Origin of the sequence: Actinomycetospora aeridis (genome assembly GCF_037400275.1) — a bacterium.
Classification (GTDB): Bacteria; Actinomycetota; Actinomycetes; order Mycobacteriales; family Pseudonocardiaceae; genus Actinomycetospora; species Actinomycetospora aeridis.
The window spans coordinates 503198-613925 of record NZ_JBBEGL010000002.1 but is presented as its reverse complement, the minus strand read 5'-3'; the positions used below and the strand labels follow the sequence as shown (position 1 = coordinate 613925).

The 110728-nt window shown below is 75.2% G+C and carries 121 protein-coding genes, 3 tRNA genes and 1 pseudogene (2 of these 125 cut by a window edge); 63 read left to right on the top strand and 62 right to left on the bottom strand.

Features of this window, described 5'->3' with window-relative positions; genetic code table 11:
* A protein-coding gene (locus WCD41_RS08515) for an SAM-dependent methyltransferase (RefSeq protein ID WP_337712972.1) crosses the window boundary here: on the top strand, positions 1-669 show its 3' portion. Its footprint begins 165 nt before the window's first position; the window shows 669 of its 834 coding nt (coding positions 166-834); its start codon lies off the left edge, out of view; its stop codon occupies positions 667-669.
* A gap of 7 nt (positions 670-676) precedes the next feature.
* Positions 677-1408 (top strand): enoyl-CoA hydratase, encoded by a 732-nt coding sequence (locus WCD41_RS08510; protein ID WP_337712971.1) that lies wholly within the window; start codon positions 677-679, stop codon positions 1406-1408.
* 42 nt (positions 1409-1450) lie between these two features.
* Here the strand turns inward: WCD41_RS08510 and WCD41_RS08505 are convergent, their stop codons facing one another.
* Together WCD41_RS08505 and WCD41_RS08500 are read right to left on the bottom strand one after the other, a co-directional pair.
* On the bottom strand, positions 1451-2908 hold the full coding sequence (locus tag WCD41_RS08505; protein WP_337712970.1) for an HAD-IB family hydrolase: 1458 nt from the start codon (positions 2906-2908) through the stop codon (positions 1451-1453).
* A complete protein-coding gene (locus WCD41_RS08500) occupies positions 2895-5273 on the bottom strand; it encodes a glycerol-3-phosphate 1-O-acyltransferase (protein WP_337712969.1) in 2379 nt (792 codons plus the stop codon). The genes WCD41_RS08505 and WCD41_RS08500 overlap by 14 nt, the downstream gene beginning before the upstream one ends.
* 216 nt (positions 5274-5489) lie before the next feature.
* Here WCD41_RS08500 and WCD41_RS08495 point away from each other — a divergent pair, with 216 nt between their 5' ends.
* Complete coding sequence (locus tag WCD41_RS08495) at positions 5490-6503, top strand: alcohol dehydrogenase (RefSeq protein ID WP_337713343.1); 1014 nt, start codon at positions 5490-5492, stop codon at positions 6501-6503.
* 7 nt (positions 6504-6510) lie between these two features.
* Here the strand turns inward: WCD41_RS08495 and WCD41_RS08490 are convergent, their stop codons facing one another.
* The 5 genes from WCD41_RS08490 to WCD41_RS08470 form a co-directional block, all read right to left on the bottom strand.
* Positions 6511-7563, bottom strand: coding sequence for a glycoside hydrolase family 18 protein (locus tag WCD41_RS08490; protein ID WP_337712968.1), 1053 nt, complete (start codon positions 7561-7563; stop codon positions 6511-6513).
* A 59-nt stretch (positions 7564-7622) separates the two neighbouring features.
* Complete coding sequence (locus tag WCD41_RS08485; protein WP_337712967.1) at positions 7623-8906, bottom strand: hypothetical protein; 1284 nt, start codon at positions 8904-8906, stop codon at positions 7623-7625.
* A gap of 247 nt (positions 8907-9153) precedes the next feature.
* Positions 9154-9227 (bottom strand) — tRNA-Pro (locus WCD41_RS08480).
* Positions 9228-9251: 24 nt separating this feature from the next.
* On the bottom strand, positions 9252-10238 hold the full coding sequence (locus WCD41_RS08475) for a metallophosphoesterase (protein WP_337712966.1): 987 nt from the start codon (positions 10236-10238) through the stop codon (positions 9252-9254).
* Positions 10235-12607, bottom strand: a complete 2373-nt coding sequence (locus WCD41_RS08470) for a penicillin-binding protein (RefSeq protein WP_337712965.1) — start codon at positions 12605-12607, stop codon at positions 10235-10237. The genes WCD41_RS08475 and WCD41_RS08470 overlap by 4 nt, the downstream gene beginning before the upstream one ends.
* 288 nt (positions 12608-12895) lie before the next feature.
* Here WCD41_RS08470 and WCD41_RS08465 point away from each other — a divergent pair.
* Positions 12896-13171: pseudogene (locus WCD41_RS08465) on the top strand (WhiB family transcriptional regulator); the annotation flags it as partial.
* Positions 13172-13311: 140 nt separating this feature from the next.
* Here WCD41_RS08465 and bagB read toward each other — a convergent pair.
* Together bagB and bagA are read right to left on the bottom strand one after the other, a co-directional pair.
* A complete protein-coding gene (bagB, locus tag WCD41_RS08460) occupies positions 13312-14499 on the bottom strand; it encodes an ATPase BagB (protein ID WP_337712964.1) in 1188 nt (395 codons plus the stop codon).
* Positions 14499-15515, bottom strand: a complete 1017-nt coding sequence (gene bagA / locus WCD41_RS08455; protein ID WP_337712963.1) for an ATPase BagA — start codon at positions 15513-15515, stop codon at positions 14499-14501. The genes bagB and bagA overlap by 1 nt, the downstream gene beginning before the upstream one ends.
* Positions 15516-15609: 94 nt before the next feature.
* Between bagA and sp36 the strand changes: the two genes are divergently transcribed.
* The 6 genes from sp36 to WCD41_RS08425 all read left to right on the top strand — a co-directional run bounded on the left by sp36 (position 15610) and on the right by WCD41_RS08425 (position 21648).
* A complete protein-coding gene (sp36, locus tag WCD41_RS08450; RefSeq protein ID WP_337712962.1) occupies positions 15610-15777 on the top strand; it encodes a Sp36 family protein in 168 nt (55 codons plus the stop codon).
* A complete protein-coding gene (locus WCD41_RS08445) occupies positions 15774-16235 on the top strand; it encodes a RidA family protein (protein WP_337712961.1) in 462 nt (153 codons plus the stop codon). Before sp36 ends, WCD41_RS08445 begins: the two co-directional genes overlap by 4 nt.
* Before the next feature lie 74 nt (positions 16236-16309).
* Positions 16310-17014: a hypothetical protein gene (locus tag WCD41_RS08440; protein WP_337712960.1), complete on the top strand. Its 705-nt coding sequence runs from the start codon at positions 16310-16312 to the stop codon at positions 17012-17014.
* Positions 17007-19991 carry a hypothetical protein gene (locus tag WCD41_RS08435; protein ID WP_337712959.1) on the top strand — a complete coding sequence of 995 codons (2985 nt, stop codon included), beginning with the start codon at positions 17007-17009 and terminating at the stop codon, positions 19989-19991. The genes WCD41_RS08440 and WCD41_RS08435 overlap by 8 nt, the downstream gene beginning before the upstream one ends.
* Positions 19992-20017: 26 nt before the next feature.
* Positions 20018-20833 (top strand): NUDIX hydrolase, encoded by an 816-nt coding sequence (locus tag WCD41_RS08430; protein WP_337712958.1) that lies wholly within the window; start codon positions 20018-20020, stop codon positions 20831-20833.
* A complete protein-coding gene (locus WCD41_RS08425; RefSeq protein WP_337712957.1) occupies positions 20830-21648 on the top strand; it encodes an MBL fold metallo-hydrolase in 819 nt (272 codons plus the stop codon). The genes WCD41_RS08430 and WCD41_RS08425 overlap by 4 nt, the downstream gene beginning before the upstream one ends.
* On the opposite strand, the gene WCD41_RS08420 is transcribed toward WCD41_RS08425, so the two are convergent.
* Together WCD41_RS08420 and WCD41_RS08415 are read right to left on the bottom strand one after the other, a co-directional pair.
* Positions 21645-22319: a Crp/Fnr family transcriptional regulator gene (locus WCD41_RS08420; RefSeq protein WP_337712956.1), complete on the bottom strand. Its 675-nt coding sequence runs from the start codon at positions 22317-22319 to the stop codon at positions 21645-21647. The genes WCD41_RS08425 and WCD41_RS08420 overlap by 4 nt on opposite strands.
* Before the next feature lie 257 nt (positions 22320-22576).
* Positions 22577-22825: a hypothetical protein gene (locus tag WCD41_RS08415; RefSeq protein WP_133826455.1), complete on the bottom strand. Its 249-nt coding sequence runs from the start codon at positions 22823-22825 to the stop codon at positions 22577-22579.
* 199 nt (positions 22826-23024) lie between these two features.
* On the opposite strand from WCD41_RS08415, the gene nth reads away from it, so the two are divergent.
* Genes nth through WCD41_RS08395 form a run of 4 tightly spaced genes read left to right on the top strand, consistent with a single transcriptional unit; the run spans position 23025 to position 26339 of the window.
* Entirely contained in the window at positions 23025-23711 is a 687-nt protein-coding gene (gene nth, locus WCD41_RS08410; RefSeq protein ID WP_337713342.1) for an endonuclease III, read from the top strand.
* On the top strand, positions 23708-24370 hold the full coding sequence (locus tag WCD41_RS08405; RefSeq protein WP_337712955.1) for a TlpA disulfide reductase family protein: 663 nt from the start codon (positions 23708-23710) through the stop codon (positions 24368-24370). The genes nth and WCD41_RS08405 overlap by 4 nt, the downstream gene beginning before the upstream one ends.
* On the top strand, positions 24367-25146 hold the full coding sequence (locus tag WCD41_RS08400; protein WP_337712954.1) for an NUDIX hydrolase: 780 nt from the start codon (positions 24367-24369) through the stop codon (positions 25144-25146). Before WCD41_RS08405 ends, WCD41_RS08400 begins: the two co-directional genes overlap by 4 nt.
* Positions 25143-26339, top strand: coding sequence for a MarP family serine protease (locus tag WCD41_RS08395; RefSeq protein ID WP_337712953.1), 1197 nt, complete (start codon positions 25143-25145; stop codon positions 26337-26339). Before WCD41_RS08400 ends, WCD41_RS08395 begins: the two co-directional genes overlap by 4 nt.
* A gap of 87 nt (positions 26340-26426) precedes the next feature.
* Here WCD41_RS08395 and WCD41_RS08390 read toward each other — a convergent pair whose 3' ends face one another.
* The 4 genes from WCD41_RS08390 to WCD41_RS08375 form a co-directional block, all read right to left on the bottom strand.
* Positions 26427-27341, bottom strand: a complete 915-nt coding sequence (locus WCD41_RS08390) for an alpha/beta fold hydrolase (RefSeq protein ID WP_337712952.1) — start codon at positions 27339-27341, stop codon at positions 26427-26429.
* Between the two features lie 14 nt (positions 27342-27355).
* On the bottom strand, positions 27356-27838 hold the full coding sequence (locus tag WCD41_RS08385) for a phage holin family protein (RefSeq protein WP_337712951.1): 483 nt from the start codon (positions 27836-27838) through the stop codon (positions 27356-27358).
* Between the two features lie 179 nt (positions 27839-28017).
* A complete protein-coding gene (arfB, locus tag WCD41_RS08380) occupies positions 28018-28464 on the bottom strand; it encodes an alternative ribosome rescue aminoacyl-tRNA hydrolase ArfB (RefSeq protein ID WP_337712950.1) in 447 nt (148 codons plus the stop codon).
* A gap of 17 nt (positions 28465-28481) precedes the next feature.
* On the bottom strand, positions 28482-29141 hold the full coding sequence (locus WCD41_RS08375; RefSeq protein WP_337712949.1) for an acetate uptake transporter: 660 nt from the start codon (positions 29139-29141) through the stop codon (positions 28482-28484).
* Positions 29142-29331: 190 nt separating this feature from the next.
* On the opposite strand from WCD41_RS08375, the gene WCD41_RS08370 reads away from it, so the two are divergent.
* The 9 genes from WCD41_RS08370 (at position 29332) to WCD41_RS08330 (ending at position 36332) form a co-directional block, all read left to right on the top strand.
* Entirely contained in the window at positions 29332-30069 is a 738-nt protein-coding gene (locus tag WCD41_RS08370) for an oxidoreductase (RefSeq protein WP_337712948.1), read from the top strand.
* A 176-nt stretch (positions 30070-30245) separates the two neighbouring features.
* Positions 30246-31349, top strand: coding sequence for a septum site-determining protein Ssd (ssd, locus tag WCD41_RS08365; protein ID WP_337712947.1), 1104 nt, complete (start codon positions 30246-30248; stop codon positions 31347-31349).
* Positions 31346-32647 carry a TadA family conjugal transfer-associated ATPase gene (locus WCD41_RS08360; protein ID WP_373695087.1) on the top strand — a complete coding sequence of 434 codons (1302 nt, stop codon included), beginning with the start codon at positions 31346-31348 and terminating at the stop codon, positions 32645-32647. Before ssd ends, WCD41_RS08360 begins: the two co-directional genes overlap by 4 nt.
* Positions 32644-33462, top strand: a complete 819-nt coding sequence (locus WCD41_RS08355; protein ID WP_337712946.1) for a type II secretion system F family protein — start codon at positions 32644-32646, stop codon at positions 33460-33462. Before WCD41_RS08360 ends, WCD41_RS08355 begins: the two co-directional genes overlap by 4 nt.
* Positions 33459-34181: a type II secretion system F family protein gene (locus WCD41_RS08350; RefSeq protein ID WP_337712945.1), complete on the top strand. Its 723-nt coding sequence runs from the start codon at positions 33459-33461 to the stop codon at positions 34179-34181. The genes WCD41_RS08355 and WCD41_RS08350 overlap by 4 nt, the downstream gene beginning before the upstream one ends.
* A 42-nt stretch (positions 34182-34223) precedes the next feature.
* Positions 34224-34454 (top strand): DUF4244 domain-containing protein, encoded by a 231-nt coding sequence (locus WCD41_RS08345; protein WP_337712944.1) that lies wholly within the window; start codon positions 34224-34226, stop codon positions 34452-34454.
* Positions 34455-34471: 17 nt separating this feature from the next.
* Positions 34472-34996 (top strand): TadE family type IV pilus minor pilin, encoded by a 525-nt coding sequence (locus tag WCD41_RS08340; RefSeq protein ID WP_337712943.1) that lies wholly within the window; start codon positions 34472-34474, stop codon positions 34994-34996.
* Positions 34993-35499, top strand: coding sequence for an Rv3654c family TadE-like protein (locus WCD41_RS08335; protein WP_337712942.1), 507 nt, complete (start codon positions 34993-34995; stop codon positions 35497-35499). Before WCD41_RS08340 ends, WCD41_RS08335 begins: the two co-directional genes overlap by 4 nt.
* A gap of 188 nt (positions 35500-35687) precedes the next feature.
* The gene (locus WCD41_RS08330) at positions 35688-36332 is read left to right on the top strand and encodes a bifunctional DNA primase/polymerase (RefSeq protein WP_337712941.1); all 645 of its coding nucleotides are present in this window, start codon (positions 35688-35690) and stop codon (positions 36330-36332) included.
* Positions 36333-36725: 393 nt separating this feature from the next.
* Here WCD41_RS08330 and sftH read toward each other — a convergent pair whose 3' ends face one another.
* Entirely contained in the window at positions 36726-39089 is a 2364-nt protein-coding gene (sftH, locus tag WCD41_RS08325) for a DEAD/DEAH box helicase (protein WP_373695086.1), read from the bottom strand.
* 228 nt (positions 39090-39317) lie between these two features.
* On the opposite strand from sftH, the gene WCD41_RS08320 reads away from it, so the two are divergent.
* The 3 genes from WCD41_RS08320 to topA all read left to right on the top strand — a co-directional run bounded on the left by WCD41_RS08320 (position 39318) and on the right by topA (position 45907).
* On the top strand, positions 39318-41636 hold the full coding sequence (locus WCD41_RS08320) for a sodium-translocating pyrophosphatase (RefSeq protein ID WP_337712940.1): 2319 nt from the start codon (positions 39318-39320) through the stop codon (positions 41634-41636).
* 158 nt (positions 41637-41794) lie between these two features.
* Positions 41795-42733 (top strand): hypothetical protein, encoded by a 939-nt coding sequence (locus WCD41_RS08315; protein WP_337712939.1) that lies wholly within the window; start codon positions 41795-41797, stop codon positions 42731-42733.
* 204 nt (positions 42734-42937) lie between these two features.
* On the top strand, positions 42938-45907 hold the full coding sequence (gene topA, locus WCD41_RS08310) for a type I DNA topoisomerase (RefSeq protein ID WP_337712938.1): 2970 nt from the start codon (positions 42938-42940) through the stop codon (positions 45905-45907).
* Between the two features lie 58 nt (positions 45908-45965).
* Here topA and WCD41_RS08305 read toward each other — a convergent pair whose 3' ends face one another.
* Positions 45966-46625 carry an FMN-dependent NADH-azoreductase gene (locus tag WCD41_RS08305; RefSeq protein ID WP_337712937.1) on the bottom strand — a complete coding sequence of 220 codons (660 nt, stop codon included), beginning with the start codon at positions 46623-46625 and terminating at the stop codon, positions 45966-45968.
* Positions 46626-46725: 100 nt separating this feature from the next.
* Here WCD41_RS08305 and WCD41_RS08300 point away from each other — a divergent pair, with 100 nt between their 5' ends.
* Complete coding sequence (locus WCD41_RS08300; protein WP_337712936.1) at positions 46726-47214, top strand: MarR family winged helix-turn-helix transcriptional regulator; 489 nt, start codon at positions 46726-46728, stop codon at positions 47212-47214.
* A 16-nt stretch (positions 47215-47230) separates the two neighbouring features.
* On the opposite strand, the gene WCD41_RS08295 is transcribed toward WCD41_RS08300, so the two are convergent.
* On the bottom strand, positions 47231-48067 hold the full coding sequence (locus WCD41_RS08295; RefSeq protein ID WP_337712935.1) for an alpha/beta fold hydrolase: 837 nt from the start codon (positions 48065-48067) through the stop codon (positions 47231-47233).
* Between the two features lie 59 nt (positions 48068-48126).
* Between WCD41_RS08295 and WCD41_RS08290 the strand changes: the two genes are divergently transcribed.
* Together WCD41_RS08290 and WCD41_RS08285 are read left to right on the top strand one after the other, a co-directional pair.
* Positions 48127-48729 (top strand): TetR/AcrR family transcriptional regulator, encoded by a 603-nt coding sequence (locus tag WCD41_RS08290; RefSeq protein WP_337712934.1) that lies wholly within the window; start codon positions 48127-48129, stop codon positions 48727-48729.
* Between the two features lie 97 nt (positions 48730-48826).
* On the top strand, positions 48827-50029 hold the full coding sequence (locus tag WCD41_RS08285) for a DNA polymerase III subunit delta' (RefSeq protein ID WP_337712933.1): 1203 nt from the start codon (positions 48827-48829) through the stop codon (positions 50027-50029).
* On the opposite strand, the gene WCD41_RS08280 is transcribed toward WCD41_RS08285, so the two are convergent.
* Positions 50007-50561, bottom strand: coding sequence for an SRPBCC family protein (locus WCD41_RS08280; protein WP_337712932.1), 555 nt, complete (start codon positions 50559-50561; stop codon positions 50007-50009). The two genes, WCD41_RS08285 and WCD41_RS08280, sit on opposite strands and share 23 nt — an antisense overlap.
* Before the next feature lie 76 nt (positions 50562-50637).
* Here WCD41_RS08280 and WCD41_RS08275 point away from each other — a divergent pair, with 76 nt between their 5' ends.
* Positions 50638-51807 carry a serine hydrolase gene (locus WCD41_RS08275; RefSeq protein ID WP_337712931.1) on the top strand — a complete coding sequence of 390 codons (1170 nt, stop codon included), beginning with the start codon at positions 50638-50640 and terminating at the stop codon, positions 51805-51807.
* Entirely contained in the window at positions 51804-52280 is a 477-nt protein-coding gene (locus WCD41_RS08270; RefSeq protein ID WP_337712930.1) for an ArsR/SmtB family transcription factor, read from the top strand. The genes WCD41_RS08275 and WCD41_RS08270 overlap by 4 nt, the downstream gene beginning before the upstream one ends.
* A gap of 39 nt (positions 52281-52319) precedes the next feature.
* On the opposite strand, the gene WCD41_RS08265 is transcribed toward WCD41_RS08270, so the two are convergent.
* On the bottom strand, positions 52320-52859 hold the full coding sequence (locus tag WCD41_RS08265; RefSeq protein WP_337712929.1) for a CGNR zinc finger domain-containing protein: 540 nt from the start codon (positions 52857-52859) through the stop codon (positions 52320-52322).
* Between the two features lie 87 nt (positions 52860-52946).
* On the opposite strand from WCD41_RS08265, the gene WCD41_RS08260 reads away from it, so the two are divergent.
* A complete protein-coding gene (locus WCD41_RS08260; protein WP_337712928.1) occupies positions 52947-53777 on the top strand; it encodes an alpha/beta fold hydrolase in 831 nt (276 codons plus the stop codon).
* A gap of 106 nt (positions 53778-53883) precedes the next feature.
* Positions 53884-54249 (top strand): hypothetical protein, encoded by a 366-nt coding sequence (locus tag WCD41_RS08255; RefSeq protein WP_337712927.1) that lies wholly within the window; start codon positions 53884-53886, stop codon positions 54247-54249.
* Here WCD41_RS08255 and WCD41_RS08250 read toward each other — a convergent pair whose 3' ends face one another.
* Positions 54250-55038, bottom strand: a complete 789-nt coding sequence (locus WCD41_RS08250) for a carbon-nitrogen hydrolase family protein (protein WP_337712926.1) — start codon at positions 55036-55038, stop codon at positions 54250-54252. It lies immediately after the preceding gene.
* 21 nt (positions 55039-55059) lie between these two features.
* Between WCD41_RS08250 and WCD41_RS08245 the strand changes: the two genes are divergently transcribed.
* A complete protein-coding gene (locus WCD41_RS08245; RefSeq protein WP_337712925.1) occupies positions 55060-55815 on the top strand; it encodes an arylamine N-acetyltransferase family protein in 756 nt (251 codons plus the stop codon).
* 3 nt (positions 55816-55818) lie between these two features.
* Here the strand turns inward: WCD41_RS08245 and WCD41_RS08240 are convergent, their stop codons facing one another.
* Positions 55819-56244, bottom strand: coding sequence for a DUF4395 domain-containing protein (locus tag WCD41_RS08240; RefSeq protein ID WP_373695085.1), 426 nt, complete (start codon positions 56242-56244; stop codon positions 55819-55821).
* Positions 56235-56654, bottom strand: a complete 420-nt coding sequence (locus WCD41_RS08235; RefSeq protein WP_337712923.1) for a TlpA family protein disulfide reductase — start codon at positions 56652-56654, stop codon at positions 56235-56237. Before WCD41_RS08235 ends, WCD41_RS08240 begins: the two co-directional genes overlap by 10 nt.
* A 104-nt stretch (positions 56655-56758) precedes the next feature.
* Between WCD41_RS08235 and WCD41_RS08230 the strand changes: the two genes are divergently transcribed.
* Both WCD41_RS08230 and WCD41_RS08225 read left to right on the top strand, forming a co-directional pair.
* Positions 56759-57127, top strand: coding sequence for a hypothetical protein (locus WCD41_RS08230; RefSeq protein ID WP_373695108.1), 369 nt, complete (start codon positions 56759-56761; stop codon positions 57125-57127).
* Positions 57128-57175: 48 nt separating this feature from the next.
* Positions 57176-57252, top strand: a tRNA-Thr gene (locus tag WCD41_RS08225).
* Positions 57253-57350: 98 nt separating this feature from the next.
* Here the strand turns inward: WCD41_RS08225 and WCD41_RS08220 are convergent.
* The 3 genes from WCD41_RS08220 to WCD41_RS08210 all read right to left on the bottom strand — a co-directional run bounded on the left by WCD41_RS08220 (position 57351) and on the right by WCD41_RS08210 (position 60294).
* Positions 57351-58589 carry a hypothetical protein gene (locus WCD41_RS08220; protein ID WP_337712921.1) on the bottom strand — a complete coding sequence of 413 codons (1239 nt, stop codon included), beginning with the start codon at positions 58587-58589 and terminating at the stop codon, positions 57351-57353.
* A gap of 158 nt (positions 58590-58747) precedes the next feature.
* Positions 58748-59758 carry a hypothetical protein gene (locus WCD41_RS08215; protein ID WP_337712920.1) on the bottom strand — a complete coding sequence of 337 codons (1011 nt, stop codon included), beginning with the start codon at positions 59756-59758 and terminating at the stop codon, positions 58748-58750.
* A gap of 2 nt (positions 59759-59760) precedes the next feature.
* Positions 59761-60294, bottom strand: a complete 534-nt coding sequence (locus WCD41_RS08210) for a thermonuclease family protein (RefSeq protein WP_337712919.1) — start codon at positions 60292-60294, stop codon at positions 59761-59763.
* Positions 60295-60815: 521 nt separating this feature from the next.
* Between WCD41_RS08210 and WCD41_RS08205 the strand changes: the two genes are divergently transcribed.
* Complete coding sequence (locus WCD41_RS08205; RefSeq protein WP_337712918.1) at positions 60816-61592, top strand: calcium-binding protein; 777 nt, start codon at positions 60816-60818, stop codon at positions 61590-61592.
* A gap of 51 nt (positions 61593-61643) precedes the next feature.
* Here the strand turns inward: WCD41_RS08205 and WCD41_RS08200 are convergent, their stop codons facing one another.
* The gene (locus WCD41_RS08200; protein WP_337712917.1) at positions 61644-62138 is read right to left on the bottom strand and encodes a hypothetical protein; all 495 of its coding nucleotides are present in this window, start codon (positions 62136-62138) and stop codon (positions 61644-61646) included.
* A 76-nt stretch (positions 62139-62214) separates the two neighbouring features.
* Between WCD41_RS08200 and WCD41_RS08195 the strand changes: the two genes are divergently transcribed.
* On the top strand, positions 62215-63096 hold the full coding sequence (locus WCD41_RS08195; protein ID WP_337712916.1) for a DUF4231 domain-containing protein: 882 nt from the start codon (positions 62215-62217) through the stop codon (positions 63094-63096).
* A gap of 166 nt (positions 63097-63262) precedes the next feature.
* Complete coding sequence (locus tag WCD41_RS08190) at positions 63263-63763, top strand: hypothetical protein (protein WP_337712915.1); 501 nt, start codon at positions 63263-63265, stop codon at positions 63761-63763.
* A 4-nt stretch (positions 63764-63767) separates the two neighbouring features.
* Here the strand turns inward: WCD41_RS08190 and WCD41_RS08185 are convergent, their stop codons facing one another.
* Positions 63768-65171, bottom strand: coding sequence for a pyridoxal phosphate-dependent decarboxylase family protein (locus WCD41_RS08185; RefSeq protein WP_337712914.1), 1404 nt, complete (start codon positions 65169-65171; stop codon positions 63768-63770).
* Positions 65164-66459 carry an MFS transporter gene (locus WCD41_RS08180; protein ID WP_337712913.1) on the bottom strand — a complete coding sequence of 432 codons (1296 nt, stop codon included), beginning with the start codon at positions 66457-66459 and terminating at the stop codon, positions 65164-65166. Before WCD41_RS08180 ends, WCD41_RS08185 begins: the two co-directional genes overlap by 8 nt.
* A gap of 18 nt (positions 66460-66477) precedes the next feature.
* Here WCD41_RS08180 and WCD41_RS08175 point away from each other — a divergent pair, with 18 nt between their 5' ends.
* The gene (locus tag WCD41_RS08175; protein WP_337712912.1) at positions 66478-67437 is read left to right on the top strand and encodes a hypothetical protein; all 960 of its coding nucleotides are present in this window, start codon (positions 66478-66480) and stop codon (positions 67435-67437) included.
* 69 nt (positions 67438-67506) lie between these two features.
* Here WCD41_RS08175 and WCD41_RS08170 read toward each other — a convergent pair whose 3' ends face one another.
* The 3 genes from WCD41_RS08170 to WCD41_RS08160 form a co-directional block, all read right to left on the bottom strand.
* Positions 67507-68643 carry a hypothetical protein gene (locus tag WCD41_RS08170; RefSeq protein ID WP_337712911.1) on the bottom strand — a complete coding sequence of 379 codons (1137 nt, stop codon included), beginning with the start codon at positions 68641-68643 and terminating at the stop codon, positions 67507-67509.
* Between the two features lie 26 nt (positions 68644-68669).
* A tRNA-Gln gene (locus WCD41_RS08165) sits at positions 68670-68743 on the bottom strand.
* Positions 68744-68748: 5 nt separating this feature from the next.
* Positions 68749-69159 carry a hypothetical protein gene (locus WCD41_RS08160; protein ID WP_337712910.1) on the bottom strand — a complete coding sequence of 137 codons (411 nt, stop codon included), beginning with the start codon at positions 69157-69159 and terminating at the stop codon, positions 68749-68751.
* Between the two features lie 90 nt (positions 69160-69249).
* Between WCD41_RS08160 and WCD41_RS08155 the strand changes: the two genes are divergently transcribed.
* Entirely contained in the window at positions 69250-69687 is a 438-nt protein-coding gene (locus WCD41_RS08155) for a VOC family protein (protein ID WP_337712909.1), read from the top strand.
* 332 nt (positions 69688-70019) lie between these two features.
* On the opposite strand, the gene WCD41_RS08150 is transcribed toward WCD41_RS08155, so the two are convergent.
* The gene (locus tag WCD41_RS08150) at positions 70020-70289 is read right to left on the bottom strand and encodes a DUF2752 domain-containing protein (RefSeq protein ID WP_337712908.1); all 270 of its coding nucleotides are present in this window, start codon (positions 70287-70289) and stop codon (positions 70020-70022) included.
* On the bottom strand, positions 70286-70675 hold the full coding sequence (locus WCD41_RS08145; RefSeq protein WP_337712907.1) for a hypothetical protein: 390 nt from the start codon (positions 70673-70675) through the stop codon (positions 70286-70288). Before WCD41_RS08145 ends, WCD41_RS08150 begins: the two co-directional genes overlap by 4 nt.
* 147 nt (positions 70676-70822) lie before the next feature.
* On the opposite strand from WCD41_RS08145, the gene WCD41_RS08140 reads away from it, so the two are divergent.
* From WCD41_RS08140 to WCD41_RS08130, 3 genes are read left to right on the top strand one after another with little or no spacing between them, the layout of a single operon-like run.
* Positions 70823-71482 (top strand): DUF2238 domain-containing protein, encoded by a 660-nt coding sequence (locus tag WCD41_RS08140; protein WP_337712906.1) that lies wholly within the window; start codon positions 70823-70825, stop codon positions 71480-71482.
* Positions 71479-71757, top strand: coding sequence for a hypothetical protein (locus WCD41_RS08135; protein WP_337712905.1), 279 nt, complete (start codon positions 71479-71481; stop codon positions 71755-71757). The genes WCD41_RS08140 and WCD41_RS08135 overlap by 4 nt, the downstream gene beginning before the upstream one ends.
* A 46-nt stretch (positions 71758-71803) precedes the next feature.
* A complete protein-coding gene (locus WCD41_RS08130) occupies positions 71804-72349 on the top strand; it encodes a DinB family protein (protein WP_337712904.1) in 546 nt (181 codons plus the stop codon).
* A 28-nt stretch (positions 72350-72377) separates the two neighbouring features.
* Here the strand turns inward: WCD41_RS08130 and WCD41_RS08125 are convergent, their stop codons facing one another.
* From WCD41_RS08125 to WCD41_RS08110, 4 genes are all read right to left on the bottom strand, one after another.
* Positions 72378-72533 carry a DUF6131 family protein gene (locus WCD41_RS08125; protein WP_274203808.1) on the bottom strand — a complete coding sequence of 52 codons (156 nt, stop codon included), beginning with the start codon at positions 72531-72533 and terminating at the stop codon, positions 72378-72380.
* A 135-nt stretch (positions 72534-72668) separates the two neighbouring features.
* Positions 72669-73634, bottom strand: coding sequence for an ATP-binding protein (locus tag WCD41_RS08120; protein ID WP_337712903.1), 966 nt, complete (start codon positions 73632-73634; stop codon positions 72669-72671).
* Positions 73631-73984, bottom strand: coding sequence for an STAS domain-containing protein (locus tag WCD41_RS08115; RefSeq protein ID WP_337712902.1), 354 nt, complete (start codon positions 73982-73984; stop codon positions 73631-73633). The genes WCD41_RS08120 and WCD41_RS08115 overlap by 4 nt, the downstream gene beginning before the upstream one ends.
* Positions 73981-75807 carry a SpoIIE family protein phosphatase gene (locus tag WCD41_RS08110; protein ID WP_337712901.1) on the bottom strand — a complete coding sequence of 609 codons (1827 nt, stop codon included), beginning with the start codon at positions 75805-75807 and terminating at the stop codon, positions 73981-73983. Before WCD41_RS08110 ends, WCD41_RS08115 begins: the two co-directional genes overlap by 4 nt.
* Before the next feature lie 230 nt (positions 75808-76037).
* Between WCD41_RS08110 and WCD41_RS08105 the strand changes: the two genes are divergently transcribed.
* Together WCD41_RS08105 and WCD41_RS08100 are read left to right on the top strand one after the other, a co-directional pair.
* Positions 76038-76457, top strand: coding sequence for a YciI family protein (locus tag WCD41_RS08105; RefSeq protein ID WP_337712900.1), 420 nt, complete (start codon positions 76038-76040; stop codon positions 76455-76457).
* A gap of 8 nt (positions 76458-76465) precedes the next feature.
* Positions 76466-77749 (top strand): RNA polymerase sigma factor, encoded by a 1284-nt coding sequence (locus WCD41_RS08100; protein WP_373695107.1) that lies wholly within the window; start codon positions 76466-76468, stop codon positions 77747-77749.
* 2 nt (positions 77750-77751) lie between these two features.
* On the opposite strand, the gene WCD41_RS08095 is transcribed toward WCD41_RS08100, so the two are convergent.
* Entirely contained in the window at positions 77752-78651 is a 900-nt protein-coding gene (locus tag WCD41_RS08095; protein WP_337712899.1) for an SDR family NAD(P)-dependent oxidoreductase, read from the bottom strand.
* Positions 78652-78811: 160 nt separating this feature from the next.
* A complete protein-coding gene (locus WCD41_RS08090) occupies positions 78812-80359 on the bottom strand; it encodes a long-chain-fatty-acid--CoA ligase (RefSeq protein ID WP_337712898.1) in 1548 nt (515 codons plus the stop codon).
* 203 nt (positions 80360-80562) lie between these two features.
* Between WCD41_RS08090 and WCD41_RS08085 the strand changes: the two genes are divergently transcribed.
* The gene (locus WCD41_RS08085) at positions 80563-81732 is read left to right on the top strand and encodes a TetR/AcrR family transcriptional regulator (protein WP_337712897.1); all 1170 of its coding nucleotides are present in this window, start codon (positions 80563-80565) and stop codon (positions 81730-81732) included.
* 7 nt (positions 81733-81739) lie between these two features.
* Here the strand turns inward: WCD41_RS08085 and WCD41_RS08080 are convergent, their stop codons facing one another.
* Together WCD41_RS08080 and WCD41_RS08075 are read right to left on the bottom strand one after the other, a co-directional pair.
* Positions 81740-82387, bottom strand: coding sequence for a LysE family translocator (locus WCD41_RS08080; protein ID WP_337712896.1), 648 nt, complete (start codon positions 82385-82387; stop codon positions 81740-81742).
* A gap of 81 nt (positions 82388-82468) precedes the next feature.
* Positions 82469-83818, bottom strand: a complete 1350-nt coding sequence (locus WCD41_RS08075; protein ID WP_337712895.1) for a serine/threonine-protein kinase — start codon at positions 83816-83818, stop codon at positions 82469-82471.
* 172 nt (positions 83819-83990) lie between these two features.
* Between WCD41_RS08075 and WCD41_RS08070 the strand changes: the two genes are divergently transcribed.
* The gene (locus tag WCD41_RS08070; protein WP_337712894.1) at positions 83991-84341 is read left to right on the top strand and encodes a DUF3099 domain-containing protein; all 351 of its coding nucleotides are present in this window, start codon (positions 83991-83993) and stop codon (positions 84339-84341) included.
* Between the two features lie 7 nt (positions 84342-84348).
* On the top strand, positions 84349-85761 hold the full coding sequence (locus WCD41_RS08065) for an MFS transporter (protein WP_337712893.1): 1413 nt from the start codon (positions 84349-84351) through the stop codon (positions 85759-85761).
* On the opposite strand, the gene WCD41_RS08060 is transcribed toward WCD41_RS08065, so the two are convergent.
* From WCD41_RS08060 to WCD41_RS08050, 3 genes are read right to left on the bottom strand one after another with little or no spacing between them, the layout of a single operon-like run.
* On the bottom strand, positions 85758-86258 hold the full coding sequence (locus tag WCD41_RS08060; RefSeq protein WP_337712892.1) for a hypothetical protein: 501 nt from the start codon (positions 86256-86258) through the stop codon (positions 85758-85760). The two genes, WCD41_RS08065 and WCD41_RS08060, sit on opposite strands and share 4 nt — an antisense overlap.
* 19 nt (positions 86259-86277) lie before the next feature.
* Positions 86278-86646 carry a nuclear transport factor 2 family protein gene (locus WCD41_RS08055; RefSeq protein ID WP_337712891.1) on the bottom strand — a complete coding sequence of 123 codons (369 nt, stop codon included), beginning with the start codon at positions 86644-86646 and terminating at the stop codon, positions 86278-86280.
* A complete protein-coding gene (locus WCD41_RS08050; RefSeq protein ID WP_337712890.1) occupies positions 86643-87998 on the bottom strand; it encodes a PP2C family protein-serine/threonine phosphatase in 1356 nt (451 codons plus the stop codon). Before WCD41_RS08050 ends, WCD41_RS08055 begins: the two co-directional genes overlap by 4 nt.
* Before the next feature lie 53 nt (positions 87999-88051).
* Here WCD41_RS08050 and WCD41_RS08045 point away from each other — a divergent pair, with 53 nt between their 5' ends.
* Positions 88052-88459, top strand: coding sequence for an ATP-binding protein (locus WCD41_RS08045; protein WP_337712889.1), 408 nt, complete (start codon positions 88052-88054; stop codon positions 88457-88459).
* 5 nt (positions 88460-88464) lie between these two features.
* Here the strand turns inward: WCD41_RS08045 and WCD41_RS08040 are convergent, their stop codons facing one another.
* On the bottom strand, positions 88465-89040 hold the full coding sequence (locus WCD41_RS08040) for a hypothetical protein (protein ID WP_337712888.1): 576 nt from the start codon (positions 89038-89040) through the stop codon (positions 88465-88467).
* Between the two features lie 114 nt (positions 89041-89154).
* Here WCD41_RS08040 and WCD41_RS08035 point away from each other — a divergent pair, with 114 nt between their 5' ends.
* On the top strand, positions 89155-89937 hold the full coding sequence (locus WCD41_RS08035) for a thermonuclease family protein (RefSeq protein ID WP_337712887.1): 783 nt from the start codon (positions 89155-89157) through the stop codon (positions 89935-89937).
* A gap of 87 nt (positions 89938-90024) precedes the next feature.
* On the opposite strand, the gene WCD41_RS08030 is transcribed toward WCD41_RS08035, so the two are convergent.
* A complete protein-coding gene (locus tag WCD41_RS08030; protein ID WP_337712886.1) occupies positions 90025-90195 on the bottom strand; it encodes a hypothetical protein in 171 nt (56 codons plus the stop codon).
* Positions 90196-90369: 174 nt separating this feature from the next.
* Positions 90370-91236: an NmrA family NAD(P)-binding protein gene (locus WCD41_RS08025; RefSeq protein WP_337712885.1), complete on the bottom strand. Its 867-nt coding sequence runs from the start codon at positions 91234-91236 to the stop codon at positions 90370-90372.
* A gap of 107 nt (positions 91237-91343) precedes the next feature.
* Here WCD41_RS08025 and WCD41_RS08020 point away from each other — a divergent pair, with 107 nt between their 5' ends.
* Complete coding sequence (locus WCD41_RS08020; RefSeq protein WP_337712884.1) at positions 91344-92177, top strand: alpha/beta fold hydrolase; 834 nt, start codon at positions 91344-91346, stop codon at positions 92175-92177.
* A 3-nt stretch (positions 92178-92180) separates the two neighbouring features.
* On the opposite strand, the gene WCD41_RS08015 is transcribed toward WCD41_RS08020, so the two are convergent.
* Positions 92181-92585 carry a RidA family protein gene (locus tag WCD41_RS08015; RefSeq protein WP_337712883.1) on the bottom strand — a complete coding sequence of 135 codons (405 nt, stop codon included), beginning with the start codon at positions 92583-92585 and terminating at the stop codon, positions 92181-92183.
* A gap of 70 nt (positions 92586-92655) precedes the next feature.
* On the opposite strand from WCD41_RS08015, the gene WCD41_RS08010 reads away from it, so the two are divergent.
* The 9 genes from WCD41_RS08010 to WCD41_RS07970 all read left to right on the top strand — a co-directional run bounded on the left by WCD41_RS08010 (position 92656) and on the right by WCD41_RS07970 (position 99292).
* Positions 92656-93261 (top strand): TetR/AcrR family transcriptional regulator, encoded by a 606-nt coding sequence (locus tag WCD41_RS08010; protein WP_337712882.1) that lies wholly within the window; start codon positions 92656-92658, stop codon positions 93259-93261.
* A gap of 11 nt (positions 93262-93272) precedes the next feature.
* Positions 93273-94619 carry an amidase family protein gene (locus tag WCD41_RS08005; RefSeq protein ID WP_337712881.1) on the top strand — a complete coding sequence of 449 codons (1347 nt, stop codon included), beginning with the start codon at positions 93273-93275 and terminating at the stop codon, positions 94617-94619.
* Positions 94620-94823: 204 nt separating this feature from the next.
* On the top strand, positions 94824-95762 hold the full coding sequence (locus WCD41_RS08000; RefSeq protein ID WP_337712880.1) for an acyl-CoA dehydrogenase family protein: 939 nt from the start codon (positions 94824-94826) through the stop codon (positions 95760-95762).
* Positions 95759-96499, top strand: coding sequence for a PIG-L deacetylase family protein (locus tag WCD41_RS07995; RefSeq protein WP_337712879.1), 741 nt, complete (start codon positions 95759-95761; stop codon positions 96497-96499). Before WCD41_RS08000 ends, WCD41_RS07995 begins: the two co-directional genes overlap by 4 nt.
* The gene (locus WCD41_RS07990) at positions 96496-97098 is read left to right on the top strand and encodes a class I SAM-dependent methyltransferase (RefSeq protein WP_337712878.1); all 603 of its coding nucleotides are present in this window, start codon (positions 96496-96498) and stop codon (positions 97096-97098) included. The genes WCD41_RS07995 and WCD41_RS07990 overlap by 4 nt, the downstream gene beginning before the upstream one ends.
* Positions 97095-97868: a glycosyltransferase family 2 protein gene (locus tag WCD41_RS07985; RefSeq protein ID WP_337712877.1), complete on the top strand. Its 774-nt coding sequence runs from the start codon at positions 97095-97097 to the stop codon at positions 97866-97868. The genes WCD41_RS07990 and WCD41_RS07985 overlap by 4 nt, the downstream gene beginning before the upstream one ends.
* Before the next feature lie 107 nt (positions 97869-97975).
* The gene (locus tag WCD41_RS07980) at positions 97976-98203 is read left to right on the top strand and encodes a hypothetical protein (RefSeq protein ID WP_337712876.1); all 228 of its coding nucleotides are present in this window, start codon (positions 97976-97978) and stop codon (positions 98201-98203) included.
* Between the two features lie 145 nt (positions 98204-98348).
* Entirely contained in the window at positions 98349-98783 is a 435-nt protein-coding gene (locus WCD41_RS07975; protein ID WP_337712875.1) for an STAS domain-containing protein, read from the top strand.
* A 26-nt stretch (positions 98784-98809) separates the two neighbouring features.
* Entirely contained in the window at positions 98810-99292 is a 483-nt protein-coding gene (locus WCD41_RS07970) for a nucleoside deaminase (RefSeq protein ID WP_337712874.1), read from the top strand.
* A gap of 40 nt (positions 99293-99332) precedes the next feature.
* On the opposite strand, the gene WCD41_RS07965 is transcribed toward WCD41_RS07970, so the two are convergent.
* From WCD41_RS07965 to WCD41_RS07945, 5 genes are all read right to left on the bottom strand, one after another.
* Positions 99333-99653, bottom strand: a complete 321-nt coding sequence (locus WCD41_RS07965) for a hypothetical protein (RefSeq protein WP_337712873.1) — start codon at positions 99651-99653, stop codon at positions 99333-99335.
* A gap of 130 nt (positions 99654-99783) precedes the next feature.
* Entirely contained in the window at positions 99784-100425 is a 642-nt protein-coding gene (locus WCD41_RS07960) for a DUF1707 SHOCT-like domain-containing protein (protein WP_337712871.1), read from the bottom strand.
* 37 nt (positions 100426-100462) lie between these two features.
* On the bottom strand, positions 100463-101692 hold the full coding sequence (locus WCD41_RS07955; RefSeq protein WP_337712870.1) for an RNA polymerase sigma factor: 1230 nt from the start codon (positions 101690-101692) through the stop codon (positions 100463-100465).
* Positions 101693-101706: 14 nt separating this feature from the next.
* Entirely contained in the window at positions 101707-102057 is a 351-nt protein-coding gene (locus tag WCD41_RS07950; protein WP_337712869.1) for a YciI family protein, read from the bottom strand.
* A gap of 162 nt (positions 102058-102219) precedes the next feature.
* A complete protein-coding gene (locus tag WCD41_RS07945; RefSeq protein WP_337712868.1) occupies positions 102220-102585 on the bottom strand; it encodes a hypothetical protein in 366 nt (121 codons plus the stop codon).
* A 47-nt stretch (positions 102586-102632) separates the two neighbouring features.
* On the opposite strand from WCD41_RS07945, the gene WCD41_RS07940 reads away from it, so the two are divergent.
* Positions 102633-103385, top strand: a complete 753-nt coding sequence (locus WCD41_RS07940; protein WP_337712867.1) for a class I SAM-dependent methyltransferase — start codon at positions 102633-102635, stop codon at positions 103383-103385.
* Here the strand turns inward: WCD41_RS07940 and WCD41_RS07935 are convergent.
* The 3 genes from WCD41_RS07935 to WCD41_RS07925 are packed head-to-tail and all read right to left on the bottom strand — an operon-like array spanning position 103382 to position 105201.
* The gene (locus tag WCD41_RS07935) at positions 103382-103972 is read right to left on the bottom strand and encodes a TetR family transcriptional regulator (protein ID WP_337712866.1); all 591 of its coding nucleotides are present in this window, start codon (positions 103970-103972) and stop codon (positions 103382-103384) included. The two genes, WCD41_RS07940 and WCD41_RS07935, sit on opposite strands and share 4 nt — an antisense overlap.
* Positions 103973-103979: 7 nt before the next feature.
* Positions 103980-104627 (bottom strand): MSMEG_1061 family FMN-dependent PPOX-type flavoprotein, encoded by a 648-nt coding sequence (locus WCD41_RS07930; RefSeq protein WP_337712865.1) that lies wholly within the window; start codon positions 104625-104627, stop codon positions 103980-103982.
* Positions 104628-104637: 10 nt separating this feature from the next.
* A complete protein-coding gene (locus WCD41_RS07925) occupies positions 104638-105201 on the bottom strand; it encodes a TetR/AcrR family transcriptional regulator (protein WP_337712864.1) in 564 nt (187 codons plus the stop codon).
* Positions 105202-105298: 97 nt separating this feature from the next.
* On the opposite strand from WCD41_RS07925, the gene WCD41_RS07920 reads away from it, so the two are divergent.
* A complete protein-coding gene (locus WCD41_RS07920) occupies positions 105299-106021 on the top strand; it encodes a molybdopterin-dependent oxidoreductase (RefSeq protein WP_337712863.1) in 723 nt (240 codons plus the stop codon).
* Between the two features lie 69 nt (positions 106022-106090).
* Here WCD41_RS07920 and WCD41_RS07915 read toward each other — a convergent pair whose 3' ends face one another.
* The 5 genes from WCD41_RS07915 to paaE all read right to left on the bottom strand — a co-directional run.
* Positions 106091-106435, bottom strand: coding sequence for a DUF8129 domain-containing protein (locus WCD41_RS07915; RefSeq protein ID WP_507237353.1), 345 nt, complete (start codon positions 106433-106435; stop codon positions 106091-106093).
* A 21-nt stretch (positions 106436-106456) separates the two neighbouring features.
* A complete protein-coding gene (locus WCD41_RS07910; protein ID WP_337712861.1) occupies positions 106457-107092 on the bottom strand; it encodes a DedA family protein in 636 nt (211 codons plus the stop codon).
* A 118-nt stretch (positions 107093-107210) separates the two neighbouring features.
* Entirely contained in the window at positions 107211-107618 is a 408-nt protein-coding gene (gene paaI / locus WCD41_RS07905; protein WP_337712860.1) for a hydroxyphenylacetyl-CoA thioesterase PaaI, read from the bottom strand.
* Entirely contained in the window at positions 107611-109662 is a 2052-nt protein-coding gene (paaZ, locus tag WCD41_RS07900) for a phenylacetic acid degradation bifunctional protein PaaZ (protein WP_337712859.1), read from the bottom strand. Before paaZ ends, paaI begins: the two co-directional genes overlap by 8 nt.
* A 10-nt stretch (positions 109663-109672) precedes the next feature.
* Positions 109673-110728, bottom strand: the 3' portion of a protein-coding gene (gene paaE, locus WCD41_RS07895) for a 1,2-phenylacetyl-CoA epoxidase subunit PaaE (RefSeq protein WP_337712858.1). The gene runs 45 nt beyond the window's last position; only the last 1056 of its 1101 coding nucleotides appear in the window; its start codon lies off the right edge, out of view; the stop codon is at positions 109673-109675.

The following is a 110728-nucleotide window of genomic DNA, read 5'->3' as shown; positions in this document are numbered from 1 at the left end:
ATGCCGGGCATGAGCGCGCTCTGCCGCGCCCATCGCCGGTTCTCGGCGGCGGTGGTCGACCACTGGGCGGCCGACGGTGTCGACCAGTTCCTGGAGCTCGGGTCGGGTCTCCCGACGGTCGACCACGTCCACTCCCGCGCGCGGTGGGTGCACCCCGGCGCGCGGGTGGCCTACGTCGACTGGGACGCGCGGACCGTCGCCCACGCGCGGCGCCTGCTGAGCGGCGTGGACGGCGTGTCGGTGCTGCACGCGGACGTCGGTGACGCCGCTGCCGTCCTCACCGCGCCGGAGGTCCGCGACCTGCTGGACCTCGCCCGCCCGGTCGGCGTGCTCGCCGTCGGCGTCCTGCACTACCTCCTCGACGACGCCGCCGCGGCCGACGCCGTGCGCGTCTACGCCGAGGCGCTCGCCCCCGGCAGCGGCCTCGCCATCTCGCACCTGACCTCGGTCGGGCGGCCCGACATCCACACCTGGGCGACGATGAACCACGGCGGGTGGAGCTACGCGCCACGGCTGCGCGGCCCCGACGAGATGAGTCCGTGGCTCGAGGGGTTCACGGTCGTCGGGCCCGGCTGGGTGTCCGCGCCCCACTGGCGCCCGGACGCGCCGGCGCCAGGGGCGGACGTCACGGGCAGCGGGCTGTGGGGTGTGGTCGCGCGCCGGGGATGATGGCCGCGTGATCGGGACCCATCGCCACGCCGCCGCCGTGCACGAGATCCGTCTCGACCGGACCGAGCGCCGCAACGCCCTCGACACCGCGCACTGCCGCGACCTGCACGCGGCCGTCGACGCGGCGCTCACCGACGGCGCGCGGGTGCTCGTGCTGACCGGCGAGGGCACCGCCTTCTGCTCCGGGGCCGACCTCGACACCGTCGGCGACGACGACTTCCTCGCCGCGCTCTACGGCATGCTGCACCGGCTCGTCGAGCTCCCCATCCCGGTCGTCGCCGCGGTGCACGGGCCGGCGATCGGCGCCGGCACCCAGCTCGCGCTGGCCGCCGACCTGCGCGTCGTCGACACCCCGGGGGTGTTCGGGCTGCCGACCGCCGCCCTCGGCCTCGCCGTCGACCCGTGGACGGTGCGCCGGCTCGCGCTGATCGCGGGCGGTGGCGCCGCGCGCCGGATCCTGCTGGCCTGCGAGCGCCTCGACCACGACGCCGCCCGGGCCGCCGGGCTCGTCGACCGCGTCGGCGACCGGGAGACCGCGCTCGCCTGGGCCACCGAGATCGCCGCCCTCGCCCCGCTGACACTCGCCTACAACAAGCTCGCCGTCGCCCGGCTGCTCGAGGACGCCCCGGTGCCCGACGAGGTGGCCGCGGCGTTCGACGCGTGCTGGGCGAGCGAGGACCTCGCCGAGGGCCGCCGCGCGCGGGAGGAGAAGCGCGCGCCGGTGTTCCGTGGTGCCTGACGGCATGTGAGCACTTTGAAGTGCTGGAGCACTTCACAGTGCTCACATGGCGGAGCCACCAGGCCAGTGCGCCAGCGTGTGCAGGTACTGCTGGCGGACGCCCTCGATGCGCTCGTCGAGGTCGTCGCGGGTCCAGTCGGACACGTCGACCGGCGGGAGCACCGCGACCTGCACGACGCCCGGGTGGATGATCATCGCGTTGCGGCTCATCAGCTCGCCGGTGTTGCGGAAGACCAGCGGGACGATCGGCACCCCGGCCTGCATGGCCAGGTGGAACGCGCCCTTCTTGAACTTCCCGGGCGACGGGGTGGGCGAGCGCGTGCCCTCGGGGGCGATGACGATCGACGTGCCGGCGCGCAGGCGCTCGACGGCCGGCTCGAGGGCCTTGCGGGCCTGGGCGTTGTCGGCCCGGTCGATGAACGCCGTCTCGAGCAGGCGCATGAGGCCGCCGAAGAGCGGGTCGTTGGCGAGCTCCTTCTTCGCCACCGGCGCGAAGTTGCCGCGCAGCAGCCCGCCGAGCACGAGCACGTCGAGCTGGCTCTGATGGTTGAACAGGAAGACGGCGGGCTGGGACTCCCAGATGTGCCGGGCGCCGTGCACGTCGAGCGAGACCCCGGACGCCATCAGCGACAGGTCGCCGCCGAGGCCGATGCCGAGGTTGAGCCCGGCGCGCCGGGAGCCGCCGAGCAGGCCCAGACCGAGGCCGGTCGCGAAGCCGCCCATCATCCCGGCGAAGGTCGCCGCGGTGCGCGCGATCTCCACCGGCGTGGTCCACGGGCGCCCGGTGAAGTCGAGGGCGGGCCAGCCGCGCTCGGCGGCGGCGCGACGCAGCCCGGCCGACGGGTTCACCGCGGCCGGGTGGGCGACGGTCGCCAGGAACGGGACGTCCTCGCCGCCGTTGGAGTAGGCGAAGCTCGCGTCGAGGTCGACGCCGTGGGCGGCGGCGAACTCCTTCACCGCGGCGGCCTTGCCCTCCCCGTACGGCGAGCGGCCGTCCGGACGTCCGGTGAGCGTGCCGTCCTCGCCCACCTCGACGGCCGTGTAGATCGTGTGGTCGACGCCCAGGGCCTTCGCGGCCGGCTCGACCTGGAAACGCGTCGCCGAGCTCGCCAGGACCACCGTGTGGCCCTTCTCCAGGTGCGCCCGCACGAGGCGCCACGACTCGGGGTAGACGCTCGGGCCGATCTCGTCGCGGAAGAGCTGGTTGCCGATCTTCTCGAGCTCCTCGGGCGTGCGGCCCGCCCACGTGCGCAGCGTGATGCCGAGGAACTTGCGGAAGTCCTCCTCGCCGTGCAGGCCCTGCCAGCCGCTGGCCAGCGTCTCGAGGGTCGTGCGGGGGTGCAGGTCGAGGTGCTTGACGTGGTGGCGCATGAAGGCGGTCACCGAGTAGCCGGCGATCACCGTGCCGTCGAAGTCGAAGAACGCGCCCACCTCGGGGCCGTCGGGCGCGGCCTCGACCGCGTCCATCAGGCCCTGGAAATCGGCTTCAGGGTCGGACACCCGCGGACTCCTGTCGGTTCGTCGCGTCGGTCTCGTCGATGGCCACGACCCGTTCCACCACCCCGCGGATCTCGGCGGCGAACGCCCGGCGCCGGGTCGCGAGGTCGGGGCCGCCGTCGGCGGGGGAGGTGTTCGGGGCGAGCAGCCCCCGGTTGGAGGCCAGCCGCAGCGCCGACGCGAACAGCTCCCGCGACAGCGACTCCGGCCCGTGCAGCTTGCCCTGCAGCAGCAGCTGCTGCCCGACGGCGGCGCAGCGTTCCAGCAGCTGGTCCTCGTCGACGGGGGTGTCCGGGTCGTGCTCCGCGAGCCGCTCGGCCACCACCCACTGCGCGTCGACGAACGAGCGCAGCACGCGGTGGGCGCACAGGAAGCGGCTCTGACGCAGCATCTTGCGCGTGCGGGCGATGTCGCCGTCGTCGGAGCGCCAGTCCGGGTCGATGAGCGTCAGCTCGTCGATCAGCTCGGCGCGGAAGGTCTCCTTGTCGGGGAAGAAGAACTCGTACTTCAGCAGGTCGCGCAGGTCGAGCGCGGCCTGGAAGCCCTTGGCGAGGGCCTCGCGGCCGGTGGCCTCGCCGACGTCGAGGATCGCGAGCTCGACGATCGCCCGGTTGACGAAGTGGTGGATCGCCGAGTTCCGGTAGAACGCCGCGACGATGTGGTGGCCGCTCTCCACCGAGAACACCGGCTCGGAGCCCTCGGTGTAGGCGCTGACGACCTTCTCCCGGCGCAGGGAGAGCAGGGCCTCGGCGACGCCGCCGTTGGTGCGCAGCGACGCGATCCCGGTGTGCGGCAGCCCGCGGGCGTCGACGTAGTCGAGGACCGGCTCGACGACCCGGCGGACCTGCGAGAGCGTCAGCGCGCGGTCGCGCACCCCCAGCAGTGCCAGCGCGGCGAGCGCGATCGGCGTCACCGGCGTCACCCGGTTGATGCGCACGAACACCTCGAACGCGGTCTTCTGCAGGGCGAGGCGCCGGGCGGGCTCGTCCTCGACGGCCGCGTCCGGGTTGCTCTCCGCGCGGGCGTCGAGCGCCGGGTCGTTCGCCGCGGTCAGCGCGCCCCGCAGCGACAGCGGCTCGCCGAAGCTCACGTGCACCCCGCCCACGGGACGGCGCTGCGCCCGGGCGTAGCCGGCGAGCCAGCGCAGGCCCTCCGGGGTCTTCTGGGCGCCGGTCTGCTCGGCGGCCATCTGGTGCACTTCCTGCAGCTGGTCGTGGATGATCGACACCGGCACCAGGTAGACGTCCCCGGTACGACGGCGCTCCACGGCGCTCGCCACGTCGGCCAGCAGCCCGTACTTCGGCGGGCGCAGCTTGCCGGTGCGGGTGCGGCCGCCCTCCATGTACCACTCGAGGTTGAAGCGCTTGGCGCACAGCCAGGAGAAGTACTCGCGCACCACGGCCTTGTAGACCGGGTCGCCGCCGAAGCTGCGGCGGATGAAGATGATGCCGCTGCGTCGCGCGAGCTGCTCGAGCCCGAGGATCCGCAGGTTGTCGCCGCCGAGCACGTGGTTGCGTGGGAAGTCGTTGCTGCGCAGCACGTCGGCGAGCACGAACGGGTCGGTGTAGCTGCGGTGCGAGGGCAGGAAGACCAGCGCGTGCTCGGCGTTGAGCTCGCGGAGCGGCTCGAGGCCCGCGGTGTCGGCGTGCACCGTCCACGCCTTCTCGTGCATCGGGCGCAGGACCCCGGAGAACAGGTCGACGGCCGCGGGGTCGAGCGACGCGACGATGCTCTCGAGGTCGGCGGCGGCCTCGGTGGCCACCTCCGTCTCGGGGCGTCCGGTCGACTCGGCGAGCCGCCGGATCTCCCGGCTGAAGTGCACCGACCCGACGATCTGCCCGGCGACCTCGCGCGGGACCTTGAACCGGTTGCCCGTGAGGGCGCGCTCGGCGCGGTCGAGCGCGAGCGTGGCCTGGCGGGCCACGAACCGCACGAAGTCGGCGGTGTCGGTGGCCGGGCGCTCGCGGCGGTGGCGGCGCATGAGCTCGCGCACGGTCGCGGGACGCCCGACGACGACGCGGTGGTGCTGCGGACCCCGGCGCGCGGCCCGGGCCCGCGCGCGCAGCGCCCAGCCGCGCGTGAGGACGTCGGCCAGGCGCAGCAGCGTGCGGTCCGGCTCCGGGTCGGCCGACCAGACCACCCGCACCGGCACGAGCAGCGGGTTGTCGCCGCGGGTGAGGCGGCCGGCGAGCTGCTCGCCCTCGGCCGGGAGCACCTCGATGCCGCGGCCCGTCGTCATCCCGGGCCGGATGCCCGCGAGCCAGCGGTCGACGAGACGGCGCTCGACGCTCGACGGGGCGTCGACGAGCACGACCAGCGGGCGGTCGCCCGGGTCCGGGAGCGTCGCCGTGTCCTCCAGCGTGCTCAACGCCGCACCTCCGCCCTCGCGACGTCGCGTGCTCCGACGGCGAGCTGCCCGTCGCCGCAGCTCCTGGTCATCCGGACCCTACCCGGTGGAGTGGTGCGGCGGCCCCGGGCGAGTACTCCGGACGCACCACCGGCGTCGCGTGCGACGGCACATGCGCGGGTACGCACCCCACGAGTAGTTGATCGTCGAATCGTGAGGAGCACGGTCGTGCCCACCATGCGTGCCGTCCAGGTCGCCCAGGCCGGAGGAGACCTCGAGCTCGTGGAGCGGGAGGTCCCGACGCCCGGGCGCGGCGAGGTCCGCGTCCGGGTGGAGGCCTGCGGGGTCTGCCACAGCGACATGTTCGCCAAGGAGGGCGTCATGCCGGCGACGCCGTTCCCGATCGTGCCCGGCCACGAGGTCGTCGGGCGGGTCGACGAGGTCGGCCCGGACGTGCTGGGCGACTGGAACGCCGGCGACCGTGTCGGTGTCGGCTGGTTCGGCGGCGCCTGCCACCACTGCGGGCCCTGCCGCCGCGGGGACTTCATCACCTGCGAGAACGGCCGCATCCCCGGCGTCACCTTCGACGGCGGTTACGCCGACCACGTCGTCGTCCCCGCCGACGCGCTCGCCCACGTGCCCGACGAGCTCTCGTCGGAGGAGGCCGCCCCGCTGATGTGCGCGGGGGTCACGACCTACCACGCCCTGCGCAGCAGCCCGGCCCGTCCCGGGGACCGGGTCGCGGTCCAGGGCGTCGGGGGCCTCGGGCACCTCGGCATCCAGTTCGCGGCGCGGATGGGCTTCGAGGTCGTCGCCGTCTCCCGCGGGCGCGACAAGGAGGACCTCGCGCGCAAGCTCGGCGCCCACGACTACATCGACAGCGAGGCCGGGGACCCCGGCCAGGCGCTCGCCGAGAAGGGCGGCGCCGCGGTCGTGCTGGCGACGGCCACCAACGGCGAGGCCATCTCCGCGCTGATCCCGGGCCTCGACCGCCGCGGGCAGCTGCTCGTCGTCGGCGCGGCCGAGAGCCCCCTGCAGGTCGACGCGATGAGCCTCATCGGCCCGGTGGCGAGCATCGCCGGGCACGCGTCGGGCACGTCGATCGACTCCGAGGACACCCTGCGCTTCGCGCGGCTCACCGACGTCCGTCCGATGATCGAGACGATGCCGCTCGAGCGGGCCGCGGAGGCCTACGACCGGATGATGAGCAATGACGCGCGGTTCCGGATGGTGCTGACCACGGGGCAGTGATCGACCCTCAGGTCGGGGCGGTGAAGCCCTGGGCGATCCGCGTGAACGCCCAGGGCTCCTGCTCGACGCCGCTGCAGTCGTCGGCCTCGTCCTCGGTGTCCGGGCACGAGCCGTTGTCGCGGGCCAGCGCCCAGAACCCGACGCCGCCGTAGCCGTTGCCCCGCGCGTCCTCCACGACGGCGCGGGCGTCGTCGGTCGTGGTGGTCATGTCCATGTCGTTGCGGCCGAGCATGAACGTGACCCCGGTGCGCCGCCGCACGTCCGCGGGGTCGCTGCCCGGCCACAGCGCCTCGAGCTGCCCGACGGCGGTGCGGGTGGCGCCGATCATGGCCTCGGCCCACGAGCCCTCGTACTCGAAGTTCATGACCATGACGTTGACCCGCGCCGCGACCCCGGCCGTCGTGGCCTCCTGCACGAGGTCGCGGGCGTCCTCGCTGAGCCCCTCCGTGACGCCGTCGATCTGCACGGTCAGCGTGACCCGGGTCCCGCGCTGCTGCTGGAGCAGGGCCAGCGCCTCCGCGATGCGGCGCGACGACACCGTCCGCCCGCGGTCGGTCTCGACGTCCACGTCGAGGTGGTCCGCGCCGACGGCGTCCAGCGCCGTCGCGTAGGCCCGCGCCAGCGATGGGGCGTCGGGGCACGCCTTCTCGAGGTAGTCGCCGAGCGCACCGCCCGACGACACCGTCATCCGGCCGCCGCGCGCCTTCAGCCCGGCGATGCGGGCCGTGACCGCGGGGTCGGTGAGCGCGGTCGTGCCGCCCCAGGTCGGCGAGCACGAGCCGTCGGCGCCGGCGAGGACGAAGGCGAGCACGACGTCCGCGTGCCCCGTCGCGTCGCTCATGTCCGTCATCGCCGGCAGCGGCGGCGTGGTCAGGTCGACGTAGGGGGCGAACGCGACGTCGGGCAGCGGGCCGTCGGGCGCGGCGACGCCCGGGCGCCGGGGTGCGTCGTCGGTGTCCCCGGCGGCGCCGGCGCTCCCGGTGGCCGCGGCACCGGTGAGCGCCGGCCGCGGCGTCGGGGTCTCGCCGGTGACGACCGGCGCGGTGACGAGGACCGCCACCAGCGCCGCGAGCAGGACGGCAGCCGGCGACGGGCGGGTCGCGGGGCGCCGGGCGCGGCTCAGGTCTCGGCGGCGTCGTCGACCTCGACGCCGTCGGTCTGTGCCTGGTTGCCCTGCGGGACGTTCTGGACCGGGGCCTGCTGGACGACCTGCGGCTGCGCCCGCTGCGGCACCACCGGTGCCTCGGGGACCTCGGCGACCGGCCGCGGCGTCGTGCGCTGCGCCCGCGGCGTGGTCGACCGCGGCGCCTTGCGCGTGGTCGTGGCGCGGGCGGATCGCTGCGTCGTGGTCGGCTCGACCTCGGCGATGTTGCGGGCGTCGACCGACGGCGCGGCGACCGTCGGCGCGGGCGGCGGCAGCGTCGGGGCGGGTAGCAGCGTCGGCGACGCGGTCGGCCCGACCGGTCCGGCCACCGCGCCGACCGCGACCACGCCGACGTAGGACGCGCAGAGGGCGGTGGCGGCGATCGCGGCGGTGCGCCACCGCCGAGCCCGGCGCCCGGTGCCGTCGGCGAAGACGGGCGTCGCGACACCCTGCTCCGCCGGGGCGGGAGCGGGCGGGGCGACGACCGCGCGGTCGGCCCGCCGGCGCCCGGTGCGGGGCGAGGAGCTGATCAGCGTCGTGGTGGCGCGCGCGGCGATCTCGGAGGGGTCCGACCGGCGTGCCGCGGGCCGCTTCGTCGGAGCGCCCGAGCTGGTGGTGGTGCTCGTCGCGGCGCCCGTGACCGCGGTGGCCGGCGCGGCGTCGCGGGTCGCGGAGGTGGGCGGCGCGGGGGCGGGCGTCGCGGGGGTGGGCGTCGCCGTGGTCCGGGTGGCGGTGGTGCGCCGGGCCGGCGCCGCCGGGGTCAGCGCCGTCGGGGCCGACGTCCGCGCGGGCGAGACGCGGGGCGTGGGGGCGCCGCCCGTCGGCGCGGCGGGGGCCGGGGGACGCGGGACCGCGCCGGTCGGGCGGGCGGGCGCCGGCACGACGCCGGTCGGGGCCGGGGTCGAGGTGGGGGCCGGTCGCGCGGGGCGGGCCGGGCTCAGGTTCGGGAACGAGGGGTGGTCGCCGAGACGGGCCGGGCTGCCGGCCGGGCGCGCCTGCGCTGCCCCGCGCGGGGCCGGGACGGCAGGGGCCTCGGGGGCCTGCTGCGGACGCTCGGCCGGCGTCGCGGCCAGGATGTCGGCGAGTCGGGGGGAGCGTCGGGGCTCGTCCTCGCGGCGCGAGCGGCGCCCGCCCTCCGTGCCGCCCCCGGAGACCTCCGTGATCCCCGGGAGGTCCGGCACCGCGTGCAGGCGACGGGAGTGCCGCGCCGCGCCGGTGTCCCCGGGCGAGGACTCGTCGGCGTCACGGGTGTGCGGCATCGCCGGCTCGGCCGGTGCGGCGTGCCGTCCTGCGGGCGGGAGTGGTGCCCGTCCGTGTCGCATGGTGTCCCCGATCGTGTGACAGCCCCCCGACAGAGTGAACCAGGAAGGGCATCGTCGGGCGACACCGTGTCGTTACCGGACGGAGACCGACGGGTGTCAAGTGCCGACGAGTGACGCAACGTCGTTGGTCCGGAACGACGAAGGCCCCATCCGCACAGCGGATGGGGGCCGACGAGCAGCGGTGTCGGGGTGGCGGGATTCGAACCCACGGCCTCCTCGTCCCGAACGAGGCGCGCTACCAAGCTGCGCCACACCCCGGAGGTACATCGCGCAGGACGGAGTCTACCCGTCCGCCCCCGAGCGGGCCGACGGGGGATGCCCCTCGCGGGAGCCCGGGTCGGCGAGCGCGTCACCACGGGTCTGCCCGCGCGGCATCAGCTCGAGCAGCGTCGCCTCGGGCCGGCACGCGAAGCGCGCGGGCGCGAACGGCGAGGTGCCCAGCCCGGCCGAGACGTGCAGGCGCATGTGGGTGCCCCAGCGCGAGGCGCCGCGTGCCCGGGAGCGGTCGACGCCGCAGTTGGTGACGAGCGCGCCGTACCCGGGCAGCCGCAGCTGCCCCCCGTGGGTGTGGCCGGCGAGCACGAGGTCGTAGCCGTCGGCGGCGAAGGCGTCGAGCACCCGGGGCTCGGGGGAGTGGGTGAGGCCCAGGCGCAGGTCGTAGGGCTCGTCGGTAGGGCCGGCGATCCGGTCGTAGTTGTCCCGCCCGATGTGCGGGTCGTCGACGCCGGCGACGGCGATCCGCAGCCCGTTCACCGTGAGGGTGTGCCGGGCGTGCGTGGCGTCAAGCCACCCGCGCTCGAGCATGGCGGCCCGCAGGTCGCGCCACGGCAGCTCGGGCCCGAGCACGCGGTGCTCCGGGCGGAACAGGTAGTGGCTCGGGTTCTTCGGCTTCGGGCCGTGGTAGTCGTTGCTGCCCCAGACGGCGACGCCCGGCCGGTCGAGCAGGCCGCCGAGGGCGCGCAGCACCTCCGGCACGGCACGGGCGTGGGACAGGTTGTCGCCGGTGTCGACGACGAGGTCGGGCTCGAGGGCCGCCAAGCCCTCGACGAAGCGCCGTTCGAGGCGCTGACCGGGCCGCAGGTGCAGGTCGGAGATGTGCAGCACCCGGAGGCTGCGGCCGGCCGCGGTCCGCGGGTCGAGCACCTCGAGCCGGGCCCGTCGCAGGGTGAACCAGTGCCGTTCGATCCCGACGGCGTAGCCGAGCCCGAGTGCGCCGGCGGCGCCCAGGCCCGCCCCGACCGCCGCGGTGCGGCGCAGGAGCCCGCTCATCCGCCGACCCCGTTCGCCGCGCCCGCCAGCGGCGGGCCGGTGGGCGGCGACGGCGCGGCGGGCACGGTCCCGTTGGACACCTGCAGCGTCACGACCTGGTCGGGCAGGACCGACCCCCGCGGGTTCTGGCCGACGACCGTGCCGGCCGGCGCGCGGTTGCCGACGGCGACCTGGGACACCTGGAACCCGGCGTCGCGCAGCTCGTCGGTGGCCTCGTCGACCTGCTCGCCGATCACCTCGGGTACCTGCTCGTTCGTGCCGCCCTGCAGGTAGCGCGGGCTCGTCGGCGGCAGCGGTGCGACCGGGAGCGGCGCGTACAGCGGGTTCATCGCCTTGAACCAGGTCCGGGCCGGCGTGGTGCCGCCGAAGAGGTTGCCGTCGCCGCACGGGAACGGCGGGCTGTCGCCGCCGCCGTCGCAGAGCGTCCGCGGCGACGAGGAGTCGTCGAAGGTGATGACCGCACCCGCGTACTGCGGGTTGAAGCCCAGGAACGCCGCGGAGCGGTTGTTCTGGGTGGTGCCGGTCTTGCCCGAGAGGGGTCGGTTCCAGCCGTTGGCCGACGCCGCGGCCGCCGCCGTGCCGCCGGGCTGGTCGTCCTTGCTCAGCCCGGTCATGAGGGTGTCGGCCAGCGCCGGGTCGACCACCTGCTCGCAGGGCTGCTCGGCGACCGGCACCGGCGCGCCGCCCGTGTCGGTGATCGACTCGATCGGGCTCGGCGGGCACCACATGCCGCTGGAGCCCAGGGTGGCCCCGACGTTGGCGAGCTCGAGCGGGCTGGTCGGCGTGACGCCGAGCGTGAACGAGCCCTGGTTCTGCTCGCGGGCGGTGTCGGCGATCGACGACCCGTCCGGTCCGGGGTCGGCGAGCGACCGCAGCCCGAGCTTGACGGCCATGTCGACCACCGGGGGCACGCCGGTCGTCTCCATCAGCTTGACGAATCCGGTGTTCGGCGACTGCGCCAGCGCGTCGGTCATGCTCAGGAAGGGCGCCAGGCCCTCCTCGGCGTTGCGCACGGGGAACGGGCGCCCGGAGCCGTCGCGGTAGATCGGGGACGCGTAGCCGTCGGGCGGGATCGGCATCTGGTAGTTGATGCCGAGCCCCTCCTCGAGGGCCGCCGCCGCGGTGAAGATCTTGTAGGTGGACCCGGCGCCGAGGTTGACCGGTTCCCAGGGGAGCCCGTAGCTGGTCTGCAGGGCGTCGCCGTCGACGCCGAAGATGCGGTTCGCGCCCATCGCGACGACGCGGTGCTTCTCGCGGCCCGGCTGGACCGTGGCCATGACGTCGGCGACGTTGCGCTGGTTGGCGGGCACCTCGTCGTTCAGCGCCTGCTGCATGACGTTCATGGCGTTGCGGTCCAGCGTGGTGCGGATGGTGTAGCCGCCCCGGTTGAGCTGCTCCGAGGAGATGCCGGACTCGCCGAGGTAGTCGACGACGTACTTGCAGAAGAACGCGGCGTTGCCGGCGCCGATGCACCCGTTGGGCGGCGTCGCCAGCGGCTCGACGATCCCCAGCGGCGCCGCGACGGCCTCCTGCGCCTGCTGCTGGGTGATCATCCCCTGCCCCAGCATCTGGTTGATGACCTCGTTGCGCCGTCCCGTCGCCGCCTGCGGGTGGCGGGTCGGGTCGAACTGGGTGGTCGACTGGACCATCCCGGCGAGCATCGCGGCCTGCGGGACCGTCAGGCGGTCCGGCGTCGTGTTGAAGTACGTCCGGGCCGCGGCGGCCACGCCGTAGGAGTTGTTGCCCAGGAACACGATGTTCAGGTAGCGCTCGAGGACCTCGTCCTTGGCCTCGCGCTTCGAGCGCCCGACGGCGAGCTCGCGCTCGAGCTGCAGCGCGACGCGGACCTCGCGCAGCTTGCGCGCGTAGGTCGGCTCGGTGGCCTGCAGCCGCTCCGACTCGGTCTGGGCGGTGACGTAGAGCTGGTAGTTCTTGATGTACTGCTGCGTCAGCGTCGAGGCGCCCTGCTGGGTGGAGCCCGCGGTCTGGTTCGTCACCAGCGCGCGCAGCGTGCCGGTCCAGTCGACGCCGTCGTGCTCGTAGAACCGGCGGTCCTCGATCGCGACGATCGCCCCGCGCATCGCGGGTGACATCTGCGGCAGGGAGACCGGCGTGCGGTTCTGCTCGTAGAGGTAGGCGACCGGGGCGCCCTGGTTGTCCAGGACGGTGGTCACGCCGGGCAGCTGGCCCGCCGCGAGGTCGGACGAGGTCGCGTTGACGGTGTCGCTCGCGTCGTTCGACAGCAGGCCCACCCCGCCGACGAACGGGAACGTCATCCCCGCCACGATCACCCCGGCCACCAGGCAGACCGCCAGGAGCTTCGTGATCGGCCGAACCTTCGCACCGACGTTCCGTCCGCCCCTCGCCACGCCACGAATGTACGCGGTGGGGGATGTGGGCCCTGTCGGTGCGGACCCGTGCGGCGCGTCCCCGTTCGTGCCCGGCGCGACGCTGCGCGCACGGATCGTGACGGATCCTTCTGATTTCGTTGTGGGTGGAACCGTGCGCTCCTAGGCTGCGTCAGACCCAGTGACGGGCAGGCCGCGCCCGGGGACCGATCCGGAGCGCGCACGGGGACCCACCTGCGGGGAGGTGTGTCCACGGACGAGGTGCCCGCACGGGAACAGAGGGTGGGGAACGACGTGACTGGTGAGTCGATGCCGGCGCCGGCCGGGACCGTGGTCGACTGGCGGCACTCCGCACGCTGCGCCGACGAGGATCCGGAGACCCTGTTCGTGCAGGGCGCCCAGCAGCGCGACGCGCGGGAGGTGTGCAAGGCCTGCCCGGTGCGCACCGAGTGCCTGGCCCACGCCCTCGACAACCGCATCCGCTTCGGTGTCTGGGGCGGCATGACCGAGCGCGAGCGCCGGGCGCTGCTCAAGCGCCGTCCCGACGTCATCTCCTGGGCCGCGCTGCTCGAGTCGGCGCGCCGCGCGGCCCTGGCGAGCCCGCCCGCCAACCCGGACGTGCCCGCCGCCCGGGAGCGCCGGCCGGCGCGTCCCGCCGCCACGGGCACCGCGACGGTCGAGACCGCGGGCGGCGACCGCCGGCACGCGGGCTGACGGCAGGCCCGTCAGGACGCCAGCCGGCGGCCGATCTCGCGCAGCCCGTCGAGGTCGTGCACGTCGGTGGCCATCGCGGGCACGTCGACGATCGGCACGGTGGGGTGCGCGCGCGTGAAGCGCCCCAGCACGCGCCGTTCACGCTCGGCGGTCTCCACGCGGTCGGCGTGCAGGCGCAGCACGGCGGCGGCCAGCTCGGAACCGGGAGGCGGAGCGGAGCGGAGCCCGACCCGATCATCCTGTGAGGCCTCGAGGGTCTCGGCGCCCTCGCGGGCCCGCGCGCCCGAGAGCGTGGCGTGCACTGGGTGGGTGCGGTTGAGCACCAGGCCGGCGAGCGGCATGCGCTCGTCGGAGAGCCGCTCCACGAAGTAGCTGGCTTCGCGCAGCGCGTCGGGCTCGGGGGCGGCCACCACGACGAACTGGGTGCCCGGGGCGCGCAGCAGCTGGTAGGTCCGGTTCGCGCGCTCCTGGAACCCGCCGAAGAGCGTGTCGAACGCCTGCACGAACGCCGAGGCGTCCGCGAGCATCTGGCCGCCCAGGATCGTCGAGACGGCCTTGGCGAACAGGTTGAACGTGGAGCCCACGAGCTTGCGGAACGCGTTGCCGCCGGCCCGCGCGGGCGCCGAGAGCAGGCGGATCATCCGGCCGTCGAGGAACGAGGAGAGCCGCTGCGGGGCGTCCAGGAAGTCCAGCGCGGACCGCGACGGCGGGGTGTCCACGACGACGAGGTCCCACTCGCCGGTGGCGGTGAGCTGCCCGAGCTTCTCCATCGCCATGTACTCCTGCGTTCCGGAGAACGACGTGGAGATGGTCTGGTAGAAGGGGTTGTCGAAGATCGCCTGCGCGCGGTCCGGCGTCGTGTGCCCGGAGACCATCTCGTCGAAGGTCCGGCGCATGTCCAGCATCATCGCCTGCAGCTCGCCGCTGCTCGTCCCCGCCGGCAGCGCGCCCGGCACGGTGCGCGGCTCGTTGTCGAGCTCCTCGAGCCCGAGCGACTGCGCGAGCCGCCGGGCCGGGTCGATCGTCAGCACGACGACGCGCCGGCCCTGCTCGGCGGCGCGCAGCGCGAGCGACGCCGCGGTGGTCGTCTTGCCGACGCCGCCCGAGCCGCAGCAGACGAGCACCTTGGTGGCGCGGTCGGCGAGCAGCCCGTCGAGGTCGAGGTGGCGCGGCCGTCCGGAGCGTCCCGTGTCGGCCATCAGCGCACCCCCTGCTCGCGCAGCAGCTCGGCGAGCTCGTAGATCCCGCCCAGGTCGACGCCCTCGGTGAGCTCGGGCAGCTCGAGCTGGGGCAGCCCGGCGGCGTCGAGGCCGGACCGCACGGCGGCCTCGACCTGCACCCGCTCGGCGTGCTCGACGGTCTCGCTCACGAGCCCGTCCACCTCCTCGTCCTTGAGGAACAGTCCGGCGGCCTCGAGCCCGGAGCGCAGCCCGGCGCCGAGCCCGGCACCCGTCGCGGCACCGGCGAGGGCGGTGGCCGGCAGGCGCGACGGGCGGACGCGGTTGACCAGCACCCCGCCCATCGGCAGGCCGGCCTCCCGGATCTCCTCGACCGTGTCGAGGGTCTCCTGCACGGGGAGGTCCTCGAGCTGGGTGACGAGGTGCACCACGGTGCGCGAGGAGTGCAGCAGCTCGACGACGCCCTCGCTCTGCGAGTGGATCGGGCCGGTGCGCGCCAGCGAGCCCATCGCCTTGGTGACGTCGAGGAACTTGACGACCCGGCCGGTCGGCGGGGCGTCGAGGACGACGGCGTCGTAGAGCGGGACCCGCCGGCCGCCGCGGCGGTCCTCGCCGACGGTGCGCCCGACGCACTCCTTGACCTTGCCGGTGAGCAGGACGTCACGGAGGCCCGGCGCGAGCGTGGTCGCGAACTCGATCGCGCCCATCCGCCGCAGGGTCCGCCCGGCGAGCCCGAGGTTGTAGAACATCTCGAGGTACTCGAGCAGGGCCGCCTCGGCGTCCACCGACAGCCCCCGGACCTCGCCGCCGTCGGGGGCGACGGCGATCCGCTGCTCCGCGTAGGGCAGGGGCGGGGTGTCGAAGACCTGGGCGATGCCCTGCCGCCCCTCGACCTCGACGAGCAGGGTGCGGCGGCCACCGGCGGCGAGGGCCAGGGCCAGGGCCGCGGCGAGCGTCGTCTTGCCCGTGCCGCCCTTGCCGCTCACCACGTGCAGCCGGGCCTCGGCGAGGGCGGCGGGCCAGCGCTGATCGGTCACGACATCCACCCTAGGCCCGGTCGGCGGGACCCGCGGGCGCTGCGCACGGGGTCCGGGTCACAGCGGTGTCGGGGGCCTTCTCTACCCTGCGGTCATGAGTGCCGACGCCGTGAAGTGGGAGTACGCGACGGTGCCGTTGCTGACCCACGCGACCAAGCAGATCCTCGACCAGTGGGGTGAGGACGGCTGGGAGCTGGTCACCGTGCTGCCCGGCCCCACGGGTGAGCAGCACGTCGCGTACCTGAAGAAGCCGCGATCGTGACCGACGGGCCGCACGAGCGGCTGCGGTCGCTGGGGCTCGAGCTCCCGCCCGTCGCGGCGCCCAAGGGTGTCTACGTCCCGGCGCGGCGCACCGGCAACCAGGTGTGGACGTCGGGTCAGCTGCCGCTGGTCGGTGGCGAGCTGCCGGCCACGGGGCTGGTCGGGGCCGAGGTCGACCCCGACGACGCGGCCGCCTACGCGCGGTTAGCGACGCTGAACGCCCTGGCCGCGATCGACGCGCTGGTCGGTCTCGGGGCGGTGGCGTCGGTGCTCAAGGTCGTCGGCTACGTGGCGTCCGCGCCCGGGTTCGGCGGTCAGCCCCAGGTGGTCAACGGCGCGTCGGAGCTCCTCGGGGCGGTCTTCGGTTCGGCGGGCGAGCACGCCCGCTCGGCGATCGGAGTGGCGGCGCTGCCGCTGGGCGCCCCGGTCGAGGTTGAGGTCGTCGTCGACCTCACGTGAGCTGGTAGCGGACCCACCCGACACCGGAGGGCGGGCCGTGCGGCGGACGCCGCGGGTGGATCGGAGCGCAGAGCGTGGAATCGAGGACCGGAAGCGGGTCTTCCTGGACCCCGTCGTTCAGCGAGGCCGAGCGGGCGTGTCACGACGTCCTGCTGGCGATGGCCGGGCGACTGCCGGACCGCCTGCTCTGGCGTCTGCGCGACTGGCTGTCGTGCGGGGCGCACGTCGCGCTGCGCACCGCGCTGCCGCGGGCGCTGCTGCGCCACCGGGTGGGCGTCACCGAGGACGAGCGGGCACGCCTGCGCGCCGCGGTGCTCGCCTGGGGCGGGCCGGCCCGCCTCGTCGACGCCGTGCTGCACGTCGACGCGGCGCCCGAGCCGGTCACGGCCTTCACCGACCCGGGTGCCGGGCCCGGGTGGGACGACACCGACCTGGTGCTGCGTGCCCTCGCCCCCGTGACGGCGGGCGTCACCGCGATCCGCCGGGCCTGGCGGACGGTCCCCGGCGGCTCCGGCGAGACGGTGCGGGTCGTGCTCGTCGCCGCGGACGCCGCCGCCGACCGTGCCGCCCTGGTCGGCGCCGTGCAGCGGGTGCTGCGCGCCCGGGGCGCGGCCGATCCGTGCGTCGAGGTCCTCGGCCCGTCGAGCCAGCCGTCGCCCTACCACCGGGCCGCGCTCGCGGCCGCCGAGGTGCTGTGGCGCTCCAGCGAGGGCCGCGTGCCCTCGCCCACCCGCGCCGGCGTCGGCGCCCAGGCCGGGGAGCTCGTGGGCCATGGCTGAGCGTGACATGACCGGCGAGGACCGCCCCGAGCTCGACGCCCAGGGCGCCGGGCTCGCCCGACGTCGCGCCGACGACCCGCCGCGCATCGGACGGTTCGGGTTCGGCGAGATCCCCGGGCTGGGGGAGCTCGACGGTCTCGCCGGAGGCGGGGGCGACCTCGCCAACCTGCCGCCCTGGTCCGTGCGCGACCAGAGCGCGGGTGCCGAGCGTCCCGACCGCGACCCCGTCGCGCTCGCGGCGTGGCGCCGGGTCGCGGAGCGCCGTCGGCTGCGGGCCTCGGGCGAGGCGACCGGTGACCTGCCCGCCGTGCCGGAACCGGCCGCCGAGCTGCCCCCCGACCCTCCGTCCTCCCCGCCCGAGGACGTCGGCCTGCCCGCCCCCGGGGAGGCACTGACCGCGCGCCAGCTCGCCGAGCGGGCCCTGGCGGCCCTGGAGTCCGGCGCGCTCGAGGACCTCGGCGAACCCACGGTCGAGCCGGCGGGCGAGCCCGCGCTCGGGGCCGCCGACGCCGAGGACCACGAGCTGCCCGAGCTCGCCGACCTGCCCGACGAGCCGGCCGACGAGGTCACCGCGGACACCGCGGACACCGCGGACACCCTGGGGGACCCCGAGCCGGCGGCGGAACGGGAGGACGAGCCCGCGTCGGAGCCTGCCGACGACGGCCTCGAGCACTGGCTCGGGTCGCGGGGCGTGGAGCCCGAGGCGCGCGACGCGCACACCGGCCCTCCCGGGCGTCCCCCCGGGCCGCCGAACGCGCGCGGGGGCAACGACCCGCGGCCCGGTGGCCCGTCCGAGACGGGCGGGCGTCACGAGGTGCTGCTCGCCCTCGCCGGCCGCATCGACGACGACGCGCTGACCTCCGTGCGCGAGCTGGTCGCCGTCGAGGACGAGGCGGCCGCCGCGGAGCTGCTCGGCGGGTGCCTGCTGGCCGCGGGCGCCGGCGTCACCGCACGCGAGCACGCGGTCCTGGGCCGCTGGTTCTCCGCGTCGCGGGTCGACCCCGAGCTCGTCGACGCCCTGCCGCGCGACCCCGACGCCGACCGTCGCGACGAGCACCGTTTCACCACCGACCCCCCGTCGGGCAGCCCGGCAGGAGCCGCGGGCGGGGCCGGCGAGGCCGTCGCGCGTGCCGCGGCACGCCTGCCCGGCGTCCAGCGCGTCCGTCAGTGCTGGCGCACCACGCCGGCCGGCACGGCGCCGGGACCCGTGCCGCACCGGGTGGTGCTCGTCGAGACCCACTCCGCCGACGACTGCGAGCACGTCGCCCACCACGTGGCGCACGCCGCCCGGGAGCACGGCGCCGTGTCGGTCGAGGTGTTCGCGGCCGGCGCGGAGCTGCCCGCCTACCACCGCGCGGCCGTCCGTGCCGCCCGCCCGCTCGACACGGCGGCGGTGTCCGGCGAGACGGCGATCGGGCGTCCGGCCGCCGCGCCGTCCGCGCCGCGCTCCGCCTCGCCGGTGCCGTCGGCGACCCCGCTGCTCCCCCGGACCGCGCCGTCCGCGCCGTCCGCGCCGTCCGCGGAGCCCCGCCCGGAGCCGGCGCCGTCGTGGCGCCGCGCCGCGGACGACGTCCCGTTGTTCGGTGCTCCGGCCGGGTCCTCGGTCTCCTCCGACGAGGTGCCGCCGTTCGGGGTGGGCACCCCGACCGCGTCGTCGCCGACCCCGCCCCCCACCCCGGAGGAGTCCGACGTCCGCGACGAGGGCAGCGAGCCCGGCGGGGACGGCGGGGACGAGGAGTTCCGCACGGTCGCGTCCGCGGGTCGCGATCCGCTGGAGCGCTCGGAGCGTCCGGAGCGGCCCGAGGTCCGGCTCGCGCGCCGGGAGCCGCGGACGGAGGGAGAGCGGCCCGCCGGGGACACCGAGCGTCCCGCGCCCGAGCGACCCGCTGCGGAGCGCCCGGCGGCGCCCTCCCCGCTGTCGCCGCGCCCCGCCGCCGGCCCACCGGCCCCCGCGGCGCGGGCCGACGCCGTCACCCCGCCCGGGACCACCTCCGCCGAGCGCACGCCGCCGGAGCCCGTCCCGACCGATCTCGACCCGGACGTCACCGCCGAGCGCATCGCCGCGCTCTGGCGCGTGCCGCCGCCCGACGAGATCCTCTCCGACCAGCACCCGATCTCGGCCTGGACCGAGGGCACGGTCGCCCCGACGTTCGGCCCGGGCGACGAGGAGCCGGTGACCACGGCCCAGCCGGTCCCGGGGACACCCCGGGGCGGCGAGGGTCCGGTCGACCCGGACGCGGCCACGGGCGACATCCCCGTGGTCGGACCGCGGCCCGTCGCCGCGGAGCCCGCGGACGGCGGGACGGCCGAGCCCGGTGTCGTCAACGGGCGGGTCCGGCGTGCCCGGCACAGCCGTACCGAGACCGGCGAGTTCGAGATGCCGGCCGACCTTCCGGAGCCCCCGGCCCGGGCGGCGCCGACCAACGGCCACCACCACGGGCCCGAGGCCGACGGTCGCGACCGCTCCGGCGACGCGGCCACCGGCCCCGTCGAGCGCCCGGAGCAGCCGGCGCAGGCCCCGGAACCGCAGGCGCCGTCGGGCCCGCCGACCCCGCCCGCCTCGTCGGGGCCGGACTCGTTCGACGTGCAGCTCTCCGAGCGCGAGCGTGAGCTCCTGGCGCGCCTGCACGAGGAGCTGGCGTCCCGCGAGCGGCTCGCGCCCGACACCCCGGACCCACTGCTCGGCCGGCCGCCGCAGGCCCCGCCGCCCGGTTCCGAGGACGCCACGGCGCCCCGGCCGCGCCCCGGCGGCCCGCCGCCCGGGCCGGGCCGTCCGGGTCAGCCAGGTCAGCCGGGTCAGCCGGGTCAGCCGGGTCAGCCGGGCCAGCCGGGACAACCCGGGCCGTGGCAGGGGCCGCCGCCCGGTGCCGCGGGCACCAACGGAGCGGGCACCAACGGGCACGGCCCCGTCAACGGTCACGGCCTGCCGCGTCGGCGGGATCACGACGACGAGGACGGGCCGCCGCGCGACGGGTAGGTCGTCCCGCGCCTAGGGTGCCGCGGGTGACCACCGATCTCGTCGACCTCCCTCCGCGGTTCGGGATGGACCGGCCCGCGTTCGACAGGCTCGGGGACCGCCCGCCGGGCGATCTGCGGGTGGCGACGTCGGTGATCCTGGTGCGCGACGGCGCCGAGGGCATCGAGGTGTTCCTCCTGCAGCGCGCCGCCGGCATGGCGTTCGCGGCGGGCATGTCGGTGTTCCCCGGCGGCGGCCTGGACGACGCCGACCGCGCCGCGCTGGCCGAGGGCCTCGTCGACGGCGGCGTGGCGCAGGCGGCCGCGACGACCTGGGGGACCTCCGCGGAGGCCGCCGCGGCGCTGCTGGCGTGCGGGGTCCGCGAGACCTACGAGGAGACCGGCGTCCTGCTCGCCGACGTCCCCCGGCCTCCGGAGCGCACCCGCAAGCGTCTGGTGGCCCGCGAGGTCGGGCTGCGCGACGTCGTCGGCCGCGTCGACGCCGAGCGCCTGCGCCCCTGGGCCCGGTGGCTCACCCCGGAGCTCATGCCGCGGCGCTACGACACCGCCTTCTTCGTCGCCGCCGTGCCGGACGGCCAGGAACCCGACGGGGCGACCAGCGAGGCGGTCGGCGCGGGGTGGTGCACGCCGGCGCGGGCGCTGCGGGAGTGGGAGGACGGGCACCGGGCGCTGATGCCGCCGACGTGGGCCGTGCTCACCGAGCTGTCGGCGGCACCCGACACCGCGACCCTGCTCGCGGGCGCCGCCGACCGTCGCCCGCAGCCCGTGACCCCGAGCTTCCGCCCCTCCGGCGAGCGGGTCGCGATCGCCGTGCCGCCGCACGCGTTCGGGAGCGGGCGATGAGCGGGCGCGTCGTGCCGGGGGACGGGAGGCCCGAGCACCCGGCCTACGAGCAGCTGCGGGCGGTCACCGAGGCCGCGTCGGTCGTGCTGGCCGACAACCCGTCGCCCATGACGCTCGACGGCACCAACACCTGGATCCTGCGCGCGCCGGGTCAGCCGGGCTGCGTGGTCGTCGACCCGGGTCCCGAGGACACGGTCCACCTCGACCGCCTCGCCGCCTGCGGGCCCGTCGAGCTCGTCGTGCTCACCCACCGCCATCTCGACCACACCGAGGCCGCCCGCACGTTCGCCGAGCGCGTCGGCGCGCCGGTCCGGGCGCTGGACCCGACGTTGACGCTGGGCGCGGAGGGCCTCGGCGCCGGGGAGCGCCTGGCGGTGGCCGGGCTCGACCTGCGCGTGCTCGTGACCCCGGGGCACACCGACGACTCGCTGTGTCTGGTGGTCGACGACGACGGCAGCGTCCTGACCGGCGACACGGTGCTCGGGCGCGGCACGACCGTCCTCGGGGACTACGAGGGCGCCCTCACCGACTACCTCGCCTCGCTGCGCCACCTCGCGGAACTGCCGCCGGGCACGACGCTGCTGCCCGGACACGGTCCGGACCTCCCCGACGCGGGCGACACCGCGCGGTACTACCTGCGCCACCGCGAGGAGCGGCTCGACCAGGTGCGGGCGGCGCTGCGCGAGCTCGGGCCGGAGCCCGCGCCGCGCCAGGTGGTGGAGATCGTCTACGCCGACGTCGACCAGTCGCTCTGGCCGGCGGCCGACCAGTCGGTGGCCGCCCAGCTCGAGCACCTGCGCCGGGTCGACTCCTAGCGGGCCCGGCGGGCGAGGCGGTCCGGCTCGAGGATGAGGACGCTCTTGCCCTCGAGGCGCAGCCACCCGCGGGCGGCGAAGTCGGCCAGCGCCTTGTTGACCGTCTCGCGGGAGGCGCCGACGAGCTGGGCGATCTCCTCCTGCGTGAGGTCGTGCGTGACGCGCAGCAGACCGGCCTCCTGCGACCCGAAGCGCTGCGCGAGCTGCAGCAGCGCCTTCGCGACGCGACCGGGCACGTCGGTGAAGATCAGGTCGGCGAGCAGGTTGTTCGTGCGGCGCAGCCGGCGGGCGACGACGCGCAGGAGCTGCTCGGCGATCTCCGGACGCTGGGCGATCCACTCGCGGAGCGCGTTGCGGTCCATCGTGTAGGCGCGCACGTCGGTGACGGTGGTGGCCGTCGAGGTGCGCGGACCCAGGTCGAAGATCGAGAGCTCACCGAACATGTCGGACGGGCCGAAGATCGACAGCAGGTTCTCGCGGCCGTCGGGCGATCGGCGGCCGATCTTCACCTTGCCGGTCGAGACGATGTAGAGCCGATCGCCGGGCTCGCCCTCGTTGAAGATGACCGTCCCGCGCGGGAACTCCACGCGCTCGAGGGATTCGGTGAGCACCTCGATCGCCGCGGGGTCCACCCCCTGGAAGATCCCGGCCCGCGCCAGTACCTCGTCCACCGTGCGCTCCTCGCCCACTCTCAACTCAACGCGCGCGGACGCCGGGCCGTCCGGCCCGCCTCCGCACCCTTGTCTCACCAGCTGTGTCAGCGGTCACGTTCGGCCGCAGCATAGTCATGCTCGTACCCATGATCCCGCCGCGGCAGACCTTCGGGCTCACCGCATCGGGGTCGATTCTCGGGGTACGGGCCTCGGATTCGCCCGATCGGACCATCATAGCCCCCGAGATCTCGAGGCGTCGCTGCCCTGCGTGAGCGTCAGGCCCGTTCCTTGGTTCGTCGGGGTCCGCCGCGCTTGCCGAGATTCCGGAGACGGAACAACTGCAGTGCGCCACCGATCCCCTGACGGAAGAGGGCCTTGACCTCGTCGGGCCGGGCGCGTTCGAGGAAGTCCTCGACCTCGTCCTCGCGGACGGTGCCCGACCGCAGGCGGGTCTCGAGGCGCTCCATGCCGAGCGCGAAGACCATCACCAGCAGGGGGATGAGGATGGCGAGCCAGGCGGTCATGGTGCGCGCATCGTCCCGCACCTCGCCGTGGCGTCACGCACCGGGGGCCCGCCGGGCGTGTCGCGGAACCGATCCGACCAGCGCTTCCACCTCCCGGGCCGAGCGCCGCCGGGCCGCGTCCTACCCTGGGTGGGTGAGCAGGGCAGCCCGCGCCGTCGGGGAGGAGAGCCGACTCGCCCTCGTGCGGCGGGCCCGGCGCATGGACCGTGAGCTCGCCGTCGCACATCCGGACGCGCACTGCGAGCTCGACTTCACCTCGCCGCTCGAGCTGCTCGTGGCCACGGTCCTCTCCGCGCAGACCACCGACGTGACGGTCAACCGGGTCACGCCCGGGCTCTTCGCCCGCTACCCGGACGCGGCGGCGTTCGCCGGGGCGGACCGCGTGGAGCTCGAGGAGATCCTGCGGCCCACCGGCTTCTACCGGGCCAAGGCCGAGTCGGTGACCAAGCTCGGCGCGGCGCTCGTCGAGCGCTTCGACGGCGTGGTGCCCGGCCGCCTGGCCGACCTCGTGACCCTGCCCGGCGTCGGGCGCAAGACCGCGAACGTCGTGCTCGGCAACGCCTTCGACGTCCCGGGGATCACCGTCGACACCCACTTCGGGCGCCTCGCGCGCCGCTTCGCCTGGACGGCGTCGGAGGACCCGGTGCAGGTGGAGAAGGAGGTGGGCGAGCTCATCCCGCGCAGGGACTGGACGATGCTGTCCCACCGGCTGATCTTCCACGGCCGCCGCGTCTGCCACGCCAAGAAGCCGGCCTGCGGCGCGTGCTCGCTGCGGCGCGACTGCCCGTCGGCGGGCGTCGGGGAGAACGACCCGGCGAAGGCCGCGAAGCTCGTCAAGGGTCCCGACGCCGACCACCTCCTCGCCCTCGTCGGCCTCGAGCGGTGACGCGCGCCGAGGTCCGGGCCACCCTCGTGGTCGTGGTGCTGGCCGTCGTCGGCGTGATCGCGCTGTGGCCCCGGGAGTCGGCGGACACCTCGGCGGGCGGTCCCTCCACCGACCCGGCCTCGGTCCTGCAGCCCGCTCCGGGGGCCGGCCCCGACGACCCGGTCGCCCTCGCCGACGCGCGCACGGCCGCCGGTCTCGCGCCCTGCCCGACGCCGGTGCCCGGGGCGGCGCCCGTCGGGGCGCTCGCGGGGATCACCCTCGAGTGCCTCGGCACGCCCGGCCCCGTCGACCTCGCCGCCGCGCTGGGCGGCCGCGACACGCTGGTCAACCTCTGGGCGTCGTGGTGCGGCCCGTGCCGCGAGGAGATCCCGGCGCTCGAGGCCTACGCCGCACAGCCCGGCGCCGTCGCCGTCGTGGGTGTCGACGCCGCCGACCGCGCGACCACCGCGCTCGGCCTGCTCCAGAGCCTCGGTGCCCGGTACCCGTCGGTGAGCGACCCCCAGCAGGTCGTCGGCCCGAAGCTCGGCGCGCCGCCGATCCTGCCGGCGAGCGTGCTCGTGCGCGCCGACGGCAGCGTCGTCGACATCCCGCCGCAGGTGCTGCGCACGCCCGAGCAGGTGCGGGCGGCCGTCGACGCCGCGCGGGGGGCGGCTCGGTGAGCGCGAGCGTCGAGGGCCCGGACGAGCGCGACGACAGTGCCTCCTGCCGTCCCGACGCCGCGCCCGCCTGGCTCGCGACGCTGGTCGAGGCGTGTCGCCGGCTCGGTCCCGACGACGTCCCGTTCCGCCGCCGCCTGCTGGGCACGGCGTCGAACGGGCGGCGTGCCGCGGTCCTCATGCTCTTCGCCGACGCCGGTGGCGGGCCCGAGCTGCTGCTCACCGAGCGTGCCGCGGAGATGCGCTCGCACGCCGGCCAGGCGGCCTTCCCCGGCGGGTCGATCGACCCCGAGGACGCCGGGCCGGTGGGCGCGGCGCTGCGGGAGGCGCAGGAGGAGACCGGCCTCGACCCGTCCGGCGTCGTCCCCCTGCTGACCCTGCCGCCCCTGACCATCCCGGTCACCGGCTTCGCCGTCACGCCCGTGCTCGCCCACTGGGAGCGCCCGTCGCCGGTGTGCGTCGTCGACCCCGGCGAGACCGCCGCGGTGGTGCGCGTCCCCGTCGCGACCCTGGCCGACCCGGCCACGCGCTTCCGCGTCACGGGGCCCTCCGGATACACCGGTCCCGCGTTCGCCGCGGGAGGACTGCTCGTCTGGGGCTTCACGGCGGGCCTGGTGGACTGGATGCTCACCCTGGGCGGGTGGGCGAGACCCTGGGACGGTTCCGACGTGCGTGACCTCGACGAGGTGTGGGCGCAGCGGCACGACCTGAGCGAAGCGACCACAGCGCACCCTGCGCCGACCCGGCCGGACACGGCCGAAGGAGGGCCGATCCGGTGAGCTGGGTCGACGTCGTCGTCGTGCTGCTCGCGATCGCCGCGGGCATCTCGGGCTGGCGCCACGGCCTCGCCGTCGCCGCCCTGAGCTTCCTCGGCGTGCTCGGCGGCGCGCTGCTGGGGCTCAAGATCGCGCCCGCCCTCGTGGACGGCTTCGAGGGCACCACGTCGAAGATCGTCGTGAGCGTCCTGCTCGTCGTCGCGCTCGTCGCGCTGGGCGAGACGCTCGGGGTCTACCTCGGCCGGGCCCTGCGCGACCGCATGCGCCTGCCCGCCGTGCGCACCGTCGACTCGGCGTTCGGCTCGGTCCTCCAGGCGCTGACGGCCCTGATCGTCGCCTGGCTCATCGCGCTCCCGCTGGCCGGCTCGTCGGAGACGGCGCTCGCGTCGTCGCTGCGCGAGTCGCGGGTGCTGGCCGGCGTCGACGCGGTGATGCCCGCGCCGCTGCGCCAGCTGCCGAACGAGCTGCGGGCGCTGTTCGACGCGTCGGGGTTCCCGGACGTCCTGAGCCCGTTCTCGTCCACCCCGATCGCCGACGTGCCCCCGCCCGAGCAGGCGCTCGTCGAGGACCCGGTGGTGCAGCAGGCCCGGGGCAGCGTGCTCAAGGTCCGCGGCCGCGCGCCGTCGTGCCAGCGGGCGCTCGAGGGCACCGGTTTCGTCATCGGCGAGGACCGCGTCATGACCAACGCCCACGTCGTCGCGGGCACCGACGAGGTGTCGGTGGAGGTGCCGACGTCCGACGGCGACGCCCGCACCCGCTCGGCACGGGTCGTCTACTACGACGACGAGGTCGACGTGGCCGTCCTCGCGGTGCCCGGCCTCGACACGCGGGCGCTGGAGTTCAACTTCGCGAGCGCCGACACCGGCGACAACGCCGTGGCGCTGGGCTATCCGCTCGACGGGCCGTTCTCCTCCTCGCCCGCGAAGATCCGCCAGCGGATCCAGCTGCGCGGGCCGAACATCTACGAGAGCGAGACGGTCACCCGCGACGTGTACACGATCCGCGGGCAGGTGCGGTCGGGGAACTCCGGCGGCCCGCTCGTCGACCCCGAGGGCCAGGTGATCGGGGTGGTGTTCGGTGCCGCTGTCGACCAGGGCGACACCGGCTTCGTGCTCACCGCCGACCAGGTCCGCCCGGCCCTCGACGCCTCCCCGAACGCGAGCGGCCGCGTCAGCACCGGCTCCTGCGCGGCCTGACGGGACGACGCACGGGGTGTGTCAGCCTGGCGGCCACGCTGACGTATCCAACTCAGCACGCCGATAGGGTCAGGAAAGCCCCCACGATCAGCCGTCGAGGAAGTCGAGCAACGCGTCGGTGACGTGCTGCGGGGCCTCCTGGTGCGGGAAGTGCCCGACGCCCCCGAGCGCCCGGTGCCGGTGCCCGGCGTCGCACCAGCGGGCCGAGGTGCGCGCGACGCGGTCCGGCACCCATGGGTCGTCGTCACCGTGGATCTGCAGCACGGGCACCGTGACCCGGCGGTCCATCGCGGCGGCGTAGCGCGCGCCGTCCGGCCGGAACTGCGAGCGCACGCTCCAGCGGAAGCCCTCGATCGCGGTGTGGGGCACGCGGGGCAGGAGCATGGCGGCCCGGTGCTGGTCGGCGACCTCGGCGAACTCGGGCGCGGCGGCCCAGTCGGCCCCGGCGCCCGCGCGCAGCATCTCGGCCACCCAGACGCCGTCGTCGCGCCGCGTCCGCCGCTCGGGCAGGCGGGGCGGCTGCAGCGACAGGGCCAGGCGCAGCGCGGGCCCCCGGGGCCGCCGGCGGACGGCGGCGCGCAGGGCGCGGGGGTGGGGTGCCGCGACCGCCCCGACCCGGGACACGACGCCCGGCCGCAGCGTGGCGAGGGTCCACGCGACCGCGCCGCCCCAGCCGTGGCCGACGACCGCCGCCTCCCGCGCCCCCAGCGAGCGCACCAGACCGGCGGCGTCGCCGGCGAGGGTCCACAGGTCGTAGCCGCGCGGCGGACGGTCCGAGTCGCCGTAGCCGCGCAGGTCCGCGGCGGCCACCCGGTAGCCGGCCGCGGCGAGGGCGGGCAGCTGGTGGCGCCAGGACCACCAGAAGCCCGGGAAACCGTGCAGCAGGAGCACGAGCGGTCCCGACTCCGGACCGGCCTCGGCGACGTGCAGCTGCACGCCGTTGGCCGAGACGGTCCGGTGGGTCCAGGGACCGGGGATGTCGGCGGCGGACCCGGAGGTCACGCCCGGGACGGTACTCAGGCGGCGTCGGACCGGCCGCGGCTGAACACCGCGACCGACTCCTTGGCGGTCTCGATGGTCCGCTCGGGCGCCTTGATCTTGCGGACCTTGAGGTAGCCGAGGAAGCCCGCGACGCCGGCCACGATCAGCATGATCCCGAACGTGATGAGGAAACCGGCCCAGCGCTGCTGGTAGTCCCAGATCTGGTTGAAGGCCTCGGCGACGGCGAAGAAGAACCAGAAGAGGCTGAACAGGGCCACCACGCCGGCGACGACGAAGAAGATGCTGCCCTGCACCCCCTTCTTGACCTCGGCGGTGATCTCGGTCTTGGCGAGCTCGACCTCGGCCCGCACCAGGGTCGAGACGTGGGTCGAGACCTCCTTGACCAGCGAGCCGACGGAGGCGTCGCCGTCCTGCCGCACGGGCTCGGCGTTGAGGGGGATCGACGGGACCACCGGCGGGGTGGACGAGCCGCTGGCCGGCTGCTCGGGGCGGGTCACGGGCGCTCCTGGCGGTGTTCGGTCGCTCGGTCCGGGTCGGCGAGCGGGTGCTGAGGTCGGTCATCGTGCCACGTCACCGGTGGTACGCCGCGCCACACGGCCTACCGCCCACTGACCACGGCCGGACCCGGTCTTCCCCCCGACGTCGGTGTGTACTCCGACGGTTCCCTCGAACGGGGTCACTCGCCGGTCGGGCGACGCCGCAGGGCCTTCACCGACCCTTGCCGACGCTTGTTCTCGAGCCGTCGCCGCCGCGCGGCCCGGGACGGGGCGGTGGGCCGGCGGTCGGGCGGGTCCGGGGCGAGCGCGTCGCGCAGCAGCGCGGCCAGGCGGTCGCGGGCGGCGCGGCGGTTGCGGCGCTGGGAGCGGTCGTCGGCGGCGACGACCGTGAGCACGCCGTCGTGGAGACGTCCGGCGAGGCGGGTCAGCAACCGGTCACGATCGTCGTCGCGCAACGGTGCGTGACGCAGGTCCACCGACAGCTCGACCCGCGAGTCGGTGGTGTTCACGCCCTGCCCGCCGGGACCGCTCGCGCGGGAGAAGCGCCACTGCAGCGCCGCCGCGGGCAGCACGACGTCGCGGGCGACCAGGAGATCGCCCGCGACGTCGGTGAGGTCCGGCGGCACGCCGCCAGGATGCCCGCTCAGCTCCGCGGACCCACCGGGAACACGGTGCGGCCCCAGGTGGCGTTCGTGACGACCGCGGCCGAGGCGTACCAGGCGATCAGCGCGGAGAGGAGGCCGACGAACCCGCCGACGGTGGCGATCGCGTCGGCACCGGTGAGGTCACCGACGGCGAGCAGCGAGAAGGTCAGGAACAGCGTGGCGAACACGCCGACCAGCGCGCTGGTGGTGCGCAGCGAGGCGATCAGCATGTACAGCGTGAAGACGGCCCAGCCCACGAGGAAGAGCCCCGTGGCCGTGGTGACGCCCGACTCGGGGACGCCCGAGGCCTCGAGCTCCGGCTCGATGAACTGCACGTAGGCGGCGAAGGCCAGCCAGAACGCGCCGTAGGAACAGAACGCGGTGGCGCCGAACGTGTTGGCCTTGCGGAACTCCCACAGCCCGGCGACGAACTGCGCGATACCGCCGTAGAACAGGGCCAGCGGCAGGACGGCGGGCTCCAGGGCCTCCGGGGCCAATCCTGCGTTGAAGAGGCTCAGCACGAAGGTCGTCAGCGCGAACGCGGCGAGGCCGAGGGGGCCGGGGTCGGCAATGTTCTGTGTGGGATCGGCGGGTGCGGGAGCCCGTTCCGGCGTCGTCCGCGTGGTGCGCTCCTCGCGCATCTCGGTCGTGCTGGACATGGGGGCTCCCCTGGAGTCGGCTGTGTTGCGGGTCACGTGGACCAGGGGCTGCCCACCTTCGCGAACCGGATAATCGAACCCGGCCGACCGGACCGATCCAGGGCCGTTCGGGGGTTGCCAGGGGGACCGTTCGGACGTGTGCGATGGGCTGTGACGTGGGTCGTCGACGGTCTCCTGCGACGATCCCGCCGTGACCGACCCGCTCGAGCCCCTGACCCGCCTCCCGGGTGTCGCCGAGGACGCCGAGGCCGTCCGCGAGGCGCTGACCCGGGTGAACAACCATCGCGCGAACCGCCGGGGCTGGCCCGCCACCTCGGCCGAGGCCCTGGTGCGGGCCGCGCGGGCGTCGGCGGACCTCGACGGCGGTTCCGCCGAGCTGCCCGCCGACGGGCCGGTCGACGACGCCGTGCTCGCCGGGTCGCTGCGGGTGGCCGATGCGCTCGGCGGGCTCCTGTCGGCCTGGCGCTCGGCGCCGCGCCAGGCGCTGGCCCGGCTGCACGTGCTCGCCGCCGCGGACCTGCCCGGGGTCACCGACGACGACCTCGGCCGGCCCCGCCGCGACGCCGGAGTCGGGGAGCGTCTCGACGCCCTGGCCGGCCTCGTCACGGGCGGGACGTCGGTGCCGGCCCCGGTCCTCGTCGCGGTCGTCCACGGGGAGCTGCTGGCGCTCACCCCCTTCCCGTCCGCCACCGGGGTCGTCGCGCGGGCCGCGGCGCGCCTGACCGCCGTCGCGACCGGGCTCGACCCGAAGGGCCTCGCCGTGCCCGAGGTCGGGCACTACCGGGCGGCCGAGGAGTACCGCGCGGCGGCCGCGGGGTTCGCGACCGGGCAGCCCGAGGGCCTGGCCCGGTGGTTCGCGCACTGCGCCGCGGCCTGGCAGGTCGGCGCCCGCGAGGGGTACGGCATCGCGGAGGCCGCGAGCGCGTAGGTCTTCCGGACGGCCGCCGCCGCTGCGGCGTCCGGGCCCGATCCCCGGCCCGACGTGCGACGGGGTTGTCCCCACCCCGCCTGCCGATCCACAGGCGCCGATCCGCTGCTCACGGTGCGGGCCGTCGGGGCGGCAGCGTGCTCCTCGTCGGGCGGTGAGCGGGGAGGACACGGGTGATGGCGACGAGGGCGGGCACGACCGAGCGGCGCGTGGTCGTGATGATCGACGACGAGGAGCTCCTCGACGAGGTCGTGCGGCTCGGGGCCGCGGCGGAGGTCGAGCTCGAACGGGTGCCCGACGCGGCCGCCCTGCGACGGCGCTGGCACGGCGCCACGCGCGTGCTGCTCGACGAGGACGCCGCTCGCGCCCTCGGCCCGCTGCGTCTCGGGCGCCGCGACGGCGTGGTGGTGCTCTGCCGGGGCGAGCCGCCGGGCTCGGTGTGGGAGCGCGCGGTCGGGGTGGGCGCGGAGCACGTCGTGTCGCTGCCCGACGGCGAGGACTGGCTGGTGGCGGCGCTCGCCGATCCCGGAGCGGGGAGCGACGCCGGGCCGGGGCGGGTGGTCGCCGTGGTCGGGGGGCGGGGCGGTGCCGGGGCGTCGGTGCTCGCGGTGGCGGTCGCGGCCGCGGCCGGCGCCCGTGGCACGCGCGTGCTGCTCGTCGACTGCGACCCCCTGGGCGGCGGGCTGGACCTCCTCGCCGGGGCCGAGCAGCTCGGGGGTTTCCGATGGGGCGGTCTCGCGCTGGGCGGCGGGGGAGGCGGCCGGGTCGCCGCGGCGTCGCTGCACGAGGCGCTGCCCTCGCCCGACGGGATGCTCACCGTGCTGTCCTGCGACCGGTCCGGTGGCGGACCCGACCCGGGCGCGGCGGTCGCCGTCGTCGAGGCGGGCCGGCGCGCGGGCGAGGTGGTGGTGTGCGACCTCCCGCGCCACCCCACCGACACCGCGCTCGCCGTCGCCGACGTCGCCGATCTCGTGGTGATGGTCGTCCCCACCGAGGTCCGCGCCGTCGCCGCGGCCGCCCGGGTCGCGGAGCCCCTCGCCGAGCGCGGGGTGGGTCTGCGGCTGGTCGTCCGCGGTCCCGCGCCCGGCGGGCTGGACGCCGACGACGTCGCGCAGGCCCTCGGCCTCGAGGTGGTCGCCGCCGTGTCCGCGGAGCCGGGCCTCGACGCGGCACTGGACCGCGGCAAGGTCCCCGGCCTGCGGGCCGGTCCGCTGCGTGACGCGGCGGGCGCCGTGCTCGACGCGCTCGAGGCCGCCACCGATCGTGGGCGGGCGGCGTGAGCACCGAGGCGGCGCCGGCCGAGCTGGTCGAGCGGGTCCGTACCCGCCTCGTCACCGCGGGCGGCCGGGCCGGTGTCGGTGAGCTGGCGGCGGCGGTGCGGGCCGAGGCGCGGGGGGTCGTCGGCGACGCCGACGTCCTCACCGCCGTGCGCGGGCTGCAGCGCGAGCTCGTGGGGGCCGGGCCGCTGGAGGAGCTGCTGCGCGAGCCGGGGGTCTCCGACGTGCTCGTCACCGCGCCGGACGCGGTGTGGGTCGACCGCGGCGCCGGCCTCGAGCGCACGGCGGTGGTGTTCCCCGACGAGGACGCGGTGCGACGCCTGGCCCAGCGGCTCGCGAGCGCGGCCGGCCGCCGTCTCGACGACGCGAGCCCGTACGTCGACGCGCGGCTGCCCGCCTCCGGGGTGCGGTTGCACGCGGTGCTCGCGCCGGTGGCGGCCGACGGCACGTGCGTCTCGCTGCGGGTGCTGCGCCCGGCCCGCCACGACCTCGCGACGCTCGCGGCCACCGGCACGGTCGACGCGGACGGCGCGGCCCTGCTCCGGGGGATCGTCGCGGCGCGGCTGGCGTTCCTCGTGGTCGGCGGCACCGGGTCGGGCAAGACGACGCTGCTCTCGGCGCTGCTCGGCGAGGTGGCGGCGAGCGAGCGGATCGTGTGCGTCGAGGATGCCGAGGAGCTGCGGCCGGTGCACCCGCACGTCGTGCGGATGGTCGCGCGCCCGGCGAACGTCGAGGGCGCGGGCCAGGTGCTGCTGCGCGACCTCGTGCGCCAGGCGCTGCGGATGCGCCCCGACCGGCTCGTCGTCGGCGAGGTCCGCGGCGGCGAGGTCGTCGAGCTGCTCGCCGCGCTGAACACCGGCCACGACGGCGGGGCGGGCACGGTGCACGCGAACGCGCCGCGCGAGGTCCCCGCTCGGCTGGAGGCCCTCGCGGCCCTCGGCGGGCTCGGCCCGGCCGCGCTGCACAGCCAGCTCGCCGCGGCCGTCCAGGTGGTCCTGCAGGTGCGGCGGGGGCGCGACGGGATGCGCACGCTCGACGCCGTCGGTGTCCTGCGCCGGCGCGACGGGGCGGGCGAGGTCGTCGTGGTGCCGGCGTGGACCCGTGGCGACGGCTGGGCGGTGGGCCGGGCGGACCTCGCGGCGATGCTGCGCGAGCGGGGCGTCGCGCCGCCGTGGGAGGACGCACCCGACCCGCCGGACCCACCGGCTCCCGGGTCGCCGACGCCCGTGACCCCCCTCCGGCCGTCCCTGGCCGTGCCGGTCGTGGCCGGCGTGGCCGTCCTGCAGCGGGCGCCGGCGTGAGCGCCTCGCTCCTGCTGCTGGCCGCGGCCCTCGTCTGCTGGCCGGCGCCGACCGCGCGGGCGCGGCTGGCGAGACCGAGGGTGTCGCGGTCGTCGTCGCCCCGGCGCGCCGCCGACCTCACCGTGCTCCTGCGCCGCCGGGGCGTCCTGCTCCCGGCCGCCGCGCTACTCGGGCTCGGCGTGGCCGGTCCGGGCGGCGCGCTCGCGGCTCTCGTGCTCGCCGCGACGCTGCACCGGCACCGCACGGCCGCGCGCGCCGGGCGCGACCGCGACGCCGCCACGGCGGGGCTCGCCGAGGCGCTGTCCTCGTTCGCCGCGGAGATCCGGGCCGGTGCGCCACCCGCCGCGGCGGCGTCGTCGGCGGGCGCCGACGCCCACCCGGTCGCGGCGCGCGTGATGACGCTGCTCGGCGCGACGGCCCACCTCGGCGGCGACGTCCCCGCCGCCCTGCGGGCCGCACGGACCCGGGAGCCGGCCGTGGCCGCCCACCTCGAGCGCCTCGCCGGGGCGTGGTCGCTCGCGGACCGGCACGGCATCGCGCTCGCCGGGCCCGCCGGCGCCGTGGCCCACGACCTACGGGCCCGCACACGGATGGCGGGCGGTCTGCGGGCACGCCTGGCCGGACCGCGGGCCACCGCGGCGGTGCTCGGCGGACTGCCCGTGCTCGGGGTGCTGCTCGGCGAGGGGATCGGCGCGCGCCCGTGGGCGGTCCTGACCGGGGGCGCCGTCGGGCAGGTGCTGCTCGTCGTCGGCGTCGCCCTGGTGTGCGCGGGGCTCGCGTGGACCGAGCGCATCGTCGCGGGGGTGGCACGGTGAGCACCGCGGTCGGCGCGGCCCTCGCCCTGCTGTCCCTGGCGGCCGCGCTCCTCGCGGCGCCCGGACCCGTCACCGCGCACCACCGGACGGTCCGCACGAGCCCCCGGCCGCGCGAGACGCCGCGTCCGGGCCTGCTGCCCGGGCTGGCGCTCCTCGCCACCGGCGTCGCCCTCACCGCCGCCGGGGCGGTCCTCCCCGGCCTGCTCGCCGGGGCCGCGGGCGCCGCGCTCGCCGTCCTGCTGCCCCGGTGGCGGGCGCGGCGGGCGCGCCCCCGACCCGACCCGCTCGGGCTCGCCGGCGCGTGGGACCAGCTCGCCGCCTGCCTACGCGCCGGGCTCTCGCTGGACCGCGCCGCCCGGGCCGTCGTGCCCGCGCTGCCCCCGGACGCCGGCGAGGCCCTCGGGCGGGTCGCCGACCTCGTCGCCCTGGGCTCGGACCCGTCCGCCGCCTGGGCGCCCGCGCTGGAGTGCCCGGAGACGGCGCGACTCGCCCGGGCGGCGCGGCGGTCGGCGCGCAGCGGCGCAGCGGTCGCCGACGTCGTGGAGGCCGTCGCCGCCGACCTGCGCGCCGAGGCCGCTGACGCCGTCGAGGCGCGCGCCGAGCGGGCGGGCGTGCTCGTCACCGGTCCGCTGGGCCTGTGCTTCCTGCCGGCGTTCCTGGCCCTGGGGATCGTCCCCGTGGTCGTGGGGCTCGCCGGACCGCTGCTGGAGCAGCGATGAGACCGCCCGCCCCGCCGGGGCGTGGGAGGAGAGGAGAACGCCATGAACGCACCTGCCCGACGGTCGGCGCCCGGCGTGGCCGGCCCGGTCCGGCTCCGCGAGCGCCTGGCGCATCTACGCGACGACGACGCGGGCATGTCGACCGCCGAGTACGCGATCGGGACGATCGCCGCCGCGGCCTTCGGGGCGCTGCTCTACACGGTGGTCACCAACGACGCGATCCTCGGGGCGCTCACCGGCATCGTGCAGCGGGCGCTGACCAGCACCTTCTGAGCACCGACGCCGGGTCGGTGACCGTCGAGGCCGCGTTCGCGGTCGGCACGCTCGTCGTGGTGCTGGCCGTGGTCCTCGCGGCGATGGGTGCGGTCGTGCTCCAGCTGCGGTGCGTCGACGCGGCCATCGAGGCCGCGCGTCTCGGGGCCCGTGGCGACGTCGACGGCGCCCGGCGGGCGGCGGAGCGCCTGCTGCCCGCCGGCGCGGAGGTCGGGGTGGAGGTGCGCGGGGACGACGTGGTGGTGCACGTGCGCGCGGCCCCGCTGGGCTCGGCGCTGCCGGGTCTGCGGGTCGGCGCGGAGGCGCTGGCCGCCCGTGAGCCCTCGCCGGTGGCGCCGGCCGAGGGCCCGGATCCGCTCCCCGGCGGGCCGGGGACCGACGTCGGCGCCGAGCCGGCGTCGGTCCCCCGGTCGGCTCCGGAGGCGGGGTCGGATGCGGCTCCGGAGGCGGGGTCGGATGCGGCTCCGGATGCGGGGCCGGCCGCGGTGTCCGATGCGGTGTCGGACGCCGCGCCCCGCACGACGACGGGCGGTCCACGGTGAGCGGTGCGGCGGGCGGTCGACGAGCGGTCGGCGACAGCGGCCCCGAGAGCGGCCCCGAGAGCGGCCCTGACAGCGGCCCCGACGATGGCTCGGCCACCGTGCTCGCCGCGGCCGCGGTGGGGGTCCTCGTGTGCCTGCTCGGGCTCGGCCTGCAGCTCGGGGCGGCCACGCTGGCACGTCACCGGGCGGAGTCGGCCGCCGACCTCGCCGCGCTCGCCGGCGCCCGCGAGGCCGTACGCGGGGCCGACGTCGCCTGCGGCCGCGCCGCCGGGATCGCGGCGGGCAACGGCGCCCGCCTGGTGAGCTGCGCCGTCGAGGGCTGGACGGTGATCGTCGTCACGGCGAGCCCGTGCGGCTGCCTCCCGAGCGTGTCCGGCGACGCGACCGGGCGAGCCCGCGCGGGTCCGGTGGCGCAGGGGACGACCCCGTCCGGCGTCCCGGCGATGACCGGGGGCGACCGCGAGGTGAACGTCCCGGGACGAGCGGAGGTCGGCCCCGGGTGAGCGGTGACCCGGTCGAGCAACCGGGCGCGGGCCTGCTGTTCGTCGCGCGCTCGCCCGCTCGACGGGGCCGACCGTGACGCTCGGCGTGTGATCACGGCCGATGAGCGATGACGGGTGGCGAAGCAGCGTGTGCAGGCCGTTACTGGACACATCACACCGGGAGCAGGAACCGGTCCAGGAGGAAGCCGATGCAGTGGTGGGACAGCTATCGGGCCGTCTACGGCACGGAGCTCCGTGCCGAGGCCATGGTGCTCGCCGACCACGGCTGGGCTGTCGTCCCGGGCACCTTCCCGCAGGGTGAGGTCTGGAGCGGGTGCCCGGACGCGTCGCAGGACGGGCCGTGCCCCGTGGTCGACGATTGGGCCCGGCGGGCGTCGACGGACTGCGACCAGATCGCCGAGTGGTGGTCCGGCCTTCCGTACTCGATCCTCCTGCCCACCGGCCTGACCTTCGACGTGCTCGAGGTCCCGGCCACGGTCGGGCGGCGGGCCACCGCGGTGCTGCGCGCGGTCGGCGTGCCGGTGCCGATCGCGGCGACGCCGACCGGCGAGTGGCTGTTCCCGGTCGGGGCGGGCGAGCCCCTCCGTCCGGACCTCGCCGAGCGCGCCGGCATCGTCCTGCACGGCCGCGGCAGCTGGTTCGCCGCGCCGCCGTCGACCCATCCGCAGGGTTCGGTGCACTGGCGGGTCCGCCCGTCGGCCTGCGGTTGGAACCTGCCCGACCCGTTCCGCGTCCAGGACGCGCTGGCCGAAGCCGTCGCCCAGCGTCCGACCGTCGCGGGCGGCGGATCGACCTACCGCCTCGCCACCGTGGCCACCGGGGTCCGCTCCTAGACGCTCGGCGGCGACACCACCACAACTCCACACATCGGGTCCCCTCCCGGGCGACGCCGGACCAGCGAGGCCAGCACGACCGGCCGCGCGCCCGTCGCCCACCCGGACTCCCGTACGCCGACGCGCCGGTCCACCCGTCGCGACCGGCCGGCGGTCGGGCCGGAGAGGACCCCGCGGCGGTGGGCCGCCGCGACCGCGTCGCAGCCCACCGCCGCCACCAACGGCGCCGCAGGCCGGGTCGAGAGACTCCCCGGCCTGCGGCGTACAAGACCTCGCCGCGGGTCGGGCGGACCCCGAACCCCCGACCCGCGGCGGAGCCAAGCCCCGAGATGCTGCAGCGAACGTGCTGTTCGCTGCTTCTACGCGCCCGAACTCCCCGTTCGCTCCGCCGGATCAGCCCGCCGGGTCCTCGGCGAGCCGCCCCAGCACCGCGTCGAGCACCAGGATCGCGCCGGCCTTGTCGAGCGGGTCGTTGCCGTTCCCGCACTTCGGCGACTGCACGCACGACGGGCACCCCGAGGGGCACTCGCAGTCGGAGATCGCGGCCCGGGTCGCCGTGAGCCACTCGCGCAGGGCCTCGTGCGCCCGGTCGGCGAAGCCCGCGCCGCCGGGATGGCCGTCGTGCACGAACACCGTGGGGTGGCCGGTGTCGGGGTGCAGGGCGGTGGAGACGCCGCCGATGTCCCAGCGGTCGCAGGTCGCCACCAGCGGCAGCAGCCCGATCGCCGCGTGCTCCGCGGCGTGCAGCGCACCGGGCCACCGCGCCGGCGCCAGACCCGCCGCGAGCAGCGCGGTCTCGGTGAGCGTGTACCAGACCGCCCGGGTCCGCAGTGACCGTGCGGGCATGTCCAGCGGCGTCGAGTCCAGCACCCGGCCGGACGGGAGCTTGCGCAGGTAGCCGACCACCTGCTCGGTGACCTCGACCGACCCGAGACAGACCTGCAGGTCGCCGAACGCCGAGCACTCCTCGGTCTCCTCCACCGAGATGTCGATCACCGTGCGCGCCTGGGTCGTCCACTCCGGGTCCTCGGCGTGCACGTGCGCGAGACCGTCGTCGAGGTCGAGGGTGTCGACGACGTAGCTCTCGCCCTGGTGCAGGTGCACCGCGCCGGGGTGGACGGTGGCGGGCGCCGTGCCGGGGTCGACGGTGCCGAGCATCCGTCCCGTCTCGGTCTCGACGAGCACCACCTGCTCGCCGCCGCTGCCGCGGATGTCGACGCCCGCGTGCGGCCGGTCGGTCGGGTGCGACCAGAACCATCCCCCGCGCCGGCGCCGCAACAGTCCCTCGGCCACGAGGTCGTCCACCACCGCGAGCGCCGCCGGGCCGCCCAGCGCGTCCACGTCGTCGCGCGTCAACGGGATCTCCGACGCCGCGCACGCCAGGTGCGGCGCGAGCACGTACGGGTTGGTGGGGTCGAGCACGCAGCGCTCGAGCGGTGCGCCGAGCATCGCCTGCGGGTGGTGCACGAGGTAGGTGTCGAGCGGGTCGTCGCGGGCCACCAGGACCACCAGGGCGTCGTCACCCGACCGCCCGGCCCGGCCCGCCTGCTGCCAGAACGACGCCCGCGTCCCCGGGAAGCCGGCGACCACGACGGCGTCGAGCCCCGCGATGTCGACCCCGAGCTCGAGCGCGTTCGTCGTCGCGACGCCCCGCAGGGCGCCGGTGAGCAGCGCCTGCTCCAGCTCCCGGCGCTCCTCGGGCAGGTAGCCGGCCCGGTAGGCGGCCACCTGCGCCGCCAGCTCGGGGTCGACCTCGGAGAGCACGCGCCGCGCCCCGAGCGCGGTCAGCTCCGCCCCGCGCCGCGAGCGCACGAAGGCCAGCGACCGGGCCCCCTCGAGGACGAGGTCGGCGAGCATCCGGGCGGTCTCCGCCCCCGCCGAGCGCCGCACGGGCGCCCCGTTCTCGCCGGTGACCTCCTCGAGCAGCGGCGGCTCCCACAGCGCCACCGCCCGCGCCCCGCGCGGGGAGCCGTCGTCGGTGACCTCCACCACGTCCAGCCCGGTCAGCACCGAGGCGGAGGCGGCGGGCTCGGACACCGTCGCCGAGGCCAGCACGAACGTCGGGTGCGCGCCGTACCGCGCGCAGACCCGCCGCAGGCGGCGCAGCAGCAGCGCGACGTGCGAGCCGAACAGCCCGCGGTAGGAGTGGCACTCGTCGATCACCACGTAGCGCAGGCGGCGCAGGAACGTCGTCCAGCGACCGTGCCGCGGCAGGACCCCGCGGTGGAGCATGTCGGGGTTGGTGAACACCCAGTTGGCGTGCTGGCGGACCCAGTCGCGCTCGGGGATCGGGGTGTCGCCGTCGTAGGACGCGGCGCGGACGCCGTCGATGCGCAGGTCGTGGACTGTCCGCAGCTGGTCGGCGCCGAGCGCCTTCGTCGGGGAGAGGTAGAGCGCGGTCGCGCGGGGGTCGGTGTGCAGGCGCGTGAGCACCGGCAGCTGGTAGGCCAGCGACTTCCCGGACGCGGTGCCGGTGGAGACGACCACGTGCTCGCCGGCCCACGCGTGCTCGGCGGCGGCGGCCTGGTGGCCCCAGGGGCGGGTCACCCCCCGGGCCAGGAACGGGGCGCGCACCGTCTCGGGGACCCAGTCCGGCCATCCGGTGGGACGTCCGTCACGCGCCGGGACGATCTCGGCGTGGGTCAGCGGGCTCTCGCCGGACGGGGTGCCGGCGAGCACCCGGCGCAACAGGCGCGCTCCCCGGGTGTCGTCGGGGAGGGGATCGAGGCCGTCCTCGAGCCGCTGACCAGTCCCCACGCGATCCGACCCTGACACAGCCCCCGTCCCGGCGCTCTCGTTCGTGAAAGAAACACACCTCACAGCACTCGGGGGAACTGCTGTGCGACCGGGTGACGCGCACCTCCTACACTGCGGCACCTGTCCACCACCCGGTGTATCGGGTCGGTGGCTGATCATCACGCGCCGAGGTCGTCGCCGTGCGGCCTGGCCGGGCGCGTCGAAGTGAAGTGCCAACCGGGAGGCTGGATGCAAGCGTCCGTCCTCGCCGCGGGGATCACGTTCTCCGCCGGCGACAACATCGTGGTCATCGTGGTGGCGGTGGTCGCCGTCATCGCGCTGGTCATCGGCGTCGTCCTGCGCCAGCAGGTCCTGGCGGCCGACGAGGGCACGCAGGGCATGCGTGACATCGGCCGGGCCGTACAGGAGGGCGCGAGCGCCTTCCTCACCCGCCAGTTCAAGACGCTCGCCCCGTTCATCGTCGTGGTCTTCCTGGTGCTCTTCGCACTGCCGGCGACCAGCACCGGCGAGCTCATCGGCCGCTCGGTCGCCTTCGTCGTCGGGGCCCTGTTCTCGATGGCGATCGGCGCGCTGGGCATGAACCTCGCGACGCAGGCCAACATCCGCGTCGCGGCGGCGGCCAACGAGCCCGGCGGGCGCGACAAGGGCGCGAAGATCGCGTTCCGCACCGGCGGCGTGGTCGGCATGGCCACCGTCGGCCTGGGCCTCCTGGGCGCGGCGATCGTCGTGCTGATCTTCGTCGAGGAGGCCCCGCGCGTCCTCGAGGGCTTCGGCCTCGGTGCGGCCCTGCTCGCCATGTTCATGCGTGTCGGCGGCGGCATCTTCACCAAGGCCGCCGACGTCGGCGCCGACCTCGTCGGCAAGGTCGAGCAGAACATCCCCGAGGACGACCCGCGCAACGCCGCGACCATCGCGGACAACGTGGGCGACAACGTCGGTGACTGCGCCGGCATGGCGGCGGACCTGTTCGAGTCCTACGCGGTGACCCTGGTCGCCGCCCTGATCCTCGGCTCGGTCGCCTTCGGCACGCTCGGCCTGACGTTCCCGCTGATCATCCCCGCGATCGGTGTCATCACCGCGATCATCGGTGTGTTCATCACGCGCACCCGCGAGGGCGAGAACGCACTGCGCGCGATCAACCGCAGCTTCTACATCTCGGCGATCATCTCGATCGTGGCCTGCTCGTTCGCGGCCTTCTACTACCTGCCGTCGAGCTTCGCGGAGCTGCCCGGCGTCGACGCCTCGCGCATCGGCGACCTCGCCGCCGCCGGCAGCCCGGAGGTCATCGCCGCCGTCGCCGTCGTCATCGGCATCGTGCTCGCGATCATCATCCTGTCGCTGACGGGCTACTACACCGGCACCGAGACCCAGCCGGTCAAGGACGTCGGCACGAGCTCGCTCACGGGTGCCGCGACGGTCATCCTCGCCGGCATCTCGGTCGGCTTCGAGTCGGCGGTCTACACGGCCATCGTGATCGGTGCCGCCGTCTACGGCGCGTTCCTGCTCTCGGGCTCGGTGTTCGTGGCCCTGTTCGCCGTGGCCCTCGCCGGCACCGGCCTGCTGACCACGGTCGGCGTCATCGTCGCCATGGACACCTTCGGTCCGGTGTCGGACAACGCGCAGGGCATCGCCGAGATGTCCGGCGACGTCGAGGGCGCCGGCGCCGACATCCTCACCGAGCTCGACGCGGTCGGGAACACGACGAAGGCGATCACCAAGGGCATCGCCATCGCCACCGCGGTGCTCGCCGCGACGGCGCTGTTCGGGTCGTACAACGACGCGATCACGCAGGCCTACGCGGAGGCCAACCAGGCCATCGGGGACATCTACAACATCACCGCCCCGAACCTGCTGGTCGGCGTGATCATCGGCGCGGCCGTGGTGTTCATGTTCTCGGGTCTCGCGGTCAACGCCGTGTCCCGCGCCGCCGGCGCGGTCGTCTACGAGGTGCGCCGCCAGTTCAACTCGATCCCCGGGATCATGCAGTACCGCGGCGGCCAGGGTGAGGGTCGTCCGGAGTACGGCAAGGTCGTCGACCTCTGCACCCGGGACGCGCTGCGCGAGCTGGCCACCCCCGGCCTGCTCGCGATCCTCGCCCCGATCGCCGTCGGCTTCGGCCTCGGCGTCGGCCCGCTGGCGGGCTACCTCGGCGGCGCGATCGCCGCGGGCACGCTGATGGCCGTGTTCCTGGCCAACTCCGGTGGTGCCTGGGACAACGCCAAGAAGCTCGTCGAGGACGGCAACCACGGCGGCAAGGGCTCCGACGCCCACGAGGCGACGATCATCGGTGACACCGTCGGTGACCCGTTCAAGGACACCGCCGGCCCGTCGATCAACCCGCTGATCAAGGTCATGAACCTGGTGTCGGTGCTGATCGCCCCGGCCGTCGTGACCCTGTCGGTGGGCGTGGACGCCAACCCGGCCGTCCGCATCACCATCGCCGTCGTCGCCCTCATCGGCATCGCCGTGGCGATCTACGTGTCGAAGCGCCGCTCGACCGCGATCGCCGACTCCAACCAGGACGCGGCGGCTCCCGCCCAGGCCTGACGCGGGTCAGCACGTACTGAGCGAAGGGCCCCTTCGGTCGATCTACTCGACCGAAGGGGCCCTTCGCTCGTTCCCACGAGGCGCCGCGGAGCGACGCCGACGGTTCGAGCGCGTCGCAGCCGCCGTCCGTTCGAACGCGTGTTCTAGGCTCCGCGGCCGTGGGGCAGCTGTCGTTCTACTCGGCCGACGCCCGCCCGCGCGCCCTGACCGACCTCGAGGGCCTGCTGTGCGGGCCGGGGCGCGCGGAGATCTTCGGTCGTGGGTCGGCGGCGCGGCTGAAGATCGTCCTCGGGCCGGAGCCGGAGCCGGAGGACGACGAGGAGGACGACGAGGACGGCGGGGAGGACGTCGCCGACGCGCCGCCGGACGACACGCCCGGACCGGCGCCCGAGATCCACGACCCCGAACCGGTCCCCGCGCTCGACCCGGACGAGCTCGCCCACCTCGACCTCGACCCCGACGAGATCGCCGCGCTCCTCGGGCGAGCGGGCGGATTTCCTGACACCGAACGTCAGCGAGGCCCCCACGCTGGAACACACGCCGACCCCGCGACGGGCCACGACGCCGGCGTGTCGCCGCAGCGAGCGTGTGGCGATCCTGGCGTGAGACGCCAGGAAAGCCGCATTGCTCGCACGGCCGTCGACGACCCGCTCCTGACGTGGCGCGCGCGGGCCCTGTGCTGCGCGCTGCGGGCCCGCGGGGTGCCGGCCGAGGTCGGGCACACCGGGGACGGGCGACCGGAGGTGCGTACCGCGTTCCGGGCCGACCTCGTGGACCTCGCCCAGGCCTGGACCTGCGGCGGGGGAATGAAGACGGTGCCCGAGGAGTTCGAGCTGGACGGACCCCGGCTGCGGCTGTGGGTGCTCGCCGCCGGCACGCTCGACGGGCGGGCCTACACGCTCGGGCTGGACCCGGACGCGCCGGGATCGCGTGACCGTCTGCTCACGGCGAGTCGCGACGCGGGTCTCGGAGCGATCCTGGCGGGCGCGGCGCGGACCCCCGTGCTGCGTATCGTCGGGAAGCGCAGGCATGGTCGTCTCGGTGAGCTCGTGGGCCGACCGCCCCGCGATCTCGCGGACGGTGTCTGGCCGGTGTGAGCCCGGCGATACCGGCCGGCGAGACCCCTGGACGGCCCGGTGACCAGCACCGATCGGTTCGGTAACGGAGCCGCTCGGAGATCCGATGACCACCATCACCACCCCCGTGTCACGGCGTCGACACCGGTCGCGCCTGGCGCGGGTGACACCGTGAGGCACACTGGCGGCGAGTGGCGACCCGCCATGAGTACGACGAGACGAGGCATGCCCGTGGCACCGACGAAGGGCTCGACGACGGCACGCAGCGCGACCACCGAGGCCGAGACGACTCCGGGGACCACCTCCGGGAACGGCTCCGGCACGCGCGCGAAGTCCGGCGCCAAGTCCTCGGGAGGCGGCCGGAAGACCGGCCGTGGCGGCGCGACACCGGCCGGCGACGGCGGCCGGCGGCTCGTGATCGTCGAGTCGCCCGCGAAGGCCCGCAAGATCGCCGACTACCTCGGCTCGCGCTACATCGTGGAGTCGAGCCGCGGTCACATCCGCGACCTGCCGCGCGGCGCCGCCGACGTCCCCGCCAAGTACAAGGGCGAGGCCTGGGCCCGCCTCGGCGTCGACGTCGACAACGCCTTCGAGCCGCTCTACATCGTCACCCCGGACAAGAAGTCGACGGTGACCGAGCTCAAGGACGCCCTCAAGGAGGTCGACGAGCTCTACCTCGCGACGGACGGCGACCGCGAGGGCGAGGCCATCGCCTGGCACCTGCTCGAGACGCTGAAGCCCAAGGTCCCGGTCCGGCGCATGGTGTTCCACGAGATCACCGAGTCGGCGATCCAGGCCGCGGCGGCGAATCCCCGCGAGCTCGACAAGGACCTCGTGGACGCCCAGGAGACGCGGCGCATCCTCGACCGCCTCTACGGCTACGAGGTCAGCCCCGTGCTGTGGAAGAAGGTCATGCCGAAGCTCTCGGCGGGCCGGGTGCAGTCGGTGGCGACGCGCGTCATCGTCGAGCGTGAGCGCGAGCGGATGGCGTTCGTGTCCGCCGGCTACTGGGGCATCGACGCGCAGCTGCGGGCGCAGAAGGCCCAGGAGACCGGCAACACGCCGACCTTCAAGGCGGCGCTGACGGCGGTCGACGGCGCCCGCGTGGCCACCGGGCGCGACTTCGACTCCCTCGGGCAGCTCAAGACCCAGGACGTGCGGCGCCTCGACGAGGGCGACGCCCGCCGCCTCGCCGAGGCCCTCGCCGACCGGGACTACGCGGTCTCCTCGGTGGAGGAGAAGCCCTACACGCGCAAGCCCTACGCGCCGTTCATGACCTCCACGCTCCAGCAGGAGGGTGGACGCAAGCTGCGGTTCTCGGCGGAGCGGACGATGCGCACCGCGCAGCGGCTCTACGAGAACGGCTACATCACCTACATGCGCACGGACTCCACGACGCTGTCGGAGACCGCGATCAACGCCGCGCGCAACCAGGCCCGCGACCTCTACGGCCAGGAGAACGTCGCCGAGAAGCCGCGCCAGTACACGCGCAAGGTCAAGAACGCGCAGGAGGCCCACGAGGCGATCCGCCCGGCGGGCGAGACGTTCCGGACCCCCGGCCAGGTCGCGAACGAGCTCTCCGGCGACGAGTTCCGCGTCTACGAACTGATCTGGCAGCGCACGATCGCGAGCCAGATGCGTGACGCGCGCGGCACCACGATGAGCGTGCGGATCACCGGCACGGCCGCCACGGGCGAGGAGTGCACGTTCTCGGCGTCCGGGCGCACCATCACGTTCCCCGGCTTCCTGCGGGCCTACGTCGAGACCGTCGACGAGCTCGAGGGCGGCCAGGCCGACGACGCCGAGTCCCGCCTGCCGCGCCTGGCCGAGGGCGACGCACTGTCCGCCGACGAGCTGACCCCCGAGGGCCACAGCACCAACCCGCCGGCGCGCTACACCGAGGCGAGCCTGGTCAAGACGCTCGAGGAGCGCGGCATCGGCCGCCCCTCCACCTACGCGTCGATCATCAACACCATCCAGGAACGCGGCTACGTCTGGAAGAAGGGCAGCGCGCTCGTCCCCAGCTGGATCGCGTTCGCCGTGATCGGGCTGATGGAGCAGCACTTCGGGCGGCTCGTCGACTACGACTTCACTGCCGCGCTCGAGGACGAGCTCGACGCCATCGCGGCCGGCGACGCCCAGCGCGAGACGTGGCTGTCGCACTTCTACTTCGGCGGCAACGGCAGCTCGCCGAAGGGCGACGGGGTCGAGGCGTCGATGTCGAACCTCGGCGGGCTCAAGAAGCTCGTGGGCGACAAGCTCGAGGGCATCGACGCCCGCGAGGTCAACTCCCTGCGGATGTTCGCCGACTCCGACGGCCGCGACGTCGTCGTGCGCGTCGGGCGCTACGGGCCGTATCTCGAGCGGATCGTCAGCGAGAACGGCGAGGAGAAGTCCCAGCGGGCCAACCTGCCTGAGGACCTCCCGCCCGACGAGCTCGACCTCGCGCACGCCGAGGAGCTCTTCGCGACCCCGCAGGAGGGGCGCTCGCTGGGCACCGATCCCGAGTCGGGCCACGAGATCCTCGCCAAGGAGGGCCGCTACGGGCCCTACGTCACCGAGGTGCTGCCGGAGGGCGACAAGTCCAAGCCCCGCACCGGCTCGCTCTTCGCGTCGATGACGCTCGCCGAGATCACCCTCGCCGACGCGCTGAAGCTGCTCAGCCTGCCGCGCGTGGTCGGCACCGACCCGGAGTCGGGCGAGGAGATCACCGCCCAGAACGGGCGCTACGGGCCGTACCTCAAGAAGGGCAAGGACTCCCGGTCGCTGGACAGCGAGGACAAGCTGTTCACGGTGACGCTGGAGGAGGCCCAGAAGCTCTACGCGCAGCCCAAGCAGCGGGGCCGCGCGGCCGCGAAGCCGCCGCTCAAGGAGCTGGGCAAGGACCCGGCGTCGGGTGAGCCGATGGTCGTCAAGGACGGCCGCTTCGGCCCCTACGTCACCGACGGCACCGGCGTGAACGCCTCGCTGCGCAAGGGCGACGACGTCGAGACGCTCACCGACGAGCGGGCCGCCGAGCTGCTCGCCGAGAAGCGGTCCAAGGACGGCACGAAGCCGGGCGCGAAGAAGGCGCCGGCGAAGAAGGCCCCCGCGAAGAAGGCCGCGGCGAAGGGCGGCACCGCGAAGGGCGGCACCGCGAAGAAGGCGCCGGCCAAGTCGGGCACGGGCACGAAGCGCGGGACGCCCACCAACTGACGCCCACCGGCTGAACGACGAGCGGGACCCGTGTCCTCGGGACACGGGTCCCGACCGTTCAGGCGACCTGCGCGGCTCCCGTGGCGCGCGCCATGTCGCGCCCGGCGTCGCCGGCCAGCTCGTGGGCGCGGGCGCGCACCTGGTCGGCCAGGGGGCGCAGCTCGGCCATCGCCGGCACGGTCTCGGCGAGGGTCAGCTCGGCCTCGACGAGGGTGACGTCGCCGCCCCACACGTCGGCGAGGATGCGCACGATCCAGCCGGTGGCGTGGTCCCACCCGGCGCGCGGGGTGCCCTCGCCGTAGCCGCCACCGCGGGCGATGACGAGCGTGACCGGCTTGCCGGCGAGCGGTGACGTCCCGGGGGCGAAGCGCGGGTCGGTGATCAGCAGGTCGATCCACATCTTGAGCTGCTGGGAGACCCCGAAGTTGTAGAGCGGGGTCGCGACGACGAGCGCGTCCGCCTCCTCGACCTCGTCGGCGAGGCGGGCGGCGAGGTCGACGGCCGTGCGCTGCTCGGCGGTGCGCTGGTCGTCGGGCGTGAAGCCCGCGAGCGCGGCGGTGGGCCAGGCGTCGGCGGGGACCGGGTCGGTGCGCAGATCGCGGCGCACGACGGTGCCGTCGGGGTGCTGCTCGAGGTAGGCCCGCTCGAGCGTGTCGGCCACCTCGCGGCTCACCGAGCCCTCGGTGCGGATGCTGCTGTCGAGACGGAACAGGGTCACGGGGTCCTCCGTGCGGGAGCGATTCGAGCTGTCCCGAAGATGTTCTGTTGTGCAGACGTTCTTGTCAACAGAACTGCTCGGCACCCGCTAGTCTGTGGGCATGACCACTCCGCGCGTGGCGGCCGATCTGGGCTGGGCCCTGGGTCGGGTGGCGCGCGCCCACCTGCGCACCACCCAGGAGGTGGTGTCCGGCCTCCCCGGCGGGCCGCGGGGCTACCAGGTGCTCGCCGGGCTGGCGGAGGGCCCCCCGCGGACGCAGCTGGCGCTGGCGCGCACGCTCGGCGTCGACCGGACGGTCATGACCTACCTGCTCGACGAGCTGGAGGGCGCCGGTCTCGTCGCCCGCCGTCCCGATCCCGCCGACCGGCGCGCGCGGCAGGTCCTGCTGACCGAGGACGGCGGGGCGCGGCTGTGCGACCTGGAGCGCCGGCTGCGCGGCGCCGAGGACGAGCTCCTCGCGCCGCTCGAACCCGGTGAGCGCGACCAGCTGCGCTCGCTCCTGCAGCGCCTCGCGGTCGAGGGCGACGGCGCCAGCGCCTGCCAGGTCGCCGCCGACATCCAGGCCATGCAGGGCGACGGGAGCTGCTGAGGCCCCGGGGCCGCGCTCAGAGGGCCGCGGGCACGGCGATCCCCGCGACGGACTCGGCCAGCGCGTCGGGTCGGTCCAGCATCGAGAACGTCCGGGCGCCCTGCAGGACGCGCACGTCCGCGCGGGGCAGCGCGTCGGCGAGTCGGTGGGCGTCGTTGAGCGGGAAGAAGGCGTCGTCGGCCGACCAGACGACCAGCGCCGGGCACCGGACCTCCCCGAGCCGCGCCGCGACGTCCAGCGAGGTCTGTCGGTGCAGCGAGGTGGTCAGGAGGCGCAGGTCCTCGGCGATGCCGGGGTCGTCGAGCACCGGGCGGACCCACTCGGCCGCGAGGGGCTCGACGTCCGCATGCGCGAGGCCGCCGTAGGCCCGGTGGCGGACGACCCGGAGCTCGAGGGGCTTCACCGCGGCCCGCCAGGCGCGGGGGTCGCGCGAGGCCAGGACGAACGGGCGCAGGATCGGCGGCGGGAAGTGCTCGAACGCGTCGCAGCTGGTCAGCACGAGGGCGCCGAGCCGCTCGCCGTGGTGGACGGCGACGAGCTGGGACACGAGGCCGCCGGTGTCGTTGCCGACCAGCACGACGTCGGTGAGGTCGAGCGCGTCGAGGAACGCGCCGACGGTGGCGGCGACGCCGTGCAGCGTCGCGTCGGCGCCCGGGCGCAGCGCGGTGCGGTGGGCACCGAGCGGCCAGGTCGGGGCGAGGCAGCGCAGGCCTCGGGCCGCGAGGCGCTCGGCGAGCCCGCGCCAGAGGGACCCGCCCATCGCGTAGCCGTGGACGAACACCACCGGGCGTCCGGTGTCGGGGCCGAAGGCCTCGTAGTGGAGGGTCGTGTGGTCGAGCTCGACGGTGGGCATGGCGTCCTCCCGAAGTTACGTGCAGGCTGTACGCAAACTTACCGACAGGATGTACGGAAGTGAAGAGGCGGACGCAGGAGGAGCGGTCCACGGCGACCCGCGAGGCCCTCCGGGTCGCGGCGCGGCGGCTGTGGGCCCAGCGCGGCTACGCCGACGTCGGGACCCCCGAGATCGCCGCCGAGGCCGGGGTGACGCGCGGCGCGATGTACCACCAGTTCGCCGACAAGACCGCCCTGTTCGTCGCCGTGCTCGAGGACGTCGAGCAGCGCGTGATGGACGAGCTCCGGCAGGCCGTCGTCGCCGCCGGGGCCACGACGCCGGCGGCGGCGCTGCGGGCGGCGCTGGACGCCTGGCTGACGATCTGCGTCGACCCCGAGGTCCGGCGCCTGGTACTGCTCGACGCGCCGAGCGTGCTGGGCTGGTCGCGCTTCCGCGAGCTGACCCAGGACTACAGCCTCGGCATGACCGAGCAGCTCCTGGGCGCCGCCGTCGCCGCGGGGCAGCTCGCCGACCAGCCCCTGCGCCCGCTCGCGCACATCCTCATCGGCGCGCTCGACGAGGGCGCCATGGTGATCGCGGACGCCGACGACGAGCAGGCTGCGCGCGCCGAGGTCCGCGAGGTCCTGCTGCGGCTGCTCGACGGGCTCCTCGTCGACCCGTGAGTGTCAGCGGAGTGGCTCCGCAGACGTTCAGTGTCCGTATCTCCACTCCGTCGCCCGCCCCGGTCGACCTGTCGGGCCGGTGGGGCATCATCGGGGCGTGAGCGTCTGGGACCAGGTCGTCGGCCAGCCCGCCGCGGTGGCGGAGCTCCGGGCCGCGGCCGAGCGCGGCGCCCGGGTCCGTTTCTCCGACGAGCTCGACGACGGCACGTCCGGCCGCGGCGCCGGGATGACGCACTCCTGGCTGTTCACCGGCCCGCCCGGCTCCGGGCGCTCGGTCGCCGCGCGAGCGTTCGCGGCGGCGCTGGAGTGCCCGGACCAGGGCTGCGGCGAGTGCACCGCCTGCCGCACGGTGATGGCCGGCACCCACGCCGACGTGCGCGAGATCGTCCCCGAGGGCCTGTCGATCAGCGTCAAGGAGGTCCGGACCACCATCGACGTCGCGGCGCGCCGCCCCACCACGGCGCGCTGGCAGATCGTCATCGTCGAGGACGCGGACCGGCTCACCGAGCAGGCCTCCAACGCGCTGCTCAAGTCGGTGGAGGAGCCCGCGGAGCGCACGGTGTTCCTGCTGTGCTGCCCATCGGAGCACCCCGACGACATCTCGGTCACCATCCGCTCGCGCTGTCGCGCGGTCCGCCTGCGCACGCCGGCCCCGGAGGCCATCGCCGCCGTGCTCGTCGAGCGCGACGGCATCCCCGAGGCCGAGGCGACATGGGCGGCGTCGGTGTGCGGCGGGCACATCGGCCGGGCGCGCCGCCTGGCGCGCGTCCCCGAGGCCCGCGAGGAGCGCGACGCCGTCCTCGCCCTGCCCCGCGCGCTGCGCTCGCCCGCCGACGCCTTCGCGGCCTCGGACGCCATGGTGGGCGCTGCGGAGGCCGAGGCGGCCGCCCTGGCCGCGTCCCGCGACGAGGCCGAGCGCGAGGAGCTCGCGACCTCCATGGGTGCCGGCGGCACGGGCAAGGGCACGGCCCAGGCGCAGCGCTCGGCCCGGGCCGCGGAGAAGGACCTCGAGAAGAAGCAGCGGTCCCGCCTGACGCGCACCAAGCGCGACGCGCTCGACCGCGCCCTCGTCGAGCTGGCGGGCTACTACCGCGACGTCCTCGTGCGTGGCGTCGGTGCCTCGGTCACCTCGACCCACCCCGACCGCGCCACCGAGATCGGCAACGCCGCCCGCGACAACACCCCCGAGTCGTCCCTGCGCCGGCTCGAGGCGATCCTGGCCTGCCGCGAGGCCCTCGCGGCGAACGTGAAGCCGGAGATCGCGATCGACGCGCTCGTCACCTCGCTGCGGGCGGGCTGACGGCGAGCCGCTCCCGCAGCCCCGCGGCCATGCCCGCGATCGTTACGGCGTCGAACGCGTCGCCGACGGTCTCGGCCAGGCGCACGTGGCGCACCGGGCCGAGACGCAGACGTAGGTGGACGCGCGTGCCGCCGGTGACCGGCCGGAGCGTGATCGACCAGGACACGTCGGTCCGGCCGCGCCGCGACCGGTACACGAGGGTGTGCGGCGGGTCGATCTCGTCGACGACGAACGTCTCGTCGCGCCCCCCGTAGTCCGGGATCACGTTGCCGACGGCGAGGTGCTGCCACCGGTCGACGACCCGGACGGCGGCGCGGCGCCGGCGCGGCACGAACCGCTCGACGCGGGCGGGCAGGTACCAGCCCGCTCGGCGCTTGCCGAGCTGCACGATCCACGGCCACACGGCGGCGGGCTCGTCGGCGAGGGTGAACGCGCGGTCCATGACGACGTCCGCCGGCGCGACGAGCTCGTCGCCGGGGCGGGGCTCGTCCTGCTCGGTGGCAGTGGCGGCGACGGCGTCGAAGAGGCCCACCGGGTCATCCTCCCCGAGGCGACCGGCCGAAGGGCAGTGCTACCTTGTCGCCATGCCGGAATTCCGGAAAGACGTCGTGGCTGCGACGGCCCTCGCTCTCGCGCTGCTCCTGCCCGCCGCCTGCTCGTCCGGCGAGCCCGGCGAGTCCGGCGGGACGGGCACGGCGGCCGTCCCGGCGGCGAGCGTGCCCCCGAACCCGCCGCGGCCGGCGGACTGCGCGCCCCCGCCCGCCACCGACCCGACGTCGGCGGATGGCTGGCTCGGCATCCTGGCCGCGACGCCCCAGGACGTCGGCCTGGTGGCGGACGACGGGCGTGGCGCGGTCGTCTCGCACGCGCCGGACGCGCAGATGCCCGTCGCGTCGGCGGCCAAGATCGTGCACGTCGCGGCGTACGGCCGGGCGGTCGCCGAGGGCCGCCTCCGGCCCGACGAGCAGGTCCGCATCGCCGACTGGGAGAACTGGTACCTCCCCTCCGACGGCGGCGCGCACGCGAGCGCGCTCGACCTCCTCGGCATCCCGCGCAACGGCGTCGTCGGCGCGGTCGACCCGAACCGCACGGTGACGCTGCAGCAGATGGTGATCGCGATCGTGCAGGCCAGCGACAACGCGGCCACCGACTACCTGCGTGACCGCCTCGGCGACCAGGCCCTGCTCGACGCGGCCGCGGCCGGCGGGTGGCAGGGCTTCGACGTGCCCTCGGAGCTCGGCGCGCAGCTGGCCCTCGTTCGTCCCCAGGAGGCGCCGCCGCTGACCGCGCCGCGCTCCGTCCGCGGTCCCGCCGAGCACGCGATGGCGCAGCGCTTCGCGTCCGACCCGGCCTACCGCGAGGACTCCCGGCAGCGCCTCGTGACGCTGGCGCAGGACGTCGAGGCCTACGTGCTCGAGAGCGAGCGCTGGGCGGAAGCGACCTCGACGGGGTCCGCGGCGCAGCTCGCGGGGATGTGGCGCGCGGTGATCAGCGGGTCGTTCGGCCCGGGGGCCGACGTCGCACGGGGTGAGCTCGAGGTGCTCGGGCCGCGTCCCGACGGGCAGGTCCGGGCGTTCAAGGGCGGTTCGTTCCCGGGCGTCGGCACGGTGGCGGTCAGCGTGCGGCGCCCCGACGGCACGATCGGCGTCGGGGTGCTGCTGGGCCGCGGGTTCGCGCCGACGATCGACGCGAACGAGGTCCTGGTGGCGCAACTGCGGCTGCTCACCGAGGCGACCGAGGACCCGGCTGCCCGTGCTCGCGTGCTCTGCGTGGCATGACCACGCCCGACGCCGACGCGCGCCTCGACGCCCTCGAGGCGCGCGTCGCCGCGCTCGAACGGGACGCGGCGCCCGAGCCCGCCGCGCCGCGCGGCGAGGCCGGCGAGATCGGCTACCACGGGACGACGCGCCTGGTCCCGGGCAGCGGGCCGATCACCTGGACGATCGGCTACGACGCCGGCGCGGCGCTCGACCTGCCCGCGGGCCCGGTGGCCGAGGTGCTCGCGGCCCTCGGCCACACCGTGCGCCTGGCGCTCGTCCGTCGCCTGCTGGTCGGGCCGGCGGGGACGGGCGAGCTGGTCGAGGCGGCCGAGCTCTCCTCGACCGGCCAGCTCTACCACCACCTGCGCACCCTGACCGCGGCGCGCATCGTCGAGCAGGACGGCCGGACCTACCGCATCCCGCCGACCGGCGTGGTCCCCGTGCTCGTCGCGGTGGTCGCCGCGGCCGACCTGGCCGGTGCCCTGCGCTGAGCGTGTCCAAGCCTGGGACTTGGACGCTGACGTTCATCGTCAGGAAATCCCCCCGCTCGCCTTCTTCCGGGCGCGGTAGGCAGCAACGTTGGCACGGTTGCCGCAGAGGTCAGGCATGCAGTAGCGCCGCCGCCCCGGCCGGCTCGTGTCGATGAAGACGCCCGAGCAGGTGTCCGACGCGCAGTCGCGGAACCGCTCCGGCCCCAGCGTGCGGAGCGCCCCCAGCACGCCCACGCCGCCGAGGAGGGCGAGCCGGTCGGTCAGGTCCGCGTCCGCCCGCGGCCGCGCGATCCACTGCAGGCGCCCGCGCTCGTCGGGCTCGAGCCCGATCGCGCCGACGCCGCGCGCGACGAGCGCGGAGGCACCGCGCTCGATGGCGTCGGGGTCGCGGCTGTCGAGCACGGCCCGGAGGCGGTCGCGGAGGTCGTGCACGGGGGCGAGGTCCCGGTCCTCGGCGCCGTCGATGCCGTGGTCGGCGAGGAACGCGACCAGCGAGGCGGTGTGCGCGAGCTGGTCCTCGCCGTGCCAGACACCGGGCGCGGTGTTCACCAGCTCCGTCGCGAACCCGGCTGTCGCCACGTAATCGTCAAAGACGGCTTGCATCCCTTACTAACACCTCCTACAGTAATGGGTACAAGGACACTTTAACCCTGTGGAGGAGAGTCCGTGACGACCGACCTCGCGACCTGGGCGCTCCGCGACCGCGTGGCTCTCCCGACCGGCACGATCGCCGTCGACGTCCTCGGCGCCGACCGCCCCGGCGTCCCCGTGGTCCTCACCCACGGCACGCCCTCGTGGTCCTACCTGTGGCGCCACGTCGCCCCGGCGCTCGCCGTCGACCGCCCCGTCCACCTCTGGGACCTGCCGACGTACGGCGACTCGACCGGCGACCGGCCGTCGATCGACGGCCACGCCCGCACGCTCGCGGCGCTGATCGACCACTGGGGTCTCGACGCCCCCGTGCTCGTCGGCCACGACATCGGGGCGGCCACCACCCTGCGCGCGCACCTCGTCCACGGCGCCCCGGCCCGCGCGCTCGTCCTCGTCGACGCCGCCGTGCTCTCGCCCTGGGTGACGGGTGCGACGCAGCACGTCCGGGCGCACCTCGACACCTATCGCGAGACGCCGAACCACCTCTTCGCGGCGATGATCACGGCGCACGTGCGGACCACCGTCGCCGGCACCCTCGACGCCGCCGCCGAGCGTGCCTATCTCGACCGCTACGCCGGCCCGGAGGGTCAGCAGCGCTACCTCGATCAGGTCGCCGGGTTCACCGAGGAGCACACGCGCGACGTCGTCGCCCGCCTCGGTGAGATCACGGTGCCGACCGAGGTGGTCTGGGGCGAGGAGGACGCCTGGATCCCGCTCGCCGCCGGTGTCGCACTGCGCAACGCGTTGCCAGGAGCGCAACTACGCGTCGTCCCCGGCGCCGGGCACTTCCTTCCCGAGGAGGCGTCCGACACCTTGATCGATCATCTCCGCAGGTTCCTGCCCTGACGTGCGCGACATCACAGGACACCGATTTCCGCGCCATGCGTCTATTGATGTGTACAGCAACAGCGTCGCCGGACCCGGTCCGAGACGCACGATCTTGGAGCTCACGATGACCACCCGCGCCGCCGGTCGCACCCCGGCAGCGACTGCCCTGTCCGTCCCCTCCCCCCGAGAGACCCCCGACGCCGCACGCGTCCTCGTCGTGGCCGCCCGCCCCGACGAGACCGGTCTCGCCGCCGCGCAGGTCTATGCCGACCGCGTCGGAGGCGACGCCACGCACGCCGGCGCGACGGGACTCGACGCCGCCGTGCGCGAGGCGTCGAAGGTGGTCGTTCTCGATCCCGGTGCGATGCGCGCGCGGATGACCCGCGACCGCGCCTTCACGGCCACGGCCGACCCGGCCTCGCGCCGTCACCTGCTCAGCCAGCTGGCGCCGTACCAGGACCGCGTGAGCTGGCTCAGCCGCCCGGCGTAATCACAGCCGGCGGTTCGCGAGCACCGGCAGGGTGGCGCGGACGTCGGGGATCTGCTCGGGGTCGACGTCGACCACGAGCAGCCCCGGCTCCGCGCCGAGCTCGTCGATCGTGACGCCGAACGGCGACGCGGCCAGGCTGTGCCCGACGCCCCGCGGGGCTCCGCCCGGGTCGATGCCGCGGCTCGTGGGGTCGGCCTGGTCGGCGGCGAGCACGAACGTCGTCGCGTCGAGCGCCCGGGCCCGGACCATCAGTTGCCACTGCTCGACCTTGCCCGGCCCGGCCCCCCAGCTCGCCGGCAGGAGCGTCACGGTCGCGCCCTGGTCGGCGAGGGCGCGGAAGAGCTCCGGGTAGCGGATGTCGTAGCAGGTCGCGAGCCCGAGCGTCGTCCCGTCGACGGTGACCGTGGTCGGCTTCGAGCCCGGCGCGACGGTGTCGGACTCGCGGAAGCCGAACGCGTCGTAGAGGTGGATCTTGTCGTAGGCCGTGTCGACGCCGCGGCCCGTGACGAGCAGCGTGTTGGTGATCCGGCCGTCCCCGGACGGGGTGAACATCCCGGCGACGACGAGGACGCCGTGCCGTTCCGCGATCCGTCGCACCTCGCTTGCCCACGGGCCGTCCAGCGGCTCGGCGACGGGCTTCAGCGACACCCCGAACCGGCACATCGTGGCCTCGGGGAACACCACGACCGTCGCGCCCTGCTGCGCGGCGAGGGCGGCGTGGTCGGCGACGATCTCCAGGTTCGCCGACGGGTCGTCGGTCGCGAGGATTTGTGCCAGGGCGACGCGCATGACCCGTGTATACCTTCTCCGATGGACGCGACGGCCTACCTGGCGCGGATCGGTGGCGCCGCCGACGACTCGCTCGAGGCGCTGATGGCGCGCCATCTCGAGACCGTGCCGTTCGAGAACCTGTCGGTACACCAGCGCGACCACGTGCCCCTCGAGGACCCGGCGCTGGTGGAGAAGATCGTCGACCGGCGCCGCGGCGGCTTCTGCTACGAGCTCAACGGCGCGTTCGCGTGGCTGCTCGGCGAGCTCGGGTGGGAGGTCACGCGCTGCTCGGCGCGGGTCGCGACCGGCGACGGATTCTCGTTCCCCGGCGACCACATGGCGCTCATCGTCCGGCGTGACGGCCGACAGATCCTCGTCGACGTGGGGTTCGGACGCTTCGCCGTCGGCCCCCTCGACCTCGACTCCGGCGAGGAGCAGCCAGACCGGGCGGGCGTCTTCACCGTCCGCGGGGCGCCCGACGGCGAGCTCGACGTCCTCTGGGACGGCAAGGCGCAGTACCGCCTCGACCCGCGGGAACGCTCGCTGGCCGACTTCGTGCCGCTGGCCTGGTGGCACCGGACGTCGCCGACCTCGCCCTTCGGTCAGGGGCTGCTCGCGTCGCGCCTCACGCCGACCAGCCGCGTGACGCTGTCGGGCAGCCAGTTCATCGAGACGCCCGACGACGGCGAGCGCACCGAGCGGGAGCTGTCGGTCGACGAGCAGCTCGCGACCTACCGGGAGACGTTCGGCATCGCCCTCGACGCCGTCCCGCCGGTGCTGCACCCGGCGGACTGACCGTCAGCGGGCGGTGCGCACCCGCCCCAGCAGCCCATACATCTCGCAGCCGAGGCAGAAGCCGAACGCCGCGTTGAGGAACGCGGCCGCGAGGGCCATCGCGGTGGCGACGACGCCGAGCACCGTGGCGCCGCTCAGGTAGCCGATCGCGGCGACGAGTGTGAAGACGAGACCGACGGCCTGGGAGAAGCGCACCGGCGCGGCGTCCTCACGCTCGCTCGGCGGCCCGAGTCGCGGGGCGAGCAGTGCGCGGTAGAGCGCGCCGTAGGGGGAGTACCGCATGCCGGCGGCGACCGGGATCGCGAACACCACGGCCTGCAGCGCCGCCAGCACCCCGCTACCGGTGAGCAGGACGACCGCGAGGACGACGGTGGTGACGGCGGCGGCGAAGCGGACGCCGCGAGGGTCGAGCTGCTCGGTCAACGGCACTCCTCGAGGGGCAGGGCGGCGACGAGATCGGTGCGCCGTGGGACGCCGCCGACCCGCAGGAGCTCGGTGCCGTCGCGGTCGAAGGCGACGGTGGTCGGGGTGCGCAGGACGTGCAGGGCCTTCGCGACGTGGGGCCGGTCGGCGACGTCGATCTCGACGTGACGGACGCCCGGGTGCTCGGCGGCCAGGGACTCGAGCTGCTCGCGGGTCCGGGCGCAGGGCGTGCAGATCGGCGACGAGAGCTGCAGGAGCAGGACGCGGTCGGCGGGCTCGGGGGCGACGTCGGCGAGCTGCCAGCCGCCTTCGGCGCTCCGGCCGCCCCGGACCGTGCCGTTGCGGCGCTGCAGCATCAGCCCGACGACGGTCGCGACGACGAGGACGCCGACGAGCACGGCCAGGTTGATCCCCACCCCAGCCGCAACCGCGCCGACGTGCGCCGTTGTTCCCGGGTAGAACGGCGCACGTGGCTTGGTCGGTGGCTCTCGCGGTGGCGGCGACCTTCGTGTGGCTCGGGATGGTGCTGGCGATCTCGTTCCTCGAGGCGCCCCTGAAGTTCCGGGCGCCCGGGGTCACGACGGTGATCGGGCTCGGTATCGGTCGGCTGGTGTTCCGGGCGTTGAACGTCGCCGAGCTCGTGCTCGCGGTGCTCGTCGTGGTGGGCGTGGTCCTGGGTGACGGGCCGATGCTGGTGGTCGGTGTCCTCCTCGTGCTGCTGGTCGTGCAGCTCGTCGTCGTGCGCCCGGTGCTGAATCGACGCTCGAGCCGCGTCCTGGCCGGCGAGGACCCACCTCGCTCCCGTGCGCACCTGGCCTACATCGGCCTCGAGGTGACCAAGGTCGCGGCGCTCGTCGTGCTCGGCGTCCAGCTCCTTGCCGGGGTGTAGACCCGCCCGACCATCTCGCCGGTGCCCTGTCCTAGACTTCGAGCTGCTGCCGCCTTAGCTCAGATGGCCAGAGCAACGCACTCGTAATGCGTAGGTCTCGGGTTCGAATCCCGAAGGCGGCTCCACAGGTCAGGGCCCCGCCACGCGGCGGGCGGGCCTTTCCCGCTACTCGTTGTCGCCGTGAACGCTCGGCGGCCTTCCGGGACTCCAGACCCGCTGGACGTCAGAGGGCCGCGTACAGCGCCACGACGACATCTCCGAACCAGGAGGCGGCGAACGCCCGGACCGTGGGGGACAGGTCGGACAGGGGCAGTCCCAGAGCGAGACCCACGACGATGGGCGGGATCCACGCCACCGCTGCGGCGACGATCGCGCGGGTCCAGGCGTTCTCCCGGAGTCGGTTGGCCAGCACGAAACCGCCCGCGAGCACCGCGTAGAGGGTGAGAGGGATGGCCAGGATGTAGAGCACTGCCGCGACGTTCGCCCATCCGGAAGAGGCGCCGCCGATCGTCGCGGAGAGCAGGCTCAAGACGTCGGTACGGATGGCGAGGACAGCCGACGCCAGGAGCACCACCGCCGGCGAGAGCGCCAAGAACGGGCGCAGGACGGAATGGACGAGTCCGACGAGTCGCTCGCGGGCCTCACGAGCCTTGCGCGCTCGGGCGGCGGCAGCCTCCTCGGCCGCCCGGCGCTCGCGCTGCTGCCGCACCACGGCCAGGGTCGTGATCTTGGATCGAGGCGGGGCGCTCGCGAGGGGGAAGCGATCGTGCGGGTTCTTCAGCGTGGTCGATGCTGATCCACGCAGCGTGCCGTCGGGGTGCAGGCCGACCTGCTGACGGGGATAGTCCTGCTCCCAGGACACCCCTTCCGACTCCGGCCCGTACAGGTAGATGTAGGCGGCCGCGATGTCGGCGTGCGTGACCCGGTCGGTGCGATGCGTCTTCCCGTCGAGGATCACGGTGGAATCGCCGTCGAGGAAGCGGGCGAGGTCCTTCATGCCGGGCGTCGGCAGCGCCTCGTAGGCAGCCTTCGCTCGAGCCTCCTCCTCCTTCTTCACCCGCCTCGCCTCGCGGTCGAGCGCGGCGTCGCACGCCATGCAGACCCAGCCCCGGGGCCCGGTGCGCCAGGTGCAGCACCGGTCGTCGTCGTTGCAGATGTCGCGCTCGCAGCGCGCGCACCGGCCGACCGCCCGCATCCCGCACGCGCAGTACGTCGCCGGCCCACCGCCCTCGATCACGGCGTCCATCAGCTCCTGGCGCTTGCGGCGCACCCGCTCCTCGCGCTCACGCTCGGCCTCGATGCGTGCCACCGCTTCGTGGTCGGTCATCCTCGTGTCGCAGGAGAAGACGACGGGATAGCCGTAGTGGTCGATCCCGACCTGGTACAGCCCACGACACACGTAGGTCGTCTCGTCGATGTAGTCGCGCTTCGCCCTGGCGTCCCGGCAGTCGCACGTGCTCACGAGCCCCCCGATCGTCCCCGCCGCCGAACGGCGGCGACGGTCCTCGGCTCCGGCATCGACGGCGCTTCTCGTCGCGTTACGGCCACGACCGCCGCCTGCACTCGGGGCCTGCGACGCCGTCGGCTACCTGCCGAGCCGGAGGAAGGGTTCGGTGGCTCTCACGTCGCCGACCTCGGCTCGGCGAGGAGGCGAGACAGCGCGACGACCGCGTCGGCCAGGCCGTGGTCCGGGTCGTAGCGGACGATCTCGCACCCGAGTGCCTCGCGGAGGTCCTGCTCGCGCCGGAGCTCGGCCGCCGCGTCGTAGGACGCGTGACCCCGCTCGTCGCACTCGACGGCGACCCGTCGACCGGGGAAGTAGAGGTCGACACGGTAGGAACGGTCGGCGACCTGGACCGGGTGCTGTCGAACAGCTCCACGTCCCGGGAAGCAGGCCTCGATGACGGCGATCGTGCGGGTCTCGGCGTAGCCGGCGACCGCGCGCGGGGCGTCGAGGGTCGCGCGGAGTTCCGGCGCCATCGGCGAGCGCGACCCACCGATCAGGTCGCCGGCCCCTACCGAGGACACGAACAGCTCGGCGTCGGCGAGGTCGGTGCGCACCTGTTGCCGAGCGTCGTCCCGGACCTGGTTGCGGGTGCGTGCTGCAGTGTGACGGCGTCCCAGCGCCTCGTCGATGTCGCGCGCCGCGAACCACCACTGGCCGCTGATCCGCGTCCTCCGCACAGCCCGACCTCCGCAGTGGACGACCGAGAGGCGCCGTCGCGCCGCCACGGCTCCGTCCACATCGACCTCATCGCCGACGACCACCACCAGGACGACGCCGAGGACGACCGCCACCAACGGGGACAGTCGCGCCACCCAGGCGAGCACCTCCAGCAGCCCCGCCGCATCGGCGGGCACCAGCGAGCCGAGGAACGAGCCGAGGAGCAGGGCAGCCGCGACAGCGAGGGCGGTCCCTTCGAAGTCAGGATCGGCTCCCGGCCGCGCCGCCCACCCGCACGTCACCAGCACGAGGGTCAGAGCGGTCGCGATCGCGACGGCCCAGGAGGTCGAGAGTCCGGCACGGTCGTAGGTCACCCACCAGCCGACGAACGCGCAGGCGGAGAGCGCCATGGCGGCGAGAGCGAGGGCGATGGGCAGCGATCGCTGCCCGGGCGCGACCCCCTCCATGCTCAGCACCACCACTTGCGGGCGCAGTAGCCGCCGGTCAGGGCGCCGTCGGGGAGGTTGACGTCGTCATCGTCGTCGATGTCCACGTCGTACTCGGTCGTGGAGGGGGAGTAGTCCGGCTCCGAGCAGTCGCGGCCCGTGTAATCCCGCTCGCGGAGATCGGCGAGGCGCTGGGCGGACGCGTCGTTGTCGCCCTCGTAGAGACCTGTGTGGTCGGACGAGATCATCGTCTCGCCGAAGTCGCTGCCGTAGGTGGTCGAGACGTAGCGGAGCATCCGGCCGTACCGATCGCGGTCGACGCCTGCCTCCTGCTCCAGCACGACCGACTGCCCCTCGAGGTACAGCTCGGCGGACTCCTTGGCCTGCCGCCCGCCGTAGGTCTCCATCTCGCAGGAGTCGATCCCCAGGACGCGGACCTCGTCGCCGCCGGCGATCTCGAAGCTGTCGCCGTCGATGACGCGCGTGACCCGCACCGTGGTCCCGGCGGGCTGCGCGACCGAGGTCGGCGCCGCGACCGACACGGCGTCGTTTGCCACGACCGGCGGGGCGGCGGCCACCGCGGGCGCCGCGACGGATGCCGCGGGCGTGGGTGAGCTCGATTCGTTGTCACCGCACGACCCGACGACCGCCAGGAAAGCGATGACGCCGACCGCCCAGCCCTTTTTCGACACAGTTTCCCCCCGACAGAGAACCGCAGATGAGAATCGGACCGTCGGTGTCGCGGGTTGCGCGAGCCGTCCGTGGTGTCCGTTGCCGGGTTCTCGTTCCGCGACGAATCGTCGTTACGACGAAGAGGTCCCCGGAGAGGGTGAAGCGGTCGTCGCGACCGACAGTCAGAGCGGGAGATCTCCTCGCTGGGCAGGCTCGGTGACGGACGTGTGCGGGCTGTGCGCCCACATCATCGCAGCCGTCAGTCCCCGGAACGAATTCGTCGTCCAGCCCGCGTGCCCCCGAACGGCGTAGCTCGTTGACGAGTTCACACGCGCTTGACGCTCGAGGGCGTCGCGGGTGCACCGGCAGCCGGGGCCGACCCCCGGCTCGACAGAGAGATACGCGCATGCAGCTCCCCAGCTCCCTGCCGACGAGGGCCGGCGCGCTCCTCGCGTCCGCCGTCCTCGCCGCAGGAGCCTTCGTCCTGGTCACCCCCGTCGCCCAGGCCTGGGAGGGCGGTGAGCCCGGCGGCGGCACCTCCGAGAACCCGGGCCACCACGAGCCGGGCGAGAACCCCGGCGAGGAAGAGCCTCCCGGCGGCAACCCCACCGACACGGCCTGCTTCGGCCGCGACATCACCATCACGGGCACCGCCGGGGCCGACGTGCTGGTCGGGACCTTCGGTGTCGACGTCATCTCGTCCCTGGCCGGCAACGACGTCGTGCGCGGTGACGCGGACTTCGGGGGCTTCCCCGGCGGCGACACCGACTACATCTGCCTCGGCGACGGTGACGACGTCGCCGACGGCGCCGCGAAGAGCGACTACATCGACGGCGGGATCGGCAACGACGTCATCGACGGCGACAACTTCCCGTCGCCGTTCGGCGACCACCTCTTCGGCGGCGAGGGCAACGACACCTTCACCGGCGGGATGGGTGACGACGAGATCGTCGGCGGGCCGGGCAACGACATCATCGACCCGCCCGGTGCCGGGATCGGCGCCCCGCCGTCGTCCGGCGCCGACGACATCGACGGTGGCGAGGGCGACGACCTGATCACCGAGCAGCTCGACGGCGGCAGGGACACCATCGACGCCGGGCCGGGCAACGACCGGTGCGTCGTCGACGTGATCGATGTCGTCACCAACTGCGAGACGGTCATCCGCGTCCCGGCGGGCGGCTGACGGACTCCCGGCGGGCCGATCGGACACGAGAGTCGGCCGGCCCGCCGACCGTCAGGAGGACGGGCTCCCGGGCGACGGCGTGGCCGGCGAGGCGATCGCCAGCAGCACGAACAGCAGGGCCGCGCTCGCGAGGGCGAGGCCGAGCGCGGCGATCGGAGCCCACAGCACCGACCAGGCCCGCGCGGGTGTCAGCACCGGCGCGACGAGGGCCGTCACCGCACAGAGGGTCGCCCCGAGGGTCGTGAACGCCCGGATGTTCGTCCGGGAGCTGGTGCGGACGACTTCGCCGACGGCCGACGCGCGCAGGACGAGGGCGGCCCCAGCGATCACCAGCAGGCCGATCGCGCCGAGCGGACCGACGAGACGGAACGGGATACCGAAGCGCAGGCCGCTGTAGGGAACGCGCAGTTCGGGAACGACGAGGGCCATCGCGAGGCCGGCGATCCCCGCGAGGGCGGCCACCGCCAGGGCTCCGGCGCGGACGGCGCACACGCGCTCCGCCCCGACCGGGACCCACTCGCGGCCGGACTCGTCCGACGGGGGCATGGGCTGGCCTCCTCCAGGCTCGCTGCGCAGACTTGGACGACCGCCACCGTCGGGGATGTTCCCTATCGTTCGCGTGGTGTCGACGGATTCGTTCGCGTTCCCCGCCTATCTGACTGCGGGTGAGGAGGCGTCCGCGGGCGGTCAGCGCCGCTACATGAACACCGTCCGGTTGCGGCTGATCTTCCTCGTGCTCGCCGCGGTCGGCGGTGCCGTCTCGGTGACGGCCGAGGGCAACGACCCGTTCGCCTGGCTCGCGCTCGTGGCGTTCGTGGCCTGCGTCGGGTGCGAGTTCTTCCTGTTCGCCGAGGCGCCCGAGAAGCTCTGGTACGAGGGACGGGCAGCGGCGGAGTCGACGAAGACGCTCGCGTGGCGCTACGCCGTCGGGGGAGCACCGTTCCCGCTCGGGGCGCCCGATCCCGACGGCACCTTCCTGGGGCAGATCGACGAGGTCGCGTCGCAGCTCGATCGCGTCGTGGCGACCTCGGCGGGCAGCGGTGCACAGATCCCGGAGAGCCTGCGTTCGCTGCGGGAGTCCGACTTCGCGACCAGGAGGTCGGCGTTCGAGACGGGCCGGGTCGCGGACCAGGTGGCCTGGTACACGGCCAAGGCCGTCGACTGCGCGCGGAAGCAGAAGCTCTTCCTGCTGCTGACCATCGTCGTCGAGATGCTCGGCATCATCGGGGCGGTCCTGCGGGTGACCGGCACCTTCGACTTCGACGCCCTCGGCATCCTGGCGGCCGTCGTTTCGGGTCTCGCCTCGTGGGCGCAGACACGGCAGTACGGCGCGCTGAGCACCTCGTACTCGATCGCCGCTCGCGAGCTCACGTCCATCAGGGACGCGATCCCGAAGCAGACCGAGACCCAGTGGCCGACGTTCGTCGGCGAGGCGGAGGAGGCGATCTCCCGGGAGCACACCCTGTGGTTGGCGTCGCGGGGCCTCCTGCTCCGCCGCCGATAGCTCGTGGGTCGTCGTGTCCCTCGACCGGGTGGTCCACCGCGTTCGGAGAAACGGACCCTCCGCGCTCCGCGACCCACCGGTCGACTCGTTCGTCCGTCGGGGGATGCACATGGCCAGGCACGCTGCTGTTCTGCTCGAGGAGCCGACGACCGCTCCCATCCCGGTCGTGCAGGCTCACGACGTCCGACGCGGTGCTGCCGGCCGGACCTGGCGGGTCGGGCTGATCGTCAGCGCCGTCGTCGCGGTGGCCGTCGTCTCCGGACTGGTCGGGGGCGCGGTGGCCCTGAGCTTCGCTCCCCGGGTCGAGGCCGGTCCGGCCGTACCGGTTGCGGTCGCGGCCCCGCCGGTGTCGCCCGTGGTCGCGCCGGCCGCGACGACGACCCGGTCGGTCGAGCCGTCCCGCAGGACGACCGCCACCTCCGAGCGCTCCCAGAACTCCGAGAGCAGCCGGACCAGGAGCACCACTGCCGCCGACGACACCGACGGCGACACCGGCGAGTCCGACGACGACACCGCAGGGCGTACCGCCCGCTCGGAGGACGGCGACGGGTGCGGCCCCTACGAGCACAAGCTCCCCGGGGGTTACTGCAGCCCTGACACCGACGTCCTCGACGAGAACGGCAACCCGGACCCGGCCCGCGCCGTCGTCCCCGGCAACCTGGACTGATTCGCTACCTCGTCAGCCGGTCCAGGAAGGCGATCAGCAACGCCTCCCGCAGGCGCGGAGGAGCGGCGTCGAGCAGGGCGTTCACCGGCGCCATGCGGGCCGGCACCGCCACCGTGCCGTCGCCGCCGAGACCGGCGATCTGCAACAGGCCGTCGAACGCGGCGTCGTCCAGCGTGGCCGGGTCGAGCTGGGCCGCGGCGGCGCGTAGCTCGGGCGCCACGACGACCGGACCCGCCGCGACCGCCGCGTCAACCGACGCGCGAAGCGCCTCCACGCCGTCGCCGACCCCGGACGCCGTCGCCGCGCTGACCGTGAGGTGCAGCGTCGCCGGCATCCCGCGGAACGCCATCTGCGGCTGCACGAACCATCCGCGCTCGCCCATCTCGTCGGCGAGGGTGAACACGTCGAGCGCGTCGTCGGTCGTGACGGCGAGCAGGGACGCGTCCGGCTCGGCCGCGAGGTCCAGGTGGGTCGTGGCACGGATCGCGGCTGCGAGCTCGCGCGTCGCGTCGAGCGTGGTGCGCACGAGCACCCGGTACCCGTCGTCGCCGATGTGCTGGACCACCGCCCACGCCGCGGCGATCGGGCCGCCCGAGCGCGTCGACTGCATCGTCGCGTTGAGCATCGTGTAGCCGGGCCAGTCGGCGCTGGCGAAGAACTGCGGGCGACGCAGCGCCGGGTCGCGGTGCAGCAGCAGCGAGACGCCCTTGGGGGTGTAGGCGTACTTGTGCAGGTCGGCGGACAGGCTCGTCACGCCGGGCACGGCGAAGTCCCACGGCTCGGCGAACCCGCTCCACGGCAGCACCCAGCCGCCGATGCACGCGTCGACGTGGCAGCGCACCCCGCGTGCGGCGGCCGCGGCGGCGATCGGCGCCACGGGGTCGACCACCCCGTGCGCGTACGACGGCGTCGACACCGCGACGAGCACCAGCCGGTCGCCGAGGGCGTCCATCGCCGCCGCCATCGCCGCGGGGGCGGCGCGCATCGTCGTCGGGTCCACGTCGACGGTCACGAGCTCGACGCCGAAGTAGTGGGCGGCCTTGTGGAACGCGCCGTGCACCGTCGTCGGCGCGACCATCGCCGGCCGCTCGACGGTCGCGGCGTCCCGCGCCGTCTGGACCGCCAGCAGGATCGACTCGGTGCCGCCCGAGGTGACGGTGCCGACGGCCTCCGGCGGCGCGTGGAACAGCGGCCGCGCGAAGGCGATCAGGTCGCGCTCCATCGCCGCGAGGCTCGGGAACGCGGTGGGGTCGAGCCCGTTGGTCGCGCCGAAGCTCGCGAGCGCCGTGCGCCCGATCTCGTCGGCGTCGGCCAGACCCGAGTCGTAGACGTAGGCGAGCGTGCGCCCGCCGTGCGTCGGCAGGTCGCCCGTGCGGAGGGCCTCCAGGCGGGCCAGCACGTCAGGCACGGGTCGTCCTCTCGTCCAGGGAGTAGCGGCGCAGCGGCACCAGGCTCAGCGCGACCAGGACGGCCGGCACGACGGTGAAGCCGACGGCGATCGCGGTCAGCGCCGCGGGTGACTGGACGGTGCCCTCCGAGGTCGAGGCCTCGTAGCCGCCGATGGAGAGCACCAGCCCGTAGAGACCCGGACCGAGGGCGAGGCCGAGCGTCTCCCCGGCGGTCCAGAGCCCGGTGAAGACGCCGACGCGGTTGGCGCCCGAGGCCCGGGTCGCCTCGGCGGCGACGTCGGGGAGCATCGCGAGCGGGCAGAGCTGCGTGCCGGCGTAGCCGATGCCCGCGACCGCGGCCGCGACGTAGGCGGGCCACGTCGCGTCACCCGTCGCCGTCCACAGCAGCAGCGTTCCGGCGACGAGGACGACGGTCGCGGTCAGGTAGGCCGCCCGCTTCCCGGCCCCGGCGGCCCACCGGCCCCACAGCGGACTGACCAGCAGACCGGGCCCGACGAACGCCGCGAACAGCACCGACGCCGTCGCCGGGTCGCCGAGCAGGTAGCGGGCGACGTAGGCGACCCCGGCGAGCAGCGCGCCCACCCCGAGGGCCTGGGCGACGAACGCGATCAGCAGGCGACGGAAGTCGGCGACGGCGAGGGCGAAGCGCAACTGCTCGCGCAGGGTGCCCTCGGCGGCGTCGGTCGGGTCCTCGGTGACGCCCCGCGTCGTGACGTAAGCGCCGACCGTCCCGACGAGCAGCAGCATACCGACGTACACACCCATCGCCGCGTAGCCGAGCGAGGAGACGATCAGCGGCGCCGTCGCCCCGGACAGCAGGATCGCGACGGCGATGACCGCGACCCGCCACGTCATCATCCGCGTGCGCTCCCCGGCGTCCGGGGTGATCTCGGCGGGCATGGCGTTGAACGGCACCTGGAAGAACGCGTACGCCGTCGCGCAGGCGAGGAAGGCGACGACCACCCAGGTCGCCGCGAGCGCCGGTGGTGCCGACGGGCCCGCGAAGATCAACGCGAAGGTGATCGCGAGGGCGATCCCGGCGCGGAGCAGGAACGGTCGCCGGCGGCCGAGGGGCGAGCGGCTCCGGTCGCTGATCCGGCCCGCGATCGGGTTGAGCACCACGTCCCACGCCTTGGGCACGAAGACGATCAGCCCGGCGACGGCGGCGGCGACCCCGAGCGAGTCGGTCAGGTACGGCAGGAGCAGCAGCCCCGGGACCGTGCCGAACGTGCCCGTCGCGATGCTGCCCAGCGCGTACCCGCGGCGCACGCGGGCGGGGAGCGGCATGGAGCAGGACGTTAATGCGTGGCCAGCTCGATGGCGCCGGTCGACCATGGGTCCGCGGCAGGCAACGACCTGGAGCGGGAGCTCGCGCGCGCCGAGGCGTTGAGTCTTGCCCGGCTGCTCGGGCGCAGCGCGCCGACGGCCGGCGATCCGATCGACTTCACGGTGACGCGGGTCCGGATCGCGGCCGTGCTGCTCGCCGCCTGGGCCACCGATCCCGAGATGCGTGACGCCCTGCGCCCCGTGTTCGAGGCCGCCGTGCCCGACCAGCGCGCCCTGATCGCGCTCGGCGACATCGACACGTGGTTGCGCGACGGTCGCCCGGCCCGCCGGTGGTGGGTGCAGGCCGCGGCCGGCCCGGACCCGGATCTCGCGGCGATCGGCGCGTGGCGGGCCGGCCGCGCCGACCTGCGGGGCGGCCGGCCCGCCGACGCCCTCCCGCTGCTCCAGCAGGCCGATCTCGCCGGCATCACCGAGGCGTCCCTGGCCGTGGGACGGATCCTCGGTCGCCGCGGCGACGTCGACGCCGCGTCCTGCGCCTTCCGTCGCGCCCGGACCGGCGCCGACCTGCTGCGCCTCGCCGAGGAGCGCCTGCGCGCCGACGACCTCGAGGGAGCGGAGCGCGAGCTCATCGGCTTCCGGCCCGCACCCGACACAACGGGTTTCGTGGACCAGGCCGCGTGGGAGAGCGCGATCCTCGGGGAGATCGCGTTCCGTCGCGGGGAGCTGGACCGCGCGGAGCCCCTGCTGGAGTTCGCTGCCGGCCGGTTGGGCGACCGCCGGCGGGAGCTCGATCTGCGGCTCGCACAGATCGCCATCGCCCGGGCCGATCCCGTGATGGCCCACCACTGGACCGAGCGGCTCGCCGAGGGCGACGACGCCGAGGCCGAGCAGGCACGTCTGCTCATCGAGCTCCACCGTGAGCTCATCGAGCAGGGCGAGCGCATCGCCGACGGCGAGGAGGAGCCGCCGTGGGAGTGACGGCGGCACTCCCGTCGACCCGTGTCCTCGGGACACGGGTCGACGGATGCGGGGCCGGGCCCGGGAGGCTCAGGACGTCGCTCGGTGGATCTCCAACCGCCCGCCCCGCAGGACGAGGAAGGTCTCGTGGTGCTCGGCCGGGACACCGCGGGCCCGGACGTCTGCCGCAGACGGCCGGGCATCCAGCTCGAAGTCGATGCGACCGAGGAGGAACGGCAGGCGGCGGTGGAGCCGCACGGCGATGTCGGTGAACCACGCGACCATCGGACCGCGCCAGCCCCACGACCCGTCGACGAACGTGCCCGCGAGCGGGTAGAGCTGGCTCAGCGCCCCCGTCGGGACCCACAGCACGAGCTTGACCGGGCCGGCCCCGTCGACCTCGGTCCCCGGCAGTCGGATCGCGCCGTAGCCGCACACGACACGGACGCCATCAGGGTGGGCGGCGGTGCCGTGGGCGACCGCGCCGTACTCGCCGGCCCAGTCGGGGTCGTCCCACCGCAGTCGGTCGCCGGGCGCGATGTCGCGATCGGGACTCACGCCGACGATGCCGGCCTCCTCGCGGAGGGCCTCCACGGCGCCGCGGACGTCGACCTCGGGCGCCACCTCGAGATCGAGCTCGAACAGACCGCCGCACCAGCTGCTCGGCGTGAACCCGTGCGGGCCCGGCGGCGGGGCGGCGCGCGCAGCGATCGCCGCCTCGAGCGCGAGGAGTCCCGCGACCGCGGCCCGCCGGTACCCGGCGACGTCCTCGTGGTCGGGCCGCTCCATCGCGAAGGTCAGCTGGTCCATGAGCAGGTCCAGGGTCCGGACCTCCGGCGTGACGGGACTGACGGGCGCCAGCGGATCGCGCAGACGCGAGACCACCTCGAGGACCTCGAGCAGGTCGAGACGCCCCTCGTGCCAGATCCGCAGCAGGTGCTCGGCGTGCCGCATGACCGCCGTCCCCGGCGTGTCCGCGGCGGCGACGCCGAGCTCGTCGAGCAGCCGTCGCCAGCGCGGGGCGACGCGGGCCGCGACCGCCCGTCGTTCGTCGGCCGGCTCGGCCGCGAGCTCGCGCAGCGTCGGGGTGTCCCACCCGTCGACGAGCCGGTCGACCGCGAACCGCACGACGTCGGCCCAGGTCACCACCTCGAGCGCCACGGCGGCGTCGAGCTCGCTCGCGGTGATGCCGTCGAGGAGGACCGCCACGTCGATGTCGTCGTCCATCGTTCCCCTCGCAGGTGTCGAACCAGCTGCCCTCCGAGGAGTCGAACCTCGAACCTCCAGGACCAGAACCTGGCGCTCTGCCGAGTTGAGCTAGAGGGCAAGGGATCAGGCGAGCTGTCGGCCCAGCCGTCGTGGCAGGCGCGCGACGACCTCGTGACCGAGCTCGCCCGGGCGGGGGAGCACGTCCAGGAAGGCGGTGGCGATCACCGCCCGCATGACGTCGTCGCCGTCCCGGAACTCCTGGGCCAGCGCGACGACGACCCGGTCGGCGACGGCCCGCGAGCCCGCCACCGGCCCGAGTGACGCGGCCACGTACCACCGCGCGAGATCGGCCAGCAGCACGGTGGGCTCCACCTCGCCGTACTGGTCGACGTTCTCGCGCACCAGCCCCGCGGTCTGGGGGCCGGCGTCGACGAGGACCCGGGCGACGGCGAGCGCGATCGAGGGCCGTGTGTGCCGACGTTGTCGCAGCCGCAGCATCGCGAGTCCCTCCTCCCCGGTGTCGTTCTGCACCATGGCGCCCGGCACCAGGAGGTCGCATCCGACTTTCGGCGTCGAGAACGCCGTGGCGGCTCCGTCCCGGGGGAGGAAGCGAGGGAGGAACCCATGGCGCTCAAGCGGATGGACCACGTCGGTGTGGTCGTCGACGACCTGGACGCGGCGATCGCGTTCTTCCTCGAGCTCGGGATGGAGCTCGAGGCCCGGATGCCCGCCGAGGGGACGTGGGTCGACCAGGTCGTGGGGCTCCACGACGTCAGCGTCGACATCGCGATGGTGCGGACCCCGGACGGTCACAACAAGCTGGAGCTGACGAGGTTCCGGACGCCGACGGCGACGACGGCCGAACCGGACGCCCCGGCGAACACGATCGGTCTGCGCCGGCTCATGTTCGCCGTCGACGACATCCACGACACCGTCGAACGGCTCCGGGCGCACGGCGGGGAGCTCGTCGGGGAGATTGCGCAGTACGGGGAGATCTTCCTGCTCTGCTACCTGCGTGGACCGGCCGGGATCCTCGTCGCGCTGGCCGAGGAGTTGGGCTGAGGACGACGAATCCGTTCGACGTCATCCTGAGAATCCCGACCTGTGGAACCACTCGCTCCTGGGGACTGCCGGCGGTGTCGTGCCCGCCATGCGGTGACGCACGGTGTCGTGGTGTGCGGCGTCGGGAAGCTCATGCTCCTGGCCGCTCTCGCGCACGGCACCCACCTCGGGTGGGGTCTGCTGTGGTGGATCGGCCTCGCGCTGCTGCTCCCGTTCCTGTGGTGGACCTGGACGCGCGACGAGAAGATCCACTGGTCGCGTCACGTCCGGCAGCGGCACGTCACCGCGGCGGGCTCGCCCCCGGCACCCTCCGGACCATGTCGCGGGCCTGCTCAGCGCCGCCCGAGCCGATCGCGAAGTCGGATCACGGTGAGCGCCAGGACGGTGACGGCGACGGCGGGCCCGGCGGGGTGGGCGGCGCGGGCCCCCGTCAGGTCGAGCCGCGACGTGCGGCCGATGGAGCGGGTCAGACCGCACGCCGGGCAACGGTGGCCGGTGAGCCGGCGCCAGGGGCACACCACGGGACCCTCGCGACGTCCGGCGACACCGGCGGCGAGGACGTAGCCCGCCGCGGCCGCGAGGACGCGGTCCGCGGTCGTCACCACCCGGACCGCGAGGCCGTGATCGACCGGGCGTAGTTGATCATGTCCTGGTAGCGGGCGACGTCGTACGGCGAGCTCACCGGGAGCTGCACGGCGTGGAAGAAGCCGGGGCCCTGGACCCCGATCTGTGCCCACCCGACCGTCCGCTGCTCCTTGACCAGCAGGAACAGCAGGCCGAGGAAGCAGAAGAGGAAGAAGACGACCGCCAGCACGATGGCCCACGTGGGGATCTCGGACGTCGTCCGGGACTGGTCGGTGAGCGACCACTGCGCCTGACCGACCGGGAACCGCCCCTGCGGCAGGACCACGTACTCGGGCGTGACGGCGATGTCGCCGACGGAGAGCAGCACGGGCTGCGGTGGTTCGCCGGGCCACTCCATGCTCATGGGTTCGTGCTCCTCGTCGCCAAGGGCGGTCGGCCGCCGCGGATCACATCGGCGCGCAGTCGATCGGGGTTACGGCGCTGCTCGTTGCACCGGAGCACGTAGAACTACCGACGCCGAGGGCGCCGGCCCCTGCCAGCGTCTCTCGGCATGAGGAACGCAGGACTCGTCGCCGTCGTGGTGGGAGCACTGGCGTGGTCCGCGGTGGCACCGGTCGACCGGCCGACATGGCTGCTCGAGGTCGCGTGGGTCCTCGTCGGGCTGCCCGTGGTGGTCCTCCTGTGGCGACGCTTCCCGCTCACGCCCCCGCTGACGGTGCTGCTCGCCGCGCACGCCCTGCTGCTGATCTACGGCGGCCACCACACCTACGCCGCGACGCCGCTGGGTGAGTGGGCGCGCACGACGTTCGACCTGTCCCGCAACCCGTACGACCGTCTCGGGCACCTCGTGCAGGGCTTCGTGCCGGCGATCGCGATGCGGGAGCTGCTGCTGCGGCGCAGCCCGTTGCGCCGGGGCCCGCTGCTGACGGTCCTGGTGTGCAGCGTCTGCCTGGCCTTCGCCGCGTTCTTCGAGCTGATCGAGTGGTGGTCGGCCCTGGCGCTGGGGCAGGGCGCCGACGCCTACCTCGCGACCCAGGGCGACGTCTGGGACACGCAGTGGGACATGGCCCTGTGCCTCGCCGGGGCGCTGATCGCCCAGCTGCTGCTCGCCCGCCGTCACGACAGGAATCTTGAGGAACTCATGAGAGGCCGGGACACGGGAACACCCGCTGGTCCGCGGACCGTCACAGCGGCATGGAGCGACAGATGATCCGGCACCCCGCGCCGCCGCGGTTCGAGGCACCGGCCGGGCTCGCCGACATCGGCGAGCTGGGCGAGCCCTGGGCGGCCGCCGCATGGCACCACGCCGTCGCGATCGCCTCCGGCTGGCGCGGCGAGGCGCCGACCTGGACCCCGTGGGGCTACCCGCCGCCCGCGCCCTACCGCCCGATGGTGCCGATGCCGCGGCCGGCACAGCACGAGGTCCTGCCTCCCGCCCCGCCGCGCTGGACGCCGACCCGGCCGCTCGGGATCGCGCCGGCCTGACGGAACTCGCTTGCCGCCGGCATCGACAAAGACCACGGTCACGCGGGTGGGCGACGTCTGGACCGGGGAGCTGCTCTCCCAGCTCGAGCTCCACTGGGAGCGGCAGCTGCGCCCACGTCTCGCCGGGCTCGGCGACGACGAGTACTTCTGGGAGCCCGCACCCGGCGCCTGGGGTCTGCGGTGGCGGGCGGCGGAGGCCCGCTGGGTCGGCGACTTCACGATCCCGCCGCCCGAGCCGGCACCGGTGACGACGATCGGCTGGCGGATCCGGCACCTCGTCGGCGTCGTGCACGGCATGCGGTCGATGCCGCCGTTCACCGGTGCGTCGTGGGACTTCGCGACCTTCCCGTCGCCGGGGACGGCGGCGGGGGCGCTGGCCCAGCTGGACGACGCGGTCGCGCGGTGGACCGCCGACGTGCGTGCGCTCGGCGACGACGGGTTGCTCGCGCCGTTCGGGTCCGGGCCGGAGGGGTGGACGGTGGCGGGCATCGTGCTGCACGTCCACCGCGAGCTGATCCACCACGGAGCGGAGATCGCCCTGCTGCGTGACCTCTACCCGCACGGGGTATGTGAGCGAACTTCGGGGCCATAGCCCCGAAGTTCGCTCACATACGGAAGCGTCAGAAGTACGTCTTGCGCCCTCCGACCCCCCGGCCGGCCGCACCGAGCAGGGTGAGGACGAGGCCGACGACGAGAAGGATCGCGCCGATCGTGTAGAGGATCGAGATCCCGAGCACGTAGCCCAGGATGATGAGGATGACGCCGAGGATGATCACAGGTGGGCTCCTTGGTGGCGCGGGGCACGACGGCCCGGCGCCCGGCCGACTCCGGTCGAGCAGCCGCCGGGTTCTCGACGACCGCGCGGCCGAGCAGACCGCATCGCGGCGGTCGCGGGTGGAGCAGTTCGGGAACTAATTTCCGGCTCTGGTGACGATCTCCAGGCGGACGTGCGTGCCGTCCGCGCCGGTCCAGAGGTGCAGCAGGTCGGTGAGCTGGCGTGCGAGCCAGACCCCCCGACCGCGCACCGAGCGGGTCTCGGGGCAGCGCAGCCCGGGCGTCGTCGTGGACATCAGTCCCGGGTCGTCGAGCTGCGCGACGAGGCGGCCGGGCGCCGTCCACCACGACAGCGTGCCGTGGCCGGGGCCGTGCTCGACGCAGTTGCTGGCGAGCTCGCCGACGGCCAGGACGAGCCCGTCGACCCGGTCCGCGTCGAGCCCCGCCTCCTCGCCGCGGGCGCGCGTGACCCGACGGACGTCGCGGAGCGCGCCGGCGCCGGTGAACGTCGTCGTGTGGTCCGGCGGCCCGAGGGCGGGCGCGGGCGGGGCGGGCATGGCGGTGAGCACCTGGTCGGGCGTGCGGTAGCGCGGGTTCGGGCTCGCCGTCACCCCGTCGACGAGCTCGGGGTGGTTCCAGTAGAGGAAGCGCTCGGCGTCACCGCGCAGGGCGTCGCAGAGGCAGACGAGGGTGACCGGGAGACCGCGCAGGGCGAGGTTCGAGCTCGCGTCGACGACGTTCCAGGCGTCCGGCGCGCCGACCGCGGAGCTGTCGCTCAGCACCAGCGCCGCGCGCCCGTCGGCGGTCATCTCCCGCAACGTCGTCGCCCGCCGCGCGGCCGTCGTCTGCCCGCTCCACGTGTACGGCTGGGCCGGCTCGCCGAAGACGATGCCGGGGACCCGGTCGCCGAGACGCTGCTCGATGACCGCCCGGACGAGCTCGTCGACCGCGGCCAGCACGACGTCGCCCCGCGCGAGCGCGGCGTCGAGCATCGGGCCGAGCGAGGCGACGAGGCCGTCGGTGTCGCGGTAGGAGAGCGCGAGATGGCGGAACGGGTCGGCCCCGCCGGCCGGCGGGGCAGGACGATCGGGCGCCGCGGTCACGTGGCCGGGTCCTGGGGGTCGTCCCGGTCGAGCACGTCGAGACGGGTGGTGAGCCCGAGGATGTCGAACATGCGGCGCGTCGGTCCGCGCCCGAGACGCACCGCGAGGCGCCGGTTCGCGGCGTCGGCTCCGTGCTGGGCGAGCAGGACGAGCCGCACACCGCAGGAACCGACGTACTCCAGGGCCGAGAGGTCGAGCACGAGGACGGGCGGGGCGTCGGCCTCGGCGGCGGCGACCTGGTCCTGGGCGACCGCGAGGGTGTCGTTGTCGAGCTCGCCGCGCAGGGCCAGCTCGAGCCGGTCGTCGTAGCTGACGCGGTCCACCTCGAGGACGGCCGGCGGATCGGTCACGGCTCCGCCCTCACGACGAGCAGCGCGACGTCGTCGCGGAGCCGGCCGCGCTGGAAGTCGGACACGGCGGCGAGGACGCCGTCGGCGAGCTGGTCGGCCGACCGGCCGGCGAGACCCGCCACGACGGCCGCGAGCCGTTCGGGACCGAAGAACCCGGCCGGCCCGCGGGCCTCGGTGACGCCGTCGGTGTAGAGCAGCAGCGCGTCGCCGGGCGCGAGGTGGATCTCGGCCTCGGGCAGGTCGAGGTCGGCGAACACCCCGACGAGTGTGCCCGGGAGGTCAACCCACTCGACCCGGTCCTCGCGCAGGACGATCGCCGGCGGGTGCCCGCCGTTGACCAGCGTGACGTCCAGGCCGTCCGCGCCCGTCGGGCCGGGCCTCATCACGGCGTGGACCATCGTCGCGAACCGCGCCCGCGCCTCGTCGTGGTGGCGCAGCATGGCGGCGTTCACCCGTCGCACCACCTCGGCGGGCCGGAGCCCGTGACGCACCTCGGCGTGGACGGTGTGCCGGACGAGCGAGGTGAGCGCGGCCGCCCGCGGACCCTTGCCGCAGACGTCGGCCACCGTCAGCGCCCAGCGTCCGCGGTCCTCGTCGGCGTGCACGTCGTAGAGGTCGCCGCCGACGTAGACGTCGGTGAGGTCCGGGTCGGGCGGGCGGTAGCGCCCGGCGCACGAGACCCCGGGCACGGCCGGCAGCTCGCTCGGCAGCAGCGCGGTCTGCAGGGTGCGCGCGACGAGGCGCTGCTGCTCGTAGAGCGCGGCGTTGTCGAGGGCGAGTGCCGCCGTCGCGGCGAGGCGGCCGACGAACGTCAGGTCCTCCTCGTCGAAGCGGCGACCGGACTCGGCGTGGACGAGCGTGAGCGCCCCGAGGCTGCGGCCCCGGACCAGCAGCGGCACGACGATCGCCGACCGCATCCCGAGGGTCCGGATCAGCGCGAGATGGGTGTCGTCGACGGCGGACGCGGCGAGCAGCTCGTCGGGGACCTCCGGCAGGACCACGGGCTTCCCGGTGCGGGCGACGTCGACGGCTCCGCCGCGGGCGGCGGGGTCGCGCGGGTAGCGACGCTCGAGCTGCTCGACGAACTCGATCTTCTCGGGGTCGAGGTGCGACACCGCGACCTTCTCGACGTGCGACCCGCGCACCAGGTGCACCGCCGACCAGTCCGCGATCCCCGTGACGGCGAGGTCCGCGAGCTGGCGCAGCCGCTCCTCCACCGAGAGCGGGGCCTCCATCAGACGGCCCGCCTGCGCCAGGAACGCCATGCGGTCGCGCTCGCGCTCGGCGGCCGCCCGCGCATCGCGCTCCGCCGCGTACAGCCGGGCCCGGTCGAGCGCCTGGGCGCACAGGGCGGCGACGGTGACCAGGAACTCCCGCTCGGCGGGGTCGAACGGGCGAGGCCGGTAGAAGCTGAAGACGACCGCGCCCAGGACGCGGTCCTCGACCCGCAGGGGGACGCACGCGCTGGCCTCGTGGCCCATGGACACGCCGATCGGCGCCATCTCCGGGTAGCGCGTGCGCCACTGCGCGGCGTCCTCGAGCCAGACCGGCTCACCGGTGAGCACGGCGTCGGACATCGGGCGCCCGCGGTGCAGCGGGATCCGGGCGAACTGCCGGGCGTCGCCGGGCCAGCCGTGGGTGTGCAGGCCCTCCATCGCCGCGCCGCCCTCGCCGCGCACGTAGGCCGCGCAGGCGTCGGCGCCGATGAGGGCGGCGGCCGTCGTGGCCGTCAGACGCCCGATGTCGGCCGGGGTGAGAGCGCGGGAGAGCTCCTCGGTCAGCTGCTGGAGCCCGGCCGCGCGGGCCGTGGTGGCGTCGAGCACGGACGCAGCTACGGTCAGTAGCTCCGGAGTGTCGGCCGTCACCCGGCGGAGCCTAACCGCCACGGCGTCGCGGGCACAGACACCCGGGACGGTGACGGAAGGTGATCATCGAGAAGTTCCGGAACTATTTTCGGCGCGATGTCGATCCGCGCCGTCGCCGGTCGACCTGTGGGTGCCAGGGTCCGCCGAGGGCCCGCTCGACCACCCCGCTCGACCCCAGGGAGACAGCCGTGAAGTACATGCTGATCATGCGCGCGAACGACGAGGCCTACGCCGGGATGGCGGACGTGAGCATGGACGAGATGATCGAGAAGATGGGCCGGTTCCAGGAGGAGATGCTCCGGGCCGGGGTGCTGCTCGCCGCCGAGGGCCTCGAGGACCCGGCGGAGACGGTCGTCGTCGACCACGGCTCCGAGCCGCCGGTGGTCACCGACGGGCCCTACGGCGAGACCAAGGAGCTCTTCGGCGGCTTCTACCTGGTCAACGTGGCCTCGCGCGAGGAGGCCGTCGAGTGGGCCAAGCGCGCGCCCGGCACCGGACCCGGCTTCAAGACCGAGATCCGCCGCGTCTCGTCGATCGACGAGTTCCCCCAGGACAACGAGTGGATCCAGAAGGAGCGGGCGTGGCGCGAGGCGACCGGGCAGCTCTGAGCGACCCGGTGCCCGAGGGGAGCGCGCGTGACGCCGCGGCCGCCGTCTGGCGGATCGAGTCGGCGCGGATCGTCGGTGCGCTCGCGCGCTACACCGGCGACTTCGCGCTCGCCGAGGACCTCGCCCAGGAGGCCCTGGCGGAGGCCCTCGTGACGTGGCCCCGCGACGGTGTCCCGCGCGAGCCCGCGGGATGGCTGCTGACGGTCGGACGGCGCCGGGCCATCGACGCGTTCCGCCGCCGGGCCGGGCGCGACGAGCGCTACGCCGCCCTCGCCCACGAGCTGGGCGAGGGCGGCGCGGCCACGGGGGGTGAGCCGGCCCCCGAGGGGGACGACCTCCTCTTCGACCCCGACCGGATCGACGACGACGTCCTCGCGCTGATCTTCGTGTCGTGCCACCCGGTGCTCTCGCGCGAGGCCCGGGTGGCGCTGACGCTGCGGGTGGTCGGCGGCCTGACGAGCGACGAGATCGCGCGGGCCTTCCTCGTCCCGACGGCCACCGTGCAGGCCCGGATCACCCGGGCGAAGAAGACGCTCGCGGCGGCCGGGGTGCCGTTCGAGGTGCCGCCCGCGACGCAGCGCACCGAGCGTCTCGGGTCGGTGCTCAACGTCGTGTACCTGATCTTCACCGAGGGGTCGTCGGCGAGCTCCGGCGACGACCTCATCCGCTTCGACCTCGCCACGGAGGCCCAGCGGCTCGCCCGCGTCCTGTCCCGGCTGGTGCCCGACCAGCCCGACGTCCACGGTCTGCTCGCGCTGCTCGAGCTCACGACGGCACGCTTCCCGGCGCGCACCGGGCCCGACGGCGAGCCGGTGCTGCTCGAGCACCAGGACCGCGGGCGGTGGGACGTCGCCGCGATCGGGCGCGGGCGCGCGGCGCTGGCCCGCGCGGAGGGGCTCGGCCGGGGTCTCGGCGCCTACGGCCTGCAGGCCGCGATCGCCGAGCGCCACGCCGTCGCCCCGTCCGTCGAGGCCACCGACTGGCCGCGGATCGTCGTGCTCTACGAGGCGCTCGGGCGCCTCGCGCCGTCCCCGGTCGTCGACCTCAACCGTGCGGTGGCGGTGTCCATGGCCTCGGGACCGGCGGCCGCGTTGCCGATCGTCGACGAGCTGGAGTCCTCCGAGGTCCTCGCGGGCTCGCACCTGCTGCCGAGCGTGCGCGGCGAGCTGCTCGTCCGGCTCGGACGCCCCGCCGAGGCGCGGCAGGCCCTCGAGCTCGCCGTCGCGCGCTGCGGCAACGAGCGGGAGCGGGGCGTGCTCCGGCGCAAGATCGCCGACCTCGACGGGGCGTGACCTCAGCGCTCGTCGGGCGCGGTGGTCCGGGCCTGTGTCAGCGCGACGCTCGTCTCCCACAGGTCGTGGGCCCGCTCGAGGTCGTAGGAGGCGTCCGACGACCGTGCCTCGCGCCCGCCGCTGACGTAGCGACCGGTCGGAGCCGGTGCGAGCACCAGCCGGGCGAGCCGTGCGCCCGAGCGGCGCGGGGTGTGGCGGTTGATGCCGGGGACGAGGGTCAGTGCGGGCATGACGCGGCGCCACACGACGCGGCGGAACGCGGGGAGGTCGCGGGCGAGGCCGGTGCCCGGCATCTGCCCGGGGTCGAAGGCGGTGAACGTCGCGACCTCGGGCGGGACGCGGCGGGCGAACTCGTAGGCGGCGAGGACGGCGCACAGCTTCGCGGCGGCGTAGCGGCGTTGTCCGGTGCGCAGCGGATCGCCGTCGCCGTCGCCCTCGTCCGGGTGGGCGAGCTCGGCGGCCGTCGTGTGGTCGGGCGCGGGGAAGCCGGTGCGCCGGGCCGGGTCGTGCGTCGCGCTCGAGACGAACACGACGCGACCCGGGGCCGGCATCGTCGGGAGGACCTCGCGGACCAGCAGGAAGTGGGCGAGGTGGTTGACGCCGAAGGTCGTCTCGACGCCGTCCTCCGTCCACGTCGTCCCGTGCGCGACGAGCTGGCCGGCGTTGCACACCACGGCGTCGAGGGGAGGGAGCTCCCTCGCCACCCGTCGGACCTCGGCCAGCGACGCGAGGTCCAGGCGGATGCCGGTGGCGCGGGGGCCCAGCCGGGCGGCCGCCTCCTCCGGCGCCGTGCGGCCGGTGACCACGACGTCCCAGCGCTCGTCGGCGGCGAGCAGCGCCTCGGCCGTCGCGGAGCCCAGGCTCCCCGTACCGCCGGTGATCAGTGCCGTCCGCCGCTCCATCGCCGCCGCCCCTCGCCGGCCGATTGTCCGATTACGACGTTACATCGCAGGTCAACGGGGTACCTCGGAGGCAGCGAATGTCCTATCGGCGTGCTCAACCGGACGCTCGCTGCTTCTAGGCGCGCAAAGTCCCCGTTGATCTTCTCGGTGATCGCGAACGTCAGGACACGCCGCGGTCGGCGGCCGACCAGTGCTCGGCGCGCAGGTCGCGCTTGAGGATCTTCCCCGCCCCGGAGATCGGCAGGGCGTCGCGCAGCTCGACCGTGCGGGGCGCCTTGTAGTTCGCGATCAGGCCCTTGACGTGCTCGCGCAGCTCCTCGCCCGTCGGGGCGGCGCCGGCGACCGGGACGACGACCGCGTGCACGCGCTCGCCCCACTCCTCGTCCGGCACCCCGATCACGGCGCAGGAGGCGACGTCCGGGTGCTTGGCCAGGGCGTTCTCCACCTCGACCGAGTACACGTTCTCGCCGCCGGAGACGATCATGTCCTTGATCCGGTCGACGACGTAGACGTAGCCCTCGTCGTCCATCCGGCCGCCGTCGCCGGTGTGCATCCAGCCGCCGCGCAGCGCGGTGGCGGTCTCCTCGGGGCGGTTCCAGTAGCCGAGCATCACGTGGGGGCCGCGCGACACGATCTCGCCGACCGTGCCGTGGGGGACCTCGACGTCGTCCTCGTCGACGATCCGGACCTCGGAGTGCGGCGCCGCGCGGCCCGCCGAGCGCCGCAGACGGTCGACGCCGTGGTCGGCGGGCAGGAGCAGCGTCGCGACCGGCGAGAGCTCGGTCATGCCGTAGGCCTGGGTGAACTCGGCGGCCGGAAGGCGCTTGGCGGCGCGCTCGAGGACGGCCTCGGAGATCGGGGAGGCGCCGTAGAGCAGGTGGCGCAGGCTCGTCAGGTCGGCGTCGGCGGCCTCGGGGGAGTCGACCAGCATCTGGATCATCGTCGGCACGAGCAGGACGTCGGTGACCTCGTGGCGGGCGATCGCCTCGGCGACCCCGGTCGGGGTGAACATCGGGACGATCACGTGGGTGCCGCCGACGACGTTGCGCGCGACCCAGGCCGCACCGTCGGCGAGGTGGAACATCGGGGCGGCGTGCAGGTAGCGCCCGCCGGGCTCGGTGAACGCCCCGGACGCCGCGCTGCCGAGCGCCGACGCGAGCAGGTTCGCGTGGCTGAGCACCACGCCCTTCGGCGTGCCCGTGGTGCCGCCGGTGTAGTAGATGCCGTACGGGTCGGCGCCGCCGCGGCGCGCGTCGGGGACGGGCTCGTGCCCGGCGACGAGCGCCTCGAAGCCGACCATGCCCTCGGGCACCTCGCCGTCACCGCTGTAGACGACGGTGCGCAGCACCGGGGCCCCGTCGCGGATCGCGGCGACCGCCGGCACGAAGGCGTCGTCGACGACGAGGACCGCCACCTGTGCGTCCTCCAGCGAGAACGCGATCTCCGCCGGGCTCCACCGGATGTTGACCGGGGTGACGACGCCGCCCGCCCACGGCACCGCGAAGAGGTACTCGTGGAAGCGGTCGGAGTTGAGCGAGAGCATCGCGACACGGTCGCCGGGCCCGACGCCGAGCCCCTGCAGTCCCGCGGCGAGCCGGGCGACGCGGTCGCGGCACTCGGACCACGTCCGGACGCGGTCGCCCGCGATCGTCGCGGGCTGCTCCGGGGTCTGCTGGGCGGCCCGGTGCAGCGCCTGGGTGATCTCCACGGCCGGTCCTCCTCGGTGCTTGTCCGCACGATGTGAATGATGATTAGCTTGCTGACGAGCGTAGTGAAGCACGTCACGCGAGCGGGCGGAAGCGTCTACCGGGAGGAGAGCGGGATGATTCGGGCGGCGATCGACCGCGCCGGCGGCGTGAGCATCACGCGGGGCGAATCGTCGTTCACGTCCCGTGGTGATCCGGAGTCGCGATGACGGCCGCGCCGGTGCGGCGCCGGCCCCGCGACCGCCGCCGGCAGATCCTCGCCGCCGCGGCCGCCCTGTTCTGGTCCGAGGGCTACCACCGGGTCGGGATGGCCGACGTCGCGACGGTCGTCGGCATCGCGCCGAGTGCGCTCTACCGGCACGTGCGCGGCAAGCAGGAGCTGCTGCTCGCCGTCCTCGACGAGCACATGGCCCGCATCGAGGCACTGGCCGCGGCGCCCGGCGGCGACCTCATCGGGGGGCTCGCGGCCCTGACCCTGGAGCGCCGCGAGTTCGGGCTGCTCTGGGAGCGCGAGGCGGGCCACCTGCCCGCCGCCGAGAGGCGCGCGATCCGCCACCGGCTGCGCGGGGTGGCCGACGTCGTCGCCACCGCGGGCACCGAGCCCGACCCGGCCACCGCCGAGCTGCGGGCGTGGGCCGCGCTCTCGGTGCTCGACAGCCCGTCCCACCACCGCTGGACGCTCGAGGGCGACCGCTTCGGCGAGCTCCTCGCGGGGGCCGCGCGGGCGGTGCTGACGACGCCGTTGCCGCCCGCCGCCGGGCCCCCGGGCACGGCGGGACACGCCGGCGGTCTCGTCCCGGCATCGCGGCGCGAGGCGCTGCTGGCGGCGGCGACGCGGCTGTTCGGCGAGCACGGCTACCCGGCCGTCGGGCTCGGCGACATCGGCGCGGCGGCGGGCATCGCCGGGCCGAGCGTCTACCGGCACTTCGCCACGAAGACCGACCTCCTGCTGGCCGTGCTGCACCGCGGGAACGAGGCGCTGTGGCTCGGCCTGCACCACGCCCTCGCGCGCGCCGGCGACGCCGACGACGCCCTCGCGCGCCTCGCCGCCGACTACACGGCCTTCGCCACCGGGAATCCCGAGATCGTCAGCGTGCTCGTCTCCCAGACGATCCACCTGCCCGGCCCCGAGCGTGACGGGCTGCGCCGCTCGCAGCGCGCCTACCTCGCGGAATGGGTGGCGCTGCTGACCACGGCGCGCCCGTCGCTGCCGGCGCCCGAGGCCCGGGTGCTGGTGCACGCCGCCCTGGCGCTGATCAACAGCCTCTCGCGGGTCCACCACCTCGCGCTCCGGCCCGGCGCCCGCGACCGCACCGCGGCGCTGGCCCGGTGTGCGCTCCGCGCAGGTGAGCAGAAATCAGTGCCCCAGCACTGATTTCTGCTCACATGGCGGAGCCACCTCGCGACGTCGTCGCCAGCCCCGCGCCCAGCCCGATCATCGCGACCCCGCCGGCGCCGCCGAGGACCGACAGCCGCCGCGGGGAGCGGGCGAACCAGGCCCGGGCGGTGCCGGCGCCGAGCGCCCAGATGCTGTCGAACGCCAGCCCGATCGACGTCATGATCACGCCGAGCAGCACGATCTGGGGTCCGGTCGCGGCGGCCGGGTCGAGGAACTGCGGCAGGAACGCGACGAGGAAGAGCGCGCTCTTGGGGTTGAGGAACCCGACGATGAGCCCGTCGAGCCCGGAGCGCCACCAGCCGGGCAGCGACGCCGTCGCCGCGGGGGAGGCGAGGGCCGCCGCCGTCGCGTGCCGGTGGCGGATCGCCGTCACGCCCAGCACGACGAGGTAGGCGGCGCCGGCGAACTTCACCACCGTGAACGCGGCGGCCGACTGCGCGAGCAGGGCACCGAGCCCGACGCCGACGGCGAGCACCTGCAGGCCGATGCCCAGCGCGTTGCCGGCCACCGAGCAGAGCGCGCGGCGGCGGCCGGCGGCGAGGGCCCGGCTGATCGCGAACACGACGCTGGGACCGGGGACGACGATGACGATCACGCACGCGACGGCGAAGGCGAGCAGGCGGTCCGGCACGGTCCGTGAGCCTCGTCCGACGGGGCCGCCAGGTCCAGGGAATTCAGGCGGGTCCAGGGATTTCAGGCGGGTCCAGGGGTTTCAGGCCGGGTCCAGCGTCGCGAGCCACCGAGGGGTGTCGCCGGCGACGAGGTCGACGCGCAGCCGCTCCCCGATCGCCTCGGAGAACTGCAGCCGCGCCACGCCCGGGCACCGCTCCGCCGGCCCGGCGATCCGGTCGGCGCGGGTCTCGTTGGTGCCGTCGTCCCCGCCGCGGGTGAGCACGAGAGCGTACGAGCAGCCCGGGCCCGGCACGTCGTAGCGGCCGACGACCTCCCCGACGCGGCCGTCCTCGAGCGTCACGACCCGGCGCTCCGAGTCCGCGCTGTTGACGACGCCCTCCCACTGCCCGACGAAGTCGCCGTCGACGTCGCTGCGGGTCAGGAGCACCGTGGTGATCAGGCCGGCCCACACGAGCACCAGCGTGACGACGGCGCCCACGACGAGCCGGGTGCGGTGTCGGCGGGGCGGAGGTTCCGTGGGGACGGGCGCGTACCGCGGGGGAGCCGGTGGCGGGACGGGCGGCGGCGCCGTGACCGGGGTGGGCACGAGCGCCCGCTCCGCGGCGGCCGCGAGGGCACCGGCGCTGGGCCACCGCCAAGCGGGGTCCTTCGCCATGCCCGCGGCGACGACGTCGTCGAGGGCGCGCGGCAGCCCGGGCACCCGCTCCGAGACCCGCGGCGCGGGCCGGGTCGTGTGCGCGGCCATGAGCTGCGGGAAGTCGCCCTCGAACGGCGGGCGGCCCGTCAGCAGCTCGACGAGCGTGCACGTCAGGGCGTAGACGTCGACGCGGTGGTCGCCGCCGGAGGCGAAGCGTTCGGGGGCCATGTAGGCGGCGGTGCCGGCCAGGACCGACGAGCTGCGGTGGCTCGAGAGCATGTTGGCCGCGATCCCGAAGTCGATGAGGTAGGCGAAGCCCGCCGGCCACGCGCCGGTCTCGTCGCGGGTGGCCAGCAGGACGTTCGCCGGCTTGACGTCGCGGTGCACGAGGCCCTCGTGGTGCGCCGCGTCGAGCGCGCGGGCCACCTGGGTGAGGAGCGCGACCGCGCGGGCCGGGTCGGGAGGCCCGTGGCGGGCGAGCAGCGTGGCGAGGTCCGTGCCCTCCACCAGGCGCATGTCGAGGTAGGGACGGCCGTCGATCTCGCCGTAGTCGTGGATCGGGATGACGTGCGGGTCGCGCAGCCGTGCCGCGAGCGCGGCCTCGCGCAGGAACCGGCGCTGGAAGCCGGGGTCGTCGGCGAGACCGGCCGGCAGCCTCTTGAGCGCGACCGTGCGACGGTCCTTGCGGGTGTCGACGGCCCGGTGCACCTCCCCCATGCCGCCGCGGCCGATCAGCGCGAGCACCTCGTACGGGCCGAAGCGCTCGCTGCCCACCCGTCTCCCCCTGATCACCCGAGGTCCTCGGGCAGCGTAGGCGGTGACCGCTGCCACCACCGCGGCCCGAGGGCGGCCGGATGTGTGTGGGGGGTCGTGACGTTGATACCGATGCCGGCCCGAGATCGCGCCGAGATCGACGCGTCGGGGCCGCACGTCCGGACATCGGGGTCCGGAAGAGGAGCCGATCGTGCGACGTCACGAGAGCAGTCCTGTCCTGATCACCGGCGCGCCCGTCTCCCCCGCGGAGGAGTTCGCCGCCCGCCGGCGCCGCTACTCATTGATCATGTCGATGCGCATCCCGTGCCTCGTCGTCGCCGGGGTGCTCGCCCTGGGCTTCGGGTGGACGATGGCGGCGGCGGTCCTCGTGATGGCGTCCGTGCCGTTGCCGTGGGTGGCCGTGCTCATCGCCAACGACGGACCGCCGCGCAGGAGTGAGAAGGTGGCCCGCTACCGCAGCGACCGTGTCCTCGAGTCACGGCCGACCCGCGCGCTCGAGTCGGGCATCGTGATCGACGCGCCGTCCGACCGGGCGGCGTGACCGCGCGATGAGCAGCGGGTCGGGTTCCTGGGCGCAGCTGGTCGCCCCGGCACACCGCGGGGCGGTCACGGTGCTCGCGGGCGGCACGCTCATGTTCGCGGTCGACACCTACGTCACCGCGAGCCTGCTGCCCTCGGCCGTCGCCGAGATCGGCGGCGCCGCCTTCTACGCCTGGCCGACCACGCTCTTCCTGCTGGCCGCGGTCGTGGCGTCGTCGTTGACGAGCCGGGTGCTCGCCAGGGTCGCGGCGGCGCGCGCCTACCTCGTCGCGCTCGGGGTCTTCGCCCTCGGCGCGCTCGTCGACGCCGTCGCCCCGTCGATGGCGGTCCTGCTGCTGGGGCGCGTCGTCCAGGGCGTCGGCGGGGGACTGCTCGCCGCGATGGGCTACGCGCTCATCCGCATCGCGCTCCCGCGCACGCTGTGGACGCGGGGGAGCGCGCTGATCGCCGCGATGTGGGGTGTCGCGCTGATCGTCGGACCGGGTCTGGGCGGTCTGCTCGCCGAGGTCGGCGCGTGGCGGTGGGCGTTCGGGGTGCTGGTGATCGGGAGCCTCGTGATTGCCGCGATCGTCCCGTCGGCGCTGCACCGCGCCCGTGCGCGCCTGTCGCCCGGGCCGTTCCCGGTCGGCTCGGTCCTGCTGGTCGGCGCCGCGGCGGCCGTGCTCAGCGTCGCCGGGCTGGCCGCCGACCCGCTCGTCGCCGGGCTCGGGCTGCTCGCGGCGCTCGTGCTCCTCGTGCTGTTCGTCGTCCACGAGCGGCGGACGTCGGCGGCGGTGCTCCCGCGCGCCACGTTCCGCCCCGGCTCGCCGCTGCGCTGGATCTACGGCCTGATGGCGGTGCTCGTCGGCGTCTCCGGGGTGGAGGCGTTCGTGCCGCTGGTCGGCCAGCAGGTCGCCGGCCTCGTCCCGGTGCTCGCCGGATTCCTCGGTGTCGCGCTCGGCGCCGGCTGGGTGCTCGGCGAGATGATCAGCGCGTCCGCCCGGCGGCCGCGGCCCCGCGTGGTCGGCGGGCCCGTGCTGCTCGCGGCGGGCACCGTCCTCGTCGCCGTCAGCCTGCTGACGCTCGACGGCCCCGTCGCCGTGGTGCTGTGGATCGCCGGCCTCCTCGCGGGCGGCCTCGGGATCGGCACCGCCTGGCCGCACCTGGCGGCGTCCGCGATCGGCGGCGCGGACCCGGAGCCCGACGCGGAGGGCGCGGCCGAGGTCGACGAGACCGAGGCGGACAAGGCCTCGGCGGCGGTGACGACCGTGCAGATGCTCGCCGTCTCGGTGGGCACCGCGCTCGGCGGCGCCGGGCTCGCCCTCGGGGGCGCCGACCCGCTCGCGTCCGCGCAATGGCTCTTCGCGACGTTCGCCGTCGTGGCCGTGGTCGGTGCGCTGACGGCGCGGCCCGCGGCCCGGGGCGTCCCGACCGACGTCTAACGCAGGATCTCGATGAGCAGGGCCCACGCGTTGACGAGCCCGCCCACGAGCGCGATCGCCACCGCCGCCGGGAGCCAGTAGAGCCCCCCGAGAGACGCGGTGAGCAGCCCGACCGCCGCCACCACGGGGGCGAGCGCCGCGACCGTGGAGGGCACGACGTTCGTCGCGATCCAGGACGACAGCGGCTGCTCGGCCGCGTGGGCGGCGGGGCGGACCAGGTAGCCGAGCGACGGCACCGTGACCGCGGAGATCACGAGCAGCTCGACGGCGAGCGCGACGTCACCCTGACCCGGGATCAGGAGCACGAGCGAGAGGAAGACGGGCAGCGCGAGCAGGATCAGCGCCAGCGCGGCCCGGCCCGCGATGCGCGGATCGGTCAGGATCGTCCGGATGTTGATCGAGACCGCGACGAACAACAGGCCGGCGAGGGCGGCGGCCGCGCCCGCCATCCCCGCGGCGAAGTCGGACCAGGGCTCGGCGTCGTAGGCGGCGTCCACGGCGCGGAGTCTGCCGCGTCTAGCCGCCGAGCCTCGCGCGCATCGTCGTCGCCACCGCCTGGAGGCCCGACAGCGGCCGGATCATCACCGTGAGCCGGTCGATCGCGCCCGACGCGTCGTGGTGCAGCAGGTCGATGCCCTCGATCTCGCGGTCGCCGACGTGGGCGCGGAAGACGAGGACGTGCTCGTCCTGCTCCTCGGTGCCGATCTCCGAGACGTAGCGGAAGTCCTCGAACACCGTGAACACCGCGTGCAGGATCGGGGCGACGGCGTCGCGGCCCCGGTACGGCGTGTGCACCACGGGACTCGAGAACTCGACGTCCTCGGCGAGGAGGGCGACGGCGGCGTCGATGTCGCCGCGCTCGACGGCGGCACGGAAGGTGGTCATGCGGGCTCCGGGATCGGGCTCGTCGGGTTGCGGACGACGACGATCGCGGTGTCGTCGGGGACCTGCCCGCCGGCGTGGTCCAGCGCGGCGCGGCTGACCGCCTCGGCCACCGTCTCGGCGTTCGACGCGGGCGGGAGCCCGGCGAGGACGCGGACGATGCCCTCCTCGCCGAACTGGTCGGTGCCGCCCGGCGGGCGCGACTCGGTGACCCCGTCGGTGTAGAAGACGAGGCTGTCGCCGTGTCGCAGGCACTCCTCCTCGCGCCCGACCGAGGCCTCCGCGCGCAGGCCCAGGGCGCGGCCGCCGCCGGCGAACGGGCGGACCTCGCCGTCGGCGCGCAGCAGGAACGCCGGCGGGTGCCCGCCGTTGACCACGACGGTGTGCAACCCCTCGTCGGCGGCGGTCATGGTGGCGTAGGTGGCCGTGACGAAGCTGTGCCGCCCGGCGAACCACACGTGCAGGACGTCGTTCAGCGCGGCCAGCACCGCCTCGGTGTCGTCCTCGGTGTGCCCGAGCGCGCGCACCGTCGAGCGCGCCAGCGCCGTGGTGCGCGCCGCCCACGGCCCCTTGCCGCAGACGTCGCCGACCACCACGCCCCAGCCGCCGGGCACGGGGAAGACGTCGTAGAAGTCGCCCAGCACCTCGGCGCCGCCGCCGCCGGGGCGGTAGCGCGCGGCCACCTCCATGCCGGGGATGCGGGGGTTGCTCGCCGGCAGGAGGCTCTGCTGCAGCGTCTCGGCGAGCTCCGTGGCCTCGGCGGCCGAACGCTCCGCGCGCTCGGCGTGGCGCTCGGCGTTCGCGGCGTGCCGTTCGGCGGCCGCGGAGGCGAGGCGTGCCTCCTGCAGCGCGCTGCGCAGGGCGATCTCGCCGCCGGCCGCCTGGGACAGCGTCCGCAGGATCTCCAGCTGCCGGTGGGTCCACTCCCGCGGCCGGACGTCCATGGCGCAGAACGTGCCCAGCACCTCGCCGTTCGCGGCGCGGATCGGGATGCCGGCCCACGCCCTGATGTTCATCGTCTCGACCGCGGCCATGCCCCTCGTGCGCCCGTCGGCGCCGGTGTCGGGGATGACCTGCTCGGCGCCGGAGGTGACGACGAACCGGCAGAACGACTCGCTCGCCGGGTACTGCCGGGGACCGATCTCGTCGTCGACGCCGGTGGCGCTCTTCCAGAACGAGACGTCGTCGTCGACGAGCGTCACGAACACCATCGGGGCGCCGACGAGGTCCGAGGCCAACCGGGTGAGGCGGTCGAACGCCTCCTCGGGGGGCGTGTCGACGAGACCCGTCGCCACGACGGCCGCGACGCGCCGCGGATCGTCGATCCGGTGTCCCGGATTGGGCTCCTCGTCCACCGGGAACAGCCTACGGTCCGGACGGGGGCGCGAGAGGACGAGGTGGGGCACTCGTGGGCGAGGTCGACGACATGTTGCACCTCGAGGTACCGGCGACGCCGGCGCAGGTCGGACGCCTCCGGCGGGCCCTGCGCGGGTGGCTGCGGGGCGCGCTGTCCGACCGCGACGCGGACGTGGTGGACAACCTGACCCTCGCCGTCAGCGAGGCGCTCGAGAACGCGGCCGAGCACGCGTACGCGGGCCGCGACGAGCCCGGCACCATGACCCTCTCGGCGCACCGCGACCCCGCCGCCCCCGGCGCCGTCGTCATCAGCGTCTCCGACGACGGTCAGTGGCGCCCCCCGTCGGACCCGAACGGCTACCGGGGGCGTGGCCTCGCGCTCATCGAGGAGCTCACCGACGCCTACTCGGTGCGGCCGGGACCGTCGGGGACGACGGTGACGCTGCGGCACCCCGCCTGAGTCACCTACACGACCTCGGGCAGCTTGAGATCGACCTGGAAACCGCGCGCGCCGTGCGTCACGACGCCGCGGCAGCGCACGGGACCGATGACGTCCACGAGGTGGCGGTAGCGGGCGCTCATCGCGGCGGTCAGCTCGCCCACCCGCCGCCCGTCGATGCGCACCTCGACCGCGTAGTCGCCCCGGTACTTCCCGCGCGTCACCGTCGACGACCACAGCTCGACCGTCACCGGTCGCGGTGCGGCGCCCGGGCGGTGGAGTCCGGCGAGGACGTCCTGGTGGTCCTCCTCGCGCGTCACGACCACCTCGCGGTCGGCGTCGAGGACGGGCGCCGCCGCGGCGGCGCGCGGTACGGGGATGGGGGTGGTGGGTGGCTCCGCGGGGCGCCCGGTCGCGGCCGGACGCCGGGGCGCCGGGGGCCGCGCGGGACGGATCGGCACGGGAGGTGCCGGCATCGGGGGAGCGATCGCCAGGACCGGTGCCCGGCGCCGGGACCGGTCGATCGCCCACCAGATGCCGAACGGCACGGCGAGGAGCGACGCGGTGATCACGAGCCACTTGATCACGAGGAGCACGGCCACACCGGCTGATCGTCCGGGAGGCGCGATTCGTGACGGTCCGCGTCGGATCGGTAACGACCGGACCCCCGTGCCCGACAAGGTCGACGATCATCGCCGGTTCGAGGGGACGTCGACGTGCGCCAGGCGTACAAGGTGTGGTCCGGGATCGCGGTCGGCGTGTTCTGCCTCGTCGCCGCGACCGACCTGTCGGGCGGCGCCGGCACGCCACCGGCCGGCACCGTCGCCAGCTCGTCGTCGCTCTCCGCGACGTCGACGCCGTCCACGCCGTCCTCGCCGTCCTTATCGCCGGGCGCCCCCGCCGCGGGGGCCACGGCCCCGGTCCTCGAGGTGATCGACGGCGACACCTTCCGCCTCGCCTCCGGCGACGAGGTCCGCGTGCTGGGCATCGACTCCTGCGAGGCGGCCACCGCCGGCGGGCGCCGCGCGACCGACGCCGCCCGCGCCCGCCTGCTGACCGCCCCGGTGACCCTGGCTGCCGAGCCCGGCGTCGACCGCGACCGCTACGGCCGCATGTTGCGCCACGTCACCGCCGGCGGCAGCGACTTCGCCGCGTCGATGGTCGCCGAGGACCACACTGCCATCTACACGGACGGGCGCAACGACGCCTCACCGGCGGTGCAGGCGACCCTGCGGCGCATCGACACGAACGGCCGGACCTGCGGCGCCACCAGCACCGCGCCGACGACGACGCGGCGCACGGCCACGCCCGACGCGGACGTCGACCGCCCGCGCACCGTGTCGCCCCGCACGGCGACCCGGCGGACCGAGGCGGACTCCTCCGGCTCCTCGTCCTCGTCCGACGGCGGGGCGCGACGCCCGCGGTCGGGGAACTCCGGGCACCCGTGCCTGCCGGGCGAGCGCGACGGCGACCGCGACGGGTACTGCGGGGAGGGCTGAGCCCTCGGGTCCGGGGACCCCGGAGATCACGGGCGCCGGGTGCACCGGGATCGGCACGTCCCACGACCGCGATCGGTCGGACACGACCTAGCGGGCGGAGCACTCCGAACGGCGGGCCGGACGGCGGTCGGTCGCCCGCGGCGCCCGGGACGCGCGGGCGGTCGACGCGCGCGGCGTGGGCGCCGACGAGGTCGGCGGCGGCTCGACGAGCTCCAGGGCGGAGTCCGGGATGAGGGCCAGCTCCCGATTCTTGATCATGTCTGTCCCTTCCTGTGTGCCGGACCGCGGGGCCCGGGGGTGGCTGACACCCAGTGAACGCGGTCACGCGGCGTGGCGCTCCCGCGAGCGGGACCTGATCGATCAGGCGGCACGGTGCGGGCGGCCGATGGTCGATCACCGCGGACGAGCGGCGCCCGGTGATCGACGTCCGGCTCAGAGCACCGGGCGCAGGTGGGTGTCGGCCCAGCCGGCGAGGGTGCTCGGCGTCGTGGTGACCTCCGTGCGCGGCTGCTCGGGCACGAAGCCGTCGCGCAGACCGACCGCCATCCCGACGATCGCCTCGACCGCGGCGTCGCCGAGCCCGACCGCCGTCAGGCCGGCGCGCACGTCGTCGTCGGTCACCCGCTCGGCACGCACCGGCCGTCCGAGCACCCGGGTGAGCTGGCCCGCGACCTCGGCGAACGAGAGGTCCCGCGGCCCGTGCACGGCCTGCACCCCGCCGACGGTCCACGGTGCGAGCAGTCGCGCGGCGGCGACCTCGGCGATGTCGCGGGGATCGACCCACGGCATCGGGGCGTCGAGCGGCCACGCCGTGCGCAGCACGCCCTCGCGCAGGCCGTCGAGGTCGAGCCCGAGGTTGGTGAAGAAGTAGGCGCACCGCAGGTGCAGCACCGGGGCGCCCGTGGCGTCGAGCGCCTCCTCGACCCGCGCGAGCCCGTCGATCTCGCCGGCGCCGTGGCGCTGCTCGGCGCCGACACTGGACTGGAACACGGTGCGGGCGATGCCGTTCTCGGTGACCGCCCGCGCGACGTGCGCACCGAGCCGCGCGTGCGCCTCGACGGGGTCGCCCTCGTGGCTCGTCGGGCTGACCCAGAACAGCGCCTCGACGCCGCGAGTGGCCGTGACGACCGCGTCGGCATCGCCCTGGTCGCAGCGCACGGCCTCGACGTGGGGCCGCCACGCCGGGTCGAGCACGTCGGGGTCGCGCATCAGCACACGCGGCCGGACCCCGGCCCGGACGAGCGCGCGCAGGACGTGGGAGCCGACATGACCCCGTGGGGTGGTGATCGCGACGGTCATGCCGCGAGCGTGCCCGAGGGGTCCGACAGGGGGTACGCGGTTGACGAGCGACGGCGTGGGTAGTTAGCTCGTGGACGATTACATCGTGCACGATGAGAAGGAGAGCCATGCCGACCGTCACCATCGGGAACGAGAACGGCAGCCCGATCGACCTGTACTACGAGGACCACGGTGCCGGGCGCCCCGTCGTGCTCATCCACGGATGGCCGCTGTCCGGCCGCTCGTGGGAGAAGCAGGTGCCGGCGCTCGTCGACGCCGGCCACCGCGTCGTCACCTACGACCGCCGCGGCTTCGGCTCGTCGTCGCAGCCGTGGTCGGGCTACGACTACGACACCTTCGCGGCCGACCTCGACGCCCTGCTGCGTCACCTCGACCTGCGCGACGCCACGATCGTCGGCTTCTCGATGGGTGGCGGCGAGGTCGCCCGCTACCTCGGCCGCTACGGCAGCGAGCGCATCGCGAAGGCCGTCTTCGCCGGCGCGGTGCCGCCGTACCTCTACAAGACCGACGACAACCCCGACGGCGGGCTCGACGACGCCACGATCCAGGGCTTCCTCGACGGCGTGACCGGCGACCGCGTCGCGTTCCTCGACGGGTTCGTCACGAACTTCTTCACCGCCGGCGACCGCTCCGACCTCATCAGCGAGCCCGCGCGGCTCTACCACCGCGAGATCGCCGAGTTCGCGTCGCCGAAGGGCACCCTGGAGTGCATCCGGGCCTTCAGCTACACCGACTTCCGCGACGACCTCGCGAAGATCGACGTGCCGACGCTCGTCATCCACGGCGACTCCGACGCCATCGTGCCGTTCGAGGTCTCGGGCCGGCGCACCGCCGAGGCCGTGAAGGACAGCCGGACCGTCGTGGTCGAGGGCGGTCCGCACGGCTTCAACGCGACCCACCCGCAGGAGTTCAACGCGGCGCTGCTCGAGTTCCTCGGCTGAGCCTCACGCGAGGACGGCGGTGGCCTCGACCTCGACGAGGAGGTCGGGCTCGCCGAGCGCGGTGACGCCGACCAGCGTGATCGCCGGCGTGACCTGGCCGAGGGCCATCGCCGCGCGCATCGCGCCCTCGCCGAACGCGCCCATCTTCTCCGGCGTCAGGTCGACGACGTAGACCGTCATCTTCGCGACGTCGGCGAGCGTGGCGTCGACGCCGGCGAGCGCGGTGGCCACGTTGCGGTACGCCTGGTCGGTCTGGGCGGCGAGGTCGCCCGGGCCGACGGGCGTGCCGTCGGCGGTGCGGGCGACCTGGCCGGACACGTACACAGTGCGGCTCCCGGTGGCCACCGCGACCTGGCGGTAGACGTCCGGAGCGGGCAGGCCGGCCGGGTTGAGCAGGTTGACGGTCATGGTGTCCTCCGTGATGGGATAGCGCTGTTATGTCTCGCTATGTATAGCAGCGTTATGCCACACTGCACAAGTGCCCCGATACCCCGATCCCGCCGTGCGCACCGCACTCATCGAGCAGGCCGCGGCGATGCTCGTCGCCCGCGAGCCCGTCACGCTGCGGGCCCTCGCCACGCGGGTCGGCACGTCGACGATGGCCGTGTACACGCACTTCGACGGCATGACAGGGCTGTGGGGCGCGGTCCGGCAGGAGGGGTTCGCGCGGCTCGCCCGCCGGCTGGCGGACGTGGCGCCGACCGACGACCCCGTGCGCGACCTCGCCGCGCTGGGGGCCGCCTACGCCGCGAACGCCCTCGAGCACCCGGCGCTCTACCGCGCGATGTTCGACGCGGCCGCGGACCTGCCCGACCCCGAGGCGGCCGGCGCCGCGTTCGGCGTGCTCGTCGAGGCCGCGGGCCGGGCCGTCGCGGCGGGGCGGTTCGTCGACGCCGACCCCGTCGCCGTCGCCACCCGCCAGTGGGCCTCCGGGCACGGCCTGCTCCTGCTCGTGATCTCCGAGGTCCTGCCCCGCGAGGCCCTCGCCGAGCACGTGCCGGCGCTGCTCGCCGCCGTGTTCACCGCGGCGGGCGACGACGCCCGGCGGTGTGCGGCGTCGGTGCAGGCCGGCTGGTCGGGCTAGCGTCCGGGTCCGTGGACGCCCCCTCGCCCGCCGCCGCGCTCGTCACCGCGACCCCGCTCGACCAGGCCGCCGCGCTGCGAGCGGGCACCGTCACCGCCGTGCAGCTCGCCGAGGCCACGCTGCGCGCCGCCCGCACCGTCGATGCCCGCGTCAACGCCTTCGCCGCGTTCGACGACGAGGGTGCCGCCGCCGCGGCGCGGGAGGCCGACCGGCGGCGCGCGGCGGGCGAGGACGGCCCGCTGCTCGGGGTGCCGATCGCGCTGAAGGACGACCTCGACGCCGCCGGGCACGTCACGTCGTGGGGCACCCGGGCGCGGTCGACGCCGGCGCGCGCCGACGGGCCCGTGGTCACGACGCTGGCGACCGCCGGGATGGTGCCGATCGGGCGGACCACGCTGCCCGAGCTCGCGCTCTACGGGTTCACCGAGTCCGAGCGCTTCGGGATCACGCGCAACCCCGTCGACCCGGGGCGCACGTCCGGCGGGTCGTCGGGCGGCTCGGCGGCCGCGGTCGCGGGTGGCGCGGTCGGCATCGCGACGGCCAGCGACGGCGCGGGCTCCATCCGCATCCCGGCGTCGTGCTGCGGGCTCGTCGGGATCAAGCCCGGCGCCGGCCGCACCCCCGGCGGTGGCTGGAACGGGCTCTCGGTGCAGGGCTGTGTGACCCGCCGGGTCGCCGACTCCGCGACCTACCTCGACCTCCTCGGCGACTTCCCGACCCCGCTCGCCGCGGCGGCCGAGCAGGAGCCGCCCCGGCTGCGGATCGGCGTCGACCTCGCCTCGCCGGTGTCGCCGGCCCTGCCCCTCGACCCCGAGCTCGAGGCCGCCGTGCGCCGGACCGCGGACCTCCTCGCCGGTCTCGGCCACGACGTCCGGGAGGTGCGCGTGCGCTACGGCGCCGCCTCGACCGGGTTCGTCGCCCGGATGCTGCACGGGCTGGCCGGCGCGGCCGCGGAGGTCGACGACCCGGGCCTGCTGGAGCCGCGCACGGCCGAGGTGGCGTGGATCGGGCGGCGGGTCCCGGACGCCGTGATCGGCCGGGCGCGACGTCAGGGCGAGGCCTTCGGCCGGCGGGTGCTGGCCGACCTCGGCGTCGACGTGCTGCTGACGCCGCCGGCCCGCGGGCCGGCGCAGCCCGTCGGTCACTGGGCGGGTCGCCGCGGGCTGCCGACGATGCTGGCGCTCGGGCAGCACTACGCGCACACCCCGGTCTGGAACCACGCCGGGCTCCCGGCGGCCGTGGTCCCGGTCGGCCGGTCGGAGCCGGGCCTCCCGCTCGCGGTGCAGTGCGTGACCGGGGCCGGCGAGGACGCGCGGCTCGTGTCGGTCGCCGCGCAGATCGAGCGGGCGCGGGGATGACGGGGCTCCCGTGACCTCCCCGTCGTGCCACGTGGATCACGGATGAGCCCGGTGACCGTCGGGTAGCCCGAGCCGGTCCGCCCAGACGACCGATCTCCGCTCCGGGGTACAGCCCTCCGCCCCCCAGCGCCGCGGCGGTCTGCCACCCGTGCCTGCCCGCCGCCGCCCGGCGCGTGTGGGCCCGTGCCGCCCACGAGGAGAGCGATGACCCCAGCGGAGGCGCTCCGGCCCGTCCTGGACCGGCTACGGACCGACCCGTCACCGCGGGGCGAGGGCCGGACGCGCCACAACTTCTCGGTGCTCGCCGCCGCCGCGACCGAGGACCTCGACGTCGCCCGTCTCGCCGAGGCGCATCTGGACGCGACGACGATCCTCGCCGAGCTGGACGGTCCCGCCGTGCCGCCGGGCTCGTGCTGGGGCGTGTGGGCGGCGGAGTCCCCGACCGCCTCCGTGCACGCCCGGGAGGGTCGCCTGACCGGGCGCAAGCCGTTCTGCTCCGGGGCGGCCGGCCCGTGCACGCACGCCCTGGTCACCGCCGACGAGCACCGGTTGTTCGCCGTCGACCTCGCCGACGCCGGGGTCACGGTGCACGCGGGCGAGTGGCAGGCGCTGGGCATGCGGGGCAGCGCGGCCGCGACCGTCGACCTCGACGACGTGGCGGCGACCGAGATCGGCCACACCGGCGCCTACCTCGACCGGCCCGGCTTCTGGCACGGCGCGGTCGCGGTGGCCGCCGCCTGGTTCGGCGGCGCGGTGGGGGTGTCGGCGCCGCTGCGCCGGGCGGGGCGCGAGGGGCGCCTCGACGCCCACGGCCTCGCCCACCTCGGCGCGGTGGACGCCGACCTCGCCGCCGCCCGGTCGATGCTGCGCGAGGCGGCGGCGGTCCTGGACGGGACACCTGACGACACCGTGGAGGCGGCCCGCCGCCGGGCGCACCGGGTCCGCGCGGTCGTCGAGTCGGCCGTCGACAGCGCGCTGTCGCGCACCGGCCGCGCGCTCGGGCCGGCCCCGCTCGCCCGGCACGCCGACCACGCCCGCCGCGTCGCCGACCTCGAGATCTACGTGCGGCAGAGCCACGCCGAGCGCGACCTCGAGACGCTCGGCGGCCTGGTGCCCGCCGACGACCCGGACCCGCTGTCATGAGCCCGTCGCTCAAGGGCGCCGGGACGCCCGAGGACGTGTGGTGGGGCCCCGGCGGGCTGGGGGACGTGCCCGCGCGGGCCCCGGCGGCGGTCCGGCCCGCGGGCCGGGTCGTCGTCGTCGCCCCGCACCCCGACGACGAGGTGCTGGGCGTCGGCGGGGTGCTCGCCGTCTGGGCCGCCGAGGGCACCGAGGTGGCCGTCGTCGCCGTCACCGACGGCGAGGCGTCGCACCCGGACTCGCCCACGCTGACCCCGGCCGCGCTCGCCGACCGGCGCGCCGAGGAGCGCCGTGCCGCGCTGGCGGCGCTCGGGATCGAGCCTGCGGTGGCGCGGCTCCGGCTGCCCGACGGTGCGGTCGCCGCGGACGACGTCGCCGACGGGGTCGCCGCGGTCCTGCGCGCGGGGGACACCGTCCTCGCCCCCGTCGAGGGGGACGGTCACCCCGACCACGACGCGACCGCCGCCGGGGCGGGCGTCGCCGCGGACCGCACCGGCGCCGCGTGCTGGCGCTATCCCGTGTGGCTCTGGCACTGGTCGCGGCCCGGCGAGGTGCCGCTCGGCGACGCGCGGCGCCTCGTGCTGTCCGGCGCCGCGGTGCGCGCCAAGAGCGCCGCGATCGACCACTTCACCAGCCAGATCGCGCCGCTGTCCGGCGACCCGCGGGACGCGGCCGTCCTGTCCGACGCCGTGCTCGCCCGGTTCCGGCGTGACACGGAGATCCTCTGGGGGCCGCGGTGAGCCTGGGACCGGACTACTTCGACGGCCTCTACGCCGCCGACGCCGACCCGTGGGGCATCGAGCGCGGGTGGTACGAGGAGCGCAAGCGCGCGGTCGTCCTCGCGTCGCTGCCGCGCCCGCGGTACGCCCGCGCGTTCGAGCCCGGGTGTGCGGGCGGCGCGCTGTCGGTGGAGCTCGCGGGCCGCTGCGACGAGCTCGTCTGCTGGGACCCGGCGACCCGGGCGGTCGAGGCCACGCGGGCGCGCCTCGCCGACCGCGCCCACGTGCGTGTCGAGGAGGGTGCGCTCCCGGCCCGTGTCCCGGAGGGGACGTTCGACCTGGTCGTGGCCTCGGAGCTCGTCTACTACCTCGACGCCGGCGACCGCGAGGAGTTCTGGCGCGCCGTCGAGGGGTGCCTGCGCCCCGGTGGCCACCTGCTCGCCGTGCACTGGCTGCGCGAGGCGCCGGAGTACCCCGTCGAGGGCACCGCGGTGCACGACGAGCTGGCGTCCCGGCCCGGCCTCACCCGCACGGTGCGCCACGACGAGGCCGACTTCCGGCTCGAGGTGTACGCGCGGGGGCCGGCCCGGTCGGTGGCCGAGGAGACGGAGCTGCGGTGACCACGCCTCGGGTCCCGCCCCTCGTCCCGGTCGGCGTCGTCGTCCCCGCCCATGACGAGGAGGCCCTGCTCGGGCACTGCCTCGCCGGGCTCCGCGCGGCCGCCGCGACCGTGGCGGACTCCGCGACGGTGCGCGTGCTCGTCGTCGCCGACGCCTGCTCCGACCGCACCGCCGACCTGGCCCGCGCGCACGGCGCCGGGGTGCTGTCCCTCGCGGCGTGCAACGTCGGCCGGGCCCGCGCGGCAGGGGCGGGCCTGCTGCTCGACGACGTCGCCTGGCTGGCGACGACCGACGCCGACTCCGTGGTGCCGCCGGACTGGCTCGCCGCCCAGCTCGCGGCGCGGGCCGGGGGCGCCGAGGCGTGGGTCGGCACCGTCGAGGTCGTCGACTGGACGGGGTGGCCGGTCACCGTCCCCGCCCGCTACCGGGCGGCCTACGAGGCCGGTGACCCGCACCGCCACGTGCACGGCGCGAGCCTCGGCGTCGCGGTGCCGGCCTACCGGGGTGTCGGCGGGTTCCCGCCGTTCACCACCGGCGAGGACGTCGCGCTGGTGGAGCGTCTCGACCGGACCGGGCGCCGCGTGGTCCGCGACCGGGCCCATCCCGTCACGACGAGCGCCCGCACCGAGGGCCGCGCCCCCGACGGGTTCGCCGGTCATCTGCGCGGTCTCGCGACGCGTGTGATCCCGGCCGCTTCGGGTACCACCGGGTCATCCTCGCGTCCGGCGATGCGGCGGGAGGACGACGGACCGGCGGCCCGGATCTCCTGAGCGGGACGGCCGTCGACGACACGACCGCTCGAGCCCGGGGCGGTGCGCAGCGACCCTGCCGCGCGCGCCCCGACGAGGGTGCGCGCCCGTAGCTCCGGAGCCACCCCATGATCGAGCCCCGCCCCTCCGCCGCGTCGTGGCGCGCCCACGTCGACACGGCGATCGACCCCCGCTTCGAGCGGGCTTTCGCGATCCTCGACGCCGTCCACGCCGAACGGCAGCGCACCGACGAGCGCCGCGTGTCCCGGATCCTCGCGCTGCGCGGCGAGCTCGCGCAGCTCCTGGCCGCGCTCGACGGCCGGCCCACCGACCGCAGCCCGCGGGAGACGTCGTGACGCCCGACGGGTACGGCGCGTGCGTGAGCGGTCGCCGTGGGTTAACTTCGGGTGACAGTCGTCGGTTGAGACCCTCACGCCGCGACGGACGCCACGGTCCGCCCCTCGGGGCCGGGCCGTTCCGTGACCGTCCGAGGGAGGCTCGATGACCATCGACACCCAGCAGGACCTGTCCGCCCCCGCCCCCACCGTCATCGACGACGTCGACGTGCCGGCGGACCTCGCCGATCGTCGCCGGCGCGCCGTGGCCGAGGCCGTCGCCCACGCCCAGCCCGCCGCCACCGGCAACCGCCGGGCCGCGGTCGGCATCCGCCGCTACGGGCCGGGCTGCGTGGCCCTCGCGCTGCGCGGACGGTTCGACCGTGTCGGGCGCGAGCGTCTGCGGGTCCTCGCCGGCGATCTCGAGCGCCAGGCCGGCACCGAGCTCGTCATCGACCTGTCGGGGCTCGAGGGGTGCGACCCCGGGCTCGCGCGGGTGCTCGCCCGGCTGCGCATCCGGTGCCTGGCCCGCGAGGCCCGCGTGGAGCTGCACGACCCGCCGGAGGCGCTCGCCGCCGAGCTGGGCCAGTTCCGGCTCTGACCGCGGGCAGGTGGCACGGTCGTCGCATGACCGCGTTCACCGACGACGACCTCGCCCACCTGCGCCGCTGCGTCGAGCTCGCCCGCGAGGCGCTCGAGGCCGGCGACGAACCCTTCGGCTCCGTGCTCGTCGGTCCGGGCGGGGACCGGCGCTTCGAGGACCGCAACCGCGAGTCGAGCCTCGACGCCACCCGTCATCCCGAGTTCGAGCTCGCCCGCCGGGCCGGCGCGGAGATGACCGCGGAGGAGCGGGCGGCGAGCACCGTCTACACCTCCGGGGAGCACTGCCCGATGTGCGCGGCGGCCCACGCGTGGGTCGGGCTCGGGCCGATCGTCTACGCGAGCTCGTCGGAGCAGCTGACGGCCTGGCGCGCCGAGCTCGGGGCGCCGCCGTCGCCGGTCCGCCCGATCCCGATCACGGAGGTGGCGCCGGCGCTGCGCGTTGCCGGCCCGGTGCCCCCGCTCGACGAGGAGGTCCGCGCCCTCCACCGTCGTCACGCAGGTATGTGAGCGAACTTCGGTGCTATAGCACCGAAGTTCGCTCACATGGTCAGAAGCCGTCGGGGTCGGTGGCGACGGTCTCGTAGGTGCCGTCGTGGTCGGTGTCGACGGCGCCCGCGTCGAAGTCGCCGTCGTTGTCGGAGTCGACCAGGACCGTCTCGCCGTAGCCGTCGGCGTCGGTGTCGACCACCGCGGTCTCGAACGACCCGTTGTGGTCGGTGTCGGCGATGACCGTGTCGACGTAGCCGTTGTGGTCCTCGTCGGTGGACACCGAGTCGATCTGGCCGTTCGCGTCGGTGGTGTAGGTGCCGACCACCTGGCCGTTGTCGCCGTACACGGTGCCGTTGCTGAACTGGTAGTTCTCGCTCATGGTCGTTGCTCGCTCTCGGTGAGTCCCGGTGCCCGTCGTGGTGGGCGTTCGGCACTCTGACGGCGCGGGTGAGCAGGGATGTTCCCGGTCGAGCACGCAATTCTCTGCGCTGACCGACGGTCACGCAGCGTCAGTCGTCGTCCCCGTCGTCGTCGTTGTCCCGCAGCCCGCCCTGGGCGGCCTCCGCAGGGGTCACGACCTCGACGCTGCCGAACGCGCCGTTCGCGTCGATGACCACCTCGGGCAGCGACGCCCCGCCCGGCGGGAGCTGGCACGCCTGCTCGCAGCGCGTGCTCCCGAAGATCATCGTGCCGGTGGTGCGGGCGACCACGCCGGGCGGCACGACGACCTCGGTGCTCCCGAACAGCGTGCCCACCTCGACCTCCGGGTCGCCCGGCACGACCTGCACCGTGCGGTTGCCGAAGACGCTCGCGCCGTCGTCGGCGGTGACGAGGTGCCCGCCCACGAACACGGCGGTCGCGGCGATCACCAGGGGCACGACGGCCTTGCCGATCCGCTCGTGGAACGGGGGCCGCGACGGCTGTTGCGGCGCGGGGGCCGACGACGCGGGCCGCGGCGCCGGCGCCGCCCCCGGGATGTCGGCGACGAGGGCGTCGAGCTCGCGCTGGGTGCGGGCCGCCCAGGCCTGCTGGGTGCGCTCGTCGTACTCGACGAGCGTGAGCACGCCGTCGTCGAGGGCGGTGCGGAGACGGTCGTCGGTGGCCTTCCGCTCGCGGTCGCCGATCCGCATCTCGGGGGGCTCCGCGCTCATGCCCCCATCCTGCCCGCACGGCCGGTGTGGCGATGGTTCACCCGCCCCCGCCCGTGGTGCCGCGACGGGCCGTCAGCAGCGCCCGGTCGTCCGGGTCGTCGGTGCGCGCGAGGGCGGCGTCGAGGGCCGCGCTCGCCTCGCCGTCGCGACCGAGGCGGGCGAGGAGGTCCGCGCGGACGGCGTGCAGCAGGTGGTAGCGGTCGAGGCGCTCGGCGAGCTCGTCGACGATCGTCAGCGCCCTGGCCGGCCCCTGGGTCTCGGCGAGCGCGACCGCGCGGTTGAGCGCGACGGTCGGGCTCGGGGCCAGCGCGAGCAGCTGGTCGTGCAGCGCGACGATCTGGGCCCAGTCGGTCGAGGCCGTGTCCGCCGCGGTGGTGTGGACGGCGTTGATCGCGGCCTGGACCTGGTACGGCCCGGGGGCGCCGCGGCGCAGGCAGCGCCGGACGAGGTCGAGGCCCTCGGTGACGAGGTCCGCGTCCCACCGCGTCCGGTCCTGGTCGGCGAGCAGCACCCGCGACCCGTCGGCGGCCGTGCGCGCGGGCCGGCGGGCCTCGGTGAGCAGCATGAGCGCGAGCAGGCCCAGCACCTCGGGCTCGTCGGGCATCAGCTCGGCCAGCAGGCGGCCCAGCCGGATCGCCTCGGCGGCGAGGTCGTCGCGGGTCGCCGTCGCGTGGCCCTCGGTGAAGACGAGGTAGACGACGGCCAGCACGCCGGGCACGCGGTCGGGCAGGTCGGCGTCGTGGGGCACGCGATAGGGGATGCGCGCGGCCCGGATCTTGTTCTTCGCGCGCACGATCCGCTGGGCCATGGTGGCCTCGGGGACCAGGAAGGCGCGGGCGATCTCGGGGGTCTCGAGCCCGCCGAGCAGGCGCAGCGTCAGGGCGACCCGCGCGGGCAGGGCGAGGGCCGGGTGGCAGCACGTGAAGATCATGCGCAGGCGGTCGTCGTGCACCGGTCCTCCCTCCTCCTGGTCGGGCTCGTCCGGCGGCGGCTCCTCCCGGGCCGCGCGCGCCTCCTTGTCCCGCCCCACGGCGTCGCGGCGCAGGCGGTCGAGCGCGCGGCGACGCGCGGTGGTGACGAGCCAGCCGCCCGGGTTCGGCGGGACGCCGTCGGCGGGCCAGCGCGACAGCGCGACGGTGAGCGCGTCCTGCACGGCGTCCTCGGCGAGGTCGATGTCGCCGAGGACGCGCGTCAGCGTCGCCACGCAGCGCCCGTACTCCTCGGTGACGATCCGGGTGATCGTCACCGAGGACAGGGGCTCGCTCACGGCGCCCAACTTCTTCAGGGGGCCCAGTGGAAGGGCCGGACCTCGATCGCCAGGCCGATGGCCTCGGTGGAGCGCCGGCCCCAGTGCAGGGCGGCGTCGAGGTCCGGGACGTCGATGATCGTCAGACCGCCCACGTACTCCTTGAGCTCGACGAACGGGCCGTCGGTGACCAGCACGTCGTCGCCGCTGCGCCGCAGGACCGTCGCGGTGTCGGGCGCCTCGAGGCCGCCGGAGAACACCCAGACGCCGGCCTCCTGCATGTCGCTCTGCAGCTTCGCGACGTTGCCCATGATCACGTTCATCTCGTCCTCGGCCGGCGGCTCGCCCTCGGAGGGCGTGACGACGCTGAGCAGGTAGTGGGCCATGGGGTCCTCCACGGTGTCGGGGGTCGTGCGGGCCCGGCGCCCGCACACCCCTCCACGAACGGCACCGGCGCCGATCGACAGGTCCGACGAAGATTTTCCGGACGAGTCCTCAGGGGCGGGTGAGGTCGCCCGGAGTATGACCAGAGGGCGCGAGTGCCCGCGTCATGCCGGCACCTCCTGCGGCTCCCGTAGCCACGTCACGCTGATCGCGAGGATCCACACGACGAACAGGCCGAGCGGGGCGGCGATCCCCCCGAGCAGGCCGTTGCCGGAGTTCCAGGGGCCCGTGAGCGTGCCGACGCCGCCGACCGCGCCCACGTTGGCGAGCACGCCGACGAGCGCGAGCCATCCCGACCAGTCGGGCAGGACCTGCGAGCCGAACGCCACGACGGCCATCGCCACGAAGAACGCCACCCCGGCGAACGCGGCCGGCGCGGCGAGCACGAACCCGCCGACGTGCAGGGTGTACGCGCTCGCCGGGTCGGTGCCCGCCACCAGCCCGGCCGCCATCACCAGCCCGATCGCCACCGCGTCCCCTCTCGCCGAGCGCGTTAGTAGACCGTATCGTCTAATTCGTGGACAGGGACCCTTACGTGCGCTTCGCCCCCGGCTACGGCCGCCACCGTCGACCGGACCCGCGCATCGCCGCGCTCGTGGACGCAGCCCTCGGCGGCGCCCGACGGGTGGTGAACGTAGGCGCAGGGGCCGGGTCCTACGAGCCGGCGCGGCGGACCGCCGTCGCCTGCGACCCCTCGCCGGCGATGCTGGCCCAGCGCCCGCTCGGGTCGGCGCCCGCCGTCCGCGCCGAGGCGGAGGCGCTCCCGCTCGCCGACCGGGCCGTCGACGCCGCCCTCGCGGTGCTCACCGTGCACCACTGGCGCGACCCCGCCGCGGGCCTCGCCGAGCTGGTGCGGGTGTCGCGACGCCAGGTGGTCCTCACCTGGGACCCCGCCGTGATGCGCCGCTTCTGGTTGATCGCGGACTACCTGCCCGAGATCGGGGACGCCGAGACCGGGCTGGCGACGCTCGACGTCGTCGTCGCCACCCTGACCGGTCCCGGCCGGCGCGTCGCGATCCGGCCGGTGCCCGTGCCGGCGGACTGCACCGACGGCTTCCTCGCCGCCCACTGGGCCCGTCCGCACGCCTACCTCGACGCCGCCGTCCGCGCGGCCGCCTCCGGGCTGGCGCGCCTGCCGGCGCCGCTCGTCGCCGCGGCGGTCGAGCGGCTCGCCGACGACCTCGCCGCGGGCCGCTGGCACCGGCGGCACGGAACGGTCGCCACCGGGAGCAGCGCCGATCTCGGGTACCGGCTCGTCGTGGCGCGCTAGTCCTGCAGGGCGGCCCGCACCGCCCGGCCGAGCGGGTCGCGGAGCTCCGGCGGGGGTGGTCGCCGGGCGAGGAGATGGCGCCGGATCGCGCCCAGGGGGAGGTCGACGACGGCGAGAACGGTCCGCTCGACGGCCTCGCGGTCCGCCCGGCCGTGCAGGCGCCTCGCCAGGTCCGCCACCCCGCGCTCGATCGGCGCGTTCACCGTCGTCAGCCCGCGGGCGAGGTCCTCGTCGCGGATCCCCCGGTCGACGTCCTCGCGGCGCAGCGTGATCAGCAGCGCGGCGTCGTCGGGCTGCTCGCGGGCGAAGTCGTACAGGGTCAACGCCGCCGCGCCGCCGACCGTCACGGCGTCCCCGGAGCCCTCGAGCGCGGCGAGGAACCGGTCCTGCGAGGCGCGGACGGCGCGCAGCCACATCGTCGCCAGCAGGTCGTCGAGGGTGCCGAAGCGGTGGTAGATCGAGCCCTTCGGCGCACCGCTGGCCACGACGATGCGGTCGACGGTGGCGGCGCGCACGCCGTCGGCGAGGACCAGTTCCCGCGCGGCGTCGAGGATGCTGCCCGCCGGGTGGCGTTCTGCTCGGCCCACGCCGCGCTCAGTACAGGAGCGTGCGGTAGTTGTCCGGGGCGTAGCGCTGCTCGAGCTCGTCGAGCGAGGAGTCGGGGCTCGTCCGGTGCGCGATCTCCGCGACGCTCGGGAGGTCGGCCGGCGACCAGGCGTCGGGGTCCCACAGCCCGGAGCGCATCAGGGCCTTGGGGCAGTGGAAGAAGACCTCGTCGACGGTCACCTCGACGAGGATGCGCGGGCGGTGGCCGCGGACCTCGAAGGCGGCCGCGGCGTCGGGGTCGAGGAGCAGGCGAGCGCGCCCGTTCACCCGGAGCGTGTCGCGGCGCTGCGGGACGAGGAACAGCAGGGCGACGTGCGGGTCGCCCAAGATGTTGATCATCCCGTCGACGCGGCGGTTCCCGGGCCGGTCGGGCAGCAGCAGGGTCCGGTCGTCGGCCACGAGCACCGCGCCCGCCGGGTCGCCCTTCGGCGACACGTCCAGCGAGCCGTCGGAGCCGGAGGTCGCCAGCAGGTGCAGCGTCGAGGCGTCGATGAACGCCCGGTCGACGTCGTCGAGGACGGGACGCACCTTGGTCACGGCCCTGGCCACCGGCTCGCCGACGACCGCCCGCAGCTGCTCGACGTCGGTGATGACCGTGCCGCCGCGCGTCCCCGACCCGCTCCCCACCTCGTCCACCGGCCCGAGGCTACGGTCCCGCGGGCGGCGGTGCGAAGAGCCGGCGCTGCACGGTCCGGAGCACGTCGGCGCGGGTGTGGCTGCCGTGGCCGGCGGCGATGAGGGGATCGGCGACCGCCACCGCGAAGGCGATCAGGCAGCGGGCCTCGAGGTCGTCGGAGTCGGTGCACACCGGCCCGAGCAGCTCGCGCAGGTAGGAGATGCGCAGGTCGTCGACGCGGCGCAGGCGCTCGCCGACCGCCGCGTCACGCCGGGCCCAGTCGCGGACGGCGAGGTCGATCGGGCGCAGTTCGGCACTGAAGGTGAGCTCGGCCGCCCGCCGGGCCCTCGTCCGGGCGTCGCCCCCCTCCTGCTCGACCTGCGCGAGCACCTGGTCGGTGCTGCGCGCCTCCCACGCGTCGAGCACCTCGGTGAGGAGGGCGGGCCGGTCGGCGAAGTAGCCGTAGAAGCCGCCCTTGCTCACGCCCAGCGACCGCGCCAGGGACTCGACCTGTACCGCGTCGGGCCCGCCGGTGGCCAGCGCCTGCAGCCCCGCGTCGATCCAGCGGTGGCGGGGCGTGCGGGCGAGCGCCACGGCGGCGGTCCTCCTCGGGCTCGGGTCTGTACGGCACCGTACAGACGCTGCTAGCGTCGGCGTCGTATACGACCCCGTATAGATCGAGGGGACCGCGATGACCACGACACACGCCGCCTCCCACGGCCTGCGGCTGCCGCCCGGCCAGCGCGCGGTCGAGGGGTTCCCGCGCTTCGGCACCCACCTCCACCACCCGGCACCGGAGGTCCCCGCGCACCACGCGATCGAGGTCCGCGGGGCCGTGCGCGCCCCGTTCTCGGTGTCGATGGCCGACCTCGCGCGGCTGCCGCGCCGCGAGACGACCGCGGACTTCCACTGCGTCGCCGGCTGGTCGGCCATCGACCTGCGCTGGGAGGGCGTCGGGTTCGACTGCTTCTACCGCGAGGTCGTCGCGCCCGCCCTCGACCCGGCCGCCGTCGTCACCCACGTCGTCTTCGGCGGGCTCGACCACCACCGGTCGGTCGTGACGATCGAGGACGCGCTGGCGGGCGACGTCCTGCTCGCCGAGAACCTCGACGGCCGCCCGCTCGACAGCGACCACGGCGCGCCGGTCCGGCTCGTCAGCCCGAGCCAGTACGGCTACGTCAGCACCAAGCACCTCAGCCGGATCGAGGTCCGGACGGCGCCGCCGACGACCTCGCACGGCTCCCTCGCGCTCCGGCTGCTCGAGGAGCACCCGCGGTCGCGGGTCTGGGCGGAGGAGCGCCACGGCACCCTCCCCGGGCGGTGGGTGCGCCCGGTGTACCGGTGGCTGATCCCGCCGCTGCGCGCGCTCTGCGCCCGGGGTGGCTCAGCTCCGCGTGGGGCCGCCGAGCAGTAGCGCGAGCGCCCGTCCGGAGTATGTGAGCGAACTTCGGTGCCATAGCCCCGAAGTTCGCTCACGTGGGGGTCAGCCGCCCCAGGTGACCTGACGCAGACCGTGCCGGTCCGGCGGACCGGGCTGGGCGGCGCCGTCGGGGGAGACGGGCGAGCCGTGCGACGTGCCGCCCTCGCGGGCCTCGCGCTGGTCGCCGCCGGACGGGGTGGCGCCCGCGTCGAGCTCGGCGATCCGGGTGCGCAGCACCTCGATCACCGGCATCCGCGACGCGTGGGCGCGCTCGTGCTCGAGCAGCCCCTCGACCTCGTCGCGCTCGAGCGAGCGGATGCGGTGCTTCACGGTCTCGACCGTCGCGTGGTCGAAGTCGGGGAACGGGGTGTCGGCTGTGTCGGCTACCGGGGACCTCCTCGCGCGGATGGGAGCCCGAGGCCTACCCGCTCAGGGCGCGGGCGCACCCTCCTCCGGGCGGGTGAGCAGACCGATCACCCGCTTCTTGACGAGGACGCCGACGGTCAGGGCGACGATCACCGCGACGACCAGCCCGGCCCACGAGAACCGCTTGAGCCACGTCTCCGCGGCGATCCCGAGCGCGTACACGGCGGCGGTGGTGCCGAAGGTCCACAGGACGCCGCCGACGACGTTCGCCGGCATGAACTTGCGGTACGGCATCCGCAGTGCCCCGGCCAGCGGCCCGGCGAGGATCCGCAGGATGGCGATGAAGCGCCCGATGATGACGGTGAGGACGCCCCAGCGCTCGAAGGCCCGCTCGGCGATCGCGACGTGCGACGGCCCGAAGTGCTTCGGGAACCGCCGTCCGGCCGCCTCGAGCAGCCCGATCCCGTAGCGGCGCCCGACGGCGAAGCCGATCGAGTCGCCCACCACGGCGCCGACCAGCGCCGCGACCGCGACCCAGATCGCCGAGATCGCGAGCTCGGGACGCGTGGCCATCAACGTCGCGCTGACGAGCACGACCTCGCCGGGCAGCGGGATGCCGAGACTCTCGATCCCGACCACGCCGAGGACGGCGAGGTACACCGCCAGCGGCGGGATCGCCTGCAGCCACTCAGCGATCACGCTGGTCTCCCCTCACGGTCGGTCCGCCCTGAGCATGACGCACCGTGGCCGTTGCCGACAGCGGTTGCGTCGTCAAGGCGACAGCTGGCCCGGGAAGAAGAACGGAGCGTGACGACTGTCAGGCGCTGCGCAGTGTCCGGCTCCGGCCCCGGAACTCCGCGATGACCTGCCCGTCGCGCGGCCGCGACACCGTGACGTCGTAGACGCCGCTGCGCCCGAACGCGACCCGCTCGCTCGCCTCGGCCAGCAGCACGTCGCCGCGCTGGGCCGACGCGACGAAGACGATGTCCGCGGCCGCCGCGACCGTGACCGGGCCCGGCGAGTTGCAGGCGCACGCGAACGTCGAGTCGGCGAGCAGGAACAGGTAGCCGCCGTGGCACATGCCGTGGCCGTTGACCATCTCGTCGGTCACCGGCATCGAGATCCGCGCACGCCCCTCGGTCGCCTCGTGCAGCTCCATCCCGAGCTTGCGCGAGGCGGCGTCGTCGTCCCACATGCGTCGCACGGACGCGGCGATCTCAGGCATCGCGCCCCTCCGACCGCTTCGCCACCAGCGTCAGGACGTCGTACTTCGCCACCGGGTCGCCGGCCGCGTTGACGACCTCCGCGTCCCAGCGCACCTCGCCGTACGCCGCCGAGGCGCGCGGCGAGATCTGCTTGGCGGTCAGCGTGATCGTCAGCTCGTCGTCGAACTTCACCGGCGTCAGGAAGCGCAGGGCGTCCACGCCGAAGTTGGCGAGCACCGGACCCGGCGCCGGGTCGACGAACAGGCCCGCTGCGAACGACACGACGAGGTACCCGTGGGCGACGCGCTCACCGAAGAACGGGTTCGCGGCGGCGGCCTCGGCGTCGAGGTGGGCGTAGAACGTGTCGCCGGTGAACTCGGCGAAGTGCTCGACGTCGGCCTCGGTCACCCGGCGCGGACCACCGACGACCGTGTCGCCGGGCCGCAGGTCCTCGAGGTGCTTGCGGAACGGGTGCTCGTCGGTGACGGTGCGCGCGCTGCCCGGCACCCACCGCCCGGTGATCGCCGAGAGCATGTCGGGGCTGCCCTGGACGGCGGTCCGCTGCATGTGGTGGGCGACGCCGCGCAGCCCGCCCATCTCCTCGCCGCCGCCGGCACGCCCCGGCCCGCCGTGCACGAGCTGCGGCATCGGCGAGCCGTGGCCCGTCGACTCCTTCGCGTCGGTGCGGTCGAGCACGAGCAGGCGCCCGTGCCACGGCGCCGTGCCGAGCACGACCTCGCGCGCGAACTCCGGGTCGGCGGTGACCACCGAGCCGGCCAGCGAGCCCTGCCCGCGGGCGGCGAGCTCGATCACCTCGGAGGTCGACGAGTACGGCACGACCGTGGAGACCGGCCCGAACGCCTCGACCTCGTGCACCGCGGCGGAGTCCGGATCCGCCCGCAGCAGCACCGGCGAGAGGAACGCGCCGCGCTCGGCGTCGGCGCCGGTGACCTCGACCTGCTCGGGGTCGCCGAACACCACCTCGGCGGCGTCGGTCAGCGACTTCAGCGAGCGGCGGACCTCCTCGCGCTGCTCCGGCCCGGCGAGCGCGCCCATGGTCACGCCGTCGGCCGACGGGTTCCCGACGACGACGGCCGCGAGCTTCTCCCGGACGGCCTCGACCACCGCGTCGGCCTGCGCGGCCGGCACGAACGCACGCCGGATCGCCGTGCACTTCTGGCCCGCCTTCACCGTCATCTCGGTGACGAGCTGGGAGACGTAGAGGTCGAACTCCGGCGTCCCGGGCGTCGCGTCGGGCCCGAGGATCGAGCAGTTCAGCGAGTCGGCCTCCGCGGTGAAGCGCACCGCACGCGCCGAGAGCACCGGGTGGGTGCGCAGCTGCCGGGCGGTGGACGCCGAGCCGGTGAACGAGACGAGGTCCTGCTCGGTGAGGTGGTCGAAGAGGTCGCCGGTACTGCCGGCGAGGAACTGCACCGCGCCGTCGGGCAGCAGCCCGGACTCGACGATCAGCCGCACGAGCTCGGCGGTGAGGAACCCGGTCGGCGTCGCCGGCTTGATGATGGACGGGACACCGGCGAGGAACGCGGGCGCGAGCTTCTCCAGCGGGCCCCAGACCGGGAAGTTGTAGGCGTTGACCTGCACGGCGACGCCCTCGAGCGGCGTGTACACGTGCTGGGCGACGAACGTGCCGCCCTTGCTCAGCGGCACGACGTCGCCGTCGAGCCACGGACCCGCGGCGGGCAGCTCGCGCTTGCCGAGCGAGGCGTACACCTGCAGTACACCGATGCCGCCGTCGACGTCGAACTTCGAGTCGCCCTTCGTCGCGCCGGTGCGCGCCGAGACGGCGTAGAGCTCCTCGCGGTGCTCGCGCAGGTACCCGGCGAGGGCCTTGAGCAGCGACGCGCGCTGGTGGAACGACAGCGCCCGCAGCGCGGCCCCACCGACACGGCGCCCGTAGCCGGCGACCGCGGCCATGTCGATGCCGTCGGTGGACAGGCGGCCGATCTCCTCGCCGGTGACGGCGTCGGTCATCGCGCGGCCCGCGGAGGCCGGGACGTCCGGGGTGACCCACTCGCCGAGGACGTGGCTGGCAACGATGCTCATCAACGAGCTCCTACGTGTCGTAGTCGACGGTGATCTCGTCCGAGACCGGCAGGGCCTGGCAGGTCAGCACGAACCCGGCGTCGACCTCCTCGGGCTCCAGCGCGAAGTTGCGGCGCATCCGCACCTCGCCGACGGTCACCTGCGCCCGGCAGGTGCCGCAGACCCCACCCTTGCAGGCGAACGGCAGGTCGGAGCGGGCGCGCTGGGCGGCGTCGAGGACGGGCTCGGTCCGCGGCAGCGTGAGAACCGACGCGCGCCCGTTGACGATCACCGTTACCGTGGCGCCGCCGCTGTCGTCGACGACGTCGTCCTCGGCGCGGTGCACCTCGGGCGGCGGTTCGTCGACGTAGAAGAGCTCGCGGTGCACCGTCCGCCGCTCGACACCGAAGCCGGTGATCACCTCGGTGGCGGCCTCGACCATGCCGAGGGGCCCACACAGCCACCAGTGCGCGACCTCGCCGACCGGCACCAGCGCGCCGATCAGCGTGCGCAGGCGCTCGGCGTCGAGGCGCCCGTTGAACAGGTCGGCGGCGGTGGGCTCGCGGGAGAGCACGTGGACGAGCTGCAGGCGCGGGCCGTAGCGGTCCTTGAGGTCGGCGAGGTCCTCGCCGAACATCACGGTGTCGCTGCGGCGGTTGCCGTAGAGCACGGTCACGCGGGTGTCGGGGTGGGCGGCGAGCACGGTCGCGGCGATCGAGAGCACCGGCGTGATGCCCGAGCCGGCGGCGACGAGCACGTGGTGCTCGCCGGCCGCGACCTCCGGGCTGAAGCGACCCTGCGGTGGCCCCACCTCGATCTCGTCGCCGGCGGCGAGCCGGTCGACCAGCCAGGTCGAGAACAGCCCGTCGTCGACGCGGCGCACGCCGATCCGCGGGGCGGCGCCCTCGGGCGCGCAGATCGAGTACGAGCGGCGCTCCTCGCCCTGCTCCGTCGCCAGGCGCAGCGTCAGGTACTGGCCCGCGCGGAAGGCGTAGTCGTCGCCGAGGTGGTCGGGGACGGCGAAGCGCACCGCGACGGCGTCGTCGCAGAGACGCTCGACGTCGGCGACGCGGAGGCGGTGGAAACC

Excerpts from the sequence above, each read along its gene's own strand:
- WCD41_RS08425 (WP_337712957.1), top strand. The coding sequence starts at position 20,830 with ATGAGCGGGCGCGTCGTGCCGGGGGACGGGAGGCCCGAGCACCCGGCC.
- WCD41_RS08000 (WP_337712880.1), top strand. The coding sequence starts at position 94,824 with ATGACCCCAGCGGAGGCGCTCCGGCCCGTCCTGGACCGGCTACGGACC.
- WCD41_RS08250 (WP_337712926.1), bottom strand. The coding sequence starts at position 55,038 with ATGCGCGTCGCCCTGGCACAAATCCTCGCGACCGACGACCCGTCGGCG.
- topA (WP_337712938.1), top strand. The coding sequence starts at position 42,938 with ATGCCCGTGGCACCGACGAAGGGCTCGACGACGGCACGCAGCGCGACC.
- WCD41_RS08015 (WP_337712883.1), bottom strand. The coding sequence starts at position 92,585 with ATGACCGTCAACCTGCTCAACCCGGCCGGCCTGCCCGCTCCGGACGTC.
- WCD41_RS07975 (WP_337712875.1), top strand. The coding sequence starts at position 98,349 with ATGACCATCGACACCCAGCAGGACCTGTCCGCCCCCGCCCCCACCGTC.
- sp36 (WP_337712962.1), top strand. The coding sequence starts at position 15,610 with ATGAGTGCCGACGCCGTGAAGTGGGAGTACGCGACGGTGCCGTTGCTG.
- WCD41_RS08135 (WP_337712905.1), top strand. The coding sequence starts at position 71,479 with ATGATCCGGCACCCCGCGCCGCCGCGGTTCGAGGCACCGGCCGGGCTC.
- WCD41_RS07920 (WP_337712863.1), top strand. The coding sequence starts at position 105,299 with ATGACCACGACACACGCCGCCTCCCACGGCCTGCGGCTGCCGCCCGGC.
- WCD41_RS08415 (WP_133826455.1), bottom strand. The coding sequence starts at position 22,825 with ATGACCGCCTGGCTCGCCATCCTCATCCCCCTGCTGGTGATGGTCTTC.
- WCD41_RS08435 (WP_337712959.1), top strand. The coding sequence starts at position 17,007 with ATGGCTGAGCGTGACATGACCGGCGAGGACCGCCCCGAGCTCGACGCC.
- WCD41_RS08255 (WP_337712927.1), top strand. The coding sequence starts at position 53,884 with ATGACCACCCGCGCCGCCGGTCGCACCCCGGCAGCGACTGCCCTGTCC.
- WCD41_RS08065 (WP_337712893.1), top strand. The coding sequence starts at position 84,349 with ATGAGCAGCGGGTCGGGTTCCTGGGCGCAGCTGGTCGCCCCGGCACAC.
- WCD41_RS08180 (WP_337712913.1), bottom strand. The coding sequence starts at position 66,459 with ATGCCGCTCCCCGCCCGCGTGCGCCGCGGGTACGCGCTGGGCAGCATC.
- WCD41_RS08215 (WP_337712920.1), bottom strand. The coding sequence starts at position 59,758 with ATGGAGGGGGTCGCGCCCGGGCAGCGATCGCTGCCCATCGCCCTCGCT.
- WCD41_RS08155 (WP_337712909.1), top strand. The coding sequence starts at position 69,250 with ATGGCGCTCAAGCGGATGGACCACGTCGGTGTGGTCGTCGACGACCTG.
- WCD41_RS08085 (WP_337712897.1), top strand. The coding sequence starts at position 80,563 with ATGACGGCCGCGCCGGTGCGGCGCCGGCCCCGCGACCGCCGCCGGCAG.
- paaI (WP_337712860.1), bottom strand. The coding sequence starts at position 107,618 with ATGCCTGAGATCGCCGCGTCCGTGCGACGCATGTGGGACGACGACGCC.
- WCD41_RS08145 (WP_337712907.1), bottom strand. The coding sequence starts at position 70,675 with ATGAGCATGGAGTGGCCCGGCGAACCACCGCAGCCCGTGCTGCTCTCC.
- WCD41_RS08170 (WP_337712911.1), bottom strand. The coding sequence starts at position 68,643 with ATGGACGACGACATCGACGTGGCGGTCCTCCTCGACGGCATCACCGCG.
- nth (WP_337713342.1), top strand. The coding sequence starts at position 23,025 with ATGGACCGTGAGCTCGCCGTCGCACATCCGGACGCGCACTGCGAGCTC.
- WCD41_RS08295 (WP_337712935.1), bottom strand. The coding sequence starts at position 48,067 with ATGCCCACCGTCGAGCTCGACCACACGACCCTCCACTACGAGGCCTTC.
- WCD41_RS07995 (WP_337712879.1), top strand. The coding sequence starts at position 95,759 with ATGAGCCCGTCGCTCAAGGGCGCCGGGACGCCCGAGGACGTGTGGTGG.
- WCD41_RS08270 (WP_337712930.1), top strand. The coding sequence starts at position 51,804 with ATGACCACGCCCGACGCCGACGCGCGCCTCGACGCCCTCGAGGCGCGC.
- bagB (WP_337712964.1), bottom strand. The coding sequence starts at position 14,499 with ATGGCCGACACGGGACGCTCCGGACGGCCGCGCCACCTCGACCTCGAC.
- WCD41_RS08245 (WP_337712925.1), top strand. The coding sequence starts at position 55,060 with ATGGACGCGACGGCCTACCTGGCGCGGATCGGTGGCGCCGCCGACGAC.
- WCD41_RS08025 (WP_337712885.1), bottom strand. The coding sequence starts at position 91,236 with ATGACCGTCGCGATCACCACCCCACGGGGTCATGTCGGCTCCCACGTC.
- paaZ (WP_337712859.1), bottom strand. The coding sequence starts at position 109,662 with ATGAGCATCGTTGCCAGCCACGTCCTCGGCGAGTGGGTCACCCCGGAC.
- WCD41_RS07965 (WP_337712873.1), bottom strand. The coding sequence starts at position 99,653 with ATGAGCGAGAACTACCAGTTCAGCAACGGCACCGTGTACGGCGACAAC.
- WCD41_RS08055 (WP_337712891.1), bottom strand. The coding sequence starts at position 86,646 with ATGACCACCTTCCGTGCCGCCGTCGAGCGCGGCGACATCGACGCCGCC.
- WCD41_RS08320 (WP_337712940.1), top strand. The coding sequence starts at position 39,318 with ATGCAAGCGTCCGTCCTCGCCGCGGGGATCACGTTCTCCGCCGGCGAC.
- WCD41_RS08375 (WP_337712949.1), bottom strand. The coding sequence starts at position 29,141 with ATGTCCAGCACGACCGAGATGCGCGAGGAGCGCACCACGCGGACGACG.
- WCD41_RS08475 (WP_337712966.1), bottom strand. The coding sequence starts at position 10,238 with ATGAGCGGGCTCCTGCGCCGCACCGCGGCGGTCGGGGCGGGCCTGGGC.
- WCD41_RS08095 (WP_337712899.1), bottom strand. The coding sequence starts at position 78,651 with ATGGAGCGGCGGACGGCACTGATCACCGGCGGTACGGGGAGCCTGGGC.
- ssd (WP_337712947.1), top strand. The coding sequence starts at position 30,246 with ATGGCGACGAGGGCGGGCACGACCGAGCGGCGCGTGGTCGTGATGATC.
- WCD41_RS08140 (WP_337712906.1), top strand. The coding sequence starts at position 70,823 with ATGAGGAACGCAGGACTCGTCGCCGTCGTGGTGGGAGCACTGGCGTGG.
- WCD41_RS08160 (WP_337712910.1), bottom strand. The coding sequence starts at position 69,159 with ATGGTGCAGAACGACACCGGGGAGGAGGGACTCGCGATGCTGCGGCTG.
- WCD41_RS07980 (WP_337712876.1), top strand. The coding sequence starts at position 97,976 with ATGATCGAGCCCCGCCCCTCCGCCGCGTCGTGGCGCGCCCACGTCGAC.
- WCD41_RS08495 (WP_337713343.1), top strand. The coding sequence starts at position 5,490 with ATGCGTGCCGTCCAGGTCGCCCAGGCCGGAGGAGACCTCGAGCTCGTG.
- WCD41_RS08330 (WP_337712941.1), top strand. The coding sequence starts at position 35,688 with ATGCAGTGGTGGGACAGCTATCGGGCCGTCTACGGCACGGAGCTCCGT.
- WCD41_RS08030 (WP_337712886.1), bottom strand. The coding sequence starts at position 90,195 with ATGATCAAGAATCGGGAGCTGGCCCTCATCCCGGACTCCGCCCTGGAG.
- WCD41_RS08020 (WP_337712884.1), top strand. The coding sequence starts at position 91,344 with ATGCCGACCGTCACCATCGGGAACGAGAACGGCAGCCCGATCGACCTG.
- WCD41_RS08200 (WP_337712917.1), bottom strand. The coding sequence starts at position 62,138 with ATGCCCCCGTCGGACGAGTCCGGCCGCGAGTGGGTCCCGGTCGGGGCG.
- WCD41_RS08300 (WP_337712936.1), top strand. The coding sequence starts at position 46,726 with ATGACCACTCCGCGCGTGGCGGCCGATCTGGGCTGGGCCCTGGGTCGG.
- WCD41_RS07970 (WP_337712874.1), top strand. The coding sequence starts at position 98,810 with ATGACCGCGTTCACCGACGACGACCTCGCCCACCTGCGCCGCTGCGTC.
- WCD41_RS07950 (WP_337712869.1), bottom strand. The coding sequence starts at position 102,057 with ATGGCCCACTACCTGCTCAGCGTCGTCACGCCCTCCGAGGGCGAGCCG.
- WCD41_RS08230 (WP_373695108.1), top strand. The coding sequence starts at position 56,759 with ATGGTGCTGGCGATCTCGTTCCTCGAGGCGCCCCTGAAGTTCCGGGCG.
- WCD41_RS08205 (WP_337712918.1), top strand. The coding sequence starts at position 60,816 with ATGCAGCTCCCCAGCTCCCTGCCGACGAGGGCCGGCGCGCTCCTCGCG.
- WCD41_RS08485 (WP_337712967.1), bottom strand. The coding sequence starts at position 8,906 with ATGCCGCACACCCGTGACGCCGACGAGTCCTCGCCCGGGGACACCGGC.
- WCD41_RS07960 (WP_337712871.1), bottom strand. The coding sequence starts at position 100,425 with ATGAGCGCGGAGCCCCCCGAGATGCGGATCGGCGACCGCGAGCGGAAG.
- WCD41_RS08345 (WP_337712944.1), top strand. The coding sequence starts at position 34,224 with ATGAACGCACCTGCCCGACGGTCGGCGCCCGGCGTGGCCGGCCCGGTC.